The following is a 115,343-nucleotide window of genomic DNA, read 5'->3' as shown; positions in this document are numbered from 1 at the left end:
CAGCCCAGCTTGACCCGCTGGGGTTGTGGCAGCGTCCTGCACCTGCAGACCTGTCGATCAATCATTACGGCTTGACCAATGCCGATCTTGATACGACCTTCCGTGCCGGCGACCTGTTCATCGGCAAAGAGGAAGCGAGCCTACGCGAAATTCACGAAGCGTTGCAGCAGACATATTGCCGCACCATCGGCGCTGAATTCACGCATATCACCGATTCCGAGCAGCGCCAGTGGTTCCAGCAGCGTCTGGAAAGCGTGCGTGGTCGTCCGACGTACTCCGCCGACATCAAGAGCCACCTGCTCGAGCGCGTCACTGCCGGCGAAGGCCTGGAAAAATACCTGGGCACCAAATACCCGGGCACCAAGCGTTTCGGTCTGGAAGGCGGCGAAAGCCTGATTCCGATGCTCGACGAGTTGATCCAGCGTTCCGGTTCCTACGGCACCAAGGAAATCGTTATCGGCATGGCCCACCGTGGCCGTCTGAACGTGCTGGTCAACACCTTCGGCAAGAACCCGCGCGAGCTGTTCGACGAGTTCGAAGGCAAGAACAAGGTCGAGTTGGGTTCCGGTGACGTTAAATATCACCAGGGCTTCTCGTCCAACGTGATGACCACCGGCGGTGAAGTTCACCTGGCCATGGCGTTCAACCCGTCCCACCTGGAAATCGTATCTCCAGTGGTCGAGGGTTCGGTTCGCGCCCGTCAGGATCGTCGTAACGACCCTACCGGCGAGAAGGTTCTGCCGATCTCCATCCACGGTGACGCGGCATTCGCCGGTCAAGGCGTGGTGATGGAAACCTTCCAGATGTCGCAGACCCGCGGTTTCAAGACCGGCGGTACCGTGCACATCGTGATCAACAACCAGGTCGGTTTCACCATCAGCAACCCGCTGGACTCGCGTTCCACCGAGTACGCGACCGACGTTGCGAAAATGATCCAGGCGCCGATCCTCCATGTGAATGGTGATGATCCGGAAGCCGTATTGTTCGTGACCCAGCTGGCTATCGACTACCGCATGCAGTTCAAGCGTGACGTGGTGATCGACCTGGTCTGCTACCGTCGTCGCGGCCACAACGAGGCCGACGAGCCAAGCGGCACCCAGCCGATCATGTATCAGCAGATCACCAAACAGCGCACCACCCGTGAGCTGTACGCTGATCGTCTGACCCAGGCCGGTGTGCTGGACGTAGAGCGTATTCAGGCGAAAGTTGACGAATACCGCAACGCGCTGGACAACGGTCTGCATGTTGTAAAAAGCCTGGTCAAAGAGCCGAACAAAGAGTTGTTCGTGGACTGGCGTCCGTATCTGGGCCACGCCTGGACCGCGCGTCACGACACGCGTTTCGATCTGAAAACCTTGCAGGAGCTGTCTGCCAAGCTGCTGGAAATTCCGGAAGGCTTCGTGGTTCAGCGCCAGGTCTCGAAAATCTACGAAGACCGTCAGAAAATGCAAGTCGGCGGCCTGCCGATCAACTGGGGTTACGCCGAAACCATGGCGTACGCGACCCTGGCGTTCGAAGGTCACCCGATTCGCATGACGGGTCAGGACATCGGTCGCGGTACGTTCTCGCACCGTCACGCTGTCTTGCACAACCAGAAAGACGCGAGCAGCTACATTCCGCTGCAGAACCTGTACAAGGGTCAGCCACGCTTCGACCTGTACGATTCGTTCCTGTCGGAAGAAGCGGTGCTGGCGTTCGAATACGGTTATTCGACCACCCAGCCAAACGCGCTGGTTATCTGGGAAGCCCAGTTCGGCGACTTCGCCAACGGTGCCCAGGTGGTTATCGACCAGTTCATCACCAGTGGTGAGCACAAGTGGGGCCGTCTTTGCGGTCTGACCATGCTGCTGCCGCACGGTTATGAAGGTCAGGGTCCGGAGCACTCTTCGGCTCGTCTGGAGCGTTACCTGCAGTTGTGCGCCGAGCACAACATTCAGGTGGCCGTACCGACTACGCCGGCTCAGATCTACCACTTGCTGCGCCGTCAGGTGATTCGCCCGCTGCGCAAACCTCTGGTAGTCCTGACTCCGAAGTCTCTGCTGCGTCACAAGCTGGCCATCTCGACTCTGGAAGATCTGGCGGAAGGTTCGTTCCAGACCGTTATCCCGGAAATCGATGCTCAAGACCCGAAAAAGGTCGAGCGCATTGTTCTGTGCAGCGGCAAGGTCTACTACGACCTGCTGGAAAAACGCCGTGCCGAAGGTCGTGATGACATCGCCGTCGTGCGTATCGAGCAGCTGTACCCATTCCCTGAGGACGACTTGAACGAAGTCCTGGCTCCTTATACCAACCTCAAACATATCGTTTGGTGTCAGGAAGAGCCGATGAACCAGGGTGCCTGGTACTGCAGTCAGCACCACATGCGCCGCATCATCGGCAATCACGACAGGTCGCTCTTTCTCGAGTACGCCGGCCGTGAAGCTTCTGCTGCACCGGCTTGTGGTTATGCATCGATGCACGCCGAGCAGCAGGAAAAACTGCTGCAAGACGCCTTCACTGTTTAACGCCTTCGCGCACCTGAAACCGAATTTAAGGACTCACAGATAATGGCTATCGAAATCAAAGCCCCCACTTTCCCGGAATCGGTTGCCGATGGCACCGTTGCCACCTGGCACAAACAACCGGGCGACGCTGTAAAGCGTGACGACCTGATCGTCGACATCGAAACCGACAAGGTTGTGCTGGAAGTGTTGGCTACTGCTGACGGCGTGCTGGGCGCTATCGTCAAAAACGAAGGCGACACCGTTCTGTCCGACGAAGTCCTGGGCTCCATCGAAGCGGGCGGCGCTGCTGCCGCTCCAGCTGCTGCCGCTGCTCCGGCCGCTGCACAGGCTGCTGCTCCTGCCGCCGAAGGCGAAGACGATCCTGTTGCTGCACCGGCTGCTCGCAAGCTGGCTGAAGAAAACGGCATCAACATCGCTTCCGTTGCCGGCACCGGCAAAGGCGGTCGTGTGACCAAGGAAGACGTGGTTGCAGCCGTTGCTGCCAAGAAAGCCGCTCCGGCTGCCGCGCCTGCCAAGGCTGCTGCTCCGGCTGCCGCTGCTCCTGTGTTCGCCGCTGGCGACCGCATCGAGAAGCGCGTACCGATGACCCGCGTTCGCGCTACCGTGGCCAAGCGTCTGGTAGAAGCCCAGTCGAACATGGCGATGCTGACCACGTTCAACGAAGTCGACATGACCGAAGTCATGGCCCTGCGTTCGAAGTACAAGGACCTGTTCGAGAAGTCCCACAACGGCGTACGCCTGGGCTTCATGTCGTTCTTCGTCAAGGCTGCTACCGAAGCGCTGAAACGCTTCCCTGCGGTCAACGCGTCGATCGACGGCGGCGACATCGTTTACCACGGCTACGCTGACGTCGGTGTGGCTGTTTCCAGCGACCGCGGCCTGGTTGTACCGGTTCTGCGTAACGCCGAACTGATGAGCCTGGCTGAAATCGAAGGCGGCATCGCCACCTTCGGCAAGAAAGCGCGTGACGGCAAACTGTCGATGGACGAGATGACCGGCGGCACGTTCACCATCACCAACGGTGGTACTTTCGGTTCGATGATGTCGACCCCGATCGTCAACCCGCCGCAAGCGGCTATCCTGGGCATGCACAACATTCTGCAGCGTCCTATGGCGATCAACGGTCAGGTCGTTATCCGTCCGATGATGTACCTGGCACTGTCCTACGATCACCGTCTGATCGATGGCAAAGAAGCTGTGACCTTCCTGGTTACCATCAAGAACCTGCTGGAAGACCCGGCTCGTTTGCTGCTGGATATCTGATTTCGTTGCACGGGCCGCTGCGGGATGGGCGGCCCACTTGTAATGACCAGCTTCGTCCCACGACAGTCCCCAAAAGGGACTGTCCGGTTTGATTCGAGAAGGAATGACACATGACTCAGAAATTCGACGTGGTAGTGATTGGCGCGGGCCCTGGCGGCTACGTGGCTGCCATTAAAGCAGCGCAGCTTGGTCTGACGACTGCCTGCATCGAGAAATACACCGACAAGGAAGGCAAACTGGCCCTCGGCGGTACTTGCCTGAACGTCGGCTGCATTCCATCCAAGGCGCTGCTGGACAGCTCCTGGAAATACAAGGAAGCCAAAGAAGGCTTCGCTATCCACGGTATCAATCACGCTGGCGTGACCATGGACGTGGCCGCAATGGTTGGCCGTAAAGCCAACATCGTCAAAGGCCTGACCTCTGGCGTTGCTACCCTGTTCAAGGCGAACGGCGTCACTTCCCTGCAAGGCCACGGCAAACTGCTGGCCGGCAAGAAAGTCGAACTGACCAAGCCAGACGGCACCGTTGAAATCATCGAAGCCGAGAACGTGATTCTGGCTTCGGGTTCGCGTCCGATCGACATTCCACCGGCTCCGGTTGACCAGAAAGTAATCGTCGATTCGACCGGCGCGCTGGAATTCCAATCGGTTCCAAAACGTCTGGGCGTGATCGGTGCTGGCGTGATCGGTCTGGAACTGGGTTCGGTATGGTCGCGTCTGGGCGCTGAAGTCGTTGTTCTGGAAGCGCTGGAGAAGTTCCTGCCTGCCGCTGACGACGCAGTTTCCAAAGAAGCCTACAAAACCCTGACCAAACAAGGTCTGGACATCAAGCTGGGCGCTCGCGTCACCGGTTCCAAAGTGAACGGCGACGAAGTCGTTGTGAACTACACCGATGCCAACGGCGAACAGAACATCACTTTCGACAAACTGATCGTTGCCGTTGGTCGCCGTCCAGTGACCACCGAACTGTTGGCTGCCGACAGCGGTGTGACCATCGACGAGCGCGGTTTCGTATTCGTTGACGACCAGTGCGCCACCAGCGTACCGGGCGTTTACGCGATCGGTGACGTGGTTCGCGGCATGATGCTGGCGCACAAGGCGTCCGAAGAAGGCATCATGGTGGTTGAGCGCATCAAGGGTCACAAAGCGCAAATCAACTATGACCTGATCCCGTCTGTTATTTATACTCACCCGGAAATCGCGTGGGTTGGCAAAACCGAGCAGACCTTGAAGGCTGAAGGCGTTGAAGTTAACGTTGGCACCTTCCCGTTCGCAGCCAGTGGCCGTGCCATGGCAGCCAACGATACCGGCGGTTTCGTGAAAGTCATTGCCGATGCCAAGACTGACCGCGTATTGGGCGTCCACGTGATTGGCCCGAGCGCTGCAGAACTGGTTCAACAGGGCGCGATCGGTATGGAATTCGGCACCAGCGCTGAAGACCTGGGCATGATGGTTTTCTCCCATCCGACCCTGTCTGAAGCCTTGCACGAAGCAGCTCTGGCAGTGAATGGCGGCGCCATTCATATCGCCAACCGCAAGAAGCGTTAAGACAATAAGAAACCACGGCGGTATGGCCCGTCGTGAGCCTTGCATGCAAGACTCACCGCGGAATATCCGCTGGACGCAGTCTTGCGTAGTTGCACCGGTTGTCCGGAAAGGCTACGCAAGCAGCAGTCACAGGTGGTGCGGCACTTGAACAAGTGCAGCACCGAATGCGCAGTACCTAACGAAGACGGTAATAAGCATGAATCTTCACGAGTATCAGGGTAAGCAGCTGTTCGCTGAGTACGGCCTGCCAGTTTCCACCGGTTATGCGGTAGACACCCCGGAAGCAGCAGCAGAAGCTTGCGACAAAATCGGCGGCACCGAGTGGGTTGTCAAAGCCCAGGTCCACGCTGGTGGTCGCGGTAAAGCGGGCGGCGTAAAGCTGGTTCGCAGCAAAGAAGACGCCAAAGCATTCGCACAGCAGTGGCTGGGCAAGCGTCTGGTGACTTACCAGACTGATGCCAATGGTCAGCCAGTCACCAAGATCCTGGTTGAGTCGTGCACTGATATCGCTAAAGAGCTGTACCTGGGCGCTGTCGTTGACCGTTCGAGCCGTCGCATCGTGTTCATGGCTTCCACCGAAGGTGGCGTGGACATCGAGAAAATCGCTCACGACACCCCTGAGAAAATCCTCAAGGCCACTATCGATCCACTGGTTGGCGCTCAGCCATTCCAGGGTCGCGAGCTGGCATTCCAGCTGGGTCTGGAAGGCAAGCAGGTTGCTCAGTTCGCCAAGATCTTCGTAGGTCTGGCCAAGCTGTTCAAGGATCACGACCTGGCTCTGCTGGAAGTGAACCCGCTGGTGATCAAGGCTGACGGCGATCTGCATTGCCTCGACGCCAAGATCAACATCGACGCCAACGCCATGTACCGTCAGCCTAAGCTGAAGACTTTCCACGATCCGTCGCAAGACGATCCGCGCGAAGCGCACGCTGCCAAGTTCGAACTGAACTACGTAGCGCTGGAAGGCAACATCGGTTGCATGGTCAACGGTGCTGGCCTGGCCATGGGTACCATGGACATCGTCAACCTGCATGGCGGCAAACCAGCCAACTTCCTCGACGTGGGCGGCGGTGCTACCAAAGAACGCGTTACCGAAGCGTTCAAGATCATCCTGTCCGACACTAACGTCGCTGCAGTACTGGTCAATATCTTCGGCGGCATCGTTCGCTGCGACATGATTGCCGAAGGCATCATCGGCGCTGTGAAAGAAGTCGGCGTGAAAATCCCGGTTGTTGTTCGCCTTGAAGGCAACAACGCTGAGCTGGGCGCTAAAGTACTGGCAGAAAGCGGTTTGAACATCATCGCTGCTACCAGCCTGACCGACGCTGCTCAACAAGTCGTTAAAGCTGCGGAGGGCAAATAATGAGCGTCCTGATCAATAAAGACACCAAAGTTATCTGCCAGGGTATTACCGGTTCGCAAGGTAGTTTCCACACCCAGCAAGCCATCGAATACGGCACCAAGATGGTTGGCGGCGTAACTCCTGGTAAAGGCGGCACCGAGCACCTGGGTCTGCCAGTGTTCAACACCGTGAAAGACGCTGTAGCTGCCACTGGCGCCACCGCCAGCGTGATCTACGTTCCAGCTCCTTTCTGCAAGGACTCCATCCTGGAAGCAGCATTCGGCGGCATCAAGCTGATCGTCTGCATCACTGAAGGCATTCCTACCCTGGACATGCTGGATGCCAAGGTCAAGTGCGACGAGCTGGGTATCACCCTGATCGGCCCTAACTGCCCAGGCGTGATCACTCCAGGCGAATGCAAGATCGGCATCATGCCAGGTCACATTCACTTGCCAGGCAAGGTCGGTATCGTTTCCCGTTCCGGCACCCTGACCTACGAAGCTGTGAAGCAGACCACTGACGCCGGTTTCGGTCAGTCGACTTGCGTCGGCATCGGCGGTGACCCGATCCCGGGTTCGAACTTCATCGACATCCTGAAGCTGTTCCAGGAAGACCCGAAGACCGAAGCGATCGTCATGATCGGCGAGATCGGCGGTTCGGCTGAAGAAGAAGCGGCTGCCTACATCAAGGCAAACGTGACCAAGCCGGTTGTTTCCTACATCGCTGGTGTGACTGCTCCTCCGGGCAAGCGCATGGGCCATGCTGGCGCAATCATCTCTGGCGGCAAAGGCACTGCAGACGAGAAGTTTGCTGCCCTGGAAGACGCAGGCGTTAAAACCGTGCGTTCGCTGGCAGACATCGGCAAGGCTTTGTCCGAGCTGACCGGTTGGGCCGTCAAGTAAGCCTCGCGCTTAACTGACGCTTTACCAAACAAAGGCCACCTTCGGGTGGCCTTTGTTGTTTTTGAAGATCAAAAGATCGCAGCCTTCGGCAGCTCCTACAGGACATCGCATTTCCCTGTAGGAGCTGCCGAAGGCTGCGATCTTTTGATTTTTTAATACGTAAATGCGACACGACAATGTCGCAGATCGGAATGTTCGCCCCCAAACAGTGCGTTTGTCGCTCAAATTCGTTAGGCTAGCCGCCATTTTTGCGTCCGCATCCCACAAGGAAGCTTCGCGCTAAAGGGTCGGTCCTATGCGGACCGACAGCATTTCCCTCACCCATAAGGGAAATCCCTCTCTAAATTCCGATTCAGTAGTGTGGTATTTCCTTAATGAAAGTGTTGAAAGGCCAGGACATCCTGGCACTTGGTTTTATGACGTTTGCCCTGTTTGTCGGGGCTGGCAACATCATCTTCCCGCCTATCGTCGGTTTGCAGTCCGGGCCTCATGTCTGGATGGCGGCGCTGGGCTTTCTGATCACTGCGGTCGGTCTGCCGGTGATCACCGTTGTTGCCCTGGCCAAGGTCGGCGGCGCCATGGATGCCTTGAGCAGCCCGATCGGCAAAGTCGCCGGTGGCCTGCTGGCCGCTGCCTGCTACCTCGCCGTTGGCCCGCTGTTCGCAACGCCGCGCACCGCGACCGTATCGTTCGAAGTGGGCCTGGCGCCGCTGACCGGCGAAAGCCCGCTGGCGCTGTTCCTCTATAGCTCGGTGTACTTCCTGCTGGTGTTCTTCATCTCGCTCTACCCGGGCCGTTTGCTGGACACCGTAGGACGTTTCCTCGCACCGCTGAAGATCATCGCCTTGGCCGCTCTTGGCATCGCCGCGTTCGCGTTGCCGGCCGGTGACATCGGCGTGGCGACGCCTGAGTATGTGGCGGCACCGTTCTCCCAGGGGTTCATCAATGGTTACCTGACCATGGACACCCTCGGTGCGCTGGTGTTCGGCATTGTCATCGTCAACGCCATCCGCTCCCGCGGCGTCGAGTCGCCGGTGTTGATCACCCGTTACGCGATCATTGCCGGGTTGATTGCCGGCGTCGGGCTGGCGCTGGTGTATGTCAGCCTGTTCCGTCTCGGTTCGGGCAGCCATGAAGTGGCTGCTGGTGCTACCAACGGCGCGGCGGTGTTGCACGCTTACGTTCAACACACCTTTGGCTCATTGGGCAGCGGTTTCCTCGCGGTGCTGATCTCCTTGGCCTGCCTGGTAACAGCCGTCGGTCTGACCTGCGCCTGCGCCGAATACTTCAGCCGTGTGCTGCCACTTTCCTACAAGACTTTGGTCATCATCCTGGCCGCGTTCTCCCTGCTGGTGTCCAACCTGGGCCTCACCAAGCTGATCGCGTTCTCGATCCCGGTGCTCACCGCGATCTACCCGCCGTGCATCGCGCTGGTCGCTCTGAGCTTCTGCAAGGACTTCTGGCATGAGCAGGGCCGAATCGTCGGTCCGGTGATGCTGGTGTCGTTCATCTTTGGCCTGATCGACGCGCTCAAGGGCGCGGGTCTGGCGGAATGGATGCCGACGCAACTGGCTCATTTGCCGCTGAGCGAGCAAGGTCTGGCATGGCTGGTGCCGTCGGTCATGACGCTGGTGGTTGCGGTGGCTTGCGACCGCCTGCTGGGCAAGCGCGAAGAAGCGCTGGCTTAAGTCGCTTCACGGCCCGTCACAAGCGGGTCTTGAGCACACATGGAAATGCCCCGTATCAATCGATACGGGGCATTTTTTATGTGCGTGATGCAGTGTCTTTTTCCTTACGCTAACGTCGAAGCATTGCAAATCCCATGTGGGAGAGAGCCTGTTTGGCGAGGGAGCTTGCTCCCGCTCGGCTGCGAAGCAGTCGCAAAGCTTTTGGGGCCGCTTCGCGACCCAGCGGGAGCAAGCTCCCTCGCCACACAGGCTCGCTCCCACAGGGTTTCGGTTCCTCCGCAAACACATCACAAGGACCTGCATGTCGTTCATCCACACCAACCTGATCCACATTCTTGCCGCTGTCTGGTTTGTCATCTGCTGGGGCGGCTACACCCGTTATGCGACGTGGAAGGGTCGCGACACCGCGTGCCTGGCCAGTGTGCTGCACCTGTACCGCGAAGACTGGATGCGCCGCATGCTGCTGCGGGACAACCGCATCGCCGACGCCAGTGTGGTCGGCAACCTGGAACGCAACGCTTCGTTCTTCGCCTCCAGCACACTCATCATCCTCGCCGGTATTCTCACCGTGCTGGGCGCGTCGGAGAGGGCGGTGTCGTTGCTGGCGGATATCCCGATGGTGCAGCAGGCCTCCCAAGGGATGTCCGAGATCAAGTTGCTGTGCCTGGCGCTGGTGTTTGTGTATGCGTTCTTTACGTTCAGCTGGTGCATGCGCCAGTACAACTTCGCGGCCATTCTGATCGGCTCTGCACCCATGGTCGGCGAGCGGCATGTCTCGGAGCAGGAGCGCAAAGCCTTTGCTGCACGGGCGGCGCGTGTCATCTCAATGGCCGCCAACCAGTTCAACTTCGGCCTGCGCTCCTATTACTTCGGCATGACCATGCTGGCCTGGTTCGTCAGCCCCTGGTTGTTCATGTTGATGAGTGCCGGCGTGGTGCTGGTGCTCTATCGCCGGGAGTTTCATTCCGACGTTCTCGACGTGATGGTCTATACCCCTACAGAGGCGCCATTGCCTGAAGCGATCAAAGAGGCTGCTTGATGAGTATTCCGTTCTGGTGCGTGTTTGTCAGCGCCTTGCTGATTTACGTGGCCCGCATGCCGGTGGCCAAGGCCATGAAAGAGCAGGGCGGTTACAACAATCACCTGCCACGCCAGCAGCAGGCACAACTCACCGGCTTCGGTGCCCGAGCGGTGGCGGCCCATCAGAACTGCTTCGAAGCCTTCATATTGTTCGCGGTGGGGGTGTTGATGGCGCACACCACACAGACGGCGGGATGGCTGATTGATTCGCTGGCAATCATCTTCGTGATTACGCGCATCATTTACTTATTGTGCTATTGGGGCGATCTGGCCTGGCAACGAAGTCTGGTGTGGTTTGTCGGACTAGTGTGTTCGTTTCTGCTGATGATTAGTCCGACTTTTAGAACTATTTTGCTCTAACGGGGCAAATGACAGGCGAAAGAAAACCCGCACTTGGCGGGTTTTCTTTATCACGCTAAAAACGTTTTAGTTTTTAGGTGCTTCTTTTGCAGCTGCTTCGTTCGATTCAGCCTGAGCTTTGGCAGCTTCGGCGTTTTCTTTCGCTGCGTCGTTCACTTTATCCTGAGCTTTGTTCATGTCTTGCTGAGCTTGCTCAGCATGTTGGGTGGCATCTTGAGCTTTGTCCTCGGATTTTTTATCGCAGGCAGCGAGACCGAGGGAAGCGGTCAACATCAAGGCAATAGCTAAAGTCTTACGCATGGGGTGTTTCTCCTTATGGAAATTATCTACTGGCCTTTCGAGCACAGCCATCAGGGTTAAGTTCCTCAATTCATTCAGATATATAAGATTATTCCCACGGGAACTTTTACCGAATACGCCTAGTGCGATGTCGGAATACTAAGAAGAGTTTTTATCAAATGGCCGAAAACCCCGTTTTTGAGCGCGCGACGCGATTTTTATCGGCATTGCGACACTGTCAGGTACTCGGGCTGCGAGTTCACAGCGCCAGCAGCGACGGGCTCACCGTCATTTTGCCTTACAGCCCGCAAATCATCGGTAACCCGCAAACCGGCGTGATCCACGGCGGTGCGCTGACTTCCTTGATGGACACCGCGTGTGGCATGTCCACCCTTTGCGTGCTGCCCGAGTTCGAAGTCTGCCCGACCCTCGATTTGCGCATCGACTACATGCACGCGGCCGAGCCGCATAAAGATGTGTATGGCTTTGCCCAGTGTTACCGGGTCACCACGGACGTGATCTTCGCCCGTGGTTTTGCCTATCAGGACGATCCCGAACAGCCCATCGCCCACGTCGTGGGCACGTTCATGCGCATGGGCAAGGGCATCAAAGGCACCAAAGGGTTTGGTGGCGCCATCGCCGGAGGAGCGAAATGACCGACAACTTCAAGGAACAACTGCAACTGGCCCATGAACAGGGCGACTATGCCGCGCTGCTGCACCTGATTCCCTACGCCAAATTGATCGGTGTCGAATGCTCACGGGTCGGGGATGACCTGCTGTTTCGCCTGCCGGCGAACAAAGACAACATTGGTAACCCTTTATTGCCGGCGATTCATGGCGGAGTGATTGCCGGGTTCATGGAGCTGTCCGCCGCGCTGCACCTGCTGATTCTCACCGGTTCGCCGGGCGTTCCGAAGATCATCGACTTTTCCCTCGACTACCTGCGCGCCGGGCAGTTTCGCGACACTTGGGCCAGATGTCAGGTGTGCCGTCAGGGGCGGCGTGTCGCAAACGTGGCAGTGACCGCCTGGCAAAGCACCGAAGTCGAACCCATCGCCACCGCCCGTGCCCACTTCAAAATCGATGAGCCCTTGAAATCCTGATCCGAGCCCCCAACTCTGATGACAACCCGCCGCCGACCCTTAAGGTCGCGGCCACTGCCATCTGATTGGAGTTTGATGACCATGAGTGTGGAAACTCAAAAGGAAACCCTGGGCTTCCAGACCGAGGTGAAGCAACTGCTGCACCTCATGATCCATTCGCTGTATTCCAACAAGGAAATTTTCCTTCGCGAATTGATCTCGAACGCCTCTGACGCTGTCGACAAATTACGTTTCGAAGCCCTGTCCAGGCCTGAGTTGCTGGAAGGTGGCGCCGAACTGAAAATCCGTGTGAGCTTCGACAAGGACGCCAAAACCGTCACCCTCGAAGACAACGGTATCGGCATGAGCCGTGAAGATGCGATCACCCACTTGGGCACCATCGCCAAATCCGGCACCGCTGATTTCATGAAGCACCTGTCTGGCGATCAGAAAAAAGATTCGCACCTGATCGGTCAGTTCGGTGTCGGTTTCTACTCGGCCTTCATCGTCGCCGACAAAGTCGACGTGTTCAGCCGTCGCGCCGGTGCTGCCGCCAGCGAAGGCGTGCACTGGTCGTCCAAGGGCGAAGGCGATTTCGAAGTTGCCACCGTCGAGAAAGCCGAGCGCGGCACCCGTATCGTCCTGCACCTGAAGTCCGGTGAAGACGAGTTCGCCGATGGCTGGCGCCTGCGCAACATCATCAAGAAGTACTCCGACCACATCGCTTTGCCGATCGAGTTGCCGAAAGAAGTGGCAGCTACTGAAGGTGAAGAGAAGCCGACCGCTGAATGGGAAACCGTCAACCGCGCCAGCGCCCTGTGGACCCGTCCTCGCACCGAGATCAAGGACGAGGAATATCAGGAGTTCTTCAAGCACATCGCTCACGACTACGAAAACCCGCTGAGCTGGAGCCACAACAAGGTCGAAGGCAAGCTCGAATACAGCTCGCTGCTTTATGTTCCGACCCGCGCTCCGTTCGACCTGTACCAGCGTGAAGCGCCGAAAGGCCTGAAGCTGTACGTACAGCGCGTGTTCGTCATGGACCAGGCCGAGTCGTTCCTGCCGCTGTACCTGCGCTTCATCAAAGGCGTGGTCGATTCCAACGACCTGTCGCTGAACGTGTCGCGGGAAATCCTGCAGAAAGACCCGATCATCGATTCCATGAAGTCGGCGCTGACCAAGCGCGTGCTGGACATGCTGGAAAAACTGGCGAAGAACGAGCCTGAGCAATACAAGGGTTTCTGGAAGAACTTCGGTCAGGTCATGAAAGAAGGCCCGGCAGAAGATTTCGCCAACAAAGAGAAAATCGCCGGCCTGCTGCGTTTTGCGTCCACTCAGGGTGAAGAAGGCGAGCAGGTTGTAGGTCTGGCCGAGTACCTGGCGCGCGCCAAGGAAGGTCAGGACAAGATTTACTACCTGACCGGCGAAACCTACGCGCAAGTCAAAAACAGCCCGCACCTGGAAGTCTTCCGCAAGAAAGGCATCGAAGTGCTGCTGCTGACCGACCGCATCGACGAGTGGCTGATGAGCTACCTCAGCGACTTCGATGGCAAGAGCTTTGTCGACGTGGCGCGTGGTGACCTGGACCTGGGCAACCTGGACTCGGAAGAGGACAAGAAAGCCGCGGAAGAAGTCGCCAAGTCCAAAGAAGGTCTGGTCGAGCGTCTGAAAACTGCACTGGGCGATTCGGTTGCTGAAGTACGGGTTTCCCACCGTCTGACCGATTCCCCGGCGATTCTGGCCATCGGCGAACAGGACCTGGGTATGCAAATGCGTCAGATCCTCGAAGCCAGCGGTCAGAAGGTGCCGGATTCGAAGCCGATCTTCGAGTTCAACCCGGCTCACCCGCTGATCGAGAAGCTCGACAACGAGCAAAGCGACGAGCGCTTCGGCGACTTGTCGAAAATTCTCTTCGATCAGGCGGACCTGGCGGCCGGCGGCAGCTTGAAAGACCCGGCGGCGTATGTGCGCCGCCTCAACAAGCTGTTGGTTGAACTGTCGGTTTAACAACGCCGTATAAAAAAACCCGCTTCGGCGGGTTTTTTTATACCTGGGCTTTTAGTGGGCGGTGGCAGGCAGGGCCCCTTCGCGGGCAAGCCCGCTCCCACAAGGTTCGGTGGTGTTCACTCATGTTGGGCAACACAGCTGACCCTGTGGGAGCGGGTTGCCCGCGAAGGCGGTATAACTTACAGCGAATAGCCTAAGGCAGTTCGATCCGCTCAACTTCCCCTGGCACCGTCGGCCAATCCCCGGCCGCCCAACGTCGGCGTGCTTCATCAATAGCCGCCGGATCGCTCGCCACAAAATTCCAGTTGATCCTTCGCGGCCCATCCAGTGGCGCGCCACCCAACAGCACCGCATGACAGTCGCTCTCGGCGAACAGCGTCATTTCCTCCCCCGCAGGCAGCACCACCAGCGAATGCGGTTCTATCAGCTCGCCATCGAGTTGCACCCCGCCGCTCAACACATACAGAGCCCGTTCTTCATGCTCGGTGGGGATCAGCAGCGTGGTCGCTGTCTGCAGGTTCAGTTCCGCGTACAGCGTAGGAGAAAGCACCGGCACCGGGGATTCCAGGCAAAAGCCTGACCCGGCGATCATCCGGATCTTCACCCCAAGGTTGTCGCTGACCGGCAATGTGGCCGCCGGATGATGGCTGTAGTATCCCGGGCCTTGCTCATGATCCTTGGGCGATGCCAGCCAGATCTGCAAACCGTGCATCGTGAATCCGCTTTCCTTCAATGCCTCGGGCGTGCGCTCGACGTGGGCAATGGCGCTGCCTGCGGTCATCCAGCTGACATCGCCGGCCTCCACCACCTGATCGGAACCGAGGCTGTCCTTGTGCTGGATTTTTCCTTCGAACAAGTAGGTGAGGGTCGACAGACCAATGTGCGGGTGCTGACGGATATTCATGCCTTTGCCCGCCGGATATCGGGTTTCCAGCATGTGGTCGAAAAACACAAAAGGCCCGACGCTGCGGCATCTGGCTGACGGCAGCGGACGAAAAATCGGCTGGCCTTCGACATCTTCGGCGCGGGGGCGGATCACGAGCGGAGTGTTCATGGTGCATTCCAGGCTGAGCGGGTGACGCATGGAGCATAACCCGCTTGGCCGGGCCTCGCCGCTATTGGCTGAAGGCACCTTCGGACAGATGGGTTTCGATGCTGACGTCGGTGGTGGTCATCAGCTTGTGCACCGGGCAACGGTCGGCCACGCGGTGCAGTTCGTCGCGCTGGGCATCGGTGAGCACACCCTTGAGGGTCAGTTTGACGTGCAGGGCGTACTTGCCTTTCTGTTCTTCACTGTTGTCGCGTTTGACCTCGACCGTGACACCGGTCAGCGGGATGTCTTTTTTCTTGGCATACAGCTTCAGGGTCAGGGCCTTGCAGGCACCGAGCGCGGCGTCGAAGTAATCGTGAGGCTCTGGCGCAGTGCCTTCGCCACCGACATCTTTGGGTACATCGGCAAACAGTTCGTGCTCATCGATCTGGACGCTGTGACGAAAACCTTCGGCGGAAACGGTATTGACGGTAACAGTCATGGGAAACCTCACAGGCAGCAGGAAAAGTCATTCGATCAAAAAAGACGTTGAAGTTATAGAGCAGTCCTTCTGTTTCGCGTTCCACTTTTTTGTCGATGACCCCGCAATTCCCTGTGGCGAGGGAGCTTGTCGGATCGCCGCACCGTCCCGCTGGGTTGCGAAGCGACCCCAAAAAGGGGACTGCTACGCAGTCCAGCGGGAGCAAGCTCCCTCGCCACAGCATTAGACGAAAAAAAGCCCCGCAATTGCGGGGCTTCTTGTTTCGATCCGGATCAGCTGCCTTTGACAGCCTTGCCGTTGACCTTGCCGTCGAGGAGCATGATGTTGTACTCCTTGCCGTCGGTTTCGACCTGTTGCAGGCGGACCAGCAGGTAATCCCAGTCCTTGGCGAACCACAGCACGGTGATGCGCTTGCTTTGTGTCGGGTCGCGCACGCGCTCGACCTTGATCGCGTCGATCTGGCCAGCCTTGGTGTCGACCTTTTCCGAACCCAGCACGCGGAAGTCATAGGTGTCGACTTCGCCATTATCGACTACCTGATAGCTCATGCTTTTCTTGCCGGCGGCCACGTCGTGTTGCAAGGCCAGCTGATAAGTGGATTTGTCGACCATGCCGCGGTTGAGCGGGATCTTGACCGCGTCGCCGCGATCGGTGCCGGTGACCATTTTGGTGGTCCAGTCAAAGTCCAGGTCAGCCTTTTTGGCTTTTCCCAGGCCACCGCGTTCGAAGTGGTAGGACTGTGGCAGCAGGGTGTCCTTGTCCAGGGTCAGGGTGCTTTCTTCGGTCAGGCTGGCGATCATCATCGAGGCCTTGAAGCTGAGCTTCCAGACGCCGTTGGCTTCCTTGGTCAGGCTGCGCTCGGCAGTGCCGCTCATTGGAAGCTGCTTCCAGTCGGCGGTGTAGCTGGCGGAGAAGGGTTGAAGTTCTGTTGCCTGCGCGAAAGGCAGGGCAAGCAGAGCGCAAGCGAAGAGCAGGGCGCGACGCATAAAATCTCCTAGGTTCGAATCAAGTGGCCGCTGGCCGCGAGTAACTTGCCATCCAGTAAAGCACCTTGTTCGCCGAGTGATAAACGGCCTTCGGCAAACCAGCGTACGGCCATCGGGTAGATCAGGTGTTCCTGGGTGTGAACTCGCTGCGCCAGACTCTGCGGCGAATCGTGCAACTCTACCGGTAATACTGCCTGTACGACCAGTGGTCCGCCATCGAGTTCCTCGGTGACAAAGTGCACGGAACAGCCGTGTTCAGTGTCGCCAGCCTCCAGCGCGCGCTGATGGGTGTGTAACCCTTTGTATTTGGGCAGCAGCGAGGGGTGGATGTTGAGCAGGCGACCCGCGTAGTGGCGCACGAAGTCAGCGCTGAGGATGCGCATGAAACCGGCCAGTACCACGAGTTTGGGATTGAAGGCGTCGATCAGTTCGATCAGCGCGGCGTCGAAGGCTTCGCGGCCTTCGAAAGCCTTGTGATCGAGGGTGCGGGTGTCGATACCCGCCTCCCTGGCGCGTTGCAGGCCGTAGGCGTCGGCGCGGTTGGAAATCACCGCGGCGATGCGGACCGGGCTGTCGCCGGTCCGCGTGCTGTCGATCAGGGCCTGCAAGTTACTGCCGGTGCCGGACAACAGCACCACCACATCACAGGTGACGGACATTAATGAGCCTTGAGGTTTTTCAGTTCAACCTGAGCCGCGCCTTCGGCAGCGGTGGCGATCTGGCCGATGACCCAAGGCTGCTCGCCGGCTTCACGCAGCACGTTCAGCGCGGTTTCAACGTGCTCTTGAGCCACGCAGATCACCATGCCAACGCCGCAGTTCAGCACGCGGTGCATTTCGTTTTCGTCGACGTTGCCTTTCTCTTGCAGCCAGTCGAACACGGCAGGGCGAGTCCAGCTTGCAACGTCAACCACCGCTTGAGCGCCTTTTGGCAGTACGCGCGGGATATTGTCCAGCAGGCCGCCACCGGTGATGTGGGCCATGGCTTTGACCGCGCCGGTTTCCTTGATCAGCTTCAACAACGGCTTCACGTAGATACGGGTCGGAGCCATCAGCAGGTCGGTCAGCGGCTTGCCGTCGAGCTGGATGTTTTCGATGTCGGCACCGGACACTTCGATGATCTTGCGGATCAGCGAGTAGCCGTTGGAGTGCGGGCCGGAAGACGGCAGGGCGAGCAGGGCATCGCCGGCAGCGACTTTCGAACCGTCGATGATTTCGGATTTTTCCACGACGCCGACGCAGAAGCCCGCCAGGTCGTAGTCTTCGCCTTCGTACATGCCAGGCATTTCAGCGGTTTCGCCGCCGACCAGGGAGCAGCCGGACAGTTCGCAGCCCGCGCCGATGCCGGTCACGACCTGGGTCGCGGTCTCGACGTTGAGTTTGCCGGTAGCATAGTAGTCGAGGAAGAACAGCGGCTCGGCGCCGCAGACCACCAGGTCGTTCACGCACATGGCCACCAGGTCGATGCCGATGCTGTCGTGCTTGTTCAGGTTCAGCGCCAGACGTAGCTTGGTGCCGACGCCGTCGGTGCCGGAAACCAGCACAGGCTGTTTGTAGCCGGCCGGGATTTCGCAGAGGGCGCCGAAACCGCCCAGGCCGCCCATGACTTCCGGGCGCGCAGTGCGCTTGGCGACGCTCTTGATGCGTTCGACCAATGCTTCACCGGCGTCGATGTCTACACCGGCGTCCTTGTAGCTCAGGGAGGGTTGCTTGCTCATGATCCAGGCCTTTAGGGGGGATTCAGGGGTAACGACCGAGTCCAGTGGGACCGCCGAAACAAACGAAGGGCATGTGCCTTGCGCGAATTTCAGGGTGCCCGGCTGTTGCCGGTCTGCGAAGGCGCGCGATTTTATCAGGCTTGAGGGGCAGCGGCCATCCTCAGGCCGACAGCAGGGGCATATCGATACAAAAAAACCGGTATTGCCCGTGTTGGTCGCCTCCCGCTTGGCTGTATAAGGTATCGCGATTATCCGTCTATCGTTATGGCAGTGCGAAAAACTTAACCGGGACGTGTGAATGTTTTGCGTCGGGCGATGGTCACAGCCTTGCTCGATTGTCTTCATGCGGTCAGTTCCAGCCGCTCTTGTCGTCAGGAATCTTCCATGCGTTTTTTCAGATCATTGTTTGTGGGTTGTTTGTCTCTGGTCAGCCTGGCGAGTCATGCCGAAACCGTCAAAGGCCTTTATCAAGTGCGCGAGCCCGTCACCAGTCAGGCGGCAGAAGAACGCGATCAAGCCACCCAGCGCGCGCTCGACACGCTGGTGTTGCGCCTGACCGGCGATCCCAAGGCTGCGCAAAGTCCGGGGCTGGCGGCCATTCGCAAGGAGCCGCAGCAGATCATCAGTCAGTACGGTTTCGATGCCGGCCCGCCGGAAGTGCTGAAAGTTGATTTCGACCCGGCCAGCACCGAGCAGGCGTTGCGCCGCGCCGGTTTGTCGCTTTGGGGTGCGAACCGGCCGTCGATCCTGGTCTGGTGGTTGAATGACTCCACCGAGGGTTCGAGCCTGGTCGGTGATGGCCAGGCCAGCGCCGCGCCACTGCGTCGCGCGGCGCAACACCGTGGTCTGCCGCTGCGTTTGCCGCTGGCGGACCTGAGCGAGCAACTGGTCGCCACGGCGCCGAATCTTGAAGGCACGGATGCGGCGCCCTTGCGCGGCGCATCGGATCGTTACAACGCTGACGCCTTGCTGGCCGTGCATGCCCGTGAAGAGGGCGGTCAGTGGCAGGCCAAATGGCATTTGTGGCTCGGCGATCAGAAGGAAGCGGGCAGCGTGCAGGGCGCGGATCAGGCCGCCGTCGCCGATGCGGTGCTGCTGGCGGTCAGTCAGCGTCTGGCGCCACGCTTTGTGGTCAAACCGGGTGTCTCGGGTGAGCAGTTGCTGGAAGTGCAGGGCATGAATCTGGAGCGTTACGCGACGCTTGGGCGTTTGCTTGAGCCGTTTAACGCGCGCCTGCAGAGTGTCGACGCTGACCGGGTTCTCTACCGGGTCAATGGCAGCGCCGAGCAGTTGCGCTCGCAGTTGTCGCTGGCGAAGTTGCAGGAGGTTCCGGCGGGTGAGGCGCGGGCACCGACGGCGCCTGTTCAGCCGGTGGTCCAAGGGGCGGCGCCTGCTGCAGCGCCAACGCCTGCACCGGTGCCGCAGTTGCGTTTCCGTTGGTAAGGTTTTCTTTCTTTATATAGATGCATATGGAGTGGTACATGGCCGATACGCGGCGTTGGTTCTGGTTGGGCGGGGTGGTTCTGCTCTGCGCGTTTATCTGGCTGTTGCATCCGATTCTGACGCCGTTTCTGGTAGCGCTGTTGTTGGCGTATCTGTTCGACCCGCTGGTGGATCGGCTGGAGAAGGCCGGCCTGTCCCGGACTTGGGGGGTGGTGGCGGTGTTCGCGCTGTTCACCTTGATTTTCACCACCTTGTTGCTGGTGCTGGTGCCGATGCTCGCCAAGCAGTTGTTTCGCTTGTATGAACTGGCACCGCAGATGCTCGACTGGTTGCAGCACACTGCATTGCCGTGGGCACAGTCGAAGTTCGGGCTGTCGGACGGTTTCTGGAAGTTCGACAAGCTCAAAGCGGCCATCAGCGAGCACATGGGCCAGACCACCGACATCGTCGGCGTGGTGCTGAGTCAGGCGACCGCTTCCGGTCTCGCGTTGATCGGTTGGCTGGCTAATCTGGTGCTGATCCCGGTGGTGAGCTTTTATCTGCTGCGGGACTGGGATGTGATGGTGGCCAAGATTCGCAGCCTGCTGCCCCGTGACCGGGAAGAACGTGTGGTGACCCTGGCGGGTGAATGCCATGAAGTGCTTGGTGCGTTCGTGCGCGGGCAGTTGTTGGTGATGGTGGCGCTGGGTGTGATCTATTCGGCGGGCCTGATGCTGGCAGGGCTGGAGCTGGGGCTGCTGATCGGGATGATCGCCGGCCTGGCGGCGATTGTGCCGTATATGGGGTTTGTCATCGGGATTGGCGCGGCGCTGATTGCTGGCCTGTTCCAGTTTGGTGGCGACTTGTACCCCATGGTTGGCATTGTCGCGGTGTTCATGGTCGGCCAGGCGCTGGAGGGTATGGTGCTGACGCCGTTGCTGGTGGGCGACCGGATCGGCCTGCACCCGGTGGCGGTGATCTTTGCGATTCTGGCCGGTGGTGAGCTGTTCGGTTTCACCGGCGTGCTGCTGGCGCTCCCGGTGGCGGCGGTGATCATGGTGCTGGTGCGCCATGTGCATGATTTGTATAAAGATTCGGATATCTACGGCGGCGTCGACGAACCCAAGCTCTAGGGTTCGCCGATGACGCGTCGCGGGCGGTCTGGTTCAGTGCCAGGCTGGCCCGTGTCCCATGGGCGGCTGTCACTTGCGCTGCCAAAGAAACGCTCATGAAACCGGTGTGATAACGCAAACCTTTGATTTTGCTTATGGTCTGTCGCATTGTGCGGTCAGCTTCACGGGTATAAACTTCGCAAACTTTACACAGAGGCCACTAACGGTTCCTTTGGAACTGTTCAGTCAGCATGAAACCGATTCAGCTGCCCCTAGGTGTGCGTCTGCGTGATGACGCTACCTTTATCAATTACTATCCAGGCGCCAATGCCGCTGCACTCGGCTATGTCGAGCGGCTGTGCGAAGCCGACGCTGGCTGGACCGAAAGCCTGATTTACCTCTGGGGCAAGCACGGGGTAGGGCGCACACATTTGTTGCAGGCAGCCTGCCTGCGCTTCGAACAGATGGGTGAGCCGGCGGTATATCTGCCACTGGCCGAGTTGATGGATCGCGGCATCGAAATTCTCGACAACCTCGAACAGTACGAACTGGTCTGCCTGGATGATCTGCAGGCGGTTGCCGGCAAGGCGGACTGGGAAGAGGCGTTGTTCCATCTGTTCAACCGACTGCGTGACAGCGGTCGACGGCTGCTCATTGCAGCCTCGACATCACCGCGTGAATTGCCGGTGAAGCTGGCGGACCTGAAATCCCGTCTCACGCTGGCGCTGATCTTCCAGATGCGACCGCTGTCCGACGAAGACAAATTGCGTGCCTTGCAACTGCGTGCATCCCGTCGTGGATTGCACCTGACCGATGAAGTCGGGCATTTTATTTTGACCCGTGGCACTCGCAGCATGAGCGCGCTGTTCGAGTTGCTTGAGCGTCTCGATCAGGCCTCTCTTCAAGCTCAGCGCAAGCTGACCATTCCGTTTCTAAAAGAGACGCTGGGCTGGTAAACACTGGGTTTTTGGCATATTTCAGGCGCCAAAAAGTTCGCTTTCCTACAGGGTGTAGGCCGCGCGAGCGTCTAAATGGGGCTTAAGCGCTTAGATGGAAGCGCGAAACCGGAAAGTCACATAAAGTTCGATTGAATTTGCAAATGAGGATGATAGCGGGCATAGTCTCGGCTTCTTTACAACTATCAGCCACGGTCGTGCCCATGCTAAATCGCTTTGCACCCCTCGTGCCTCTCGCACTCGTCACCCTGTTGTTCGGTTGCGCTGCCCACTCTCCAGTGTCGGAGCAAGCGCCTCAACAGCAGGTAAAAAATTCAGTAACTGCGCAATCCTCTTCCGTCCTTTTCCAGGAAGAGCTGGCCGCCGATAAAGAACTGGCAGACTTCGCCGATGGCAAGTCCTACCAGCTTCCGGTTCTGGCCGACAGCATTCTCGAACGTGGCATGTCCCTGATCGGTACCCGTTACCGTTTCGGCGGCACCTCCGAGGCTGGCTTCGATTGCAGCGGCTTCATCGGTTATCTGTTCCGTGAAGAGGCCGGCATGAACCTGCCGCGTTCCACTCGCGAAATGATTAACGTGGACGCACCGCTGGTTTCTCGCAGCGCCCTCAAGCCAGGCGATCTGCTGTTCTTCGCCACCAATGGCCGTCGCGGTCGTGTCAGTCACGCGGGGATCTACCTCGGTGACAACCAGTTCATCCACTCCAGCAGCCGCAAAAGCGGTGGTGTCCGGGTCGATAGCCTGGGCGACAGCTACTGGAACAAGACCTTCATCGAAGCCAAGCGCGCACTCGCGATGGCCCCGACCGTGGTCACGGCACGCAAGTAATGCTTCAGCCTGTCGCCACCTCAGTGGTGACAAAAAGCCTCTCTGCAACAAAGTAGGCGGACAGTTTGTAAGGCGAACTTAAAGTCTTACTTGAAGTTTGCCGCATAGCCGCTAGAATCCTGATCTATTATTGATGGCAAACCGCCTGCGTCCTGCGCAGGCGGTTTTCTTTTCTGCCCTGTCGGCAGAAAAAAGCCGCAGCCAGATCAGGATGTTCTGCAGATGACGATGTCGGCCCGCCTCGCACTCATGTTCTTCGCAGCGCTGCTCAGCGCCTGTGCCAGCCGCACACCGCCGCCTGCACCGGTGGTTCGCGCGCCGATTGTTTTCGGTTCTCCCCAAGCTTTTTCGCCTGAGGCAGAGGATGTGCTGTTTCGTGCGTTGGGTCTGGTCGGCACGCCTTATCGCTGGGGCGGCAACACGCCGGATTCCGGGTTCGATTGCAGCGGCCTGATCGGTTATGTCTACCGTGACGTCGCCGGCATTTCCCTGCCGCGCACCACCCGCGAGATGATCAGCATGCAAGCGGCCAATGTTGGCAAGGAAGGCCTGCAAACCGGTGACCTGATTTTCTTCGCCACCAAAGGCGGCTCTCAAGTCAGTCACGCCGGGATCTACGTCGGCGAAGGTCGCTTCGTCCATGCGCCGGCCACGGGCGGCACGGTGAAGCTAGACAGCTTGTCCAAAGCGTATTGGCAGAAAGCCTACCTGAGCGCCAAGCGTGTTCTGCAACCCGAGCATCTGGCGCGCAATCCTTAGTTCCAAGAGGTTGTTGTCATGACCGCCCGCACACTCAATCTCGACGATTCCCTGTATCAATACCTGCTCGACGTTTCCCTTAGGGAAACGCCGCTGCTCAAGCGTTTGCGCGCTGAAACCCAGGCGCTGCCGATGGCGCGCTGGCAGGTGGCGCCGGAACAGGGGCAATTCCTCGCCTTGCTGGTGAAGCTCACCGGCGCCAGGCGATTGCTGGAAGTCGGCACGTTCACCGGTTACAGCGCGTTGTGCATGGCGGCGGCATTGCCGGATGACGGTTCGTTGATCTGCTGTGATATTCCCGGCGACTACAACGCTACGGCGCGCCGTTACTGGCAGGAAGCGGGGCTCGCTGAACGAATTGACCTGCGCCTGGCGCCTGCGCTGGAAACCCTGGCTCAGTTGGATCAACCCGAACAATTCGATTTGATTTTCATTGATGCCGACAAGGCTAACTATCCAGCCTACCTGGAGCACGCGCTGCGTCTGCTGCGCGTTGGTGGTCTGGCGGTGTTCGATAACACGCTGTGGAGCGGGCGGGTGCTTGAGCAGAATCCCGAGAGTGAAGATACCCGAGCTATCCAGGCGCTTAATCTCGCGTTGAGAGATGACTCGCGTGTGGATTTGTCGCTGTTGCCGTTAGGCGATGGATTGACGCTCTGCCGCAAGAAGTAGGTGTGCGCTGAAAAGATCGCAGCCTTCGGCAGCTCCTACATTGGATGGCATACACCCTGTAGGAGCTGCCGAAGGCTGCGATCTTTTAACGTTTACTTAATTGCAGAAACCCGCCACACCTTATTCCCCACATCATCCGCCACCAGCAAATCACCCTGCTGATCAATCACCACACCCACCGGCCGGCCCATTGCTTTCTTCTCTTCATTGAGGAAACCCGTGAGCACATCAACCGGTTGCCCAGTCGGTTTGCCGGCACTGAATGGCACGAAAATCACTTTGTAACCACTGTGCGGCTTGCGGTTCCACGAACCATGCTGGCCGATGAAGGCGCCTTCCTTGAATTGCGCCGACAGCGTGTTGCCTTCAGCAAACGTCAGGCCCAGTGACGCGGTATGCGGGCCGACGGCGTAGTCTGGCGCGATAGCCTTGGCGACCAGGTCCGGGTTTTGCGGCTCGACGCGAATGTCGACGTGCTGGCCGTAATAACTGAACGGCCAGCCGTAGAACCCGCCGTCCTTCACGGAAGTGATGTAGTCCGGCACCAGGTCGCTGCCGATTTCATCCCGCTCGTTGACGGCCGTCCACAAAGCGCCGCTCTGCGGTTCCCACGCCATGCCATTGGGGTTGCGCAGGCCGGAGGCGAAGATCCGGTGATTGCCGGTGGCGCGATCCACTTCCCAGATCGCCGCGCGACCTTCTTCCTGATCCATGCCGTTTTCGGCGACGTTGCTGTTGGAGCCCACCGTGACGTACAGCTTGCTGCCGTCCTTGCTGGCGATGACATTTTTGGTCCAGTGGTGATTCAGTGTGCCGCCCGGCAGATCAACCACTTTGATCGGCTGTGACTTGATTACCGTGTCGCCATTCTCATAGTGAAAACGCAGCAAGCGGTCGGTGTCGGCGACATACAGGTCATTGCCGACCAGGGTCATGCCGAAGGGCGAATTGAGGTTTTCCAGAAACACCGTGCGGGTTTCGGCGATGCCGTCGTGGTCCTTGTCCCTCAACAGCGTAATGCGGTTCGGGCTGGGTACGCCGGCACCCGCGCGGCCCATGGCTTTCTTCATCACCCAGCCTCTAACGCCTTTGCCATCGTCGGGTTTGGGCGGTGCGTTGGTTTCGGCGACGAGCACGTCACCGTTCGGCAGCACATACAGCCAGCGCGGGTGATCGAGGCCTTCGGCGAACGCGGCCACCTGAGTGCCCGCTGCGGCGGTGGGTTTCGCACCGTCCGGCCAGCCGATCGCCGGGGCGATGTTCACCGTCGGGATCAGGGTTTTGTTCGGTTCTGGCAATTTGGGCGACGGGCCGGTGCCGTCGGAGACTTGCAGGGTAGAGGTTTCACCGCAGGCGGCGAGCCCTCCGGCGAGGGCGATGACGAGAACGAGCTGGCGCTTGTGCATGCTGATCTTCCCTATAAATGCAGTGACCTGATCAATAGAGACGCGCAAACCCGCGATGGTTCAACCGGTCAGCCGCGAGCTTCCTTGAACAGCACGGCAATGCCGGGGTGATAGTGGCCGACTTCGTTGCGCAACTTGCGGTAGGCGTAGGGGAAATACCAGGCGGCGGCGCAGGTGTGTTCCTTTTGCAGGTCGTCGACCATGTCCTGGAGTTCTTCCGGGGTAGCGCCGTGCTGGGCTTTTTGCGGTGCAACGAACAGGCAGCCGAGTTTCAGGTCGCTGACGTAACTGATGCGCCTGGCGTCGCTGGTGATGTCGGCCAGCGCTTGTGTCAGGTTCAGGCTGTTGACCCGTGGCCAGCGCTGCGTGGCTTGAAGGTAGGCGCGCTCTTCGCGGGTGGCGATGAACAGGTCGGCGCGGGCGTTGCGTTCGCCTTCTTCGTTCTGTTTACGGGTCGGTGTGTGTTGCAGCGTGACCATTTCCGCCATCCACGCGGCGGCCGAGAGCAAGCCGAGGTTGGCTTTTTCGTCGTACCAGTAAGGCATGTCGTTATCGCCGCGCACCGCGTTGTAGCGGTCGATACAGTCAAACCAGCGTTCGAGTACCGGACGCAGGAATTCCAGCTTCGGATTGCTGATAATCATGCCTTGCATGTGGCTTACCCTTGTTATTGTGATGTGGGTTTGTGGCTCTTTGATATCACTGCTGAAAGCGTGGCACAAGATTGACGTCGTTTAATTGATAGACGGCAATTATTCGCCCGTCGGCGTCCCGGCTTTAATTGACGCTCCACCCCCAACCCTCTAACCTTCGCGGCTTGTTTCAGGTGCTCTGTGGCCTTGGTCGACAGAGTGAAACAGGGAAGCCGGTGAGTGCGTTCGTGCAATTCATGAACAATCACGATCCCGGCGCTGCCCCCGCAACGGTAAATGTGTGAAGACTGCGCCTTGAGCCACTGTGTCGATATCGACATGGGAAGGCGCGCAGTCAGGCGTGACGCCGCTCATGAGCCCGGAGACCGGCCTGATCCATCCAGCGGCATCACGGTGGGCGATGCCAGGCTTCTTGCCGTCTATTCTTGTGCCTGCCCGCCGTTATCCAGCCTCAACGGAGAGCTCCCCATGACTGATACTCCCGATCGTGACGAACGCCATCTGGCGCGCATGCTGCGAAAAAAAGCCGTGATCGACGAACGCATCGCCAACTCGCCAAATGAATGCGGTCTGCTGCTGGTGCTGACCGGCAATGGCAAAGGCAAAAGCAGCTCGGCGTTCGGCATGCTTGCCCGCTCCATGGGTCACGGCATGCAGTGCGGCGTGGTGCAGTTCATCAAGGGCCGCAACAGCACGGGTGAAGAACTGTTCTTCCGCCGCTTCCCCGAGCAGGTGCGTTTTCATGTGATGGGCGAGGGCTTTACCTGGGAAACCCAGGACCGCCAACGAGACATCGCCGCCGCCGAAGCTGCGTGGGCCGTTTCCCGTGAACTGCTGCGTGATCCGTCGATCGGTCTGGTGGTGCTCGATGAGTTGAACATCGCCCTCAAGCACGGTTACCTCGACCTCGATCAGGTGCTCGGCGACTTGCAGGCGCGTCCGCCGATGCAGCACGTGGTGGTCACCGGTCGCGGCGCGAAGCCGGAGATGATCGAGCTGGCTGACACCGTCACTGAAATGGGCGTCATCAAGCACGCCTTCCAGGCCGGGATCAAAGCGCAAAAAGGCGTCGAGCTGTGAATACTATTTTATGAAAAGCATCCGTCACTGCCCGGCGGTCTTGATTGCCGCGCCGGCCTCCGGTCAGGGCAAGACCACCGTCACCGCCGCGCTGGCCCGTTTGCATCGCAATCAGGGGCGCAAGGTTCGCGTGTTCAAATGCGGACCGGACTTTCTCGACCCGATGATTCTCGAGCGCGCCAGCGGTGCGCCGGTGTATCAGCTGGACATGTGGATGGTCGGCGAGCAGGAAAGTCGCCGGCTGTTGTGGGAAGCCGCCGGCGAAGCTGATCTGATCCTGATCGAAGGCGTCATGGGGCTGTTCGACGGCACGCCGTCCAGCGCCGATCTGGCGCGACACTTTGGTGTGCCGGTGCTCGCCGTGATCGACGGCACGGCGATGGCGCAGACGTTCGGTGCGCTGGCATTGGGGTTGGCGAAGTATCAGCCGGACTTGCCGTTTGCCGGGGTGCTGGCCAACCGCGTCGGCACCTTGCGTCATGCGCAATTGCTTGAAGGCAGCCTCACTGAAGGCCTGCGCTGGTATGGCGCGTTGTCCCGGGAAACCGGGATTGAATTGCCAAGTCGGCACCTCGGTCTGGTTCAGGCCAGCGAGCTGAACGATCTTGATCTGCGCCTCGATGCGGCGGCGGATGCCTTGGCCAGCAGTTGCGAAGTCGCATTGCCACCCGCCGTGGAATTCGCTGCACCTGATGTCATCGCTGCCGAGCCGTTGCTGGCCGGTGTGCGGATTGCCGTGGCCCGTGATGAAGCATTCGCATTCACCTACGGCGCGAGCCTGGATTTGCTGCGGGCCATGGGCGCCGAACTGCTGTTTTTCTCGCCGATCCGCGACGCGCAGTTGCCGGAGGCCGACAGCCTCTATCTGCCGGGCGGCTACCCGGAATTGCACCATGTGGCGCTGGCACAGAACACCCCGATGCTCAACGCCATCCGCGCTCACCACGCGGCGGGCAAACCGTTGTTGGCCGAGTGTGGCGGCATGCTGTATTTGCTCGACTCGCTGACCGATGTCGAAGGCACTCGCGCAGAGCTGGTCGGCTTGCTGGCCGGGGATGCGGTGATGCAGAAACGGCTGGCGGCGCTGGCGTTGCAGGCGGTCGAATTGCCGGAGGGTTCGCTCCGTGGGCACACCTATCACCATTCGTTGACCAGTACCGAACTTGAGCCGATTGCCCGTGGCCTCAGCCCTAACGGCGGGCGTGGGGCGGAGGCGGTTTATCGTGAGGGGCGGATGACGGCTTCTTATGTGCATTTCTATTTTCCGTCCAATCCGGCTGCTGTAGCCGCATTGTTTGTGCCGGACCTTGAGGCCGCCTTCGCGAGCAAGTCGAATCGTCGCACCGCCGCTCCCACATTAGTCAGTGCGTTGCCTGAAGAAACGCAGTCCACTGTGGGAGCGGGCTTGCTCGCGAAGAGGCCATGACTGACAACGCATTCAGCCAGGCCGAACGCGAAGCGGTCTACCGAGCCATCGCCGAACGCCGCGACATGCGCCACTTCAGCGGCGGCACCGTCGACCCCGAGTTGCTCCGGCGCCTGCTTGAAGCCGCGCACCAGGCGCCGAGCGTCGGCCTGATGCAGCCCTGGCGATTCATCCGCATCAGCGATCGCGCCCTGCGCGGCAAGATCCAGTTGTTGGTGGAAGAAGAGCGCATCCGCACCGCCGAAGCCCTCGGCGAACGCACCGACGAATTCATGAAACTGAAAGTCGAAGGCATCAACGACTGTGCCGAGGTGTTGGTCGCCGCGTTGATGGACGATCGCGAACGCCACATCTTCGGCCGCCGCACCTTGCCGGAAATGGACATGGCCTCGTTGTCCTGCGCGATCCAGAACCTGTGGCTGGCTTCCCGTGCCGAAGGACTGGGCATGGGGTGGGTCTCTTTATTCGAGCCGCAAGTCCTGGCCGACTTGCTGGGTTTGCCCGCCGGGGCCAAGCCTTTGGCGATTCTTTGTCTCGGGCCGGTCAAGGAATTCTATCCGGCGCCGATGCTGGTACTCGAAGGCTGGGCGCAGGCGCGACCGCTAAGCGAATTGCTGTATGAAAACTATTGGGGAGTGAGTCAATGAGTGTGGCGTTGTTGAGTGTCGCCGCGGTTGCGCTGGATGCGCTGCTGGGTGAACCCAAACGCTGGCATCCGCTGGTGGCGTTCGGCCGTTTTGCCGACCGCATCGAACAACGTTTCAACGGCGGTGGACGCGGCTGGCGCAGTCACGGCGTTACCGCTTGGGTGATCGCGGTCGTACCGCTGACCTTGCTCGCCACGGCTTTTTCCTGGGCACCCTATGTTGGCTGGATCGTCGAGATTCTCGCGCTCTATTGCGCCCTCGGTATGCGTAGCCTCGGTGAACACGTCGAGCCGGTTGCCAAGGCGCTGCGCAGTGATGATCTGGAGGAAGCGCGCAAGCGTGTCGGTTACCTGGTCAGCCGCCAGACCAGTGAACTGGATCAAACCGAAGTCGCCCGCGCCGCCACCGAATCCGTCCTGGAGAACGGCAGCGACGCGGTGTTTGCCGCACTGTTCTGGTTTGCGATCGCGGGTGCGCCCGGCGTGGTGCTCTACCGATTGAGCAATACGCTGGATGCGATGTGGGGTTATCGCAACGAGCGCTTCGAACGTTTCGGCTGGGCCGCGGCGAAGATCGACGACGTGCTCAACTACATTCCTGCACGACTGGTGGCATTGACCTACGCGCTGCTGGGGAAAACCCGTCTCGCGCTGAAATGCTGGCGTTCACAAGGCCCGACCTGGGACAGCCCGAACGCCGGTCCGGTGATGGCCGCAGGTGCCGGTGCGCTGGGCGTCGAGTTGGGCGGGGCGGCGATTTACCACGGTGAATTGCATCAGCGTCCGCCCTTGGGCGAAGGCGCGCCGGCGGACGCCGACTCCATCGACCGCGGCTGGCAATTGGTCCGGCGCGGGGTATGGTTATGGCTGCTGATTCTCTGCGTGGGGGCTGAATTCTATGCTTGAGCACGGTGGACGGTTGCGCAAGGCGGCGCTCGAATACGGTATCGCCGAAGCCGATTGGCTCGACCTGTCCAGCGGCCTCGCGCCCTGGCCGTTTCCGGTCCCGGACATTCCGTTGCGCGCCTGGGCGCGCTTGCCGGAAACCGATGACGGACTGGAGCAGGCGGCCTGCGAATACTACGGCGCCGCGCAGGTGTTGCCGGTGGCCGGTTCGCAAATGGCGATCCAATTGCTGCCGCGCTTGCGCCGGGTCGGCAAGGTCGGCGTGCTGTCGCCGTGTTACGCCGAGCACGCCGAAGCCTGGCGCCGCAGCGGTTACATCGTGCGTGAAGTGCTGGAGCAGGAGGTCGACTTCTTCCTCGACAGCCTCGACGTGCTGGTGGTGGTCAACCCGAACAATCCCACCGGCCTGAGCCTGACCCCGAGCCGTCTGCTCGACTGGTATTCCAGACTGGCCCAGCGCGGTGGCTGGCTGGTGGTGGACGAAGCGTTCATGGACAACACACCACAGCTGAGCCTGGCGCCGTATGCCCATCAGGTCGGCTTGATCGTGCTGCGCTCTTTCGGCAAGTTTTTTGGTCTGGCCGGTGTGCGGTTGGGGTTTGTGCTGGCGGAGCGCAAGTTACTCAAACTGCTCGCCGAACAAGTCGGACCCTGGGCCGTCAGCGGACCGACTCGCGTGCTGGGCCAAGTCTGTTTGCAGGATACCGAAGGCCACGCCAGGCAACGTGTACGTACCGAACAAGCCAGCGAACGTCTGGTGATGCTGCTGGAAAAACATGGTTTTAAACCTCAGGGCAGTTGTGCCCTGTTTCAGTGGCTGACCACCGAACGCGCCGAAGAACTGCATGAGTTCATGGCCCGGAACGGCATTCTGCTGCGGTTGTTCACCCACAACAGCAGCCTGCGTTTCGGCCTGCCTGGCGAAGAGGCCGACTGGACCCGACTCGATCTTGCGTTCGACGCCTACGCCAAGGAAATTCGATGACTACGTTGATGGTGCAAGGCACCACCTCCGACGCCGGCAAAAGCACACTGGTAACGGCGCTGTGTCGCTGGGGCACGCGTCAGGGCGTACGCGTCGTGCCGTTCAAGCCTCAGAACATGGCGCTCAATAGTGCCGTGACCGCGGACGGTGGCGAGATCGGCCGTGCGCAAGCGGTGCAGGCTCAGGCCGCCCATCTCGAACCGCACACCGACATGAATCCGGTGCTGCTCAAGCCCAACAGCGACACTGGCGCTCAGGTGATCATTCATGGCCGCGCCGTCACGACGATGAACGCGGTCGCGTATCACGACTATAAAACCATCGCCATGCAAGCGGTGCTGGCCTCCCATGCGCGGCTGAGCGCCGCGTATCCGCTGGTCATGGTCGAGGGTGCAGGCTCGCCGGCGGAGATCAATCTGCGCGCCGGCGACATCGCCAACATGGGTTTCGCCGAAGCTGTGGATTGCCCGGTGGTGCTGATCGCCGACATCAATCGCGGCGGCGTGTTCGCGCATCTGGTGGGCACCCTGGAACTGTTGTCGCCGAGCGAGCAAGCGCGGGTCAAAGGTTTCATCATCAACCGTTTTCGCGGCGACATTGCCTTGCTGCAACCGGGTCTCGACTGGCTGGAAGCGCGCACCGGCAAACCGGTGATCGGCGTTCTGCCGTACGTGATGGACCTGCACCTGGAAGCCGAGGACGGCATCGATCAGCGCCAGACCGACAAGGCCGATCAAGTGCTCAAAGTGGTGGTGCCGGTCTTGCCGCGCATCAGCAACCACACCGATTTCGATCCGCTGCGCCTGCACCCGCAAGTGGACCTGCAATTCATCGGCCCCGGCCAGGCGATTCCGCCCGCCGACCTGATCATTCTTCCCGGCTCGAAAAGCGTGCGCAGCGACCTCGCGTTTTTGCGCGCCAATGGCTGGGACACCGCCATCGCCCGGCATCTGCGCTACGGTGGAAAAGTGTTGGGGATTTGCGGTGGTCTGCAGATGCTCGGCGAGCAGGTCCACGACCCGTTGGGCCTCGAAGGCGCACCGGGTTCCAGCGCCGGTCTGGGTTTGTTGGCGTTTGAAACGCAGCTTGAAGAAGAGAAGCAACTGCGCAATGTGCGCGGGCGCTTGGCTCTGGAGAATGCTGAAGTCAGCGGTTATGAAATTCACGCCGGCGTGACCACCGGACCCGCGTTGGAAAACGCCGCCGTGCAGTTGGAAGATGGCCGCTGCGATGGTGCGCAAAGTGTCGATGGGCAGATTTTCGGCACCTATCTGCATGGCCTGTTCGAATCGCCGGCGGCATGCAGTGCGCTGTTGCGCTGGGCGGGTTTGCAGGATGTGCAGGAAGTGGATTACCACGGGTTGCGTGAGCGCGATATCGAGCGGCTGGCGGATTTGGTGGAGAAGCATCTGGATACCCGGCTGTTGCGTGAGCTCTGCGGGATTTAAGGTGGTTGTGTCGGCCCCTTCGCGGGCAAGCCCGCTCCCACAAGGAATGAAGTTGTTCACCTATTTTTGATCCACCCACGGAACCTGTGGGAGCGGGCTTGCCCGCGAAGGGGCCGGTACAGTCATCGAAGATTTTAAGGAATGAACCATGCTGCAACTGATCCTCGGCGGCGCCCGCTCCGGCAAAAGTCGCCTGGCCGAGAAACTCGCGTCTGACAGTCAGCTCCAAGTGACCTACATCGCCACCAGCCAACCGCTGGACGGTGAAATGAACGAACGGGTCGCCCATCACCGCGCCCGTCGTCCGGCCGAATGGGCGCTGATCGAAGAACCCGTTGAACTCGCCCGTGTCCTGCGCGAAACCGCCCGCGCCGATCGTTGCCTGCTGGTGGATTGCCTGACCCTGTGGATGACCAATCTGCTGATGCTCGACGACACCGAGCGACTGACTGCCGAGCGCGAAGCCTTGCTGGACTGCCTGGCTGAATTGCCGGGTGAAATCATTTTTGTCAGCAACGAGACCGGAATGGGTGTCGTGCCGCTGGGCGAATTGACTCGCCGCTACGTCGATGAAGCCGGTTGGCTGCATCAAGCTCTGGCCGAGCGCTGTCAGCGAGTCGTCCTGACCGTCGCCGGCCTGCCCCTGACTTTGAAAGGAACTGCGTTATGACTCAATCCTGGTGGCTGAACCCGTGCAAGCCGACTGACGCTCAAGCCGTCGAACAGGCTGAAGCGCGGCAACAGCAGCTGACCAAACCCGCCGGTTCCCTTGGTCGGCTCGAGTCGGTGGCGGTGCAATTGGCTGGGTTGCAGGGGCAGGTGAAGCCGAGCCTGGATCAGCTGTGGATCGCTATTTTTGCCGGTGACCATGGCGTCGTCGCTGAAGGCGTGTCGGCGTTTCCCCAGGAAGTCACCGGGCAGATGCTGCACAACTTCGTCAGCGGTGGCGCGGCGATCAGTGTGTTGGCGCGCCAGCTCGGCGCTTCCCTTGAAGTGGTCGACCTCGGCACGGTGACGCCATCGTTGAATCTGCCGGGTGTGCGGCACTTGAACATCGGCGCGGGCACCGCGAATTTTGTTGAAGGCGCGGCCATGAATCAAGCGCAGGGCGAACTCGCCTTGCAGGCCGGTCGTGACAGCGTGCAGCGTGCTCTCGCGGCGGGCGCGCAGTTGTTCATCGGCGGCGAGATGGGCATCGGCAACACGACGGCGGCCAGTGCGTTGGCCTGTGCATTGCTGGATTGCCCGGTGGTGCACTTGACCGGGCCGGGCTCCGGCCTGAACGCGGCGGGTGTCAGCCATAAAGCTCAGGTCATCGAGCGCGCTTTGGCCTTGCACAGCGCTCAGCGTGGCGACGCGCTGCAAACCCTATTCAACCTCGGCGGTTTCGAAATTGCTGCGTTGGTCGGCGCGTATCTGGCGTGTGCCCAGGAAGGTATCGCGGTGCTGGTGGACGGATTCATTTGCAGCGTCGCCGCGTTGGTGGCGGTGCGCTTGAATCCTGATTGCCGCCAGTGGCTGTTGTTCGGTCATCGCGGCGCCGAGCCGGGTCATCGTCACGTGCTGGAAACCCTGAACGCCGAACCCTTGCTGGACCTCGGTCTGCGTCTGGGCGAGGGCAGCGGCGCCGCGTTGGCCGTGCCACTGCTGCGCCTGGCGTGCGACCTTCACGGACAAATGGCGACGTTCGCCGAAGCGGCCGTGGCGGATCGTCCGGCATGACCTTGCGCCTTGACCTGTTGCGCCACGGCGAAACCGAACTCGGCGGCGGCCTGCGCGGCAGTCTCGACGATGCGTTGACCGACACAGGTTGGGCGCAGATGCGCGCGGCGGTGGTCGATCAGGGGCCTTGGGATCGCCTGGTCAGTTCACCGTTGCAACGCTGTGCGCGATTCGCTGAAGAGCTCGGGGCGCAACTGGGTTTGCCGGTGCAGCTGGATAAAGATCTGCAGGAACTGCATTTCGGCGCGTGGGAAGGGCAGAGCGCGGCGGCGTTGATGGAAACCGATGCCGAGGCGTTGGGTTTGTTCTGGGCCAACCCTTATTCGTTTACGCCACCTCAAGGGGAGCGGGTCGAGGATTTTTCGACGCGGGTATTGGCGGCCGTTGCTCGGTTGCACACGGCCTATGCGGGCGAACGTGTTTTGTTGGTCAGCCATGGCGGCGTCATGCGTTTGTTGCTGGCGCAGGCGCGGGGATTGCCTCGTGAGCAATTGCTCAACGTTGAAGTCGCGCATGGTGCGCTGTTTTCGTTGAGCGTAGAGCCCGGCGTCAAACTTAAGGAAGCGATCTGAACATGTTGCCGTTCTGGATCGCCCTGCAATTTTTGAGCAGTCTGCCGATTCGTCTACCGGGCATGCCGGCGCCGCAGGAATTGGGGCGCTCGCTACTGTTCTATCCACTGGTCGGGCTGCTGTTTGGCGGTATTTTGTGGGCGCTGAATTGGCTGTTGCTCGGCACACCGTTGCTGCTGCATGCCGCACTGTTGCTGACAGTTTGGGTGTTGCTCAGCGGAGCGTTGCACCTCGACGGTCTGGCTGATAGCGCTGACGCCTGGCTCGGTGGATTCGGCGACCGTGAACGCACGCTGACGATCATGAAAGACCCGCGCAGCGGTCCAATCGCGGTGGTGACGCTGGTGCTGGTGTTGCTGCTCAAGTTCGCCGCGGTGCTGGCGTTGATCGAGCAACAGCGCAGCGTTTTTCTGATCATCGTTCCGTTGATTGGCCGTGCTGCGTTGTTGGGATTGTTCCTGACCACGCCGTATGTGCGGGCCGGTGGTTTGGGGCAGGCGCTGGCGGATCATTTGCCGCGTTTGGCTGGCAAACAGGTGCTGGCGGTCAGTGCGCTGGCGTGTGTCCTTATTGCAGGCCTTAGCGGTGCTTTGGCGCTGGTGCTCGCTGCACTGGTTTTCGTCTGGTTGCGGCAGGTGATGCTGCGACGATTGGGCGGGACGACGGGCGATACGGCGGGGGCGCTGCTGGAGTTGCTGGAGATGGCGGTGCTGGTTGGTTTGGCATTGAGCTGATGTTTTTGCGGTGGATGTGCTGGCCCCTTCGCGAGCAAGTCGAATCGTCGCTCCGCCGCTCCGCCGCTCCGCCGCTCCCACATTTGATTGGCGTCGAACACAAATTCTATGCCTGTTGGAGATCTAATGTGGAAGCGGGCTTGCTCGCGAAGGCGGTCTGCCAGACACTTGTACCTTGATTTAACTCAACCACGGGTATATACACGCACCATGCTCGACTCCCAATGTTTATGCATCAACCTGCGTCGCGCCGCCCGTGGCGTCAGCAGGCACTACGACGGCGCTCTCGACGGCTTCGGAATCAACGTTGCCCAGTATTCTTTGCTGTGCAATCTGCAGCGTCTGAATCAACCGAGTATTTCCACCCTGGCGGAAGCCATGGGCCTGGACCGCAGTACCCTCGGACGCAACTTGCGGGTGCTTGAGGGCGAAGGCCTGGTGATGCTGGTCGAGGGCGAAGACATGCGTAATCGCATCGTCAAGCTGACCGAGGCCGGCGCTGAACGGCTGACGGCGGCCCTGCCAGCCTGGGAGGCGGCGCAGCAGCGACTGATTGATCGACTGGGTGCCGAAAAACGCGAAATCTTGCTGAAGCTGCTGGACGAACTGGCCTGACGCCGGTTTTTCCGATCTTAAGCGGGTATATACCCGCTACCGGAGAATAAGAATGACATCGATGTGGCGTACTTGCGGTTGGGTTCTGTTGGGGAGTGCGCTGATCCTTGCGTTGTCTCTGGGTGTGCGGCACGGCTTCGGGCTGTTCCTGGCGCCGATGAGTGCCGAATTCGGCTGGGGGCGTGAGACGTTCGCCTTTGCCATCGCCTTGCAGAACTTGATCTGGGGGCTGGCGCAGCCCTTTACCGGCGCGCTGGCCGACCGCTTCGGCGCGGCGAAGGTGGTGCTGATCGGTGGCGTTCTCTACGCATTGGGCCTGGTGTTCATGGGGCTTTCGGACTCGGCCGTGACCCTGTCGTTGAGCGCCGGCTTGTTGATCGGCCTCGGTCTGTCGGGCACCTCGTTCTCGGTGATCCTCGGCGTGGTCGGCCGCGCGGTGCCGCCGGAGAAACGCAGCATGGGCATGGGCATTGCCAGTGCCGCCGGTTCCTTCGGCCAGTTCGCGATGTTGCCCGGTACGCTGGGGTTGATCGGCTGGCTCGGCTGGTCGGCGGCATTGCTGGTGCTGGGCCTGCTGGTCGCGCTGATCGTGCCGCTGGTGAGCATGCTCAAGGACAATCCGTTGCCGGTCCTCGGCCATGAGCAGACCCTCTCCGAAGCACTGCACGAAGCCTGTTCCCATTCGGGATTCTGGTTGCTGTCGTTCGGCTTTTTTGTCTGCGGTTTCCAGGTGGTGTTCATCGGCGTGCACTTGCCGGCGTATCTGGTGGATCAGCACTTGCCCGCCACAGTCGGCACTACGGTGCTGGCGCTGATCGGCTTGTTTAACATCTTCGGTACTTACACGGCAGGCTGGCTCGGCGGACGGATGTCCAAGCCGCGTTTGCTCACCGGTCTGTATGTGCTGCGGGCCGTGGTGATTGCGCTGTTTCTGTGGGCACCGGTGACGACGACCACTGCTTACCTGTTTGGCATGGCCATGGGTTTCCTGTGGTTGTCGACGGTGCCATTGACCAACGGCACCGTAGCGACCTTGTTCGGCGTGCGAAACCTGTCCATGCTCGGTGGGATTGTTTTCCTGTTCCACCAGCTCGGATCATTCCTTGGTGGCTGGTTGGGCGGGGTGGTGTATGACCGAACCGGGAGCTATGACTTGATCTGGCAGGTAGCGATTCTCTTGAGTCTGTTGGCGGCTGCCCTGAACTGGCCGGTGCGTGAGCGGCCGGTGGCGCGCCTGCAAACCCGGATGAGTGCGACATGAACAGCCTCTGGCCGCGGATCGCCGTGGCGACGGGTGGCGTCTTGCTGCTGGTCCTAGCGTGGTGGGGCTGGCATCAGGGCGGGCTGGCGTTGATGCAATTGGGCATGGGCGCTTGCTAGCACGATGTGAGGGCGAGTAAGTTCGTTGCAGACGACTTCTCAAGGATGTATGGACATGCTGATGCGCTGGCTTGCCGCTCCCGCGTTACTGGTGGCGTTTACCGGATTGTCACACGCCACCGAGTGCCCGGAGCTTTTGCAAGGCTCGTTGCCCAAGCTGCGCGCCAAGGAAACGATCGACCTGTGCCAGCGCTTCGCCGGTAAACCGCTGGTGGTGGTCAATACCGCGAGCTTTTGCGGTTTCGCCCCGCAGTTCAAAAGCCTTGAGGCGCTGAATCAGCGTTACAAGGGGCAGGGTCTGGAGGTGATCGGTGTGCCTTCCAATGACTTCAAGCAGGAATCCAAGGACGGCGAGGAAACCGCCAAGGTGTGCTACGCGAATTACGGCGTGACCTTCACCATGACCGAGCCGCAGAAAGTGCGCGGTGATGATGCGACTCATCTGTTCCAGGTCCTCGCTGCGCAGAGCGATGCGCCGAAGTGGAATTTCTACAAGTACGTGGTCGATCGCAAGGGCAAGGTGATCGCCAATTTTTCCAGCCTGACCAAGCCTGATGACCCCGAGTTTATCGAGGCGGTGGAAAAAGCACTGGCCTCGCAACCCTGATCGATATGTCTAGTCCTGAAATAGGTTTACACCGCATTTCATTTTGTAGGAGCGAGCTTGCTCGCGAAAAACCCAAGGTCGCCACGGGGCATCTGGTTTTACGCATTATCGTTCACGACCATCGCGAGCAAGCTCGCTCCTACAGTATTTTCGAGACCCACTAAAAAGCCCCGCCTCTGTACAAGAGAGCGGGGCTTTTTTGATTCAAGCAGCGAGTGGTTCAGGCTCGCCGCGAATCATCAGAAGCGGTAAGTCGCACCGACCCCGAAACCGTTCGCCGAGTTTTCGTACTTGGCGCTGTAGGTTTGGCGGCCGTTGTTGTCGTTGACCTTGACCGACTCTTCGACCAGGTACGAATACGCGACATCGATGGTCAGATCATCGGTCGGGCTCCAGCCAGCGCCCAGGCTGAAAACCTTGCGATCGCCAGTCGGGATGCGTGGGGAGCGGTTTACGTTGTTGGTCGGCGCCTGGTCAACAGAGAAGCCGGTACGCAGGACCCACTGTTTGTTCACCTGGTAGGATGCACCGATGGCGTGTGCCCAGGTGTCATGCCAGTTCTGTTCTTCGGTGATGGTGCCAAAACGGCTGTTCAGCGCAGCAGGAACGCCACTGTTCTCGACGCTGATTTCTTTCAGGCGGCTCCAGCGAGTCCAGGTGCTGCCTGCGTAGAGAGTCCATTGGTCGTCCAGCTGGTGAGTCACAGAGAAGTCGACCGACTCAGGCGTGGTGATGTCCAGCGACGCGTCGTACTTCTGACTTGGATTCTGACCCAGCCCGGCGAGCAGGTTGTAATTGACCTTGGTGTCACCCTCGAGCGTGTACTTCACTTTCGAGTGGTAGGTCAGGCCGACGCGAGTGCTGTCGGTGGCTTGAACCAGGATACCGAAGTTGTAACCCAGCGCGGTGTCGTCACCCTTGATCTTGACGGTACCGTCGGCAGGGACCGGGTTCAGCGACAGGTTCGATTCCAGGGTTCCGTCAATACGGTTGATGGTCGGACCGAAGCCGATGGACACCTTGTCATTGAAGGCGTAGCTGACGGTTGGCTGCAGGGTGATGATTGTGACTTCGCTCTTGCTTCCGAAATAACGGCCGGCAAAGTTGTTCTCGTAATCGGTCACCAGGCCGAACGGCGCGTATACGCCGACACCGAATGCCCACTGGTCGTCGATTGGCTTGACGTAGTAGCCCATGGGTACGGCGATGAACGGGACCATGTCACCGTCGTTGCTGCCGCTCTTTGGAGTGGAGCGAGCGTCGCTGATGTCAGTGTGTGCGTCCAGGAATGCAGCACCGCCGGTGACTTGTTCGCGCTTGAGGCGCGCCATGCCGGCAGGGTTGCCAAAAACTGTGCTTGCATCATCGGCAGATGAAGATCGCCCGGCAAAACCTGTACCCATCCCGCTGATGCTTTGTTCGTTGATGGCATAGCCACTTGCAAAGATCTGGGTGGATGCCAAGGCAGCGGCGAGAGTAAGGGTGGTTTTGAGCATTACTTTTTTCATTATTAGAACTCTTGGTGAACAGCGGGGCGAAAACTACCAACATTTTCGTCCCGGCGCCATAGGCTGTATGGCTTGAGTTAGAGCGGTTTTGTAGGACAATCAGACCAAATTCGCGGCGTGTTGCGCGATCTTCTGAAAGAGACGGATCAGCAGGCGACCTGATTCAGCGGTGAAACACAGGTTTGCCAGGCATAGGTGAAGTCTCTCAGGCGTCCTTGGGGCTGGAAGGTCTGGCGCCAGATTCGGGCCATTCCCAGCAGGTCGCCTGCTTCGGGGAGCGGAGTGTTCTGTTCTTCGACCAGTAGCCAGGCGATGGCTGTGGCATAACGCAGGTTGACGGTCAGTTCGAGGTGCGGACCACTCAGAAAAGCATGTTGGCTGGCCAGGCCGCGGACCAGGCTGGCGCGTTCCGGATCAAGTGCCAGGTAATTGTCCCAGAGAGCCTGGTGGCGGGGTTCGGCGATTCGGTACAAGCCGTGTCCACGGCGGTCGTGCAGGGCGGAACCAAGGGCTGACTGACTGGCGGCGATGCCCAGCAGCAGGGATTCGGCGGTTGCGCTATGGCGCCCTAGGTAAATCAGTGTCGGACGGATCACATAACGGCACAGTTCGCTGGCAGCGATACCCATAAAACCCTCGAACATGAAGTGGTCGGCGAGTCCTGAAGGTAGCGTTGGCAGCGGGGTGGATCGAATCAGGCTCGCCGGAAGCGGATCAAGCCGCTTGAGTTGAAGTGTAGTGTCATATTCGCGCTGTAAAGGACTGTTTTTAAAATATTTCCGGCAGCCAGTTATAACCGTTATATCGGTTAGTGCTTACGCGGCGACAGCGAAAAGAGAAATATCAGGCAATAAAAAGCCCCGCTTTTCAGCGAGGCTTTTGAGGTTTTCAGCCTTCTGGCGTATCAGGCAACCAGTGCCTGACGGGTACGCTCGATCACGGCCTGCAGCGGCTCGGCGCTGGAGTATTGATCGGGGTACAGGCGTTCGCTGTGACGAGCGATGCCGTGTTCGTTGACCAGGGTGAAGCTGAAGCAGCCTTTGCGAGCGGCCATGATCAGGCAGTTCATTGGTGCAAAAGCGTTGGTTAGGGTGCGGATGGCATCCTGAGTGTGGATTTGAGTAGTCATTAATGGGTGTTCCTACAAGCGACACGGATAAGAACCGTGCAAAGTTAAAACGTTCCAGTGACGACGACCACCATTGGTCGAACGAAGAACCTGACTGGAACAAAGCAGCCAGTTTGAAGCGCTGAATAAATTGGCGCGCTTGGGCTGGCAGGTAGGTACTTAGGAGGGCAGGCAACACATCAAGGGCAAAGGTTCTGGGCCCGGGGTGAAGATCCTGATCAATTTGCAGGCTGGTTCGGTCAGAGTAAGTGAGCTTCGCAACACCCTTTGCTTTCGATCAAAGGCAGTGTTGACGCAAGGTTTACCTGGAAACCATCGAGGTGGTCGATCCCGCTTGTTCGGTTGAAGCTTCCTGTTGGAAGGCGGACCGGGGGGATTTGTTCGACCAGAATTGACTTTCAGCTTGGTACTAACGCCGCGGATACTATCGGATTGAACTGCAGAAGGGAAGTGTGTTAGCCAAAAACATTTTCTGAGCGCCGTCACTCAGCTGTTCATTGGCGGTCTTCATCCGCCGTTTTGCCCTGCAATAGCACAAAATCCGACGGTCGGTCGGCCACGTTCATCGGGCCAGAGTCTGCCTGGACCAAGGGTTTGCCAGGGTTTATCCCCAGGCCGGGTAGCAAAATGCGCCGAAAAAGCGCATCGATATAACTGCCTCGAAGGGACTTGTGCACATAAGTTGCGCAGGCTGTCACCCCACTGTCATCTGACCTTCAAGAGCAGTGGGTGCCTGTAACCAAAATTTAAGTCAATGAAAAACATCGCTTTTTTTTACTGGTGAAAAAATCGTCAGTTTGACTGCAAGCCCCATTCCACAGGGCTTTGCGAGAGTTCAGGGGCGGTTGTCCACTGAGTTATCCACAGCTTCTGTGGATTGTCCCGAGCGCTTGCTCTAGGACGGGCGTGCCGGTTTTTTTAGACTTTACCTGTAAGAAAAAAAGAGTAGAGTGGCGCGCCTTCCGATCTGCCCCACAGTGTTTTATGAAGTTTCGCTCAGTACCCGTTTCCGTAACCTCTACACCTCCCCATGTGACCCCGCCCAAGCGCTTTTCGATGCGTGTGGCCGAGTGGCTGCTGGACAGCCCGCGCCTGGGTGAAAGCAGCAGCGTCAAACACTTCGCCGGACGTTTGCTCAAGCAACCGGCCCGCGAAGGTGTAGTGGCCGCGCAAAGCCGTCTCGGCCTGTTGATGTGCCGTGAATGCGGGAATGCCCGGGATCGTCGTATCGGCCAGGAACTTTTGCGTCAGGCCGCGCGGGCAGGGGATCGACGCGCCCAACGGGAACTGGGTCTGATCGAAGACTGAGCTGTCCAAGACCTGACACCTTGGTTAACCTTCAAGTTTTATCAAATGGGCAGGAATGGCGATGGCGATGGACTTGACCAGCATATTGCTCGGTCTGGCGGGGGCTGCACTGCCGTTGTTGGCATTGGCCTGGCAACTTCAGCGCCGGGCGAGCGCTACGCAGTCGGATGTTGCGCTGCTGGAAGAGCGTCTGGCCATGGCCCATCTGGCTCAGGATGGATTGAACGCCCAACTCGAAGCCTGTCGCGACGAAATCGCTGATCTGGGGCAGGCCAATGGCGCCAAACAGGCAGATCTCGCTGCAGTTCGCCGTGAAGTTGAACTGCTGCAGATCGAACGGGATGACGCCCGCGACGCCGCCCACGCCTGGAACATCGAACGCGCCGGCAAAGAAGCTGAGTTGCGTCGTCTGGACGCCCAGGCCGCTTCCCTCAACGCCGAGCTGCGCGAGCAACAGGAAAGCCATCAGCAGCGCCTCAACGACCTGCAAGGCTCGCGAGACGAATTGCGTGCCCAGTTCGCTGAACTGGCGGGCAAGATCTTCGACGAGCGCGAGCAGCGTTTCGCCGAAACCAGTCAGCAGCGTCTGGGACAGTTGCTCGATCCTTTGAAGGAACGCATCCAGTCGTTTGAAAAGCGCGTCGAAGAAAGCTATCAGGCCGAGGCGCGCGAGCGCTTCTCGCTGGCCAAGGAGCTGGAGCGTCTGCAACAGCTGAACCTGCGCCTGAGTGACGAAGCCACCAACCTGACCCGCGCCTTGAAAGGGCAGAAAACCCAGGGCAACTGGGGCGAGCTGATTCTTGAACGGGTGCTTGAGCACGCCGGCCTCGAGAAGGGCCGCGAGTATCAGACCCAGGTCAACCTCAAAGGCCCGGACGGTGAACGGTTCCAGCCAGACGTGATCATCTATTTGCCGGGCGACAAGCAGGTGGTGGTCGACTCCAAGGTCAGCCTGACGGCTTATCAGCAATACGTGGCGGCGGAAGACGATGCCATCGGCCAGATCGCCATCAAGCAGCACGTGCTGTCGCTACGCACTCACGTCAAAGGCCTGGCCGGCAAGGATTACAAACGTCTCGACGGCTTGCACAGCCTGGATTTCGTCTTGCTGTTCGTGCCCATCGAAGCGGCATTTTCCGCGGCGTTGCAGGCGGAGCCGACCCTGTTCCAGGAGGCATTCGACCGCAACATCGTGATCGTCAGTCCGACCACGTTGCTGGCCACCCTGCGTGTCATCGACAGCCTGTGGAAGCAGGAGCGTCAGAGTCAGAACGCCCGGGAAATCGCCGAGCGGGCAGGGTGGCTGTACGACAAATTCGTGCTGTTCATTCAGGACCTGGATGAAGTCGGCAATCGCTTGCAGCAATTGGACAAGGCCTACAGCTCGGCGCGTAACAAGCTGACAGAAGGCCGCGGCAATCTGGTCAGTCGCAGTGAGCAGCTCAAGTTGCTCGGCGCGCGGGCGAGCAAGAGTTTGCCGGCGGACCTGCTGGAGCGGGCGATGACGGATGTGGATGGTCTGGCCGAGTTGCCCGAGTAAGGTCAAAAGATCGCAGCGCTCCTACAGATGTGCATATACCTCTGTAGGAGCTGCCGAAGGCTGCGATCTTTAAAGAGCTACAACGGCAAATGCCGACTCAACAACGCCCGCAACGCCGCCGGTTTCACCGGTTTGGCCAGGTAATCCAGCCCCGCCGCATGCACCTGGGCCACCGTTTCCGGGTGCCCATCGGCGCTGATCACCACGCCTGGCACCGGTTCGCCCAGGCGGGTTCGTAACCAGGCCATCAAGTCCGTCCCGGTCTCGCCATCGTCGAGGTGGTAATCCACCAACGCCAATTGCGGACGCATGCCATTGCTCAGCAGCGCCGCGCATTCGTCGCGGTTGCGCGCCGTCCAGACCTGACAACCCCAGCGGGTCAGCAGGCTGTTCATGCCGATCAGGATGCTTTCTTCGTTGTCGATGCACAGCACCTGCGCGCCGCTCAGGAGTTTGCCGTTGAGCTCGGTGACGTTGGCCGGCGCCGCAATTTGCGCCTTGGCCAACGGCACGCTGACGCTGAACACACTGCCGCGACCCGGCCAGGAGCGCACTTGCAGGGTGTGGCCCAGAACGCGACACAGCCCGTCTGCAATCGCCAGGCCCAGGCCCAGGCCTTTCTCTGCACGGGTCTGGTGGCTGTCCAGGCGCTTGAATTCTTCGAAAATCACTTTCAGTTTATCTTTCGGGATCCCCGGCCCACGGTCCCAGACTTCCAGGCACAGTTCACCCTTGTGCCGACGAACCCCCAACAGCACCGGCCCCTTGGCGTAGCGGAAGGCGTTGGTCAGGAAGTTTTGCAGGATCCGTCGCAACAGTTTGATGTCGCTGTCGATCCGCAACGTACTGCCTCGAACCCTGAATTTGAGCGCTTGGTCCCGGGCCAGTGCCTTGAATTCTGCGCCAAGAATGTCGAACAGCTCATTGAGCACGAACGGCTTCGGATCCGGGTTGATCTTGCCGTTTTCCAGGCGGGAAATGTCCAGCAGATCGCTGATCAGGTCTTCGGCCGAGCGCAGTGACGAATCCAGGTGATGAACCAGTTTCTGCGCTTCGCTGGACAAGCCATCGTCCTGATGAGACAGGGCCGCCGAAAACAGTCGCGCGGCGTTCAGCGGTTGCATCAGGTCGTGGCTGACCGCCGCGAGAAAACGGGTTTTCGACTGGTTGGCCGACTCGGCGGTGCCCTTGGCTTCGGTCAGGGCCACGTTGAGTTGTGACAGCTCGTGGGTGCGCTCGGTGACCCGCCGCTCCAGGCCTTCGTTGGCTTCGGTCAGCGCCTGCTCGGCTTCGCGGAACGCGGTGATGTCGGTAAAACTCATGACGAAACCGCCGCCCGGCATCGGGTTGCCGATCAGCTCGATCACACAGCCATTGGGGAAAAGTCGTTCAGAGGTATGGGCGCGGCCCTGACGCATCCAGTGCAAACGGCGGGCGACATGCACTTCGGCTTCGCCAGGACCACACAGACCGCGCTCGGCGTTATAGCGAATGATGTCGGCAATCGGCCGGCCTACGCTGATCAAGCCGTCCGGGTAGTTGAACAGCTCCAGATAACGCCGGTTCCACGCCACCAGTCGCAACGATTGGTCGACCACGCTGATGCCTTGCGTAATGTTCTCGATTGCGCCTTGCAGCAGCGCGCGATTGAACTGCAGCACTTCAGAGGCTTCGTCGGCGATTCGGACGACATCCTCAAGTTGCATTTCCCGACCTTCGATGGCGGCTTTTACCACGGCACGTGTCGAAGAGGCGCCGAGAACACCGGCCAGTAAGCGTTCGGTGTGGGCGATCCATTCACCGTCGGCGTTCTGATTCGGGTTGAAGCCTTTGCCCTGGCGGTAGGCGAAACGGATAAAACTCTGACGGGCGCGTTCTTCCCCGACAAACCGTGCGGCCAGTTGCAGCAGATCGTCGATCTGCACCGACAGCATCGAGCGGGCGCTGGGGCTGGCACTGATTTCCTGGCCGATGAAACGGCCGGCCTGCCAGTGTTCCGAAACCCGTGTGCGTGACAGCACCGACACCCAGGCGAACAGCGTGAAGTTGGCCGCCAGTGACAACACCACGCCTTGGGTCAGCGGGGTGAGCGGCAGGTTCAGCGGGTTGCTGTGCAGCCACGCCAGGCCGGGGAAACTGCTTAACGACAAACCGAGGCTGTGGGCGGCAATCGGCAGAATCAGTGTGTAAAACCACAGGAATGTCCCGGCGGCGAGGCCGGCGAACACGCCGCGACGGTTGGCCTGTTTCCAGTACAGCGCGCCGAGCATGGCCGGTGCCAGTTGGGTCACGGCGGCGAAGGCGATCTGGCCGATGGTCGCCAGGCTCGCGGTGGAGCCCAGCAATCGATAGCTGACGTAGGCCAGCAGCAGAATCACCACGATGCTGACGCGGCGCACCGAAAGCATCCACTGGCGGAACACTTCGAACGGCCGCTCGGCGTTGTTGCGGCGCAGCAACCACGGCAACAGCATGTCGTTGGAGATCATGGTCGACAGCGCCACGCTGGCGACTATCACCATGCCGGTCGCCGCCGAAGCGCCACCGATAAAGGCCAGCATCGCCAGCGCGGGGTGGGCTTGCGCCAGTGGCAGGCTGATGACAAACGAGTCCGGCAACACCGAGCTGGGCAGCAGCATCTGACCGGCCAAAGCAATCGGGACTACGAATAATGCCGCCAACGCCAGGTACGCCGGGAAGACCCACTTGGCCAGGCGCAAATCCTGTGGGTCGATGTTTTCCACTACCGTCACGTGAAACTGCCGGGGCAGGCAGATGATCGCCATCATCGCCACACCGGTTTGCACCACCATCGACGGCCAGTTGATGGTTTCCTTCCAGTACTCTTCGAGGCGCGGAGCGAGCATGGCCTGATCGAACAGGTCGTCGAAACCGTCGTACAGGCCGTAGGTCACGAACGCACCGACCGCGAGAAACGCGAACAGCTTGACCAGCGACTCGAACGCAATCGCCAGCACCATGCCGCGGTGGTGTTCGGTGGCGTCGAGGTTGCGGGTACCGAACACAATGGTAAACAACGCGAGCACCAGCGACACGATCAACGCGGTATCCTGGGCGCGAGTGCCCATGGCGTCGGCACCGGCACCGATCAGCAGGTTCACGCCGAGCACAATGCCTTTGAGCTGCAATGCGATGTAGGGCAGCATGCCGACCAGACAGATCAACGCCACGACAATCGCCAGTGACTGGGATTTGCCATAACGGGCGGCTATGAAGTCGGCAATCGAGGTGATGTTCTCCTGCTTGCTGATCATCACCATCTTTTGCAGGACCCACGGTGCGCAGACCAGCAGCAGGATGGGCCCGAGGTAGATCGGCAGGAACGACCAGAGTTGTTCGGCGGCCTGGCCGACGGCGCCGAAGAACGTCCAGCTGGTGCAATAGACCGCCAGCGACAGGCTGTACACCCAGGCGCGCACCCGTGGCGGCAACGGCGCACTGCGCCGGTCACCGTAGAAGGCGATGGCGAACATGATGGCCATATAGGCCAGGGCGACGGCGGCGATCAGCCCGCTGGACAGCGACATGGGAACTCCAGACAAAAGACACCCGGGACTTCCGCCCGGACAGACAGTCTCGCATGACCGTCTGCGTTAGTCAGTGTCGACCAAGGTCGTGGCGCGGCGGGGTGTCGCACGGTGCGTGTCAGCCAGATTTTTGCTGTATGTGCTGGCCTCTTCGCGGGCAAGCCACGCTCCCACAGGTTCTGTGTCGTATCAAAATCATGCGGTCAACACAAAACCTGTGGGAGCGTGGCTTGCCCGCGAAGGCGTCATTACTGACTAAATGCAATCTCGATCAACCGATGCAGTTCCTCAACCTCCAGCGGTGCTGGCGAAAACAGAATGCGAAACACCGTAGGCGCCGCCACCAGATTGATCAGTCGATCAACGCTCGGTTTCGACTGATCAGGATAACGATCCAGAATCGTCTGCAACTGCCCACCAATGAGTGCCGCGCAAAAGCCTGGCGTCGGGCTCGATTGCACATCGCGCAGCATGTTGCGCCCGGGTTCGGAACTCATTTCGTCCAGATACTGCTCCGCCCACGCTTGCACATCCCCACGCAGGCTGCCGGTGTTGGCCGGCTCACTATCAGGCTGCATGCGTGCGAGGGCGACATCTGCCAGTAACGCCGACAGATCCCCCCAGCGCCGGTAAATGGTCGACGGCGTAACCCCTGCGCGTGTGGCAATTTGCGGGACGGTCACGGTGGCGCGGTCCTGTTCTTCCAGGAGCGCGCGGACCGCCGAATGAATCGACTCTTGCACCCGGGCACTGCGGCCGCCGGGGCGTAAACCTTCTTTAATAGCCATGCATCGGACCTTAACACAAAGAATTTGCTTTAAGCGCTTGCGAGTCGCACACTCCGCAAAAGCAAAAAATTAGCTTTTGCGGAGTGTGCGCATGTCGAATTCAGCTTCCAACCGTTCAAGCCTGTGGTTTCTGGCGATCACTTTACTGAGTTTTCTCGCCGCTTCCACGGCGCCGACGCCGTTGTATCACTTGTATCAGGAGCAGCTGCAATTCTCGGCAGCGACCCTGACCGTGATTTTCGGTGTGTACGCCATCAGTTTGCTGGTGGCGCTGCTGACGGTCGGTTCGCTTTCGGATCATCTGGGGCGCAAGCCGATTATTTTCACTGCCGTCATATTGAATCTGCTGGCGATGCTGCTGTTTATCAACGCTGACAGTGTGGCGTGGTTGATCTGTGCGCGGGTGCTTCAGGGATTTGCGACCGGGATGGCCACCGCCGTATTGAGTGCCGCGCTGTTGGACACCGATCGCCAGCAGGGGCCGCTGGTCAACAGCGTTGCACCGTTGCTCGGCATGGCGATTGGCGGCATGGGCTGCGGGTTGCTGGCCGAGTTTGCGCCGCTGCCGTTGCAGCTGACCTACTGGGTGCTGCTCACGCTGTTTGTGATGCAGGCGCTGTACGTCTGGCGCCTGCCGGAAAGCGTCAGCCCGCAACCGGGGGCATGGGCCTCGTTGCGTCCGACCCTGCATGTACCGACCCAGGCACGCTCCACCTTGTGGCGGGTGTTGCCGTTGAACATCTCGACCTGGGCGCTCGGCGGTTTTTATGCCTCGCTCGCTCCCTCGCTGTTACGCACAGCCACCGGCTCAACCTCGAATCTGATGGGTGGAGCGGCAGTGGCGGCATTGACGCTGACCGGCGCGCTGATGATCTTCACCCTGCGAAACCAGCCCGCTGCGAAGGCGCTGATGTTCGGCGGTACATTCCTGTCAACGGGCGTCGTGTTGCTTTTACTGGGCGTGCACAGCGCCAGCCTGCCATTGTTTTTCCTTGGCACACTGGTGGCCGGTGGTGGATTTGGCGCCGGTTTCCTGGGGGCGGTACGCAGTCTGGTCCCACTGGCGCTGCCCCATGAGCGGGCAGGGTTGATGTCGGCATTTTATGTGCTCAGTTACCTGGCGTTCTGTTTGCCGTCGTTGCTGGCGGGGAGTCTGACGCGCACCTTCGGTCTGGTGGCAACCACCGACGGCTATGGCGCGGTGCTGATCATCCTGTCTGTCGGTGCGTTACTGGGGTTGATGCGCCGTCTTGATGCCGCAGCAGTCCATCAAAGTCTGTAGCGCTGATGTTTAATGATCGCTAGCCTTGGCACCGCCATTCATCCCGACGGACCGCCCATGAAAATCATCCGCAGCCAATCCTTCACTGCTGACCGTGCCTGGGGCGCGCTCGACATCGCGAACATGAATGGCATCACCACCCGTTTGCACTGGACCGATCAGCCCTATAAATGGCACATCAATGACGGTCAGGAAGTGTTCGTCGTGCTCGATGGCCAGGTGCAGATGCACTACCGCGAAGAGGGTCGAGAGAAAGAGGTGGTGTTGGGTGTAGGCGATATCTTTTACGCCTCCGTGGGCACCGAGCATGTGGCGCATCCGCTGGGTGTGGCGAGGATACTGGTGATCGAATCGGAAGGCAGCGTCTGACGCTATATCTGCGAAACAGATAATAGTTAGAGATATTACCCGTTATATAGATATTCGATTCGGATCTACCATGGACTCCACCTCAACAGAGGACAGGAGTTCGATCATGACATGCCCTAATACCGCCAGACCCGGCATCAAACCGTTCAGTCATTTGCAGCATCCACGCGAGGTGATCCGTCAGTTCACCCCGAACTGGTTTGCCGCGACCATGGGCACCGGCGTATTGGCGTTGGCGCTGGCGCAGTTGCCGGTCGCGAGCCCCGGTTTACATGTGATTGCTGAAGTCCTTTGGCTGTTCAATATCGTTCTGTTCGCTTTATTCACGGCGCTATACGCGGCACGTTGGGTGCTGTTCTTCGACGAAGCGCGGCGGATTTTCGGCCATTCCACGGTATCGATGTTTTTCGGCACGATCCCCATGGGTTTGGCGACGATCATCAACGGATTTCTGTTGTTCGGTCTGCCGCGCTGGGGCGAAGGCGTGATTCATGTTGCGCAAGTGCTGTGGTGGCTGGATGTGGCGATGTCGCTGGCGTGTGGTGTGCTGATTCCTTACATGATGTTCACCCGCCAGGAACACAGCATCGATCAAATGACCGCCGTCTGGCTGTTGCCGGTGGTGGCCGCGGAAGTGGCGGCAGCCAGCGGTGGCCTGCTGGCGCCGCATCTGGCTGACGCCCATTCGCAACTGGTGGTTCTGGTCACCAGCTACGTGCTCTGGGCATTTTCCCTACCGGTGGCGTTCAGCATTCTGACAATCCTGTTGCTGCGCATGGCGCTGCACAAACTGCCCCACGAAAACATGGCCGCTTCGAGCTGGCTGGCACTCGGCCCGATTGGCACCGGGGCGCTGGGCATGTTGCTGCTGGGTGCCGATGCGCCGGCGATCTTTTCCGCCAATGGTTTGCCGGGCATCGGTGAGATCGCCGCCGGGCTGGGGTTGGTGGCCGGGATTACGTTGTGGGGCTTTGGTCTATGGTGGATGTTGATCGCGTTGCTGATCACCGGTCGTTACCTGCGCGCTGGCATACCCTTCAACCTCGGCTGGTGGGGTTTCACCTTTCCGCTGGGCGTCTATTCTCTGGCAACGTTGAAACTGGCCAGCACCTTGAACCTGACGTTTTTCAGTGCCTTTGGCTGTGTGCTCGTGGCGTTGCTGGCGGTGATGTGGCTGATCGTCGCCAAACGCACGGTGCAGGGCGCATGGCGGGGCGAGTTGTTTGTCTCGCCGTGCATTGCAGGATTAAAGAAATAACCTGCAAAGATTAGGTAAGGTGTGGCCTGGATCGACGTGCGACATTCCAACAGCAGTATCCACGCCATCATCAGGCTTTCCAACTTCAGGAACATGGAAGATGAGTCACCCCTCACAGTTCAGTTTGCTTCGCACTCGGCGTTTCCTGCCGTTTTTCGTGACCCAGTCCCTCGGGGCGTTCAACGACAATGTCTTCAAGCAGTCGCTGATCCTCGCCATTCTGTACAAGTTGACCATCGCGGGTGATCGTTCGATCTGGGTCAATCTGTGTGCGCTGCTGTTTATCCTGCCGTTCTTTCTGTTTTCGGCGCTGGCCGGGCAGTTTGGCGAAAAGTTCGCCAAGGACGCGCTGATTCGTCTGATCAAGCTTGGGGAAATCGCCATCATGGCGGTCGGCGCGGTCGGGTTTGTCTTTGATCACCTGTCGCTGATGCTGCTGGCGCTGTTCGCCATGGGCACGCACTCGGCGCTGTTCGGGCCGGTGAAATACTCAATCCTGCCCCAGACCTTGCACGAAGACGAACTGGTGGGTGGCAACGGTCTGGTGGAAATGGGCACCTTCCTGGCGATCCTCGCCGGGACCATCGGCGCCGGGATCATGATGTCGTCCGCGCATTACGCGCCCATCGTGTCCACGGCGATCATCGGCATTGCAGTGCTCGGTTATCTGGCCAGTCGCAGCATTCCACGGGCGGCGGCCTCATCGCCGGAAATGCGCCTGAACTGGAACATCTTCAGTCAATCCTGGGCCACCTTGAAACTGGGCCTGGGGCAAACCCCGGCGGTGTCGCGCTCGATTGTCGGCAACTCATGGTTCTGGTTTGTCGGGGCGATTTACCTGACGCAAATCCCGGCCTATGCCAAGGAGTGGATGCACGGCGACGAAACCGTGGTGACGCTGATTCTTACCGTGTTCTCGGTGGGCATCGCCCTGGGTTCACTGCTCTGCGAAAAACTGTCCGGACGCAAAGTCGAGATCGGTCTGGTGCCGTTCGGCTCGTTTGGGCTGACCGTGTTCGGCTTGCTGCTTTGGTGGCATTCCGGCGCAATTCCCGACAGCGTCAACGGCCATGGCTGGATCGAGATTCTCGGCTTTGGTCACACCTGGCTGGTGTTGATCGACATTCTCGGTCTCGGGGTTTTCGGCGGTTTCTACATCGTGCCGCTGTACGCGCTGATCCAGTCACGCACCCCGGAGAACGAGCGGGCGCGGGTGATTGCCGCCAACAACATTCTCAACGCGCTGTTCATGGTGGTCTCGGCGATTGTTTCGATCGTGTTGCTGAGCCTGGCCAAGTTGTCGATCCCGCATTTGTTCCTGGTGGTGTCGCTGCTGAACATCGGCGTCAACGCCTACATCTTCAAAATCGTCCCCGAGTTCAGCATGCGCTTCATGATCTGGCTGCTCAGCCATTCCATGTACCGCGTGGAGCATCGCAATCTGGAGGCTATTCCGGATGAAGGCGCGGCGTTGCTGGTGTGCAATCACGTGTCCTTCGTCGACGCGTTGCTGATCGGCGGCGCGGTGCGTCGGCCGATTCGCTTTGTGATGTATTACAAGATCTACAACCTGCCGGTGCTGAACTTCATCTTCCGCACGGCCGGGACGATTCCGATCGCGGGACGTCAGGAAGATATTCAGATTTACGAAAAGGCCTTCACGCGCATCGCCCAATACCTGAAGGACGGTGAGCTGGTGTGCATCTTCCCTGAAGGCAAATTGACCGCCGATGGCGAGATCAACGAGTTCAAGGGCGGGCTGACGCGGATTCTCGAAGAGACGCCGGTGCCAGTGATTCCGTTGGCCTTGCAGGGGCTGTGGGGGAGTTTCTTCAGTCGCGATCCCGACAAAGGCGTATTCCGTCGGTTGTGGTCGCGGGTGACCCTGGTGGCGGGTTCGGCGGTGGCGGTCGAGGTGGCAGAGCCAGCCAGGTTGCAAGGGTTGGTTGGAGAGTTGCGTGGCGCTGTGCGCTAATCCTGTCGATGCGGGCTGCTACGGCTGCGAGCCCGCCAGCGAGCCTTCAGCCCGCCATTGCCAATCGGTTGCGTCCTTCGCGCTTGGCCACATACAGCGCGCTGTCGGCCCGTCGCAACAGGCTTTCGACTGACTCTCCGGGCAGCAGGGTCGAACAGCCGAGGCTGACGGTCAGCTCGATCCGTTTGCCGTCGGCCAGATAATCCTTGGCCTGCGCAGCAAACCGCAGCCGCTCGCCGACCATGGCCGCCGCCTCGCGGCCGGTGTTGGACAGCAGAATCAGGAACTCTTCGCCACCATAGCGGAACACCATGTCGACGTTGCGCAACTGGCTTTTGATCGAAGCTGCAACAGCCTTGAGTACGTCATCACCTGCGCTGTGGCCATGGTTGTCGTTGATCTGTTTGAAATGGTCGATGTCCAGCATCAGCAGCGACAAGGGGTGCAGATGCCGACGCGACATGTCGATTTCCCGTTGCAGCGTCTGGTCCATGGCAATGCGATTGCCGGTGTCCGTGAGTGGGTCGCGCAAGGCACTTTGGGTGGCGGCGCGGTAGAGCAGGGCATTGCGCATCGGGTACAGCAATGTGGACAGCAGCGACTCAAGGTTGCCCTGTTCCTGCTCGCTGAAACGCTGATTGCGGCGGAATACCAGTTCGCCCAGGTGCTCGCCTTCATGGCTGAGGGTGTAGCTGATCGAGTGGTGACCGCGCAGACCGAAGTCCAGGCGCAAGTCGCTGGCTTTGTGCTCGTAGCTCAAGGCATCAAGCGGCACGAGTCGCTGAGATTCACGGAAGAAGAGCTCGAGAATGCGTTGTGGCTCAAGACTGGTTTGCAGTTGCAGGCTCAGTTGCTGGCGCAGTTGCGCAAGACTGATCGGCCTCTCCAGAAGCGGGGGCTGCTGACCAAAGCCCAGGCGTTGCAATTTGGCGCTATCAAAGTCAATTGCGTTGGTCTGGGAAGGTGATTTCATATGGCATGCGCCCCTAAGCAGTAAGGCTGTCTTACAGGCTGGGTGAGAGCGGCTTTGGGCTGCGCGTCATACTGGTCCATCAGTCCCGTAGGACATTTGGCGCAAGTCTAATCTGCTTTGTAGAAGATTAGTAACCTATCGACTCGAGCGTCGCCCAATCTGCTTCCACACGGCGAGTGTGAGGAAATTTAGAGCGAAAGTCGTGCCATTCGGTTCAGTCGGATTAAAAGACTTGTAAATCAATATTTTGGGTAATGTTCAGACGGTTTTTGTCTCGTCCAGTGACATTTATTTGACTGGGGCAAACGGAAGTTAGACGCTTTTTGAGTGCCGTGACGGAAATTCGCCACGGCACAAAAGCGACGCACGGTGTTATTGAGCGTTGAACGCCTGGCCGTTGATGCCGGTGCTGTCAGGGCCCATCAAGTAGAGGTAGACCGGCATGATCTCCTCGGGAGTCGGGTTGTTCTGTGGGTTTTCACCGGGGTAAGCCTGGGCGCGCATGCTGGTGCGGGTGGCGCCTGGGTTGATGCTGTTGGAGCGCACCGGGGCCACGGTGTCGACTTCGTCGGCCAGGGTTTGCATCAGGCCTTCGGTGGCGAATTTGGAGACGCCGTAAGCGCCCCAGTACGCACGGCCCTTGCGGCCGACGCTGCTGGAAGTGAACACCACCGAAGCGTCCTGCGACAGCTTCAGCAGCGGCAACAGCGTGCTGGTGAGCATGAACATGGCGTTGACGTTGACTTGCATGACACGCATGAAGTTCTCGCCGGACAGTTGCTCGATCGGCGTGCGCGGACCAATGATCGATGCGTTGTGCAGCAAACCGTCGAGGTGGCCGAATTCGGTTTCAATCATCGCCGCCAGCTCATCGTACTGATGGGGCAGGGCGGTTTCCAGATTGAACGGGATCACGGCCGGTTGTGGATGACCGGCGGCCTCGATTTCGTCATAGATGCGAGTCAGGTTGGCTTCGGTCTTGCCCAGCAACAATACGGTGGCGCCGTGGGCAGCATAGGTTTTCGCAGCGGCAGCGCCGATACCGCGACCAGCGCCGGTGACCAGAATGACCCGGTCCTTGAGCAATTCAGGGCGTGCGGAATAATCAAACATAGAAACCTCACAACAATTCAGTAGGCAGTCATCGCACTTGTGGCGAGGGAGCTTGCTCCCGCTCGGCTGCGAAGCAGTCGTAAAGCCTGTAAATGCGGTGTGCCTGAAAGAAAGCGTTTATAGATAGTGGGGCTGCTAAGCAGCCCAGCGGGAGCAAGCTCCCTCGCCACAAAAAGCGGTTCGGCTCAGCAGCTAGAGAGCGCGCTGTCCAAAACCTTGCGCAACTCCAGCGGATGATCGACCACCACATCCGCCCCCCAATGCCGCGGGTTATCGTCCGGATGAATATAGCCATAGGTCACGGCGGCCGTCCGGGTGCCAGCATCGCGGCCAGACTCGATATCACGCAGGTCATCTCCCACGAACAGCACGCTGGCCGGATCGAGGTCGAGCATCTTGCACGCCAGGATCAACGGTTCCGGGTCCGGCTTGCTGTTTTTCACGTGATCCGGGCAGATCAACAGCGCCGAGCGCTCGGACAGCCCCAGTTGCTGCATGATCGGCTCGGCAAACCGCAATGGCTTGTTAGTGACCACGCCCCAGATCAGGTTGGCTTTCTCGATGTCGGCCAGTACTTCGGCCATGCCGTCGAACAACTTGCTGTGAACGGCGCAACCCGCGAGATAACGCTCAAGGAACTCCAAACGAAGTTCTTCGAAGCCCGGAGATTCCGGGTCCATCGAAAACGTCACGGCAACCATCGCCTTGGCGCCGCCGGAGATCTCGTCGCGAATGTGTTTGTCATTCATCGGCGGCAAACCACGGTCGGCACGCATCGCCTGGCAGATCGCGATGAAGTCCGGCGCGGTGTCGAGCAGGGTGCCGTCCATGTCGAAAAGAACTGCTCTGATACGCATCGGCTTACTCCTCGCGCAGGGTCTGGATCATGTAGTTGACGTCCACGTCGGAGGCCAGTTTGTAGTGCTTGGTCAGCGGGTTATAGGTCAGGCCGATGATGTCCTTGACGGTCAGGCCAGCCATGCGGCTCCAGGCACCCAGCTCGGAAGGGCGGATGAATTTCTTGAAGTCGTGAGTGCCGCGCGGCAGCAGCTTCATGATGTATTCGGCGCCGACGATGGCGAACAGGTACGCCTTCGGGTTGCGGTTGATGGTGGAGAAGAACACCTGGCCGCCCGGTTTGACCATTTTGAAGCAGGCACGGATGACCGAAGACGGGTCCGGCACGTGCTCGAGCATTTCCAGGCAAGTGACCACGTCGAACTGCTCGGGCATTTCTTCGGCCAAGGCCTCGGCAGTGATCTGGCGGTATTCAACGTTTACGCCGGATTCCAGCTGATGCAGCTGAGCGACGGCCAGCGGCGCTTCGCCCATGTCGATGCCCATCACGGTCGCGCCGCGCTGGGCCATGGCTTCGCTGAGGATGCCGCCGCCGCAACCAATGTCGAGGACCTTCTTGCCGGCCAGAAGGACCCGTTCGTCAATCCAGTTGACCCGCAGCGGGTTGATGTCGTGCAGCGGTTTGAACTCGCTTTCGCGGTCCCACCAGCGATGGGCCAGGGCTTCGAATTTGGCGATTTCGGCGTAGTCGACGTTACTCATGGTTCATCCTCTAAAACTTGAAAAATCCTGTTGCCCCGGCGGTTGGCCCCAGGGTGCTTACAATTCGGTGTGGCCGCTGATGCGCTGGCCCCAGACTTTGGCGGTGGCGCAAAGCTGTTCTTCATCCAGGCGGGTCAGGCGACGGTCGTCGAGCAGTTGCTTGCCACCCACCCAAAGGTGTTTCACGCAGTCGCGACCGGTGGCGTATATAAGCTGCGAAACCGGGTCGTAGACCGGTTGCTGCGCCAGGCCGGAAAGGTCGAACGCGACCATGTCCGCGGCTTTGCCGATTTCCAGCGAGCCGACCTCCGCCTCGATCCCCAGCGCCCGGGCGCCGTTGAGCGTGGCCATGCGCAATGCGCGATGGGCGTCCAGTGCGGTGGCCGACCCGGCGACGGCTTTGGCCAGCAGTGCGGCGGTGCGGGTTTCGCCGAGCAGGTCGAGGTCATTGTTGCTGGCAGCGCCATCGGTGCCGACGGCCACGTTGACACCTGCCTGCCACAAACGCTCCACCGGGCAGAAACCGCTGGCCAGCTTCAGGTTCGACTCCGGGCAATGAATCACATTAGTGTTGCTTTCTACCAGCATCGCCAGATCTTCATCGCTGATCTGCGTCATGTGAACCGCCTGGAAGCGCGGTCCCAACAGGCCCAGGCGCGCCAGTCGGGCCAGCGGACGTTCGCCACGCTGTTCGATCGCCTGCTGCACTTCGAAGGCGGTTTCGTGGACGTGCATGTGGATCGACGCGTCCAGCTCCTCGGCGATCACCCGGATTTTTTCCAGGTTTTCGTCGCCCACCGTGTAAGGCGCGTGGGGACCGAAGGTGACTTTGATGCGCTCGTGGTGCTTGAGATCGTTGAACAGTTCGACGCCCTGACGAATGGCCTCGTCCGCCGTGCTGGCGCCCGGGATCGGGAAATCGAGGATCGGAATCGCGATCTGCGCGCGAATGCCGCTGTTATGCACGCTTTCGCTGGCAACCTTCGGGAAGAAATACATGTCAGAGAAGCAGGTGATGCCACCTTTGATCTGTTCGGCGATGGCAAGGTCGGTGCCATCGCGTACAAAGGCCTCATCGACCCACTTGGCTTCGGCCGGCCAAATGTGGTTTTCCAGCCAGGTCATCAGCGGCAGATCGTCGGCCAGGCCGCGGAACAGTGTCATCGCCGCATGCCCGTGAGCATTGATCAGGCCGGGGCTGAGCAGCATGCCCGGCAGTTCGCGGACTTCGGTTGCGTCAAGCTTCAGCGCAGCCGCGCGTGGGCCGATAAAGACAATGCGTCCGTCGCGGATGCCCAGGCCATGCTCTTTGAGGACAACACCAGCGGGTTCGACGGGTACCAGCCAGGTCGGCAGCAATAACAGGTCGAGCGCAGCGGCAGTGTTCGGCATCGAGAGTCGGTTCCAGTGCTTTTGTAAAGGATGGCGAAGTATACCCGAGCGTCTTCGCGGGGGGATCGCTATAATCGGCGGCTTTGTTACTGAGTACGGGGTGTGGGATGCGCGATCGACTGTTGGCTGCGGAGAAGGTGAAGGCCATCGATTGGCGTGATGGTGTCCTGTACTTGCTGGATCAGCGTATTTTGCCGTTCGAGGAAACCTGGATTGCCTACACCAGCGCTGCTGGCGTGGCCGAGGCCATTCGTTCGATGGTGGTGCGTGGCGCGCCGGCGATTGGTATCAGTGCTGCGTATGCCATGGTGTTGGCAGCTCGCGCACGAATTGCCGAGGGCGGTGACTGGCAGGCCGCGTGGGAAGAGGATTACGCATTGCTGGCCGATTCCCGTCCAACGGCGGTGAATCTGTTCTGGGCCTTGAGTCGCATGCGTGACCGCCTTGATCGTCTCAAGGACGATGCCGACCCTCTGGCGGCGCTGGAGGCGGAGGCCATCGCCATTCATGAAAGTGATCGCGAAGCCAACCTGACTATGGCGCAACTGGGGGTGGACCTGATCCGCAAGCATCAGGGCAACGCGCAGGCGATCCTGACCCACTGCAACACCGGCGCGCTGGCAACCGGCGGTTTCGGTACGGCGCTGGGCGTCATTCGCGGGGCGTTCATCGAGGGCATGGTCGAGCGCGTCTACGCCGACGAAACCCGTCCGTGGTTGCAAGGTTCGCGACTGACCGCGTGGGAGCTGGCCAACGAAGGCATTCCCGTGACGCTCAATGCCGACTCCGCCGCGGCCCACATTATGAAGACCAAAGGCATTACCTGGGTCATCGTCGGCGCCGACCGGATCACCGCCAATGGCGATGTGGCCAACAAAATCGGTACCTATCAACTGGCGGTGAACGCCATGCACCACGGTGTGCGCTTCATGGTGGTGGCGCCGAGTTCGACCATCGACATGAATCTGGCCAGTGGCGACGACATTCCGATTGAAGAGCGTGACGGCCGCGAGTTGCTGGAAGTGGGTGGCAAGCGGGTCGGGGCGGATGTCGATGCGTTCAACCCGGTGTTCGATGTGACGCCGGCGGATTTGATCGACGCGATCGTCACGGAAAAAGGCATTGTCGAACGGCCGGATACGGCGAAGATGGCGCAGTTGATGTGCCGTAAGCGCCTGCATTAAAGACATCGGGCGCCTGATAGAAAGCCTTCGCGGGCAAGCCCGCTCCCACCTTCGACCGTATCTGACTGGAGAGCTCGGTCAACTGTGGGAGCGGGCTTGCTCGCGAAGAGGCCCTGAAAGACAATCCAAAAGGCCGATTCAGACTCGAATTCTCCATTCGACGCGGCTCTAAGCCTCTCTGGTCCCCTATCAGCCTGCCACCAGTCAACTAACTACACTCCATGCGCATCTGGGGGATAGGTGCGTGGCGGCTCTTGTGATAACATCCGGCGGTTTCCAAGGTAGCCCGATGTGGCTGCCTTTACTGCGCAGATCCATGGCATAACTCGTTGATTTGTCGTAAGTCGGTGCATTGGCACTCAGCCTGCACCGGCGAGCTTCGTTCGTCCCATATGGATGTGACGAAGTTTCACCAGAAAAAGGAATCAGGCTTCTCATGGGCGAACTGGCCAAAGAAATCCTCCCGGTCAATATCGAAGACGAGCTGAAGCAGTCCTACCTCGACTACGCGATGAGCGTAATTGTCGGGCGGGCACTGCCGGATGCGCGCGATGGCTTGAAGCCCGTGCACCGGCGTGTGCTGTTCGCGATGAGCGAGCTGGGCAACGACTTCAACAAGCCGTACAAGAAATCTGCCCGTGTTGTCGGTGACGTGATCGGTAAGTATCACCCGCACGGTGATACCGCGGTGTACGACACCATCGTTCGGATGGCGCAGCCATTCTCGCTGCGCTACCTGCTGGTAGACGGTCAGGGCAACTTCGGTTCGGTGGACGGCGACAACGCCGCGGCCATGCGATACACCGAAGTGCGCATGACCAAGCTGGCGCACGAGCTGCTGGCTGACCTGCATAAAGAAACCGTGGACTGGGTGCCGAACTACGACGGCACCGAAATGATCCCGGCGGTCATGCCGACCCGTATTCCCAACCTGCTGGTCAACGGCTCCAGCGGTATCGCCGTGGGCATGGCGACCAACATTCCGCCGCACAACCTCGGTGAAGTCATCGACGGTTGCCTGGCGCTCATCGACAACCCCGAGTTGACCATCGATGAGCTGATGCAATACATCCCCGGTCCGGACTTCCCGACCGCCGCGATCATCAACGGTCGCGCCGGCATCATCGAAGCCTACCGCACCGGTCGCGGCCGCATTTACATGCGCGCCCGCTCGATGATCGAAGACATCGACAAGGTCGGTGGCCGTCAGCAGATCGTCATCACCGAACTTCCATACCAGCTGAACAAGGCCCGTCTGATCGAGAAGATCGCCGAGCTGGTTAAAGAGAAGAAACTCGAAGGCATCACCGAACTGCGCGACGAGTCCGACAAGGACGGTATGCGCGTCGTGATCGAACTGCGTCGTGGCGAAGTGCCTGAGGTGATCCTCAACAACCTCTACGCCCAGACCCAGCTGCAAGCTGTATTCGGTATCAACATCGTTGCGCTGATCGACGGCCGTCCGCGGATCCTGAACCTCAAGGACCTGCTGGAAGCCTTCGTTCGTCACCGTCGCGAAGTCGTTACCCGTCGTACCGTGTTCGAACTGCGTAAAGCCCGCGAACGTGGTCACATTCTGGAAGGCCAGGCGGTTGCCCTGTCGAATATCGACCCGGTGATCGCGCTGATCAAGGCCTCGCCAACCCCGTCGGAAGCCAAGGAAGCGCTGATCAGCACGCCGTGGGAATCTTCCGCCGTGGTCGCGATGGTCGAGCGTGCCGGTGCCGATTCGTGCCGTCCGGAAAACCTCGATCCGCAATACGGTCTGCGCGAAGGCAAGTACTTCCTGTCGCCGGAACAGGCGCAAGCCATTCTGGAACTGCGTCTGCACCGCCTGACCGGTCTGGAACACGAAAAACTGCTGGCCGAGTATCAAGAGATCCTCAACCAGATCGGCGAGCTGATCCGCATCCTCAACAGCGCCACGCGCCTGATGGAAGTGATCCGCGAAGAGCTGGAAGTGATCCGCGCCGAATACGGCGATGTGCGTCGCACCGAAATTCTCGATGCCCGTCTCGACCTGACCCTGGGTGACATGATCCCGGAAGAAGAGCGCGTCGTGACCATTTCCCACGGTGGCTACGCCAAGACCCAGCCATTGGCTGCGTACCAGGCCCAGCGTCGTGGCGGTAAAGGCAAATCGGCTACCGGCGTGAAGGATGAGGACTACATCGCTCACCTTCTGGTCGCCAACAGCCACACCACGCTGTTGCTGTTCTCCAGCAAAGGCAAGGTGTACTGGCTGAAAACCTACGAAATCCCGGAAGCGTCCCGCGCTGCCCGTGGTCGTCCGCTGGTCAACCTGCTGCCGCTGGACAGTGATGAGTACATCACCACCATGCTGCCGGTCGAGGAATACACCGAAGGTCACTTCATCTTCATGGCCACTGCCAAAGGCACCGTGAAGAAGACCCCGCTGGAGTCCTTCAGCCGTCAACGCAGTGTCGGTCTGATCGCGCTGGAACTGGATGAAGGTGACGTGCTGATTTCCGCCGCCATTACCGATGGCGACCGTGAAGTCATGCTGTTCTCCGACGGCGGCAAGGTGACTCGCTTCAAGGAAACCGACGTTCGTGCCATGGGCCGTACCGCTCGCGGTGTCCGCGGCATGCGTCTGCCGGAAGGCCAGAAGCTGATTTCCATGCTGATCCCGGAAGACGGCAGCCAGATCCTCACCGCTTCGGCCCGTGGTTTCGGCAAGCGTACGGCGATCACCGAGTTCCCTGAGTACAAGCGTGGCGGTCAGGGCGTTATCGCCATGGTCAGCAACGACCGTAACGGCCGTCTGGTCGGCGCGGTTCAGGTGCTCGACGGCGAGGAAATCATGCTGATTTCCGACCAGGGTACTTTGGTTCGTACCCGTGTCGACGAAGTCTCCAGTCTGGGTCGTAACACCCAGGGCGTGACCCTGATCAAGCTGGCCAGCGATGAAACGCTGGTAGGCCTGGAACGGGTTCAGGAACCGTCGGAAGTCGAAGGTGAAGAGCTGGAAGGTGAAGAGGGCGCAGTGTTCGACGGTGAAGTCGTGATCGACGACGTTGTTGAAGACCAGCAGCTCGACGCCGCCGCTGACGAAGAACCGCAAGAGTAAGCGGGCAAACAGGGGGCGGATGAAAATTCGCCCCCTTGTTGTTTGTCCGAACGGAAATATCGACACCCACGACGATCAAATGTGGGAGCGGGCTTGCTCGCGAAAGCGGAGTATCAGGCGACATATTTGCTGAATGTCAGCCCGTCTTCGCGAGCAAGCCCGCTCCCACATTGGCCGATGTGTTGAATCAAGATTTATGTGGTCACCAAATCAGAGCGAGATTGGATGTGAGCAAGAGAGCCTATAACTTCTGTGCCGGTCCTGCGGCACTTCCCGAAGCTGTCCTGCAGCGCGCCCAAGGTGAACTCCTTGATTGGCACGGCAAGGGCCTCTCGGTCATGGAAATGAGCCATCGCAGTGATGAGTTCGTGTCCATCGCGACCAAGGCCGAGCAGGATCTGCGTGATCTGCTGAATATCCCCTCGAACTATAAAGTGCTGTTTCTGCAAGGTGGCGCGAGCCAGCAATTTGCTCAGATTCCTCTGAACCTGTTGCCGGAAAGCGGCACTGCCGACTATATCGACACCGGTATCTGGTCGCAGAAAGCCATCGAAGAAGCGTCGCGCTACGGCCACGTCAACGTCGCCGCCACCGCCAAGCCTTACGACTATTTCGCGATTCCCGGTCAGAACGAATGGAAGCTGTCGAAAGACGCGGCCTACGTTCACTACGCGCCGAACGAAACCATCGGCGGCCTGGAATTCCAGTGGACTCCGGAAACCGGTGACGTTCCGCTGGTCGCCGACATGTCTTCGGACATTCTCTCGCGCCCGATTGATGTTTCGCGCTTCGGCATGATCTACGCAGGCGCCCAGAAAAACATCGGCCCGAGCGGCATCGTCGTGAACATCGTTCGCGAAGACCTGCTGGGCAAGGCCCGTTCGCTGTGCCCGACTATGCTCAACTACAAGGTCGCGGCCGATAACGATTCGATGTACAACACGCCGCCAACCCTGGCCTGGTACCTGTCCGGCCTGGTGTTCGAGTGGCTGAAGGAACAGGGCGGTGTCGAAGCCATCGGCAAGCTCAACGAAGTGAAACAGCGCACGCTGTACGACTTCATCGATGCCAGCGGCCTCTACAGCAACCCGATCAACAAGTCGGATCGCTCGTGGATGAACGTGCCGTTCCGTCTGGCTGACGATCGTCTGGACAAGCCATTCCTGGCCGGTGCCGACGAGCGTGGCCTGCTGAACCTCAAGGGTCACCGTTCCGTGGGCGGCATGCGCGCCTCCATCTATAACGCCGTCGACATCGTTGCGGTCAATGCACTGATTTCGTACATGGCAGAGTTCGAGAAGGAACACGGCTAATGTCTGAGCAAGAACTCAAGGCACTGCGCCTGCGCATTGATGCCCTGGACGAAAAAGTCCTGGAGCTGATCAGTGAGCGCGCACGCTGCGCCCAGGAAGTTGCGCGAGTAAAGATGGCCTCGCTGGCCGAAGGCGAAGTGCCGGTGTTCTATCGTCCTGAGCGCGAAGCTCAGGTGCTCAAGCGTGTGATGGAGCGCAATCAGGGCCCACTGGGCAACGAAGAGATGGCGCGGCTGTTCCGCGAAATCATGTCTTCGTGCCTGGCCCTCGAGCAGCCGCTGAAAGTGGCTTACCTCGGTCCTGAAGGCACCTTCACCCAGGCGGCGGCCATGAAACACTTCGGCCACGCCGTGATCAGCAAGCCGATGGCGGCGATCGACGAAGTGTTCCGCGAAGTGGCGGCCGGTGCGGTGAATTTTGGCGTGGTCCCGGTGGAAAACTCCACCGAGGGCGCGGTCAACCACACCCTCGACAGCTTCCTCGAACACGACATGGTCATCTGTGGCGAAGTCGAGTTGCGGATTCACCATCACCTGCTGGTCGGTGAAAACACCAAGACCGACAGCATCAGTCGCATTTATTCCCACGCCCAGTCGCTGGCCCAGTGCCGCAAGTGGCTGGATGCACACTACCCGAATGTCGAGCGCGTGGCGGTTTCGAGCAACGCTGAAGCGGCGAAGCGGGTCAAGGGTGAGTGGAACTCGGCGGCAATTGCCGGTGACATGGCCGCAGGCTTGTACGGGCTGACCCGTCTGGCCGAGAAAATCGAGGATCGCCCGGACAACTCCACGCGATTCCTGATGATCGGTAGCCAGGAAGTGCCGCCGACCGGCGACGACAAGACCTCGATCATCGTGTCGATGAGCAACAAGCCCGGCGCGCTTCACGAGTTGCTGGTGCCGTTCCACGACAATGGCATCGACCTGACGCGAATCGAGACGCGTCCTTCGCGCAGCGGTAAATGGACCTACGTGTTCTTTATCGACTTCGTCGGCCACCACCGCGATCCACTGGTAAAAGGTGTGCTGGAAAAAATCAGTCAGGAAGCAGTGGCACTTAAAGTGTTGGGTTCCTACCCGAAAGCCGTTCTCTAAGGGGTAGCAAATGAGTGGCAACTTCCTCGCTCTGGCACAGCCAGGCGTGCAACAACTCTCGCCCTACGTTCCGGGCAAACCTGTGGACGAACTGGCGCGCGAACTGAATATCGATCCGGCCAGCATCGTCAAACTGGCGAGCAACGAAAACCCGTTGGGCGCCAGTCCGAAGGCGCTGGCGGCGATTCGTGAAGAGCTGGCCGAACTGACCCGTTATCCGGATGGCAACGGTTTTGCGCTCAAGACCCTGCTGGCCGACCAGTGCCGCGTCGAGCTGAATCAGGTGACGCTGGGCAATGGCTCCAACGACATTCTGGAACTGGTCGCTCGCGCTTATCTGGCGCCGGGCCTGAACGCGGTGTTCAGCGAGCATGCGTTTGCGGTTTATCCAATCGTTACGCAAGCCGTCGGCGCTACGGCCAAAGTGATTCCGGCCAAAGACTGGGGTCATGATCTGTCAGCCATGCTGGCTGCAATCGACGCCGATACCCGCGTGATCTTTATCGCCAACCCGAACAACCCGACCGGAACCTGGTTTGGCGCCGAAGCGCTGGACGAGTTCCTGCAGGACGTGCCGGAGCACGTGCTGGTGGTGCTGGACGAGGCCTACATTGAGTACGCCGAAGGCAGCGATTTGCCGGATGGCCTCGACTATCTGGCCGCGTACCCGAACCTGCTGGTTTCGCGGACTTTCTCCAAGGCCTACGGTCTGGCGGCGTTGCGGGTCGGTTATGGCTTGTCCACCGCTGTAGTTGCCGATGTTCTGAATCGCGTGCGTCAGCCGTTCAACGTCAACAGCCTGGCTCTGGCCGCTGCCTGCGCCGCGGTGCAGGACACCGAGTACCTGGCTGAAAGCCGTCGCCTGAACGAAGCTGGCATGCAGCAACTGGAAGCGGGTTTCCGCGAGCTGGGGCTGAGCTGGATTCCGTCCAAGGGCAACTTCATCTGTGTCGATCTCGGTCGTGTTGCTTTGCCGGTCTTCCAGGGCTTGCTGCGCGAAGGCGTGATCGTGCGTCCGGTGGCCAACTACGGCATGCCAAACCACCTGCGCATCACCATCGGCCTGCCGGCGGAAAACAGCCGCTTCCTCGAGGCGCTGACCAAGGTTCTGGCTCGTGGTTGATGTCACTGCTCTGCAATCTGCTGAACCTATGATCGGTCGCCTGGTGGTGGTCGGTCTGGGGCTGATTGGCGGTTCGTTTGCCAAGGGTTTGCGTGAAAGCGGCCTGTGCCGCGAAGTTGTCGGTGTCGATCTCGACCCGCAGTCGCGCAAACTGGCGGTTGAGTTGGGTGTGGTCGATCGCTGCGAAGAAGACCTGGCGGTCGCTTGTCAGGGCGCAGACGTGATTCAGCTGGCTGTGCCGATCCTTGCCATGGAAAAGATGCTCGGCCGCTTGGCTAGCATGGACCTGGGGCAAGCGATTCTGACCGACGTCGGCAGTGCCAAAGGCAATGTCGTGCGCGCCGCGACCGAAGCGTTTGGCGGAATGCCGGCGCGTTTCGTGCCGGGCCACCCGATTGCGGGCTCCGAGCAGAGCGGGGTGGAAGCCTCCAATGCCGAGCTGTTCCGTCGTCATAAAGTGATTCTGACGCCGCTGGATCAAACCGATCCGGCCGCACTGGCAGTGGTCGACCGTTTGTGGCGCGAACTGGGCGCCGATGTCGAGCACATGCAGGTCGAGCGTCACGACGAAGTGTTGGCGGCGACCAGCCATTTGCCGCACTTACTGGCGTTCGGTTTGGTCGATTCACTGGCCAAACGCAATGAAAACCTTGAGATCTTCCGTTACGCTGCCGGCGGTTTCCGCGATTTCACAAGAATCGCGGGGAGCGACCCGGTCATGTGGCACGACATCTTCCTCGCCAACCGCGAAGCTGTCCTGCGCACACTCGATACATTTCGCAGCGACCTCGACGCCTTGCGCGACGCGGTCGATGCAGGGGATGGGCATCAATTGTTGGGCGTGTTCACGCGCGCCCGGGTTGCCCGCGAACATTTCAGTAAAATCCTGGCACGCCGGGCTTATGTGGACGCTATGAACTCCAACGACCTGATTTTCCTGGCACAACCTGGTGGCCGCCTGACTGGGCGGATTCGTGTACCGGGCGACAAATCGATTTCCCACCGTTCGATCATGCTCGGCTCCCTGGCCGAAGGCGTCACCGAAGTCGAAGGCTTCCTCGAGGGCGAAGACGCCCTGGCGACCTTGCAGGCCTTCCGCGACATGGGCGTCGTGATTGAAGGTCCGCACCACGGGCGCGTGACCATCCACGGCGTCGGCCTGCATGGCCTTAAGCCTGCACCGGGCCCGATCTACCTGGGCAACTCCGGCACCTCGATGCGTCTGTTGTCCGGCCTGCTGGCTGCGCAGAACTTCGACAGCACCCTGACGGGTGACGCCTCGCTGTCCAAGCGTCCGATGAATCGCGTGGCCAATCCGTTGCGTGAAATGGGCGCCGTGATCGAGACCGCTGCAGAAGGCCGTCCGCCAATGACCATTCGTGGCGGCAACAAGCTCAAGGGCCTGACCTACACCATGCCGATGGCCAGCGCCCAGGTTAAATCCTGCCTGCTGCTGGCGGGTCTGTACGCCGAAGGCAGGACCACCGTCACCGAGCCAGCGCCAACCCGCGACCACACCGAGCGCATGCTGCGTGGCTTCGGCTACCCGGTCACCGTCAACGGCGCAACGGCGTCGGTCGAGTCCGGGCACAAGCTGACCGCGACCCATATTGAGGTGCCGGGCGACATTTCGTCTTCCGCGTTCTTCCTGGTGGCGGCGTCAATCGCAGAAGGTTCGGAGCTGGTGCTTGAGCACGTCGGCATCAATCCGACCCGTACCGGCGTGATCGACATCCTGCGCCTGATGGGCGCTGACATCACCCTGGAAAACCAGCGTGAAGTCGGCGGCGAGCCGGTAGCGGACCTGCGCGTACGTGCAGCTAAACTCAAAGGCATCGAGATACCCGAAGCGCTGGTGCCGCTGGCCATCGACGAATTCCCGGTGCTGTTTGTGGCGGCGGCGTGTGCCGAAGGGCGCACTATCCTGCGCGGTGCAGAAGAGTTGCGAGTCAAAGAGTCGGACCGAATCCAGGTCATGGCCGATGGCTTGCTGGCACTGGGCGTCAAATGCGAACCGACCCCGGACGGCATCATCATCGACGGCGGCCAGATCGGCGGCGGCGAAGTGCACGGTCACGGCGATCACCGGATTGCCATGGCCTTCAGCGTTGCTTCACTGCGCGCCACTGCACCGATCCGCATCCATGATTGCGCCAACGTCGCGACCTCGTTCCCGAACTTCCTGGCGCTGTGCGCTCAGGTCGGTATCCGTGTTGCACAAGAGGCTCAGTCGTGATTATCAAGCCACCGGTCATTACCATCGACGGCCCGAGCGGATCGGGTAAAGGCACTATCGCCGGGATTCTGGCCAAGCGCCTGGGCTGGTGTCTGCTGGATTCCGGTGCGCTGTATCGTCTGCTGGCATTTGCCGCGCGCAACCACGGCGTGGATCTGACCAATGAAGAGTCGCTGAAGCTGCTCGCGGCTCATTTGGACGTGCAGTTCGTCGGGGCGACCGAAGGTCATCCGCAGCGCATCATCCTCGAAGGTGACGATGTCACCGATGATTTGCGCAATGAACAAGTGGGTGCGTGGGCCTCGCAAGTGGCCGCCTTACCGGCCGTGCGCGACGCTCTGCTGCAGCGTCAGCGGGCATTTCAGGAAGCGCCGGGCCTGGTAGCCGACGGCCGCGACATGGGTACCGTGGTTTTCCCCGATGCGCCGCTGAAGATATTTCTCACTGCCAGTGCCGAGGAGCGTGCGCGCCGTCGATACTTGCAGTTGAAGGGCAAAGTCGATGGTGTTAGTCTGTCGAGTCTGCTAGATGAGATACGTGTCCGCGACGAGCGTGACACCCAGCGAGCGGTAGCCCCGCTCAAGCCGGCGGCTGACGCCATACAGCTGGATTCCACGGAATTATCCATCGACCAGGTGCTGGAACGCATCATGAGCGAGATCGCCATTCGCGATATCGCCGGGTGACCAAGAAGCTTCGCAGGGGACCAGTCATAGTCCTGTGGCGCTTCTTTTAATTGAAACTAACCCACATCGTCTGGGATGTGGAGATGGGCGTATTCTTCGCCCTCATCAACAGGAATTAAAATGAGCGAAAGCTTTGCGGAACTCTTTGAAGAAAGCCTAAAAACCCTGAACCTTCAGGCAGGCTCCATCATCACCGGTGTTATCGTTGATATCGATTACCAGGCTCGCTGGGTAACCGTTCACGCTGGCCTGAAGTCTGAAGCACTCATCCCGCTTGAGCAGTTCTACAACGACGCTGGCGAGCTGAACATCAACGTTGGTGACGAAGTTCACGTAGCGCTGGATTCGGTTGAAGACGGCTTTGGTGAAACCAAGCTGTCCCGTGAAAAAGCCAAGCGCGCTGAATGCTGGATTGTTCTGGAAGCTGCCTTCGCAGCCGAGGAAGTGGTCAAGGGCGTTATCAACGGTAAGGTTAAAGGCGGCTTCACTGTCGACGTTAACGGCATCCGTGCGTTCCTGCCAGGTTCCCTGGTTGACGTCCGTCCTGTGCGCGACACCACGCACCTGGAAGGCAAAGAGCTGGAATTCAAGGTCATCAAACTCGACCAGAAACGCAACAACGTTGTCGTTTCCCGTCGTAGCGTCCTCGAAGCCGAGAACTCCGCCGAGCGTGAAGCTCTGCTGGAATCCCTGCAGGAAGGTCAACAAGTCAAAGGTATCGTCAAAAACCTCACCGATTACGGCGCATTCGTCGATCTGGGTGGCGTCGATGGCCTGCTGCACATTACCGACATGGCTTGGAAGCGTATCAAGCATCCTTCCGAAATCGTCAACGTTGGCGACGAGATCGATGTCAAGGTTCTGAAGTACGATCGCGAACGCAATCGTGTTTCCCTGGGCCTGAAGCAACTGGGCGAAGATCCATGGGTTGCTATCAAAGCCCGTTACCCAGAAAGCACTCGCGTTACCGCTCGTGTAACCAACCTGACCGACTACGGCTGCTTCGCTGAGCTGGAAGAAGGCGTTGAAGGTCTGGTACACGTTTCCGAAATGGACTGGACCAACAAAAACATCCACCCTTCGAAAGTCGTACAAGTCGGCGACGAAGTGGAAGTTATGGTTCTGGACATCGACGAAGAGCGTCGTCGTATCTCCCTCGGCATCAAGCAGTGCAAATCTAACCCATGGGAAGATTTCTCTGGCCAGTTCAACAAGGGCGATAAAATCTCCGGCACCATCAAGTCGATCACCGATTTCGGTATCTTCATTGGTCTGGACGGCGGCATCGACGGTCTGGTTCACCTGTCCGACATCTCCTGGAACGAAGTGGGCGAAGAAGCCGTTCGCCGCTTCAAGAAGGGCGACGAGCTGGACACCGTTATCCTGTCGGTTGACCCAGAGCGCGAGCGCATCTCCCTGGGTATCAAGCAACTGGAAAGCGATCCGTTCTCCGAGTACGTTCAAGAGAACGACAAAGGCGCAATCGTTAAAGGCATCGTGAAAGAAGTTGACGCTAAAGGCGCCATCATCACTCTGGCCGACGATATCGAAGCGACTCTGAAAGCCTCCGAAATCAGCCGTGACCGCGTTGAAGACGCGCGTAACGTTCTGAAAGAAGGCGAAGAAGTAGAAGCCAAGATCATCAGCGTTGACCGTAAGAGCCGTGTAATCCAGCTCTCCATCAAGTCGAAAGACGTTGAAGAAGAGAAAGAAGCAATCCAGAGCCTGCGCGACAAGCCAGCTTCGGATGCTCCTGCTGCTGGTCCTACCACTCTGGGCGACCTGTTGCGTGCACAAATGGAAAAACAGAACTAAGTTCTGTCAGACCATAGAAAAAGGGCGACTTCGGTCGCCCTTTTTTGTGCCTGCGATTTGATGAGTCCAGTGATCGCGTCGCGTGACAATTTTGCCCATGAAACCAATCGCCCCGAAAAGCGGTCTCTTTCCTTAATCGGATCAATCGTTTATTTGCAGCTAGTCTTTAGTCAGAAGCGAACACAGTCGGGCAAGGCACCCGATGTAAGGAAGTGAATGAACAAGCTTATTGTCGCAATAGCAGTACTGACATTGGCGGGTTGTACCACTAATGCCAAGACCCATGCAGCGCGTGGAGTCAGCGGTACTGAGGTTGATTGTTCGGGTTGGAGTCGGGGTGGAAAAAGTGTCACAGGCGCGCTGCCAAGGAGTGCAAGGGGGCTGGTTACAAGGTGGTCACGCGATCCGATGATGCCAAAAAGGAAGAAGAATATCCTTTCGGCTTCAATCCCGCGGGTTACCTAGCGCGCACCATGCTGGTTATCTGCAGATGAGCAGGACCAGGGTACGATCAATGTTCACTCTGAAATACCGCTAAAGATATGTCGGACCTCGGGCTGTTCAAATTCCTCCGGGCATGCTAAAACCTTTGAAGCGCTTTTCCTAGATGCTTGAAAAAGAAGGGAAAAATATGACGAAGTCGGAGTTGATCGAACGAATTGTCACCCATCAAGGCCTGCTCTCATCGAAGGATGTGGAGCTGGCAATCAAGACTATGCTTGAACAGATGTCCCAGTGTTTGGCTACCGGGGATCGGATTGAGATACGGGGGTTTGGGAGCTTCTCTTTACATTATCGTGCGCCGCGGGTAGGGCGTAATCCTAAGACTGGCCAGTCTGTCAGCCTGGATGGAAAATTCGTTCCCCACTTCAAGCCGGGTAAAGAACTTCGAGATAGGGTAAATGAAGAGGAAGAGCATGAAATTTGAATCGGCGGAAGGAAGGAGCCAGTGAGAAGGCTTAAGCATTTGGCGCTGCTTTTCATTGCGTTGTTGGTTATCCTGACCATCGTCGTTTTCATGCTTGAAAATCAGCAATCTGTCATCGTCACCTTATTCGGGTGGTCCAGTGCGCAGGTTTCTGTGTCAATCTGTTTGGTTGTCTCACTCCTGCTGGGAATGATCGTGGGGCCTATTTTGGGTATGGTCTTCCGCTACGCGCGCATCGTTAGTACAAAGCGGAATATTTGAGATGTAATCCCTACAGTTAAACGGGCTAACTTAAGTATATGCGAGAGAATAATTTAGACGATCGAAGTTTAGCTGAATTGAATCTATATGATTTGTTAAAAGGGATCTGGGTGCAGCGTTGGCTCGTTCTCATAGTGGCTGGCATGGTCACATTGATTTCCATCCTATACGCATTTTCTAGTAATCCTGTTTACGAAGCTCGGGCTTATGTCTTGCCTCCAACCAAAAACGATATTGAAGATTTTAACTATGGGCGAACAGTTCGTTCAGGTATGAAACCGTACTCGGTTTCGGATATCTACGCTGTATTTACCCGTAATCTTCAATCGGAATCGCTGCGGTACAAGTTTTTCAATGAGGTTTATGTCCCCTCCCTGGGTAAGGCTTCTCATCAAAGATCGAGGGATTCCATGTATCGGCAATTCTCTGCTGAATTGACAGTTGGTCAACCCAGCAAGGAATTCGCGGAGCGATACTCAGTTGTAGCCTTGACTGGGCAACCTGATCAGGCGGCAGAATGGCTGCGTCTCTATATTGAATGGGCGAGTGAGACGACAAAAAAAGAGCTGATAAAGAATCTGTCTAAAGAAGCCGAAGTGCGCGCCAGGAATATCGAGAAGCAGATCGCAATGTTGCGCGAAAATGCGGCTATGGAAAGAGAAGATACTGTTATCCAGTTGCGTGAAGCTGAGAAAGTTGCCGGTGCAATTGGGCTTCAAAATCATCTGGTAGTGTCCGGTGCTGTGACAGGGGAAATGTCTGGTGCGGCTGATCCACGGTTGATTTATCTGCGTGGCACCAAAGCGCTGGAGGCTGAAATCAAAAATCTTATTGCCCGCGAGTCGGACGATGCATACATCGAGGATTTGCGTAAACTTCAAACACAATACGATTTTTATAAATCTATTGCCGTAAAGGTGGAAGACGTAGCGGTTTGTCGCCTTGACGGTGTGATCCAGTCACCGGATGCTCCTATTAAACCCAGAAAAGCATTGATAATCGTGCTTGGATTGCTCTTGGGGCTTATGTTGGGCATAGTTCTTGGGGTAGGTCGTAAATTTTGGAATGAAAGTAAAACTCAGTCTGCTTCGAGCTGAAACAAGCGGAAGAGTAAGTGTCAGGAAGTTTAGGGTGAGTGGCGCTTAGCTGTCTCAGTATTTTTTGGAAATGCTTCGGAAAAAACTGCCAAATATGAGAATGTCAGGACTCTTCAGCTTGATGATTCCTTTCGAACGCCACTCACTCCTATGCAGATAATGTCTTGTCCCATCAAAATGTGGCCAACGCCAATCGTGGCTTTTTTATCGTTTTTTATCAGTCTGCTGCATCTTAAACCAAGTTGACCCGCTATGAGCGGCAGCGGCTGAGTGCCGTGAGTCTGGTCGTATATTGCAGTGCTTCATTTCTCGTTCGGGCTCGGGAAGGGTGTGCTTGCTAGCCGACATACCTCCGCCTAGCCGAGCTGAGATCTACTAGAATACTTCAGTGGGGTAGTGCCTTCTGCGCTTCTCTGTGCGGGTGACGCCCGCGTCGTTCGTCTCAGTATCACGCTCTTCCATCTGCATCGTATTTCGGCGGGGAGGGGCGGGCGTCGCCGCCCGTCGTCGAGAAAAAGCGTATTTTTTTTAAAAATGCGCATGTATTCGATTCGTCAAGACTAGTAATGTTTCGTACTGCTGGCACAATGCTTCCCCTTAGCGCTCTGTCTTGTTTTACGTATGCCTGGTGTTGTTGTGCAGGTGAGGTTTAGTGAAATAGATGTGCGAAGTCTATTAGGTGACTTACCCGCTTCAGATCAAGGAAGGCAATAGTAATGAATGACTTAATCCGTACTCGATCCTCTTTTTCTCACGAAGGGATTGACACTTACGCTCTTCTTAAAATTATTGCACAACAAAAAATAATCATAGCCGTTGTTACGGCTTTAACAGTGCTGATTGCCTATATCTATTGTCTTCTGGCGCCAGTGCAATATCAAGTTAGTAGTGTGCTGCGTCCTGCAGCATTAAACGAGCTTGATGCGTTGAATCGCTCGGAAGTTTATAAGCTCCCACCGAATGACGCTTTATCTAAGGTGGGCGGAGCGCTTGAGTCTTATGAGACGCGTTTGGGTTTTTTTCTTGCCAATCAATCACTCTTTCAGAAGTTTGATAGGCCAGGCCGCTCCCTTGAGCACAGTTTTGAAGAGTTCAATCGGGATTCGGTAAAACTGTCTCTTTCTGACCCCAAAAGAACTGAGTCTGGTAACGGCTATATCACAGTAGAGCTGAGTTATCCTGAAGATGTTGATGGCGTCGCTATTCTCAATGGACTTGTTAGTTACGCTATCTCAGCAGAGCGTGAGCAGATAGAAGCTGACCTGAAAGTGATTGTGACTAACCGGCTCAATGAACTGAAGGGTAAAATTGACGCGGCGCGTTCTAATTATGAAACTGAGAAGGACGCAAAAATAGCTTTTTTGCTTGAGGCTGATGGTGTGAAGCGCGCGCAGTTGCAAGACGAACTCAAAGCTCTGCGGCAGCAGTTAAAAACTAGACGTAACGACCGCATAACTCAATTAAATGAGGCGATCACTATTGCTGAGTCACTGGGCATCAGGAAGCCAACTTCTCCCTCTGCATTGGCTGATGTGGATGGTTCTATTTCATCTAGTGTCTTGCGAGTGGGAGTTACTAATCAGCAAGTCCCCTTGTATTTTTTGGGCGTCGAGGCGCTAGATGCAGAGCGTAGAGTTTTGCAGCATCGCATGTCAGATGATTTTACCGAGGCACGTATCGCGCAAATAACAAAGGAGCTTTCGCTGCTACAATCAAATCATCAAGTTGAAATTCTGGCGCAAAGAAAAAATGAAGACATGTTTCTGAGCGATATTCAGTCATTGCGGGCAGAGGCCGTGCGCTTGCGTAACTTGGATATTGATATCAGTCGCATAAATCTGGTCACGATTGATCGTCAAGCTTTGACACCATTGGCACCCGTTAAACCGAAAAAAAGCATCATTATCGTACTTGCTGTGATCCTTGGAGTAGTGCTGGGTTCAGTGTTGGTTTTGATCCGTCATTCGCTTGTTGTTCGTCAGTCCCCGCAACTTAGTGCAGCTAATGTAGTTCATGATTCAATATCGGATGACCGTTCGTTGATTAGTGGCACATAAATTTCGAACGTTATTGTGCTTTTTCTGACTTGCGTGCTGGAGAACGTTGCGGGGGAGGCGATCAATCGAAGAGATAGATTGCTTTCCCGGAGTTGTTCTCCCAATGCATTAAGATTGTTAGTTGTATGATTGATGCCCACAATGAACATTTTTTTCCGAGCGAGCGAAAAAATTCCTCAGTGCTAGTAAGCACAAATTTGAGGCAAGTCTCGGTATCTGGTGTCGAGACCGCGACGTCTGAAGGGAATATCTGCGAGCGCAAGATTGAGCCATTGAGCAGTTTCAAACGCCGTCAATCCAGCGGCCTAATGAAGCATGTGCAGGTCCGAGCCGGCTGTGGTCGCGTCACGCTCTGGAGTGGGCCAAGGATGTTACTCGGAAGCGTTGTTTTTTACGCCACGGGGCGCGCGCGCGGCTGGATCATTTGCGTACTCCCGGCGACAGGTATGTCGGTCGTGGGAAAAATCCGGTAGTCGTATAAATCAACAACTTGAAAAAGCCATCTAAGCTGATACGAGGCATAATAGCTTGGATAGCGGCATCCGATGCTCGCTCCAGTCAGCGAGCGCGCCGAGTGCCTAGGGTCAGACTATCCGCGGGTGATAGCATGCTCCGTGGTCGCTCCACCTGGAATCAGAAGGGCGGGTTGAGACCTTCCAAGTTGGAGACGATAAAGCATGGCATTTTGGCGAGGTATAAGCCTGGCAAGCGTTAACCAGGGCGTGGCGCGTCGTTACAAGACTGCGTATCAGACGCTGTCTGTGTTGGTGTTATGCAGTAAATGTACCCACTTGCTTCTACATCGTTTGTGTGGATGGCTGATTGGCGTAAAATGCATGGTGGTTGTCAGTCGTTGGCAAGATGATAGAGCCCTGGCTGAATCAGGGACGCGACTATTATTGACAAGTGCATGCAAATGAATATTTACACACCAAAGACCCATACCCGCACACCTCAGAAAAGTGCCTGGTACCTCGTGCAGTGCAAGCCTCGGCAGGATGAGCGTGCTGAAGAGCACTTGACCCGTCAAGGGTACGGGTGTATGCGTCCCGTTTGTAGTCGGGATCGCATCGTGCGTGGACAACGAACTCATTTGCAAGAGTCGTTGTTCCCCGGTTATCTCTTCATCAATCTTCCTGACGATACCAATTGGGCACCTTTACGCTCGACGCGAGGTGTCAATCGGGTGGTCAGTTTTGGTGGCAAACCTCTGCCCGTAAGCTGGGAACTGATCACCCAATTGCGGAATCGGGTTGAGGTTTCACAGCCCGCGTTCGCCGTAGGGGACCGTGTTCGAATTCTTGAGGGCGGTTTGGCTGCTCTGGATGCTATTTTTATGTCAGCGGACGGCGAGGAACGGGTAATATTGTTGATTAATCTGCTCCATCGTCAGCAAACGGTAAGCATGCCCCTAGTGAACGTGTCGGCGTTTTAATCGCTCTAAGGGGATGCGGACATTGCAAGCTCTATGTTCTCAGGAAGTCGACGTTAAATCCTGGGGCGGTAGCGTGCCTTTTGATAGCAACGTCATCGGACCCTAGTGAGTTCTGTTAGCGTTTTCGTCGATGAGTCTTTACTTGAAAATTCAAAGGTAAAAGTTAGTGAAAAAAGTATTAGTGACGGGGGCTGATGGGTTTATTGGTTCTCACCTGACAGAATTGTTGGTTCGAGAAGGTTACGAGGTCAAGGCCTTGTCCCAATACAACTCTTTTAACTATTGGGGCTGGTTGGAAGACGTTGATTGTTTAAAAAGCATTGAGGTTTTGAATGGGGATGTGCGAGATCCCCATTACTGCAAGCATATTACAAAGGATGTTGACCTGGTATTTCACCTTGCAGCATTGATCGCCATTCCTTACTCGTATGTCGCCCCCGATAGTTATGTCGATACCAACGTCAAGGGTACTTTGAATATATGCCAGGCGGCCCTGGAGAATGGGGTGCAACGAATTATCCATACCTCAACCAGTGAGGTTTATGGTACGGCTCAATATGTTCCTATAGACGAAAAACACCCATTGCAGGCTCAGTCACCTTATAGCGCGTCCAAAATCGGCGCGGATGCGATGGCGATGAGTTTTTTCAATTCTTTCGATCTGCCTCTTACAATTGCACGTCCTTTCAATACTTATGGTCCCCGGCAATCGGCGAGAGCGGTCATTCCGACGATTATTACTCAGATCGCGAGTGGCAAGAAGCAAATTAAACTGGGCGATGTAAGTCCGACCAGGGACTTTAACTTCGTTGCTGATACATGCCGCGGATTCCTCGAGCTGGCTCGGTGTGACAAGGCTGTTGGGGAAGTAGTCAATATTGGTTCAAATTTCGAGATCTCCGTTGGGGATACTCTCCATCTAATTCGAGAGTTGATGGGCAGTGACGTAGAGTTTCTGACCGACGATCAACGCATTCGCCCAGAAAAGTCGGAAGTATTCCGCCTCTGGTGCGACAACACAAAGATCAACGGTCTGACCGGTTTTCAACCGCAGTACTCAATTCGCCAAGGATTGCAGGAAACCATCGACTGGTTGTCGCGTCCTGAGAACCTGGCCAAATATAAAGCTGATATTTATAACGTCTGAGGCTCCAGAATGTTCGACTCTCTTATAAGCTTTGTGCGGGAGCAGTACCGTACAAACGAGTTTATTCCACTACATGCTCCCAGTTTTAAGGGGAACGAACGGACCTATGTGGTGGAAACCATAGAGTCGACTTTCGTTTCGAGTGTAGGCGCATTCGTTGATCGCTTTGAGCGTGACATGTGTGCTTACACGGGCAGTCCGAAAGCTGTTGCGACGGTGAACGGAACAGCGGCTTTGCACGCAGCGCTTTTGTTGGCTGGCGTTAAACCGGGTGAGTTGGTCATTACGCAGCCACTGACATTCGTCGCTACATGTAATGCCATAGCATATTGCGGGGCCGAGCCTGTTTTCATAGATGTTGATCGGCATACGTTAGGTCTTTCTCCCACCGCGCTTGACAAGTGGCTCCATGAGCACGCACGCATGGATGAAGATGGATTGTGTCGGCTTAAAGATGGGGGGAAGGTGGTGCGGGCCTGTGTTCCCATGCATACCTTTGGACATCCCGTCGAGCTTGATCAGTTGGTGGAAGTTTGTAGGCGCTGGGGATTGATCATTGTTGAGGATGCCGCCGAGTCACTGGGAAGTCTCTATAAAGGCCGGCATACCGGTACTTTTGGCCAATTGGGCACGCTGAGTTTTAACGGCAACAAAATCATTACTACCGGAGGTGGCGGCATGATTTTGACTAATGAAACATTAGGCGTCAGAGCCAAGCATCTCACGACGACTGCTAAGCTCCCTCATCCTTACGAATATGTGCACGATGAGGTAGGTTATAACTATCGCCTTCCTAATCTCAATGCCGCGTTGGGATGTGCGCAATTAGAGCAGTTGGAAAGCTTCATTACCTTGAAGCGGTCGCTTGCCGCACGGTATGAAGAAGAGCTGAAAGATAGCGAATTGCGTTTTTTTCATGAGCCTGAAGATTGCCGCTCGAACTATTGGTTGAACGCAGTTATCTGTGAAAACCGCGACAGACGCGATGCTTTGCTCAAGGCAACGAACGATCGAGGTGTCATGACTCGACCGATTTGGCAGTTGATGAATCATTTACCGAGCTTTGCTACGTGCTTGCGTGGAGATCTCAGTAACGCTACATGGCTGGAAGATCGCATCGTCAATCTTCCCAGTAGCGTCATGCCGGAGCCTTCTGTGTGAAACGTACAGTTGCCGTGTTCACTGGTACTCGGGCTGAGTATGGTTTGCTCTATTGGTTGATGAAGGATATTGAGGCGAGTAATCGCCTTGAACTCCAGCTTATCGTCAGTGGGACCCATCTTTCGCCTGAGTTCGGCGAAACCTGGACGCAAGTGGAGAAGGATGGTTTCTCAATTGATGCAAAGGTCGAGATGTTGTTGTCTTCAGATACCTCGGTCGGTGTGGTCAAATCCATAGGACTGGGGACGATTGGTTTCGCGGACGCTTTGGACAGGCTGAAACCTGATGTGCTGGTCGTACTGGGTGATCGCTTTGAGGCGCTGGCAATTGTTCAGGCAGCCTTGATTATGCGGATACCGGTCGCGCACCTACATGGCGGCGAGATCACAGAGGGGGCTTACGATGATGCGATTCGACACGCTATCAGCAAGATGGCTTATCTGCATTTTGTAGCCGCTGAACCCTACCAGAAGCGGGTCATACAGATGGGCGAGTCGCCAACACGAGTGTTCAATGTGGGGGCTATCGGTCTCGATCATCTGCTCCGCAGTCCCCGGATGAATCTTGAAGAGCTTTCTCAAAACCTCGGATTCACGCTTGACTCCCGTTTCATATTGGCAACCTACCATCCCGTCACTCTATTGGAGGAGGATCCGACGCGTAGTTTTTCTGCTCTATTGGAAGCGCTCGATCATTTTCCAGAACATCAAGTAATTCTGACGTATCCGAATGCCGATAATGGAGGGAGAGCAATAATCCCGCTCCTGGAAGCCTACGCGAAAGCTCAGCCTGAGCGCGTATTCGCTATTCCCTCGCTAGGATTCAGACGATATTTGAGTGCGGTGTCCTTGGCTGATGCGGTTGTTGGTAATTCATCTAGCGGAATTATTGAGGTTCCTGCCTTCGGTATCCCCACTGTTAACATTGGCGCGCGCCAACTGGGGCGTCTCGCGGCGGATTCTGTATTGAATTGTGAGGCTGAAACTGGCGCCATCACATCAGCTCTTAGCAAAGCGCTTTCGAAAGATTTCGCTCAGCTGTGTAAACACACGATTAATCCTTATGGGACGGGTAATGCCGCTCAGAGCATCGTAAATGTCCTTGAACAATTCGACGGGATATTCCACAAGTCATTCCACGATTTGAGCTGACACATGAAACAGTCCACTAAAGACACTGTATATGTAATCGCCGAAGCTGGCGTAAATCATAACGGCGAGCGGGAACTGGCTTTTGCATTGATAGACGCTGCCGCCGAGTCTGGCGCTGATGCTGTAAAATTCCAGACGTTCGATGCTGTGAAATTAGCTTCAAAACATGCTCCCAAGGCGACTTATCAGAAAAAAAGTACGGATCAGACTGAAAGTCAGTTGTCCATGCTTAAAAAACTGGAATTGCCTAGAGAGTGGCATGCTGAGTTGCAGAGTTATGCGAGGGGTAAAGGGATCGAGTTCTTATCCACTGCCTTTGATCACGATAGCCTCGACTTTCTTACAGACCTTGGAATGCCTTTTTTCAAGGTGCCTTCGGGCGAGCTGACCAATGGCCCACTGCTATGGCAATTCGCACGAACCGGAAAAAAATTGATCCTTTCCACCGGTATGGCTACGTTGAGTGAGGTAGAGCAGGGGTTAGCAGTCATCGCGCACGCGCTGGAATACTCCACGGAGCCCGCCGATATAGACGAAGTCTGGCGTTGCTGGGGTCAACATGAATCCCGGCAGCGGCTACGAGGACACGTTACTTTGCTTCACTGCACCTCTCAATATCCCACGCCGTTCAATGAAGTAAATCTCAGGGCTATGGACACCTTGGCAGATGCTTTCGGGCTGGATGTCGGTTACTCGGATCATACGGAAGGCTGTTTAATACCCGTTGCCGCTGTAGCGCGCGGGGCCAAAGTCATCGAGAAACATTTCACTCTTGATCGTTCTTTACCCGGACCTGATCACAAAGCATCGCTTGAACCTGATGAACTCAAAAGAATGGTTTCAGATATCCGCGCTCTTGAGACCGCTTTGGGCGATCCATGCAAGGCTCCGCAAGCGAGCGAATGGGATACGCGAAAAGCGGCTCGCCAGCAAGTGGTTGCAGCTCGGGAAATAGGGGCTGGCGCAACGTTTTCAAGAGAAGATCTCACAACCGCACGTTGTGGACGAGGCTTGCCCCCCACTGCGTTGTGGGGTTTGGTTGGGCGGGTTGCTGGGCGGGCATATCAGGTAGGTGAGATCATAGAATAATGATTGTCGAGATAAAAAGTGGACCGCCACTGGTAATACTGGGAGCGGGCGGCCATGCGAAGGTGCTACTTTCGCTTTTGCAAGCGGCCGGGCTGCTTGTTATGGGAGTGTGCGACCCTGTTTTATTCAAACAAAAGCTTGAAACGTGGCGTGGCGTCAAGGTTCTGGGAGGGGATGAGTTCCTGGAGACGTTGGATCCCACCAGTGTCGGTTTGGTTAACGGGATTGGTCAAACAGTCGGTAGCTCCCGTCGACGTGAAGTCTATGAGCAATTAATCGCACGGGGCTTTCACTTTCCAGCGCTTGTACACCCCCATGCCTGGGTTGACCCCACCGTCGATCTGCGAGACGGTGTGCAAGTGATGGCTGGTGCAGTGGTCCAGGCAGATACTGTAGTGGGGCAGAATACGATAATTAATACGCGCGCCAGTCTTGATCATGATTGTTGTGTAGACGCACATGTACACATAGCTCCGGGCGCGACGTTATGTGGAAGCGTCAAGGTTGGGGCCGGTGCTTTTATTGCCTGTGGCTCGACTGTGATACAAGGACTTACGATTGGAGAGGATGCCGTTGTTGGAGCCGGAGCGGTTTTGGTCCGCGACCTGCTGGCTCGGCTAGTATTGTTGGGCCCGGTGGCACGCAATAAGCCCGTGTCGGGCGAGTGAATCAAGAGAAGGTACTCAATGAAGCAATGGCAGTTAACGCTCATCAGCCCTGATAGCTCCATGGAGGAAGCCATTGCAACGCTAGATCGCGTAGCGGTGCGGATCGTCATGATAGTTGACGAGGAACGTCGCCTTCTGGGGACGTTGACAGATGGTGATGTACGTCGCGCGTTGCTGATGCAGCGACCACTCAACACTCCTGTGCGAGATGTCATGTGCACAACTCCGCGGACAGCGACCAAGGACTGGAGCAAGGAGCGCGTACTGTCGGTCATGGAGAGATATCAGCTGCTTCAGTTACCTTTGCTAGATCACGACCAACGTGTCATCGGTCTGGAGACTTTGCATGATCTTTTGAAAAAGCAGCTAAAGGACAATCCGGTATTTTTAATGGCCGGAGGATTTGGTACACGTCTACGACCGTTGACTCATAATTGTCCAAAGCCGCTGCTCAAAGTTGGCGATAAGCCGATCCTCGAACTGATTCTTGAAAATTTCATTAGTTCCGGATTTCATCGCTTTTTTATATCCACGCACTATATGCCGGAAATGATCCGTGAACACTTCGGTGATGGCAGTCGCTGGGGAGTCAGCATTCGTTATATCCATGAGGAAGAGCCCTTGGGTACAGGTGGGGCGTTAGGCCTGTTACCCCACGATGAAATTGATCTACCGCTATTTATGATGAATGGCGATTTGCTGACCACTCTGGATTTTCAGAATTTATTGGAGTTTCATCAGGATCATACGGGTGTCGCTACCATGTGTGTGCGTGAGTATGAGTACTGCGTTCCCTATGGTGTTGTTCAAAGTGAGGGGCATCGAATTAGCTCCATGGTGGAAAAACCAGTACAACGATTTTTCATCAATGCAGGGATATACCTGTTGTCACCTGAACTGGTAAAAAGTGTTGCGCCGGGCACCAGAGTTGATATGCCGACCTTGCTTGAGCGAGAGATTAATGCTGGTCAGGACGTAAATATGTTTCCTGTCCACGAGTACTGGCTTGATATTGGGCGGATGGAGGATTTTCAAAGAGCGCAGCAAGAGTTCGGTAATATATGAACCCGATCCGAACATTTCTGGTTGTAGGCAGCGGTAGTATTGCGCGCAGGCATATAAGTAATTTGAAAAAATTATTTAACCCCGCGCGAGTATTGTGTGTATCCGCAACTGGGAGGGTACCAAGCCAAGAGGAGATAGGCGCCGATACCGTCGTTTATCGGAGTATCGAGCAAGCGCTCAGTGAAAAACTTGAGTTTGCAATCGTTGCCTCACCCGCCCCGTTTCATATCAGTCAGGCGGCATTGCTACTTGAGTCTAATGTGCCAGTATTGATTGAGAAGCCACTGTCCGACTCGATGAATACATTCAAGAGTCTGGGCGCTGTACTGCATGATAAACGCGGCAAAGTTGAAGTCGCCTATAATCTCCGTCTTATGCCATCGGCCATCAAATTCAAGTCGTTGATCACTGAAGGTATGCTGGGTGATATTTATAACGTCATCATTGATGTGGGGCAGTATCTACCTGATTGGCGCCCAACCAGCGATTATAAAAAAAATGTGTCTGCCCAAAAAGCGCTGGGTGGTGGCGTTCTTCTCGAGCTTAGTCATGAGCTAGACTATTTAGGTTGGATTTTTGGAATATTCGATACTGCGTTTTGTGCTGCGTCCAACTCTGGGGCTCTAGAGATAGATGTAGAAGACAGCGTCGATGCTATCCTTATAAATAAGAAAGGACTTGTTGCGAACCTGCACATGGATTTTCTACAGCGTTCACCCGCTCGAACCTGCAAAGTTATTGGTCAGTACGGCACGTTGATTTGGGATATCCTGCAGAACAGTGTCACTCTGAAAGATAACAATAGCCAGACAGTCATCTTTATCGACGCTGAGTATGACCGCAATAGTATGTATCTTGATGAGTTGGTTAATTTCTCTAAGGTGGCTGCGGGGCGAGCGAGACCTTCAGTGGATATCGATCAGGCGCTTAGCACATTGAGCTTGATTGAAGCTTTAAAACATTCTGCAGCTAACCGGCAGGTAGTAAATATTGGAGATTTTCTATTATGAGTGTGTACGCCTTCATATTTGCTCGAGGGAACTCGAAAGGCTTGCCCGGGAAAAATATAAAGTCATTGGGAGGTGTTCCTCTCCTTGGCCACTCCATACAGATTGCCCAGCAAGTTAGTACCATTACAAAGATTTTTGTCTCCACCGACTCTGACGAAATAGCGGCTGTTGCCGAAAGCTATTCGGTCGAAGTAATCAGGAGGCCAGAGCAGCTTGCGAGCGATACCGCCCCCGAGTGGCTAGCTTGGCGCCATGCAATTGAATATTTGCATGACCGAGGCGAGCATTTCGATTTGTTTGTAAGTTTGCCTGCTACCAGCCCTTTGAGAAGCGTTGAGGATGTGAGTAAGTGCATAGCTTCTGCTGATGAAAATACGGATGTTGTAGTTACAGTAACTCCTGCTTCAAGAAGTCCGTACTTCAATATGCTTGTCCGTGATGAGAAAGGATTCAGCCATCTGGTATGTTCAAGTAGCGATGTTCACCGGCGTCAAGACGCTCCTGAAGTTTATGATATGACAACTGTCGCCTATGTTGCTCGCCCTAGCTTTATTCTCGATAAGCAAAATATATTTTCGGGTAGGGTAAAGTCAGTGATAATTCCGAAAGAGCGGGCAGTTGATATCGACGACATATACGACTTCAAAATGGCTGAAATGCTATTGGCAAATCTCGGGAGCGAACATGTTACAGGGTAAGAAAATTCTGGTAGCTGGAGCAGGCGGACTGTTGGGAAGTAGACTTGTAGTTGCTTTGGTTGAGCACGGGGCCACTGTCATTGCTGCGGATATAAATAAGACGTTCATGGAGCAGCGTGTAAAAGAGATTGGTCTGCAGGAGACTTCAAATATCTCTTTCATTGAACTTGACTTGAACTCCACGACGAACGTTGATTATGTGTTCGCCCAGTACAAAGACCTGGATGGTGCGGTAAACTGCACTTATCCTCGAAATAGCAGTTACGGCGCGAAATTTTTTGATGTGAAACTCAGTGACTTTAATGAAAATGTATCGCTGCATTTAGGCTCGTCTTTTTTGTTCATGCAACAATGTGCTGCTTATTTTAGACGTGAAAACAGACCGTTCTCACTTGTCAATATTTCTTCGGTATATGGCGTTATTGCTCCGAAATTTGATGTGTACGACAATGCCCCGATGACAATGCCTGTGGAATACGCCGCGATAAAATCTGCAATAATTCATTTAAGCAAGTATCTGACTGCCTATGTATCGAATAGTTTCTTCAGGTCAAACTGTATAAGTCCGGGTGGGATTCTAGATGGTCAGTCGGAAGTTTTTTTGAAGCAGTATAAAAAACAATGTTTAGGCAAAGGGATGCTAGATATTGACGATGTTCTTGGCCCAATCGTTTTTTTGCTTTCAGATCAGTCAAAATATATGAATGGTCAGAATCTTATAGTCGATGATGGCTTCTCCCTGTGAGCGCGTCGTCCAGCGGAGCATCTAATGTATAACTTTTTATTAGTGGGCGCGGGTCAGTTAGGTAGCCGTCATTTGCAGGCGCTGGCTCAATGTGATTTCGGCGAAGTGACTGTTTACGTTGTAGACCCTTCCCAAGAGTCACTTGATATCGCGAAAGTTCGTTTTGATCAGATACAGATTTCCTCACAAATCAAAAATATTCACTTTCTCACGAATATCTCACATGTAAATGAAGTGATTGATTTTTGTGTTATTTCCACGGGGGCGAATTGTCGACTGCAGGTAATTGAGCAGCTTTTTTCACACGTTAAAGTCAATAATCTGCTACTGGAAAAAGTGCTCTTCCAGTCAGTAGAGCAGCTCAATGCCGCGGAATCTTTGCTAGAAACTTATGAAACCCAAGTGTGGGTTAATTGTCCACGTAGAATGTTTCCGATCTATAGTATTTTGAAAGAAAAACTGTTAAATGAAAGTGCGGTTAATTTAACGGTGGTCGGAAATGATTGGGGCCTTGCCTGCAACTCGATACATTTTATTGATATCTGGGCATATTTAAGTAACTGCACGCATTACCAGTTGAATCTCGATAGTCTGGCATCGGAAATTATTGAAAGCAAACGACCAGGATATAAAGAAGTTACTGGTACAATATCTGGGGCAAGCAATAAAGGCGGCTTTGCATTAACGTCCATAGCTAAAGATACGCCATCAGCAATTGACATTAAGATTGAAACAGATAATTTCCTTATAAACGTTGATGAGTCTAAGGGGCTGTGTGTGATTGAATACAGAGGTAGTGGAGTCAAGGAGGAAATACCTTTTACTAACCTGTATCAAAGTCAACTGACGCAAGTGGTTGCCAAGTCTGTGATTTTGGATAAGCGTTCAAGTTTAACTGCTTTCGCTGAATCTGCTGCTCTTCATCGACCATTGTTATCTGGTTTGCTGGATTTTTTCAATGATAAAAGTGATACTGAATACACCTTTTGTCCAATTACCTGAGCGTCGTTAGAATGATTTTATTAGTTGGTGCTGGCCCAATGGCAGTTCAGTATGCTCAGGTAATCAAGGGATTAGATAAGCAATTTGTGGTGGTCGGTCGTAGTGAAAAGTCGGCTGCCGAATTTGAAAAAATTGTTGGCGTATGTCCCTCTACAGGCGGACTGGAAGCGTTCCTTAGCCAAAATCAACTGACAACGATCGAGTCGGCAATTGTTTCTGTCAGTGTGGATCAACTGGAGAGTACTACTGCCCTTTTGATAAAACATGGAATCAAACGTATTTTGGTAGAGAAGCCCGGGGGAATGACGCTAGAAGCCATCGAATCCTTAAGCGGATTAGCCGACAGCCGGAATGCTTCTGTGTACGTTGCTTACAATAGACGATTTCTAGCTTCTGTTTTAAAAGCAAAAGAACTCATAGAGCAAGATGGCGGTGTGAAGAGTTTCAATTTCGAATTAACCGAGTGGTCTGACTCTATTGCGGTGATACCTAAAGCTGATGGTGTCAAGGAAAACTGGTTTTTTGCGAATACGAGTCATGTTACAGATCTCGCTTTTTTTCTCGGAGGCAGACCAAAGGCAATAAGTACTTACACTTCCGGTACGTTGCCATGGCATAGCCGATCTGCAAGGTTTGCCGGTGCCGGTGAAACCGAGGGTGGTGCACTGTTTTCTTATAGCGGTGACTGGCAGGCACCTGGACGTTGGGCAGTGGAAATCCTTACGGTCAAGAGGCGTTTCATTTTTAAACCATTAGAAAAGTTACAAGTTCAACAAGTCAATAGCGTGGCCATTGAATTTGTAGAATTTGATGATGAACTGGATAAGAAATATAAACCCGGGCTTTTTCTACAAGTACAAAATTTTCTAGAAGGCAACGAGACTGCTCTTTGTGCTTTGGATGAGCATTTAACCAATAGTAAATTATACGCGCGTATCGCTGCTTATGTTTGATCACTCTGGAGCCGCGCTATCAGGTGATGAATTGTGAGTAGCAGTAGCTTGATCGGTGCGTTTAGGTATGTGGTCGCTGCGTATAGCGAATTTTCACTGGTTGCCTTACTGACACTTTATTTTACAAATACAGCTGCTCAACATGTTTTGGCGGACTCTAGCGTCACGTTCATCGTAATTTCCTATAGTACGTTTTTGGCCTTGGGTTTTCACAATGGCGCCGTCAGAGATGGCGCCATCAGTGAAAGTGAGCGCGAAAAGAATGACATTTTGAGACTGGAGATTTATTTTTCAGCGGTAGTGGCAGCGTTATTAATATTTTCGGCCGTAGTTTTTCGAAATAATTTTTATCTCATGGCGGGCTTGTTGATTGGAGGAGTCAATCATCTCAAAACGTCCTGCCAAACCGTTTTCCGATTGTTGGAACAAGACAATCTTTTGAATTCGATGAACATCTCTTGGGCAGTAATGTTCTTTGTTACTTTTTCAACGGCAGCGCTTACAAAAATCGATGCAGAGCTTCATTTGATGTTTTTTGGTTGTTGGATATTATCAGCATTTGTAGTTGTTTTAAGTTTTTACATATACTGCATGATAAAGTTGAAAGTTTTCAAAATAAACCTTGGTGATGGAAGAAAGTTATTTGTCAAGATATTGAGTTCTTCAAAATATATGTTTTTGATGTCTAGCGGTTTGGTCGTATTGCTGACGTCAGACAGGCTTGTCTTGAGTTTCCTGGGTGCCAGCGATAAGGTTCGGGCGGATTTCCAGTATGTGGATGTACTAACGAACATCTACTTTCTTGGCGTGACAGCCGTATTATATTATTTTACTCCTGGCATGCTAAAAATGTTCAGTGAAACCTCTGGCGCCTCTCACCAGGATTTTTTATCCATTGCTCGAAAATGTTGTACTTATCTTGCAGGGGCATTTGTCGCTTTTCTTTCTATGGTGCTATTGTATTTAGTCGTGCTCGGAAAGTTTAGCGTCGGTCTGGTTGAAGTGCTCGTTTCTATGCTCTTGTTAAAGACGGCGTTGGTTGTTCTCGGTTTTGTTTGTAATTTCTATCTTGCGAGAAAATTGGAAAAGTTACTTGCATTTTGCTATTTGCTTTTAATGGGTGGCGGATTTTTAGTTTCCCTGCTTTTCTCCAGTATCTTTCTGGCAAGTCCAGTACTGGTATTCCTCCCATTTTTGAATTTTCTGATTGTCAGTATTTTAGTATTGTTTTTAGTGAAAAACCTTTATGTCAGGTGATATGAAAAAAATTCTAATATTAACTGACTCGCTCGGATTGCCGAGAGTGAAGCCAGAATTGGTAAGTGATAATGACTGCTGGGTATATAAAGTGGTTGATCATTTCTGCGGGCGTTTTTATTTAAGGGCGGCAAGCGTCCCAGGTTTGGATAGCAACCAGCTTGTATCTATAGCCAACGATTACTATCGTGCAGTAAAGCCGGACATTGTCGTTGTTCAGGTCGGTATAGTCGATTGTTACCCGAGGGCTATAAAGAAGGGTGAATTGTCTATTCTGCTTAGATTACCTTCCTTTATATCAGCGCCTGTCCACTGGGCTGTAAAAAAATTTTATACTCAGTTGATATCTTATAGAAAAATCCAGTACGTTCCGCTCAGCCAGTTCCAGGAAAATATGAAAAGGCTCAAGGATGCATTTGCTGACTCCGTCTTTCTGATAGTCCCCATCGCACCCCCGTCTATGGTCTATGTTAAAAAGAACCCATTTGTTGCGGAGTCGATAGGTCAGTACAATGAAGCTTTGAGTACCATATTTGATAATGATTACATGGATGATTGTTATCAGGAGGGGGATTCTGAACGGATATTTTTAAGTGATAATCATCACTTAAATGCAGTGGGCAATCAAATAGTGTTCGATGCAGTTGAAAACGCATTAAATTCTATTTTGTTGGCTAACAGTAATATGCCTGTGCAGGTTCTATGATCTTCGCAATTGTAGTGTTCATGATTGTGGTTTTTTTGGTTTTTAGAAACAAGGAGGTTCTATGTCCTTCCAATGTCGTTTTTATCAGTTATTTTTTGTATTTCGTATTTCCTTGTCTACTTTTTTATACATTGGATATTATTGGTTGGGAGTATGTGTTGCCGTGGGGCAAGGTCAACGACTGGTCAAAACTGTCTGATGAGTCGATATTGTCTTTTGCTTATGTGTTTACGCTTTTCTTTTTTATTACTCGATTCCTTGAAACGCTGCTGGACCGATCTTCTGCGCCTGACTTTTTCCAGGTATATCAGGTCAGGCCCATCGGTTTCTTTCTGTTAGCCCTATCTATTCTCGGTGGGAGTACTTATTTTCTCCAGGTTACAGGGGGAGTAGATGCGTGGTTTTCAAATTATAGCGATACATACCTTGAGAACAAAAAGGGGTACGGGCTACTCAATTTTCTTTTGATAATGAGCGCTAACTTTCTGGCGTTAGTACTAGGGCTTTACTGGCGTACTTGTAAGAAAATAAATGTGCTGCTTATACTCTTTGTTCTTGTCGTGCTTGTAGGCTGCGCTTATATTCAGGGGGTTAAAAGCAGGATATTCTATTTTGCTATTTTCTTTAGTGTTCCGTGGTTAAGTGTCGCACGACTGACCGTTATTAAGGGGGGCGCTATTTTTGTAGGATTTGTCCTGCTCTTTAGTTTTGCCATGTATTTTAGGTCGAACGGGTTTTATAGTACGCCTGAAATGTTGCTGGAGTATTTTCTCAGTTATTTCAATACGATTTTCCTCCATGAGATGATACTCCGAGATATGCCCTCGGATTTTTTGCTGACGATGGCATATCCGCTTAACAAGTGGCTTACGTTTGTGGGCATACCTTCTGAAGGTTATTTGCACGATATTAGCCGCTGGTTGACATCCATCTACTTTCCTTCTCAGTGGTTTGAAGGGGCTGCCACACAGCAGTGGCCCATTGAAACTGAGCTTTATCTGAACTACGGCTATTATGTGTTTTGGATTATTCCTATCCTGCTTTACTCGTTATTTATCTGTGGGCTTTACTCCGTTCGTTATAGGTTTGGGCCGGTTTTCTTGTTTATATACATGTCGGAGCTACTGTTGTTTTTGAGTATGTTTAGGGGGAGCATGCTGCAGTGGATTGCATTATTCAATGTGCTTTTCTATCTGTTCCTATTAGTCGCAGCGCGGCTTATATTTGTTAAAGTGGTGCCGCATCATGCAGAATAAATCAGTGAAGATACTATCTGACCTCATTTTTGAATCTTATATAAATGAGGTGTGTTTGGACCGTGCGATGAAAGACAAGTTTCTCGCGGATAAACCCCGTATTGAAAACTTTCCCGCCTACAAAGCATTGTCTATATACCCGCTTTTCAAAAAATATGGTTTGTTGATTTTAGCCATATTATGGGTCGTAAGGCTTTTAATGGTGCCGGCGGTCTTTCTGTTTTCCATTATAAGTCTACTCATGTCCTTCGTTGTTCTTGTATGGCCTCATAAGCGAAAGCTGGCGGATCTGCCTGAAAACATATGCTTGCCTAACACTCAAAATCTAAAGCTTTTTAAATACCTCTATGGTGATTTGAAGGGGCGTGTTTTTTTTGTATGTAAACGTCCTTTTGACTTTGTCGGTTATCTCTCACCGGCAGATTTTGTTAAGGGCTTTCTCATTGTTGTGCGGGTCTTGGCCAAAACGCTGGCCTTCAAAGGTAGTGAAAGAGTTCTTCGTCGCGACCTGATACTGCATATGTTTGATTTGGTATCGATGGCTTGGTTTTCATTGTTTATACATAAATTGGCAAGCAAAGGGAAAGCGTTTGTAACGGATAGTAATCATCAAAGATGGGATTATGTCATAACCCATCTTTCGAAGCGCTGCGATCTTATTCAGCATGCCTATATTCATGCTGATTTGAAATTTGACTATTCTTTTGGTCAGATTAAGTGCTTGTACGTGTTTGATTCGATGTTTGAGCAGGTGTTTCTAAATTACTACACCGTGTCCGCAGTAGACGTGATTATACCAAACCTCAAGTTGGATTTAGTAACCAGCGAAAAACCCGTATTGTTTTTGGCGTCTTCTGCTCCTTTTGTGAACATTGAAATCGATTTTCTCAAGCAGATTAGACAGAAGTCAGATTTCTGTATTGTTGTAAAATTGCATCCAAGTCACGTATATGACTCCTCCGTTAAACAACTTACCGTCCTCGCTGACAGGGTGGTTGGAAGGGCGGTATTTCCTGACTGTGATGTCATGGCGTCGTACGACTCATTTCTCGGCTACGAATACAAAGCGTTGGGGAAACGTGTGGTTTTTCTGAAAGATGAGATTTCGGAAGATTTATTCGCTGGTTGAATTTAAGTGCTATTATTGTTCTAGACTCGATAAAGGGCTTTTATGAGCTATCAAATTTGCAATACATGTATCATGGATACGTCTGATCCAAACATTCATTTCGATAAAGATGGTCGGTGTGATTACTGCACTAACTTTATTACCAATATCAAGCCGAACTGGCATGTCGATGCCCGCGGAGAATCTGAGCTTCAGAAGATTGCTGCTCGAATCAAAAAAGACGGTGAGGGTCGCGATTTTGACTGCATCATCGGCCTAAGTGGCGGTCTCGACAGTTCTTATCTTTGTTATATTGCAAAAGAGAAAATGGGACTTCGCCCTTTACTCTTTCACGTCGATGCAGGTTGGAATACGGACCAAGCCGTAGGTAACATCGAGAAACTTGTGGATGGCTTGGGTTTAGACCTTTATACAGAGGTAATAAACTGGGAGGAGATGAAAAGCCTTCAAGTCTCATTTTTGAAAGCCCAGGTGCCGGATCAGGATATACCGCAAGATACCGCTTTTTTCTCGGCGCTGTATAAATTTGCAAAGTTACACAAGATTAAATATGTTTTAACGGGGGGTAATTACTCTACAGAATGCTGTCGCGAGCCCGAGGAGTGGGGTGCTTACCCAGGTATAGATAAAACGTTAATCAAAGGAATACACTCAAAGTTTGGAAGTAAAGAGTTAAAGAGCTTTCCTGTTGTTGATGTGTTGATGTACAAGATTTACTATCGTTATGTGCTTGGCATGCAGGTCATTAGACCGCTTAATCTTTTGCCTTACGTCAAGCATGAGGCGGAAGAAACACTAGGTAGATTGTTCGGTTGGAGGAAGTTTCAACATAAACATCATGAGTCGCGGTTTACTCGTTTTTATGAAGATTATTGGATGCCGCGAAAATTTGGTTACGAGAAGCGTCGTGCACACTTTTCCAGTTTGATCATGACCGGGCAGATGACGCGTTCCGCAGCGCTTGAACGTATTGCCAAGCCTGAACTTGATGAGCAGTTTCTCAAGTCAGAATTCGAATATGTGGCCAATAAGCTAGATTTGACTGTAGGTGAGCTGCAGCAAATATTCGAAGGCAAGAACAAAACATTCCATGATTATAAAAACAAACGTTTTATGATTGGTATAGGTTCGCGCGTATTGAATGTTTTGGGGCTGGAAAGAAGACTGTTTAGATGATAACTATTATTGATTACGGGCTGGGCAATATCCAGGCTTTTGTAAATGTCTATAAGCGTTTACATATCCCGGTGTCTGTGGCACAAAATGCAGATGAACTTGCAAGTGCGACCAAGTTGATATTGCCAGGCGTCGGTGCTTTTGATCATGCGATGGAGCGTTTAGATAGCTCCGGTATGCGCCCTCTCCTTGACGAGCTCGTACAACTGAAGAAAGTCCCGGTGCTTGGTATTTGCGTGGGTATGCAGATATTGGCTGACTCTAGTGACGAGGGTAGTCTACCTGGCTTAGGCTGGGTTTCTGGAGCTGTCCGATCCTTCAGTTCCATTCCTCAGTTATCAGATTTGGCCTTGCCTCATATGGGGTGGAATGATGTGGTTCCGTCGCTTGGAAATCCATTGTTTCGAGGCTTTGAAAAAGACGCGCGCTTCTATTTTCTTCATTCATTCTTTTTTGAGTGTCAACAATTGGCTAATGTAGCCGCGACTTCTTCATATGGTCTGGATTTCAGCTGTGCCGTTGCAGCGGATAATGTCTATGGTGTGCAATTTCATCCAGAGAAAAGTCACCATTTTGGTGTCGGCCTTCTGAAGAATTTCGCGGAACTTTGAAATGTTAAGACCAAGAATTATTCCATGTTTATTGATTCAAGATGGTGGTCTCGTTAAAACGACCAGGTTCAAAGAGCCGAAGTACGTAGGAGATCCTATCAACGCGGTCAAAATTTTTAATGAAAAAGAAGCCGATGAACTGATCGTTATTGATATCGATGCTACTGTCCATGGCAATGAACCAAACTACAAGCAAATTGCTCACCTGGCAGCAGAGTGCAGGATGCCCTTGTGTTATGGCGGTGGTATCCGGACTGCGGAGCAAGCGAAAAAGATCATCGCGCTTGGTGTTGAAAAGGTTGCCATCAGCTCCGCGGCGCTGGAAAATAGCGCCCTCATTGGACAGATAGCGGCTGAAGTGGGACGTCAAAGCGTGGTTGTAGTGCTTGATTTTAAGCAGCGTCTGTTAAGCAAAACCTATGATGTTTGGACTCACAATGGCACTCGTAATACAAAACGTGATGTTTTGGACGTGGCGCGGGAAGTCGAAAGGCTCGGCGCTGGCGAAATCGTAATCAATTCTATCGATAACGATGGTCGCATGAAGGGGTACAACGTAGTTCTTGCCAGCAAGCTTCGGCAAGCGGTACGTATTCCCATTACGATTCTGGGAGGTGCAGGATCTCTGGAGGATATGCATGCGGTCGTCGCTGCTTGTGGAGTGGTAGGTGTGGCTGCTGGAAGCTTCTTTGTTTTCAAGGGGCCTTACCGCGCTGTACTAATCAGTTATCCGACAGCTCAGCAGAAAGACGATCTAATTTATTCAGCCCTGCGATCTGAGTGATACAGCCTACATCGCACGCATTGCTTCAGGACTATTTATGTTTAGCGGAAAAAAACTGCTCATCTCGGGTGGCACTGGTTCTTTTGGAAACGCTGTCCTAAAACGTTTTCTTGAGACTGATATAGCTGAAATTCGGATATTCAGTCGGGACGAAAAGAAGCAGGATGACATGCGAAAACGGTACGCCAGTGCTAAATTAAAATTTTATATTGGCGATGTCCGTGACTATCAAAGTGTCCTCAATGCAACGCGAGGCGTTGATTATATATTTCACGCTGCTGCACTCAAGCAGGTTCCCTCTTGCGAGTTTCATCCTATGGAGGCAGTCAAGACTAACGTCATCGGTACGGACAATGTACTTGAGGCTGCGATCCAGAATGAAATCAAGCGCGTGGTCTGTTTGAGTACAGATAAGGCCGTTTACCCGATCAATGCGATGGGTATCTCCAAAGCGATGATGGAAAAGGTAATGGTTGCCAAGTCGCGAAATGTCGACGAAACCAAAACGGTCATTTGTGGCACGCGCTATGGCAACGTGATGGCATCGCGTGGCTCGGTCATCCCTCTGTTCATTGAACAAATCAGGGCAGGCCAACCTCTATCGATTACAGATCCAAACATGACTCGTTTCATGATGACTTTGGCCGATGCCGTGGATCTGGTTCTGTATGCTTTCGAACATGGCAATAATGGCGATTTGTTCGTACAAAAAGCTCCAGCGGCGACCGTGGAAACGCTTGCCCGTGCGTTGACCTCAATGGTCGGAAAACCCGAACATCCAATTCAGATAATTGGCACTCGACATGGCGAGAAGCTTTACGAGGCTTTGCTGAGTCGGGAGGAAATGGCATGTGCCGAAGATATGGGTCAGTATTTCCGGGTTCCGCCAGATCTGCGTGATCTTAACTACAGTAAGTTTGTGGAGCAGGGCGAGGAAAAAATCTCCACCATGGAAGATTATAATTCACATAATACCGAGCGCTTGGACGTTGAGGGAATGCAAAAGCTGCTTCTTAAGTTGGATTTCATGCTCGCTATTCAGCGTGGTGAACACGCTATTCCAGAGGAATAAAGCATGAAAGTACTGATCACCGGCGCGAATGGGTTTATAGGCAAAAACCTTGTTGCTCATCTCCTAGAGCGGACTGATGTTGATATTGTTCCGTTTGGTCGGGAGGACAATATTACGCAACTCGATACGCTTGTTTCGGAAGTGGATTTCATTTTCCATTTGGCCGGGATCAATCGACCGCAACATCCGGAAGAGTTCAAAACGGGCAACACTGATCTGACACGCACGCTCGTCAGCGCGATTGTTGCAAGTGGCCGTGATATTCCGCTGCTCTACACTTCATCAATTCAAGCTGGATTAGACAATGCGTATGGAAACAGCAAGCGAGCTGCCGAAGAAGCATTGTTAGAGTTGTCAAGTGGGCATGGGTCAGCTGTTTATTTGTTTCGTCTTCCGAATGTTTTTGGCAAGTGGGCCAAGCCGAACTATAACTCGGTTGTGGCGACTTTTTGCCACAATATCGCTCGTAACCTTCCTATACAAATTGCCGATCCTAAATCCTTAGTGACTCTCGTTTACATTGATGATGTCATCAAGCAATTTATCGCAGTAATGGATGGGCAGTGCGTCGGCGAAACCACCGTTGCAATTGAGCCACAATACACTCTAACTGTTGGCGAACTATCAACGCAACTTCACGCTTTTCGTGAAAGTCGAAATACGATCATCACCGAACCGGTAGGAACGGGAGTAGTGCGAGCGCTCTATTCCACCTATTTGAGCTATTTGCCTACAGATAGCTTTACTTACGAAGTTCCCAAATACAGCGATCCTCGCGGCGTTTTCGTAGAAATGCTGAAAACACGCGATTCTGGCCAATTTTCTTACTTCACCGCTCATCCCGGGATTACACGTGGCGGTCATTATCATCATTCAAAAACCGAAAAATTTCTTGTGATCAAAGGCGATGCATGCTTCCGCTTCCGGCATATTGTGTCTGGTGAATTTTACGAATTGTTTACTACAGGTGATAAGCCTGAGATCGTCGAAACGGTGCCCGGGTGGACGCACGATGTAACCAACGTGGGTACCGAGGAGATGATCGTCATGCTTTGGGCAAACGAGATATTTGACCGTGGGCAACCGGATACTTTCGCGCTTCCCCTTGGTACTCAGCCTTAAACATATTCATGCAGAGAGCGGTAATGAAAAAACTCAAGATTGTCACCGTCGTAGGCACCCGTCCTGAAATTATTCGTTTGTCGCGAGTCATGGCTTCGCTCGACAAGCATTGTGATCATGTATTGGTGCATACAGGACAAAATTATGACTATGAACTGAACGAGATTTTTTTCCAGGACCTGGGCATACGTAAGCCGGATCACTTTTTGAACGCCGCTGGTGCCAGTGGTGCTGAGACTATCGGCAACGTGATTATCTCGGTGGATCGAGTGCTGGCGGAAGTCCAACCTGAGGCACTCCTGGTTCTCGGAGACACTAATAGTTGCATGGCGGTAATCCCGGCCAAACGCCGCAAAATCCCAACGTTTCACATGGAAGCTGGAAATCGCTGTTTCGACATGCGTGTGCCTGAGGAAATTAATCGTCGTATTGTTGACCATACGGCGGACATCAATCTCACCTATAGCTCCATCGCTCGTGATTATTTGTTGCGTGAAGGCCTCAGTCCCGACATGGTCATCAAAACCGGCAGTCCGATGTTTGAGGTTCTTAACTATTACCGCGCAGGCATCGAATCGTCTGATGTACTGGAACGTTTATCGCTCGAGGCGGGCAAGTTTTTTGTAGTCAGCGGCCATCGTGAGGAAAATATCGACAGTGATAAGAACTTCCTTAAGCTGGTGGATGTCCTTAACACTGTCGCTGCTCAATATGGACTTCCCGTTATTGTTTCCACCCATCCTCGAACGCAAAAGCGCGTAGATGCGATGGGAATAATCTTTCATGAGAACGTAAAACTGCTGAAGCCGCTTGGTTTCAAAGACTACAATAAGCTGCAACTGGAGGCGAAGACCGTCCTGTCTGATAGCGGGACAATTAATGAAGAATCTTCCATCTTGAATTTTCCGGCACTCAACATCCGTGAGGCTCATGAGCGCCCTGAAGGTATGGAAGAGGCTGCTGTGATGATGGTCGGACTGGAAGTCGAACGCGTCCTGCAAGGATTGCAAATTTTGGAAAGTCAAAGTCGCGGTCAGGACCGAGACCTTCGGTTGGTTAGCGATTACAGCATGCCTAACGTGTCAGATAAAGTGACCAGGATTGTTCACAGCTATACCGATTATGTAAATCGCGTGGTTTGGAAAAAGTATTGATTCGAGATGTGGACATGTCTGATAAAAACTTAAGGATTTTAGTTGTTACTCAATATTTTTGGCCGGAAAATATGCGAATCAATGATCTGGTTCGTGACTTTGTCAGTAAAGGACATGAAGTAACGGTTTTAACAGGTTTGCCAAATTACCCAGAGGGTAAGGTTTTTGACGAGTATAAAAATGCCCCGGAAAAATTTAAAGATTTTTTCGGTGCGGAAGTAATAAGAGTACCTATGGTTCCGCGTGGGAAGCGCAGTATTAGTTTGGTTTTTAACTATTTGTCGTTTTTTATATGTGCCTCGATTTTAGGTCCGCTGAAATTGTGGAACAAGAAATTTGATACTGTTTTTGTTTATGCCGTTTCGCCCATTATGGCTGCCATTCCAGCGCTCATTCTCGGAAAGTTAAAAAAGGCTCCCGTTTTCGTCTGGGTACTTGACCTGTGGCCGGAAACCCTGAGGGCTGTCGGTGTCATAAAACATCCAAAGCTGCTGGCGTTGGTTGGCCGGATGGTGTCGTGGATCTATAACCGGACTGACTACTTGCTCCTGCAGTCCCATGGTTTCTTCGAAAAAGTTAAACATTACTGTACTAATCCAATTGATTCTGGCCGTATGCTCTACTTTCCCAGCTGGGCTGAGGATGACTTCTCGAATTCCACACCCATTGCTTCGGATCTATTGGCCCGCGACGATTCAGTTTTCACCATTTTGTTCGCTGGCAATCTCGGGGAAGCGCAGGATCTTCCTGCCGTTCTGAACGCTGCTGAAATGCTGACTGACAAGGTCGCAGTGCGCTGGGTATTGGTCGGCGACGGTCGGATGAGTGCATGGCTCAGTGAACAGGTCCAGTCTCGAGGGCTCGGGAATGTGATCATGCTGGGCCGACATCCGTTGGACGCCATGCCCGCGTTGTTCGCTTGCGCTGATGCCTTGCTGGTCTCACTCAAAACAAACGATGTATTCGAGAAGACCATTCCCGGCAAGGTACAAGCTTACCTGGCCTCGGGGCGGCCGTTGCTTGGCATGATCAATGGCGAGGCTGCACGGGTTATCAATGAGTCGGGTGCAGGGCTGTCCTGCCAGTCAGGTGATGCGGAGGGGTTGGCAGCAATTGCCTTGGCGCTCGCGAAGGCGGAACCTCAGCAGCTGAAACTTATGGGGATGGCAGGTAGAGAATATTACGAGACGAATTACTCAAAATCGGTACTAATGGAGCGTCTGGATAGTATGTTCCGCGTTGCTACGTTACGTAAGGCAAACAAGTGATGAAGCAGTCAGTTTTATTGACCGGAGCTACGGGGTTCGTCGGTGGAGCTATTCTTCGTCGAATTGTCAATGAAAAAAAGTATCCGGTAATTGCGGCACTCCGCGAGAGTTCCCCTGCTCTTGCTGAAGAGGTCGAAACCGTGCGCTTTTCGACGCTAGATGGACAAACCTCCTGGAAGGATTGCTTCACTGATACAGATGTAGTCATCCACTCTGCCGCTCGTGTGCACGTCATGAATGACACAGAGGAAGATCCCTTGTCGGCCTTTCGCAAGGTAAATGTGGAGGGCACTCTGAACCTGGCGCGCCAGGCATTCGCGGCGGGTGTCAGGCGCTTCGTCTTTATCAGCTCAATCAAGGTGAATGGCGAAGGCACTATTCCGCCGCTCGCCTACGAGGCTGATGGCCAATCAGCACCTATGGATCCTTACGGCTTATCCAAGATGGAAGCGGAAATCGCGCTGCGTAAACTTGCCGCTGAGACGGGACGGGAGGTGGTGATTATCCGACCTGTTCTGGTTTATGGTCCCGGTGTCAAAGCGAATTTCTTGAATATGATGCGTTGGCTGGATAAGGGTGTCCCTTTGCCGTTTGGTGCCATTCATAACAACCGAAGTCTGGTAGCTATTGATAATTTGGTAGACCTGGTACTGACTTGCGTTGGTCATCCCGCCGCAGCAAACCAGACGTTCCTTGTAAGCGATGGTGAGGATCTGTCCACGACAGTGCTCCTTCGAAAAATGTCGCAGGCGCTCAACGCACACGCACGACTTATACCTGTTCCGAGCTGGATACTAAAAACGGGCGCTAGTCTGCTCGGTAAAAAGGCACTCTCTCAACGCCTTTGTGGATCATTGCAAGTGGACATCACGAAGACACGTTCCCTTTTAGGTTGGACACCCCCGGTTAGCGTAAATGATGCTCTCAAAGCCACAGCATTGCACTTTCAGGAACATCAAAAATAATGAACTATAGTTGGATGATTCCGGGTATTGCTTTACTTTCATTTGTGTTGACGGCGATCCTGCGACGTTATGCGTTGGCTAAAAGCATTATAGATATTCCAAATGTTCGCAGTTCACATTCGATACCGACGCCTCGCGGTGGAGGCGTTGCCATCGTTCTTGCTTTCCTCGCGGCGCTGCCATTTTTAGGATGGAGCGGGCAAGTGTCGTGGACAACGCTCGTCGCGGCGGGAGGCTCGGGGACTTTGGTAGCTGTCGTCGGCTTTATGGATGATCACAATCATATCGCGGCACGATGGCGTCTGCTTGGGCACTTTGGTGCGGCAATATGGGCGTTGTTCTGGATCGGAGGGCTACCCCCGCTGGATGTTTTCGGAACTAGTATCGATCTCGGTCTGACCGGTCATATTTTGGCGGCCGTTTATCTCGTCTGGATGCTCAATCTGTATAACTTTATGGACGGGATAGATGGAATCGCCAGCGTGGAGGCCATCTGTGCTTGCTTAAGCGCTTGCCTGCTCTATGGGCTTCTCAACGTCGAGGGCATGGTCTGGCTGCCTTTGATCCTGGCCTCGTCTGTAGCAGGTTTTCTGCTGTGGAATTTCCCACCTGCGCGGATTTTCATGGGTGATGCGGGCAGTGGGTTTCTCGGCGTTATCATAGGTATCATTTCTCTACAGGCGGCATGGGCTTCTCCGGCGCTATTTTGGGCATGGTTGATTTTGATGGGAGTATTTATCGTTGATGCGACCTTCACACTAACCCACCGTCTATTACGCGGTGATAAAGTCTACGAAGCCCATCGGAGTCATGCTTATCAATTTGCTTCCCGTAAATTTGGTAAACATTTGCCGGTGACGCTTGCTGTCGGTGCGATCAACCTGTTTTGGCTTCTGCCAGTGGCGCTCTGTGTCACTCTGCTGAGGCTTGATGGAGTGCTTGGAATAGTTATTGCGTATTCACCTTTGGTTTTCCTGGCTTTCAAATTCAATGCCGGAGCTCGAGAGCTTGAATGTTAATGCTCAGTTGATTTTGTGACTGCAAGTGGTCACTTTTACATAAGTATCGGCGATTGAAGGTGTAAGGAGTAACACTGGTGTCTGGAGGAACTATGGATAAGTTGCGGGCTTTCTTGATAGGTCTGTCTCGTTGGCATAAGCGTTTGATTCAGGTGGCCACCGATGTGGTTTTGGTCTGCACAGCCCTGTGGATGGCGTTTGTCGTGCGTTTGGGCATAGACGACATGATTAATCCGTTTTCGCAGCATCAGTGGCTATTTTTCAGCGCACCTGTAATCGCTATTCCCCTCTTTGTTCGTTTTGGTATGTATCGCGCAGTGATGCGCTACTTCGGCAATGACGCTCTCATAGCAATTATCAAAGCCGTTAGTCTGTCAGCGTTAATATTGGCTCTGGTGGTATATTGGTATGGTAACCACCAAGGCGTAGTTCCTCGCTCGATCATCTTCAACTACTGGTGGTTGAGTCTGATTATGATCGGCGGTTTGCGCTTGGCAATGCGCCAGTATTTTTTGGGTGATTGGTTTACTGCTGCTCAGCATGTTCCCTTCACTAATCGGGACGATGGCCTACCCAAAGTCGCTATTTATGGTGCCGGTGCGGCGGGAAACCAGCTTGTTGCAGCGTTGCGCATGGGGCGCGTCATGCGTCCAGTAGCGTTTATCGATGATGACAGCAGTATTGCCGACCGGGTTATCTCTGGGTTACAGGTCTATAAGCCGAAGCATATCCAACAGATGATCGACAACACGGGTGCTCAGGAAATTCTCCTGGCGATCCCATCCTCGAATCGTGGCCGGCGACGTGAAGTCCTGGGTTTTCTTGAAGGCTTTCCTCTTCATGTAAGAAGTATCCCGGGCTTCATGGATCTGGCAAGTGGCAGGGTGAAGGTCGATGATATCCAGGAAGTCGATATCGCTGACCTGCTCGGACGTGACGCGGTTCCTGCGCAAAGCGAGTTGATGGAACACTGCATCAAAGAACTTTCGGTGCTGGTAACGGGTGCTGGCGGTTCAATCGGTTCAGAGCTTTGCCGGCAGATACTTGCTCTTCGACCGACCACGCTTTTGCTTTTCGATCATAGTGAGTTCAACCTCTACAGCATCTTGTCCGAGCTTGAGCAACGGATAGCACGGGAATCGTTATCGGTAAAACTTTTACCAATCCTGGGTTCCGTCCGTAATCCGCACAAACTACTGGATGTGATGAAAACCTGGCACGTCGATACGGTGTATCACGCAGCAGCTTATAAGCACGTACCGATGGTCGAGCACAATATTGCAGAGGGTGTGCTGAACAACGTGTTCGGCACGCTCAATACCGCGCAGGCTGCCCTGCAGGCAGGAGTGGAAAATTTTGTGCTGATCTCCACAGACAAAGCGGTCCGCCCTACCAATGTCATGGGTAGTACCAAACGTTTAGCCGAATTGACTTTGCAAGCGCTCAGTGGGGAACTGGCTCCGGTTTTGTTCGGTGACACTTCAAATGTGTCCCGTGTGAATAAAACCCGTTTCACCATGGTGAGATTTGGCAATGTGTTGGGATCCTCAGGATCTGTGATTCCGCTATTCCATAAGCAAATCAAGTCCGGTGGGCCGTTGACAGTCACGCACCCGAAGATCACTCGCTATTTCATGACGATCCCCGAAGCTGCCCAACTGGTGATTCAAGCTGGGTCCATCGGCTTGGGCGGCGATGTATTTGTATTGGACATGGGCGAGCCAGTGAAAATAATCGAACTGGCTGAGAAGATGATTCACCTTTCAGGATTAAGTATTCGTTCGGACAAAAACCTGCATGGCGACATCGCCATTGAATTCACAGGATTGCGTCCTGGTGAAAAACTCTATGAAGAGTTGCTGATTGGCGACAACGTCGCTGCGACTCGGCACCCAATGATCATGAGTGCCAACGAGGATTTTTTACCGTGGGATGTGCTTAAGGCCAAACTGGTCGAGTTACTCGTAGCGGTTGAAAAGGATGACTATTCACGGGTCAGGCAATTGTTGCGCGATACCGTCAGCGGTTACACTCCAGAGGGAGAAATTGTCGACTGGATATATCAGCAGCGACGCTTGGAGCCTTGACTTCAGTTAGTCACAACTCCGCATTAGCAAGATTACATGGAGTTTGGAAGCAGCCTTAAGGGGCTGCTCTTTTATTTGCGCAAAACAGCGTCCGATCAAACCTTTTGTTTAGTGGCTTCTATGCGCGATATCGATATTCCACGCAGTGTTCACTCATATGCCGCTAATAAAGCGGGTCTTGATTTTGTTGTGGGCGATATTCACGGCCATTTTGATACGTTGCTCGCTCTTCTAATCCAAGTGCAGTTTGATACGGATAAGGATCGACTGTTCGCAGTCGGAGATGTCATTGATCGTGGCACTCAATCCGCGCAGGTAGTAGATTGGTTGAAAAAGCCGTGGTTTCATAGCGTGCGTGGGAACCACGAACAAATGATCATTGATTGGATGAACGGCGATGTTGATAGTTCAAGGCACTCTCGCAATGGGGGTGCATGGTTTTACGAATTACTTTCCACTACGCAGATGAGTATTGCTGACAATTTGCGAGAGCTTCCAATGGCTATTGAGTTGGGATTATCAGATGGCAGATTGATTGGAATTGTACATGCCCAAGTACCGTTTGTGAGTGACGATGATTGCTGGCAAGATGGAATAGCCGCTCTCAAGGGGGAGCGTGGTCAAAGCGCGTTTGAGCAGGCAAGAAAAATAGCGTTGTACTCTCGGGAAAGGTTTGACCGTCACGACGACACTATTATCGCTGGAATAGACACGCTGTATGTCGGCCATACTACAGTGCCCAGTGTCTGTAGTATCGGAAATACTTTCTATGTAGACACGGGATGCTCGTTTTCGGATGGGGCGCTCAGTATCGTTGAGCTGATTACCGGTACGGTCACAACCATCGCTTGATACCTGTTTTCTCCGTGAAGACATCGGCATGCGCGATGTCCTCACACACCGGGATTCACTGGTCTGTCAGGTCAGTTTCTTGGATTTTATATCTCTCAATTGTAATATCTTATCTGACACTGCTTTGTGGTGTTTCTCTGTGTGTCGAGCAATGATAAGTGCTATTAAATTTGATGCGAGCCAGGAAATCAGTAAGCCGTAAAGCCCGGAGAATCCAGATTTCTGCAACCAGTACAAAACAGTGTAATGCGTTAGGAACAATGTAAAGCTGTATCCCGCCAAGAATTCCAGAGACCTCGATACTTTTACATTGGCTTTTGTATTCGATTTGTTCGTACTGGCTGCGAAAAATATAAGCGCGAGAGAAAGTAATGTACCGGCGATCAGGTTGTACGCATCAAGTGTGATCAAATATACAAAAATGGCTGCAGAGATTGACAATAATGCGATGTGTTTGCTGTGTTTGACCTGCGTTGCGTTATCGAAGAATACCGCCCCGAGAGCGCCAAGAAGCCATATATACTCTAAGTGTCCAGCCTCTCCCTTGGCGTTTATGTAAAACGTGTAATAAGCGCCAATGCAGATGCAAAATGCTCCTGCGACCCTGTTTTTTCTGAAAAAAACAATTCCACCGAAGACGATGTAGATCCACCATTCAAACATCAAACTCCAGATCGGCCTCATGGTGCCAAATGGCATTGAGGGGATTAGGGACAAGTTGTGCAGGAGTATAGACGGGCTAAGATTATTTCCCAAGTCGAAATCCGGATGAATAGAGTAGAAAAGGTAATCCACACATCCAACAAATAGCAGGCAGGGAATAAGTGTGCAGTAAATTCTAGAAATTCTGTCTGCATAATATCGAGCATAATTTGAGTTCTTGTATCTTATGTTGGCCATTACGCTTCTGCAAATCAGAAATCCAGATACGAAGAAAAAACCTGTAACTGCAACTGATTGAATATATGGAGCCTTTAATGGGAAAAAGCCATTCCAGTAGCCAAAAAAGAATCCGAAGCCGTGCCCGACAACGACTATCTGTGCGAGAAGGGCTCTTAGACCATCAAAATAAGTGACACACCTTGAACTCAATGCCCTCACAAATACTCCCCTTTCAGCTGATATTAATAATGATGTAAGTGTTGTTCTTGTGATTGTTGTTTTTTAAGACTCTACCGATAGGCAAACAGATTTTTCCGTTGCGACTTTTGAGAGTAATACTTTTCTTATTCAGATCGCTCCCGTTCAGGCCGTGGCGGTGAACATGATCTGAGTGAGTCGCTGGCGTCCTATTATGCCGGTGTTTCAGTGGATTTGCATTGATCGGGCCAGCGCGGAACAAGAGGTTGTGTCCATCCTTGATTGTTTCACATCCTGCAACAGACACATTTTTGACAGGCTCCAGGTATCGCCTAAGTTTGGAAGGCAGCTTCGGAAAAGCTGCTTTCCCAATCGATGTCATGGAGCTCCATTTATGCGTACTGGCTACTTCTACTCTCTGGTTTTTGCCCTGCTCACCAGCACCTCTGTTGCAGCTTTTGCTGCACCGACGGCCAAGCCCGGGGCTGACAACGCACCTCTGGTCATGGAGATTTCACCTAAAGTCCAGTCTGACAAGGTCGATCTGAACCAGGCCGATGCCCCGACGCTACAAAGGGAACTGGCTGGCGTAGGGGAGGCCAAGGCCAAGGCGATTGTTGCTTATCGAGAGATTAATGGGCCATTTGCCTCGGTAGACGAACTGCTCGAAGTGAAAGGCATCGGCAAAGCGATTCTGGATAAGAACCGCGAAAAGCTCGAGGTGAACTAAGCTTGTAATTCAGCGCCAGGGGCCGGTCATTGACCGGCCTTTTTGCTTTCGGCGTCTGCCGCGATTGAGTGCCTCCCGTCGGCATAGAAAAAATTACGACTATCATATTGGCGTTAAATTATGCCTATAATAAATTCGTTGTCGGCCGAAGCGCTCTGAAGCGCAGGCACTTGTCTTCTCCTCACACATTTCCAGGAGCACTGTCATGAATTCTGTCCAGACCCAAGGTACGGCTCTCGTCACCGGTGCTTCTTCCGGTATCGGTGCCATCTACGCTGAGCGGTTGGCAGCGCGCGGTTATGATTTGTTGCTGGTAGCTCGTGATCAGGAGCGGTTGGAGGCGGCGGCCAGCAAGCTGCGCGCCGAACATGGCGTTCAGGTCGAAGTGCTCAAGGCAGACCTGACCCAAAAAGATGACGTGCTGAAACTCGAGCAGCGCCTCCGCAGCGATTCGAGTATCAGCCTGCTATTGAACAATGCCGGTGTCGCGGCGGATGGCTTGCTGGCCAACTCCGATCTGGAGCAACTGGAGCGATTGATTCAACTGAACGTCACGACGGTCACGCGTCTGGCATCGGCGGCGGCGGCCAGTTTTGCCAAGGCGGGCAGGGGCACGATTATTAATATCGGTTCGGTCGTGGCGTTGTTCCCCGAGCGTTTCAATGCGACTTATACCGCGAGCAAGGCGTATGTCCTAAGTCTCACGCAGTCGCTGAATGCCGAACTCGATGGCACGGGTGTCAAGGTTCAAGCCGTATTGCCTGGCGTGACACGTACCGAAATCTGGGAGCGTGCAGGCATCGATTTCAACCAGCTTCCGGCTGACATGGCCATGGATGCAGATGAAATGGTCGACGCGGCTCTGTCGGGCCTGGATCAAGGCGAGCTCATTACCATTCCCTCGCTGCCGGATGCCGCCGACTGGGACGCCTTTGTCGCGGCGCGACACGTTTTGGGGCCAAACCTTTCCAAAAGCAAAGCTGCTGCGCGTTACAAATAACACACCAGAAATCGGCATGAGGACATTGCGGTATGAGTGATCGTCGAGTGGTTGTAACAGGCATGGGTCTGGTGTCGCCGCTGGGTAGTGGTGTCGAAGCGGTCTGGGCGCGTCTGTTGTCCGGACGTTCCGGTTTGCGCAATTTGCCGGACGAAGTAGTGGCCGATCTGCCGGCCAAGGTCGGTGGTGCAGTGCCGACGCTGGCCGATGACGCCGAGGCGGGTTTTGACCCGGACCGGGCAACGCCGCCCAAAGAGCAGAAGAAAATGGACCGCTTCATTTTGTTCGCCATGGAAGCGGCGCGTCAGGCGCTTGAGCAAGCCGGTTGGCAGGCGCAAACCGCTGATGCTCAGGAGCGCACGGCCACCATCATCGGTTCGGGCGTCGGCGGCTTCGGCGCGATTGCCGATGCGGTGCGCACCACGGACAGCCGTGGCCCACGGCGTTTGTCGCCATTTACCATTCCTTCTTTTCTGGTCAACCTGGCCGCAGGCCATGTGTCGATCCAGCATGGTTTCAAGGGTCCCCTGGGTGCTCCGGTAACGGCGTGTGCGGCCGGGGTTCAGGCGATTGGCGATGCGGCGCGGCTGATTCGTAGCGGCGAGGCGGATATTGCGGTGTGTGGCGGAGCGGAAGCGGCGATCGATCGCGTCAGCCTCGCCGGGTTCGCCGCTGCTCGCGCCTTGTCCAGCGGTTTCAACGACACCCCGGAACGTGCTTCGCGCCCGTTCGACAGTGATCGCGATGGCTTCGTCATGGGCGAGGGCGCAGGTCTTCTGGTGATCGAATCCCTGGAACATGCTCTGGCTCGTGGCGCGCAACCGCTGGCAGAACTGGTCGGTTACGGCACCAGTGCCGACGCCTATCACCTGACTGCGGGCCCCGAAGATGGCAGTGGTGCACGACGGGCGATGTCACTGGCGTTGGCTCAGGCGGGTATTTCTGCGGACCAGGTGCAGCATCTCAACGCTCACGCCACCTCGACACCGGTCGGCGATCTGGGGGAGCTGGCGGCGATCAAGTCGTTGTTCGGCTCAGACAACAAGATAGCGGTCACGTCAACCAAGTCGGCTACCGGGCATTTGCTCGGCGCGGCGGGCGGGATCGAGGCGATCTTCACCCTGTTGGCAATTCGAGATCAGATCGTGCCGGCCACTCTCAATTTTGATAACCCGGACCCGGCCACTCAAGGTGTGGATATCGTTCACGGCAAGGCGCGACCGATGGCTATCGAATACGCGCTGTCCAACGGCTTCGGCTTTGGCGGGGTCAACGCCAGCGTATTGTTCAAACGCTGGCAGGGTTAATCCCGGGGTTGTTTGAGAAATTCGCGTGTGACGTCGAGAATCCGCTGAGCCAGCTCGGGGCTCTCGACACTGCGCGACAGCATCAACGCCCCGGCCAGCGCGGACATAATGAAGATGCTCTGGTCGGCGGCGTCCTCGCCTTCAAGGGTTCCTTGTATTTGTTCAAGCCTCGCGTTGAGCACCACATCCGAAGTCGGACTTGGCTGGCCACGCAAGCCGAGCTCCGATGACATGGTCGGCAGCGGACACCCTTCATCGGGCGAAGTCTGGTGCCATTCGGACAAATAGGTGTCGATGAACGCTTCCAGCGGGTGTTCCTGGGCGAACAGCTCGGCGCAGACGAGGTCGCATTGATCGCCGGCAGCCTGCAGGGCTTTTTCTACCAGTTCATCCTTGGATTTGAAATGCGAGTAAAAGCCACCGTGAGTCAGGCCCAGTGCTTTCATCAGAGGTTGCAGGCCGGTCGCGCCAATACCGTCACGGCGAAATCGCGCTGAGGCTTCCTTGATGATGCGTTGATGGGTCTGGGCTTTATGGTCCTGCGTGTAACGCATCTTGAATCTCCGCAACAATGCGCCATCTTAACCAATGAAAATGGGATGGTGACTGTACTTCTACTTCTAAAAAGCATGCAGATGCGTCCAACTCCGTCATCGCGCATTGAATGAGCTGGCACGGATAGTGATTACTCATTCGCTGACGATTGTTGAACAATCAAAGGCGATGAGCATGAACAGCGGACTGTCCCTGGCCGATCACATCACATTGGAGTTGCGTGCCGACATCATTGGCGGCCGTTTGCTCCCCGGCATGGCGTTGGTGGAAAACGACCTGGTCTCGGCCTACAACGCTTCCCGCAACACTATCCGCGAAGCCTTGCATCGTCTGGGGCAGGAAGGTCTGACCCGTTATGTGCGCAATAAAGGCGTGATGGTGCGCAGGCTGGGAGCGGAGGATGTGCGTGACCTGTTCAATGTACGTCGCACCCTCGAATTGCAAGCCATCAGCGCGAGTCGGCCGCTGCGCGACTATCAGTCCGATCGGATGCTGGAAGCGCTGGAAGCCACCGAGCTGGCCCGTGAACGCGAGGACTGGCGCGCCGTCGGCACTCACAGTCTGGCGTTTCATCAACACATCGTCGGGTTGCTTCGCAGTCCGATGTTCGATGAGTTCTTCACCAATGTCGTCGCGCAACTGCGCCTGGTGTTTTGCACCGCTCCCGATGAATCGAGGTTTCAAGCGCCCTGGCTCGCGCGCGACCGGCAGATCCATGAATTGCTCGCCGAAGGCGACAAGCGCGCCGCCGAGGACGCCATGAGCCTTTATCTCGACGACTCCGAACAGTTCCTGTTGCAAATGCTTGCCCCAAACTCCCATCACTGATCGAGGATTCGTGCCATGTACAAAGACTATCCGGCGGCTTATCAAGTCAGCAAAGGCTCGGCCTTGCAGGTGGACAAGGCCTTTTACGAACGGATCCGCGACAAAAAGGACGGCCGCACGCTGATCGAACAATTCGAAGTGCCGATCCGCACCGGCCGCGCCTGGAAAGTCCCGGCCGGGCAAGTGTTTCGCGTGACCACGCCGGTCGGTCCGCAAGTAGGAGATTTCAACGTCTGGAATGCCAACGATCCGCGTGAACGTCTGTGGGCGGCGCGAACCCGGCAATTGCAGGGCGCGCACGTCAGCACACATGATCGGCTCTGGTCGAACCTGCCTTTTTTACGCCCGCTGGTGACGATCACCGATGACAGCCTGGCTGGTTACGGCATCGACGAACATGGCGGTCGCCTGCACGATTTGCTCGGCACTCGCTGCGATCCCTATGTGAACAAAATGCTCACCGGCGAAGACTTCCATCATCACTGCCACTCCAACCTGACGCGCGCCGTGCTGCCCCATGGCCTGACCGAATTCGACGTGCATGACGTGCTGAACATTTTCCAGTGCACGGGCCTCAACCACGACGACATGTACTTTATGAAAGCCTGTCCGGCGCAGAAGGGCGATTACCTGAAGTTCTTTGCCGAGATTGATGTGTTGTGTGCGCTGTCGACCTGTCCGGGCGGCGATCTGTCGCTGGCCATGTGGGGGCCGGATGCGCAGGACCCGCTCAGCGTGTGTCGCCCGTTGGGGGTGGAAATTTACAGGTTGGAGGATTCGTTGCTTGAAGGCTGGAACCAGCCGGAGCGTGCGGCCTACAAAGGGATGCATGGCTTGCACATTGCCAAGGCCGAATGGGAAAAATAACAGCGAAAAGATCGCAGCCTTCGGCAGCTCCTACAGGGTAAACAGCGTAGGAGCTGCCGAAGGCTGCGATCTTTTGATCTAGCGGTCCTGCGCATCCTTGGCGTCCGCTTCCGCATTGCGTTCAGCAACGCGTTTGCGTTGCTCTTCGGTCAGTTCAACTTTGTTGGCGGTGTCGCGCAACATCATCAAACCACCCACGATCGAGCCGATTGCAACGATCAGAATCAACCAGGCATACCAGGGCATAGGGGCTCTCCTTGAGGGCAGGCCGGTTGACGGATTTCGTCAACCGATCGTGCATACCACTTTGAGCGAATCAGTTTCGCAGTGGTTCCATTCTATGCCTGATATGACAGCAGCACGGCGACTGTTTAGAGCCCGGTCAGCATCGCATCCGCCGGCGCATCGGCACGCAGTTGCGCAGTCAGCATGAAGTACACGAAACCCGCCGCCATGAAGCCGAGGAAAATCAGCCCGATCAGCGCGTTGAACCAGGCCATTGCCACCAGGCATACCACCGCCAGCGCCAATGCAATGAACGGTACCAACGGGTAGCACGGCGCGCGGAACGTACGCTCCAGGTTTGGTTCGGTTTTACGCAGTTTGAACAGGCTGAGCATGCTCATGATGTACATCACGATTGCGCCGAACACCGCCATGGTGATCATTGCCGCCGTCAGCGTCATGCCGCCCAGGTTGATCAAGCCGTCGCTGTAGATCGCCGCGATGCCGATGACACCGCCGGCGATGATGGCCCGGTGTGGCGTCTGGAAGCGCGAGAGTTTGGCCAGCGACGCCGGCAGATAACCGGCACGGGCGAGGGCGAAGAACTGCCGCGAGTAGCCGAGAATGATTCCGTGGAAACTCGCCACCAGGCCGAACAGACCGATCCACACCAGCATGTGCAACCAGCTGGAGCTTTCGCCGACCACGGTTTTCATCGCTTGTGGCAGCGGGTCGTTGATGTTCGACAGGGTGCGCCAGTCGCCGACGCCGCCAGCAAGGAACATCACACCCATCGCCAACAACACCAGGGTCAGAATGCCGCTGATGTACGCCTTGGGGATCGTGCGTTTCGGATCCTTGGCTTCTTCGGCCGCCATGGCGGCGCCTTCGATAGCGAGGAAGAACCAGATCGCGAACGGAATCGCCGCGAACATTCCGGCAATCGCCGGTGCCCCGAATACATCAGAACCGGCCCAGCCGTTCAGCGCGAAACTGCTGAAGCTGAACGCCGGCGCCACTACGCCCATGAACACCAGCAACTCGGCGACTGCCAGGATGCAGACCACCAGCTCGAAAGTCGCCGCCAGTTTCACGCCGAGGATGTTCAGGCCCATGAACACAATGTAGGCGCCGACCGCAGCGTGTTTCGGGTCGAGAGCCGGAAACTGCACGTTCAGATACGCGCCGATCGCCAGTGCGATGGCCGGTGGGGCGAAAACGAACTCGATCAGCGTCGCCAACCCGGCGATCAATCCTCCTTTCTCGCCAAAGGCGCGGCGGCTGTAGGCAAAGGGACCGCCCGCGTGGGGAATGGCGGTGGTCAGCTCGGTGAAACTGAAGATGAAGCAGGTGTACATGGTGGCGACCATGAAGGAGGTCACCAGAAAACCGAGTGTCCCGGCCACGCCCCAGCCGTAACTCCAGCCGAAATACTCACCGGAAATGACTAGCCCGACCGCGATACCCCACAGGTGCAGTGTGCCCAGCGTGGGTTTGAGTTGTGTGTTCATCGTTTGCTCCCTGAACGGTTTGGAAAGCTCGGGGGAGGGCGTGTGCAGTGGGCGTGCCAGTGTTGTGATGGCCGTCGTAAAGCGTAAAAAGGTGTCGTATCGGGGATGTTCGCTGCTGGATACACGCCTTTTGGTGCGCCAGTTGGGGGCAGTGTTGTCTGTTATGCCGCCTTCGCGAGCAAGCCCGCTCCCACAGTTGATCGGCATTGAATACGAATTCTATGTCCGCTGTAGATCAAAGGTGGGGGCGGGCTTGCTCGCGAAGAGGCCCGAACAAACGCCGCATAACTTGGCTGTAAAAAAGCCATAAACCCACTCTTTACGCTTTCTTTATGTCCCGCCACACCCCTCGCTCTCGTTCCTTTACAGCTTTCCTTCCGACAATGACGCCACACGCGGCAATACGCCGTAACACGGAGAACTTCCATGAGCGTTCTGGATGGGGTGTCACTGCTGCTGGCAGTGGGGCTGTTCATTTATCTGTTGGTTGCGCTGTTGCGCGCGGACCGGAACTAGGAGCAGTTATGCACAGTTATGACTATTGGCTGATCCTGGCCTTCTTCGCCCTGGTGCTGATCCCGGCACCGTTTCTCGGGCGGTTCTACTACAAGGTCATGGAAGGCCGGCGCACCTGGCTGACACCGATCCTGGGACCTGTGGAGCGTGGCTGTTATCGGGTGGCCGGCGTTGATCCGCAGGCCGAACAGAGCTGGCAGAAATACACCCTGGCTTTGCTGGCATTCAACCTGGCGGGCTTCCTGCTGTTGTTCGTGATTCTGTTGTTCCAGGACCATCTGCCGCTGAATCCGCAAAACCTGCCGGGTCAGGAGTGGACGCTGGCCTTTAACACGGCCATCAGTTTCGTGACCAACACCAACTGGCAAGCCTACAGCGGTGAAGCATCGCTGAGCTACCTGAGTCAGATGGCCGGCCTCACCGTGCAGAACTTCGTCAGCGCCGCCACTGGCCTCGCTGTGCTGGTTGCGCTGTGCCGCGGTATCGGTCGCAAATCGACCAAAACCCTGGGCAACTTCTGGGTCGACATGACCCGCGCCACCCTCTACGGCCTGCTGCCGCTGTGCCTGCTGCTGGCGCTGTATCTGGTCTGGCAGGGCGTGCCACAAACCTTCGCGCAATACGTGAATGCCGTGACCATGCAAGGCGTCGATCAGGTGATCCCGCTCGGCCCGGCCGCCAGCCAGATTGCGATCAAGCAATTGGGCACCAACGGTGGTGGCTTCTTCGGCGTCAACTCGGCGCACCCGTTCGAGAACCCGACGGCGTGGACCAACCTGTTCGAGTTGGCTTCGATCATCCTGATCCCGGTCGCGCTGGTGTTCACCTTCGGCCACTACGTGAAGGACCTGCGTCAGAGCCGCGCGATCATTGCCTGCATGTTCGCACTGTTCCTGATCGGCGGCGCCACCTCGCTATGGGCTGAATACCAGCCGAACCCTGCCCTGAACAACGTCGCCGTCGAACAGACCGCACCGCTGGAAGGCAAGGAAGCGCGTTTCGGCACCACGGCCACGGTGTTGTGGTCGGTGGCTACTACCGCAGCCTCCAACGGTTCGGTCAACGCCATGCACGACAGCCTCAACCCGCTGACCGGCATGGTCGGGATGGTCAATATGATGGTCGGCGAAGTGATCTTCGGCGGCGTCGGCGCCGGGCTCTACGGCATGTTGCTCAACGTGTTGATCGCGGTGTTCCTCGCCGGCCTGATGATCGGTCGCACGCCGGAATACCTCGGCAAGAAACTGCAAGCCAAGGAAGTGCAACTGCTGGTAGTGACCTTGCTGGTGATGCCGGTCGGCGTGCTGGTGCTCGGTGCAATCGCCGCGAGCCTGCCAGGCCCGGTGGCCTCGGTGAGTAACCCTGGCGCCCATGGTTTCAGCCAATTGCTCTACAACTACACCTCCGCCAGCGCCAACAACGGTTCTGCATTCGGTGGCTTCAGCTCCAACACCGCGTTCCACAACCTGATGCTCGGTCTTGGCATGTTGATCGGTCGCTTCGGTTACATCCTCCCGGTACTGGCTCTGGCCGGCAGCCTGGCGATGAAGAAAACCGCACCGATTGGCCAGAACAGCTTCCCGACCCACGGTCCGTTGTTCGTGACGTTGCTGACCGTGACCATTTTGCTGGTGGGTGGTTTGACCTTCCTGCCGACATTGGCGCTGGGTCCGATTGCTGAACACTTGAGCATGGGCTTCTGAGGACTATTTGATGAATATGCCCGTAACTAAAGTCGCCACCGTCAAGGCGCCGGAACAACCGAAAACCGCGATCTCGGCCCTGTGGCGCCCGGCGCTGGTGCAAGCCTTCGTCAAGCTCGACCCACGGCAATTGCAGCGTGCGCCGGTGATGCTGGTGGTCGAACTGACCGCGGTCCTGACCACCGTGCTGTGCTTCATTCCCGACAGCGCCGTGCCAACCTTCGTCGCCGCGCAAATCGCGCTGTGGCTGTGGTTCACCGTGCTCTTCGCCAACTTCGCCGAAGCCTTGGCCGAAGGTCGCGGCAAGGCCCGCGCCGACAGCCTCAAGGCCGGTAGCGAAGGCTTGAGCGCCCGGCGCAAAACCAGTAGCGGCACCTTTCAAGTGGTGCCGGCCACCAGCCTGCGCAAGGGCGATGTGGTGCGCGTCGAAGCCGGGGAAATGATCCCCGGTGACGGCGAAGTGATCGAAGGCATCGCGGCGGTCAACGAAGCAGCGATTACCGGTGAATCCGCGCCGGTGATCCGCGAATCCGGCGGCGACCGTTCGGCCGTCACCGGCAACACCCGACTGGTCTCCGACTGGCTGCTGGTACGCATCACCGCCAACCCCGGTGAGTCGACCCTGGACCGCATGATCGCGTTGGTCGAAGGCGCCAAACGCCAGAAAACCCCGAACGAAGTGGCGCTCGACATCCTGCTGATCGGTCTGACGCTGATCTTCCTGCTGGTGGTCGTCACCCTGCAACCGTTCGCCCACTTCGCCAACGGCAGCCTGCCGCTGGTGTTCCTGGTGGCGCTATTGGTCACGCTGATTCCGACCACCATCGGCGGTTTGCTCTCGGCCATCGGTATCGCCGGTATGGACCGTCTGGTGCGCCTGAACGTGATCGCCAAATCCGGCCGTGCCGTGGAAGCGGCGGGGGACGTACATGTCCTGTTGCTGGACAAGACCGGTACCATCACTTTTGGTAACCGTCGCTGCACCGCGGTGTATACCGCGCCAGGCGTGACCGTCAAGGAACTGGCCGAAGGCGCGCTGCTCGCCTCGCTGGCCGACGACACGGCGGAAGGCAAGTCCATCGTCGAGTACTTGCGCGGAATTCACCCTCAGCCTGAGCCATCCGCCGAGCTGCTGACTGCCGTACCGTTCAGTGCCGAGACTCGTCTGTCCGGTGTCGACTATCAGGGCCGTATTTATCGCAAGGGCGCAGTGGATTCGTTGTTGGCGTTCGTCGGCCTGAAGCGCGCTGATCTCGCACTCACCCTGTCCCGTGAAATCGACAAGATTGCCCAAAGCGGCGGCACGCCGTTGCTGGTCTGCGCCGACGGCAAATTGCTCGGTGCGATTCACCTCAAGGATGTGGTCAAGCCCGGCATCCGCGAGCGTTTCGCCGAGCTGCGCAAGTTGGGCATCCGCACCGTCATGGTGACCGGCGACAACCCGCTGACCGCAGCAGCCATTGCGGCCGAAGCGGGCGTCGACGACGTGCTGGCCGAAGCCACGCCGGAGAAAAAACTGGCGCGTATTCGTCACGAGCAGAACGACGGTCGTCTGGTCGCGATGTGCGGCGACGGTGCCAACGACGCCC

At 55.9% G+C, this 115,343-nt stretch carries 106 protein-coding genes, 1 pseudogene and 1 riboswitch (2 of these 108 cut by a window edge); of the genes and pseudogenes, 85 read left to right on the top strand and 22 right to left on the bottom strand.

Going from position 1 to position 115,343, the window contains the following annotated elements; translation table 11 throughout:
• The 8 genes from ACYZTL_RS07610 to ACYZTL_RS07575 form a co-directional block, all read left to right on the top strand.
• Positions 1-2,504: the 3' portion of a 2-oxoglutarate dehydrogenase E1 component gene (locus ACYZTL_RS07610; RefSeq protein ID WP_461951261.1), read on the top strand. 328 nt of this gene lie to the left of the window's left edge; the window shows 2,504 of its 2,832 coding nt (coding positions 329-2,832); its start codon lies beyond the left edge, outside the window; the stop codon is at positions 2,502-2,504.
• Positions 2,505-2,546: 42 nt separating this feature from the next.
• Entirely contained in the window at positions 2,547-3,767 is a 1,221-nt protein-coding gene (odhB, locus tag ACYZTL_RS07605; RefSeq protein ID WP_157711728.1) for a 2-oxoglutarate dehydrogenase complex dihydrolipoyllysine-residue succinyltransferase, read from the top strand.
• Between the two features lie 110 nt (positions 3,768-3,877).
• Positions 3,878-5,314, top strand: a complete 1,437-nt coding sequence (lpdA, locus tag ACYZTL_RS07600; protein ID WP_461951260.1) for a dihydrolipoyl dehydrogenase — start codon at positions 3,878-3,880, stop codon at positions 5,312-5,314.
• 196 nt (positions 5,315-5,510) lie between these two features.
• Complete coding sequence (gene sucC, locus ACYZTL_RS07595; protein ID WP_007898980.1) at positions 5,511-6,677, top strand: ADP-forming succinate--CoA ligase subunit beta; 1,167 nt, start codon at positions 5,511-5,513, stop codon at positions 6,675-6,677.
• On the top strand, positions 6,677-7,558 hold the full coding sequence (sucD, locus tag ACYZTL_RS07590; protein ID WP_461951259.1) for a succinate--CoA ligase subunit alpha: 882 nt from the start codon (positions 6,677-6,679) through the stop codon (positions 7,556-7,558). The genes sucC and sucD overlap by 1 nt, the downstream gene beginning before the upstream one ends.
• Before the next feature lie 374 nt (positions 7,559-7,932).
• Entirely contained in the window at positions 7,933-9,246 is a 1,314-nt protein-coding gene (gene brnQ, locus ACYZTL_RS07585) for a branched-chain amino acid transport system II carrier protein (RefSeq protein WP_461951258.1), read from the top strand.
• Positions 9,247-9,547: 301 nt separating this feature from the next.
• The gene (locus tag ACYZTL_RS07580; RefSeq protein ID WP_461951257.1) at positions 9,548-10,285 is read left to right on the top strand and encodes a DUF599 domain-containing protein; all 738 of its coding nucleotides are present in this window, start codon (positions 9,548-9,550) and stop codon (positions 10,283-10,285) included.
• Positions 10,285-10,686, top strand: a complete 402-nt coding sequence (locus tag ACYZTL_RS07575; protein WP_461951256.1) for an MAPEG family protein — start codon at positions 10,285-10,287, stop codon at positions 10,684-10,686. Before ACYZTL_RS07580 ends, ACYZTL_RS07575 begins: the two co-directional genes overlap by 1 nt.
• Before the next feature lie 66 nt (positions 10,687-10,752).
• Here ACYZTL_RS07575 and ACYZTL_RS07570 read toward each other — a convergent pair whose 3' ends face one another.
• The gene (locus tag ACYZTL_RS07570) at positions 10,753-10,986 is read right to left on the bottom strand and encodes a hypothetical protein (RefSeq protein ID WP_461951255.1); all 234 of its coding nucleotides are present in this window, start codon (positions 10,984-10,986) and stop codon (positions 10,753-10,755) included.
• Positions 10,987-11,144: 158 nt separating this feature from the next.
• Between ACYZTL_RS07570 and ACYZTL_RS07565 the strand changes: the two genes are divergently transcribed.
• From ACYZTL_RS07565 to htpG, 3 genes are all read left to right on the top strand, one after another.
• Positions 11,145-11,621, top strand: coding sequence for a PaaI family thioesterase (locus tag ACYZTL_RS07565; RefSeq protein WP_461951254.1), 477 nt, complete (start codon positions 11,145-11,147; stop codon positions 11,619-11,621).
• A complete protein-coding gene (locus ACYZTL_RS07560; RefSeq protein ID WP_461951253.1) occupies positions 11,618-12,070 on the top strand; it encodes a PaaI family thioesterase in 453 nt (150 codons plus the stop codon). The genes ACYZTL_RS07565 and ACYZTL_RS07560 overlap by 4 nt, the downstream gene beginning before the upstream one ends.
• Before the next feature lie 81 nt (positions 12,071-12,151).
• Complete coding sequence (gene htpG, locus ACYZTL_RS07555; RefSeq protein ID WP_461951252.1) at positions 12,152-14,056, top strand: molecular chaperone HtpG; 1,905 nt, start codon at positions 12,152-12,154, stop codon at positions 14,054-14,056.
• Between the two features lie 193 nt (positions 14,057-14,249).
• Here htpG and ACYZTL_RS07550 read toward each other — a convergent pair whose 3' ends face one another.
• The 5 genes from ACYZTL_RS07550 to purM form a co-directional block, all read right to left on the bottom strand.
• Positions 14,250-15,110, bottom strand: coding sequence for a pirin family protein (locus tag ACYZTL_RS07550; RefSeq protein ID WP_461951251.1), 861 nt, complete (start codon positions 15,108-15,110; stop codon positions 14,250-14,252).
• Positions 15,111-15,171: 61 nt separating this feature from the next.
• Positions 15,172-15,588 carry an OsmC family protein gene (locus ACYZTL_RS07545; protein ID WP_461951250.1) on the bottom strand — a complete coding sequence of 139 codons (417 nt, stop codon included), beginning with the start codon at positions 15,586-15,588 and terminating at the stop codon, positions 15,172-15,174.
• Positions 15,589-15,860: 272 nt separating this feature from the next.
• Positions 15,861-16,574 (bottom strand): DUF3108 domain-containing protein, encoded by a 714-nt coding sequence (locus ACYZTL_RS07540; RefSeq protein ID WP_461951249.1) that lies wholly within the window; start codon positions 16,572-16,574, stop codon positions 15,861-15,863.
• A gap of 8 nt (positions 16,575-16,582) precedes the next feature.
• Positions 16,583-17,233: a phosphoribosylglycinamide formyltransferase gene (purN, locus tag ACYZTL_RS07535; protein ID WP_461951248.1), complete on the bottom strand. Its 651-nt coding sequence runs from the start codon at positions 17,231-17,233 to the stop codon at positions 16,583-16,585.
• The gene (gene purM, locus ACYZTL_RS07530) at positions 17,233-18,291 is read right to left on the bottom strand and encodes a phosphoribosylformylglycinamidine cyclo-ligase (RefSeq protein WP_008013877.1); all 1,059 of its coding nucleotides are present in this window, start codon (positions 18,289-18,291) and stop codon (positions 17,233-17,235) included. Before purM ends, purN begins: the two co-directional genes overlap by 1 nt.
• Positions 18,292-18,675: 384 nt before the next feature.
• Here purM and ACYZTL_RS07525 point away from each other — a divergent pair, with 384 nt between their 5' ends.
• The 6 genes from ACYZTL_RS07525 to ACYZTL_RS07500 all read left to right on the top strand — a co-directional run bounded on the left by ACYZTL_RS07525 (position 18,676) and on the right by ACYZTL_RS07500 (position 24,042).
• A complete protein-coding gene (locus ACYZTL_RS07525; protein WP_461951247.1) occupies positions 18,676-19,734 on the top strand; it encodes a DUF2066 domain-containing protein in 1,059 nt (352 codons plus the stop codon).
• 38 nt (positions 19,735-19,772) lie between these two features.
• On the top strand, positions 19,773-20,846 hold the full coding sequence (locus tag ACYZTL_RS07520; protein ID WP_461951246.1) for an AI-2E family transporter: 1,074 nt from the start codon (positions 19,773-19,775) through the stop codon (positions 20,844-20,846).
• 230 nt (positions 20,847-21,076) lie between these two features.
• On the top strand, positions 21,077-21,781 hold the full coding sequence (gene hda / locus ACYZTL_RS07515; RefSeq protein ID WP_007936072.1) for a DnaA regulatory inactivator Hda: 705 nt from the start codon (positions 21,077-21,079) through the stop codon (positions 21,779-21,781).
• Positions 21,782-21,984: 203 nt separating this feature from the next.
• Positions 21,985-22,611: a C40 family peptidase gene (locus ACYZTL_RS07510; protein ID WP_461951245.1), complete on the top strand. Its 627-nt coding sequence runs from the start codon at positions 21,985-21,987 to the stop codon at positions 22,609-22,611.
• 222 nt (positions 22,612-22,833) lie between these two features.
• Positions 22,834-23,370, top strand: coding sequence for a C40 family peptidase (locus ACYZTL_RS07505; RefSeq protein WP_461951244.1), 537 nt, complete (start codon positions 22,834-22,836; stop codon positions 23,368-23,370).
• 18 nt (positions 23,371-23,388) lie between these two features.
• Positions 23,389-24,042 carry an O-methyltransferase gene (locus ACYZTL_RS07500; RefSeq protein WP_461951243.1) on the top strand — a complete coding sequence of 218 codons (654 nt, stop codon included), beginning with the start codon at positions 23,389-23,391 and terminating at the stop codon, positions 24,040-24,042.
• 92 nt (positions 24,043-24,134) lie between these two features.
• Here the strand turns inward: ACYZTL_RS07500 and ACYZTL_RS07495 are convergent, their stop codons facing one another.
• Both ACYZTL_RS07495 and ACYZTL_RS07490 read right to left on the bottom strand, forming a co-directional pair.
• Entirely contained in the window at positions 24,135-25,448 is a 1,314-nt protein-coding gene (locus ACYZTL_RS07495; RefSeq protein ID WP_461951242.1) for a PQQ-dependent sugar dehydrogenase, read from the bottom strand.
• 68 nt (positions 25,449-25,516) lie between these two features.
• Positions 25,517-26,101, bottom strand: a complete 585-nt coding sequence (locus ACYZTL_RS07490; protein WP_461951241.1) for a hypothetical protein — start codon at positions 26,099-26,101, stop codon at positions 25,517-25,519.
• Between the two features lie 154 nt (positions 26,102-26,255).
• Positions 26,256-26,489, top strand: a riboswitch (cobalamin riboswitch).
• A gap of 80 nt (positions 26,490-26,569) precedes the next feature.
• Between ACYZTL_RS07490 and cobO the strand changes: the two genes are divergently transcribed.
• The 14 genes from cobO (at position 26,570) to ACYZTL_RS07420 (ending at position 38,222) form a co-directional block, all read left to right on the top strand.
• Positions 26,570-27,181: a cob(I)yrinic acid a,c-diamide adenosyltransferase gene (gene cobO, locus ACYZTL_RS07485; protein ID WP_461951240.1), complete on the top strand. Its 612-nt coding sequence runs from the start codon at positions 26,570-26,572 to the stop codon at positions 27,179-27,181.
• A gap of 10 nt (positions 27,182-27,191) precedes the next feature.
• The gene (locus ACYZTL_RS07480) at positions 27,192-28,607 is read left to right on the top strand and encodes a cobyrinate a,c-diamide synthase (protein ID WP_461951239.1); all 1,416 of its coding nucleotides are present in this window, start codon (positions 27,192-27,194) and stop codon (positions 28,605-28,607) included.
• Positions 28,604-29,254 (top strand): 5,6-dimethylbenzimidazole synthase, encoded by a 651-nt coding sequence (bluB, locus tag ACYZTL_RS07475; RefSeq protein ID WP_461951238.1) that lies wholly within the window; start codon positions 28,604-28,606, stop codon positions 29,252-29,254. Before ACYZTL_RS07480 ends, bluB begins: the two co-directional genes overlap by 4 nt.
• A complete protein-coding gene (gene cbiB / locus ACYZTL_RS07470; RefSeq protein WP_461951237.1) occupies positions 29,251-30,159 on the top strand; it encodes an adenosylcobinamide-phosphate synthase CbiB in 909 nt (302 codons plus the stop codon). Before bluB ends, cbiB begins: the two co-directional genes overlap by 4 nt.
• Entirely contained in the window at positions 30,152-31,144 is a 993-nt protein-coding gene (gene cobD / locus ACYZTL_RS07465) for a threonine-phosphate decarboxylase CobD (RefSeq protein ID WP_461951236.1), read from the top strand. The genes cbiB and cobD overlap by 8 nt, the downstream gene beginning before the upstream one ends.
• Positions 31,141-32,592, top strand: a complete 1,452-nt coding sequence (locus ACYZTL_RS07460) for a cobyric acid synthase (protein WP_461951235.1) — start codon at positions 31,141-31,143, stop codon at positions 32,590-32,592. The genes cobD and ACYZTL_RS07460 overlap by 4 nt, the downstream gene beginning before the upstream one ends.
• 148 nt (positions 32,593-32,740) lie before the next feature.
• A complete protein-coding gene (gene cobU / locus ACYZTL_RS07455; RefSeq protein WP_461951234.1) occupies positions 32,741-33,262 on the top strand; it encodes a bifunctional adenosylcobinamide kinase/adenosylcobinamide-phosphate guanylyltransferase in 522 nt (173 codons plus the stop codon).
• On the top strand, positions 33,259-34,314 hold the full coding sequence (gene cobT, locus ACYZTL_RS07450; protein WP_461951233.1) for a nicotinate-nucleotide--dimethylbenzimidazole phosphoribosyltransferase: 1,056 nt from the start codon (positions 33,259-33,261) through the stop codon (positions 34,312-34,314). Before cobU ends, cobT begins: the two co-directional genes overlap by 4 nt.
• Positions 34,311-34,886, top strand: a complete 576-nt coding sequence (gene cobC / locus ACYZTL_RS07445; protein WP_461951232.1) for an alpha-ribazole phosphatase family protein — start codon at positions 34,311-34,313, stop codon at positions 34,884-34,886. Before cobT ends, cobC begins: the two co-directional genes overlap by 4 nt.
• A gap of 2 nt (positions 34,887-34,888) precedes the next feature.
• A complete protein-coding gene (locus ACYZTL_RS07440) occupies positions 34,889-35,620 on the top strand; it encodes an adenosylcobinamide-GDP ribazoletransferase (protein ID WP_461951231.1) in 732 nt (243 codons plus the stop codon).
• 210 nt (positions 35,621-35,830) lie between these two features.
• Positions 35,831-36,235 (top strand): MarR family winged helix-turn-helix transcriptional regulator, encoded by a 405-nt coding sequence (locus ACYZTL_RS07435; RefSeq protein WP_461951230.1) that lies wholly within the window; start codon positions 35,831-35,833, stop codon positions 36,233-36,235.
• Between the two features lie 52 nt (positions 36,236-36,287).
• Positions 36,288-37,496 (top strand): MFS transporter, encoded by a 1,209-nt coding sequence (locus ACYZTL_RS07430; protein WP_461951229.1) that lies wholly within the window; start codon positions 36,288-36,290, stop codon positions 37,494-37,496.
• Positions 37,493-37,615 (top strand): hypothetical protein, encoded by a 123-nt coding sequence (locus ACYZTL_RS07425; RefSeq protein WP_461951228.1) that lies wholly within the window; start codon positions 37,493-37,495, stop codon positions 37,613-37,615. Before ACYZTL_RS07430 ends, ACYZTL_RS07425 begins: the two co-directional genes overlap by 4 nt.
• 55 nt (positions 37,616-37,670) lie before the next feature.
• Entirely contained in the window at positions 37,671-38,222 is a 552-nt protein-coding gene (locus tag ACYZTL_RS07420; RefSeq protein ID WP_461951227.1) for a glutathione peroxidase, read from the top strand.
• A gap of 239 nt (positions 38,223-38,461) precedes the next feature.
• On the opposite strand, the gene ACYZTL_RS07415 is transcribed toward ACYZTL_RS07420, so the two are convergent.
• From ACYZTL_RS07415 to ACYZTL_RS07405, 3 genes are all read right to left on the bottom strand, one after another.
• Positions 38,462-39,730 carry an OmpP1/FadL family transporter gene (locus tag ACYZTL_RS07415; RefSeq protein ID WP_461951226.1) on the bottom strand — a complete coding sequence of 423 codons (1,269 nt, stop codon included), beginning with the start codon at positions 39,728-39,730 and terminating at the stop codon, positions 38,462-38,464.
• A 146-nt stretch (positions 39,731-39,876) separates the two neighbouring features.
• Positions 39,877-40,359 carry a hypothetical protein gene (locus ACYZTL_RS07410; RefSeq protein WP_461954284.1) on the bottom strand — a complete coding sequence of 161 codons (483 nt, stop codon included), beginning with the start codon at positions 40,357-40,359 and terminating at the stop codon, positions 39,877-39,879.
• A 275-nt stretch (positions 40,360-40,634) separates the two neighbouring features.
• Positions 40,635-40,859: a hypothetical protein gene (locus tag ACYZTL_RS07405; RefSeq protein WP_008031832.1), complete on the bottom strand. Its 225-nt coding sequence runs from the start codon at positions 40,857-40,859 to the stop codon at positions 40,635-40,637.
• 984 nt (positions 40,860-41,843) lie between these two features.
• Between ACYZTL_RS07405 and ACYZTL_RS07400 the strand changes: the two genes are divergently transcribed.
• Positions 41,844-42,167, top strand: a complete 324-nt coding sequence (locus ACYZTL_RS07400) for a sel1 repeat family protein (protein ID WP_461951225.1) — start codon at positions 41,844-41,846, stop codon at positions 42,165-42,167.
• 175 nt (positions 42,168-42,342) lie between these two features.
• Positions 42,343-43,707 carry a DNA recombination protein RmuC gene (locus ACYZTL_RS07395; RefSeq protein ID WP_461954283.1) on the top strand — a complete coding sequence of 455 codons (1,365 nt, stop codon included), beginning with the start codon at positions 42,343-42,345 and terminating at the stop codon, positions 43,705-43,707.
• Positions 43,708-43,784: 77 nt separating this feature from the next.
• Here ACYZTL_RS07395 and ACYZTL_RS07390 read toward each other — a convergent pair whose 3' ends face one another.
• Positions 43,785-47,255, bottom strand: a complete 3,471-nt coding sequence (locus ACYZTL_RS07390) for a hybrid sensor histidine kinase/response regulator (RefSeq protein ID WP_461951224.1) — start codon at positions 47,253-47,255, stop codon at positions 43,785-43,787.
• A 248-nt stretch (positions 47,256-47,503) separates the two neighbouring features.
• Positions 47,504-48,043, bottom strand: a complete 540-nt coding sequence (locus ACYZTL_RS07385; protein WP_461951223.1) for a TetR/AcrR family transcriptional regulator — start codon at positions 48,041-48,043, stop codon at positions 47,504-47,506.
• Positions 48,044-48,134: 91 nt separating this feature from the next.
• Here ACYZTL_RS07385 and ACYZTL_RS07380 point away from each other — a divergent pair, with 91 nt between their 5' ends.
• The 4 genes from ACYZTL_RS07380 (at position 48,135) to ACYZTL_RS07365 (ending at position 52,927) form a co-directional block, all read left to right on the top strand.
• Entirely contained in the window at positions 48,135-49,325 is a 1,191-nt protein-coding gene (locus ACYZTL_RS07380; RefSeq protein WP_461951222.1) for an MFS transporter, read from the top strand.
• 57 nt (positions 49,326-49,382) lie between these two features.
• Positions 49,383-49,694 carry a cupin domain-containing protein gene (locus tag ACYZTL_RS07375; RefSeq protein ID WP_461951221.1) on the top strand — a complete coding sequence of 104 codons (312 nt, stop codon included), beginning with the start codon at positions 49,383-49,385 and terminating at the stop codon, positions 49,692-49,694.
• A 106-nt stretch (positions 49,695-49,800) separates the two neighbouring features.
• Complete coding sequence (locus tag ACYZTL_RS07370; protein WP_461951220.1) at positions 49,801-50,952, top strand: TDT family transporter; 1,152 nt, start codon at positions 49,801-49,803, stop codon at positions 50,950-50,952.
• A 100-nt stretch (positions 50,953-51,052) separates the two neighbouring features.
• Positions 51,053-52,927, top strand: coding sequence for an MFS transporter (locus tag ACYZTL_RS07365; protein WP_461951219.1), 1,875 nt, complete (start codon positions 51,053-51,055; stop codon positions 52,925-52,927).
• Between the two features lie 46 nt (positions 52,928-52,973).
• Here the strand turns inward: ACYZTL_RS07365 and ACYZTL_RS07360 are convergent, their stop codons facing one another.
• From ACYZTL_RS07360 to ACYZTL_RS07340, 5 genes are all read right to left on the bottom strand, one after another.
• Positions 52,974-53,900: a GGDEF domain-containing protein gene (locus tag ACYZTL_RS07360; protein ID WP_461951218.1), complete on the bottom strand. Its 927-nt coding sequence runs from the start codon at positions 53,898-53,900 to the stop codon at positions 52,974-52,976.
• Positions 53,901-54,272: 372 nt separating this feature from the next.
• Positions 54,273-55,013 carry a YciK family oxidoreductase gene (locus ACYZTL_RS07355; RefSeq protein ID WP_461951217.1) on the bottom strand — a complete coding sequence of 247 codons (741 nt, stop codon included), beginning with the start codon at positions 55,011-55,013 and terminating at the stop codon, positions 54,273-54,275.
• Between the two features lie 185 nt (positions 55,014-55,198).
• Positions 55,199-55,870: an N-acetylmuramic acid 6-phosphate phosphatase MupP gene (gene mupP, locus ACYZTL_RS07350; protein WP_461951216.1), complete on the bottom strand. Its 672-nt coding sequence runs from the start codon at positions 55,868-55,870 to the stop codon at positions 55,199-55,201.
• A gap of 4 nt (positions 55,871-55,874) precedes the next feature.
• Positions 55,875-56,573, bottom strand: coding sequence for a bifunctional 2-polyprenyl-6-hydroxyphenol methylase/3-demethylubiquinol 3-O-methyltransferase UbiG (gene ubiG, locus ACYZTL_RS07345; protein WP_461951215.1), 699 nt, complete (start codon positions 56,571-56,573; stop codon positions 55,875-55,877).
• A gap of 57 nt (positions 56,574-56,630) precedes the next feature.
• A complete protein-coding gene (locus ACYZTL_RS07340; RefSeq protein ID WP_461951214.1) occupies positions 56,631-57,965 on the bottom strand; it encodes a TRZ/ATZ family hydrolase in 1,335 nt (444 codons plus the stop codon).
• 107 nt (positions 57,966-58,072) lie between these two features.
• On the opposite strand from ACYZTL_RS07340, the gene mtnA reads away from it, so the two are divergent.
• From mtnA to ACYZTL_RS07140, 40 genes and pseudogenes are all read left to right on the top strand, one after another.
• Positions 58,073-59,149, top strand: a complete 1,077-nt coding sequence (gene mtnA, locus ACYZTL_RS07335; RefSeq protein WP_461951213.1) for an S-methyl-5-thioribose-1-phosphate isomerase — start codon at positions 58,073-58,075, stop codon at positions 59,147-59,149.
• 436 nt (positions 59,150-59,585) lie between these two features.
• Entirely contained in the window at positions 59,586-62,240 is a 2,655-nt protein-coding gene (gene gyrA, locus ACYZTL_RS07330) for a DNA gyrase subunit A (RefSeq protein WP_461951212.1), read from the top strand.
• Positions 62,241-62,467: 227 nt separating this feature from the next.
• Positions 62,468-63,553 (top strand): 3-phosphoserine/phosphohydroxythreonine transaminase, encoded by a 1,086-nt coding sequence (serC, locus tag ACYZTL_RS07325; protein WP_461951211.1) that lies wholly within the window; start codon positions 62,468-62,470, stop codon positions 63,551-63,553.
• Positions 63,553-64,647: a prephenate dehydratase gene (gene pheA, locus ACYZTL_RS07320; protein WP_007899727.1), complete on the top strand. Its 1,095-nt coding sequence runs from the start codon at positions 63,553-63,555 to the stop codon at positions 64,645-64,647. Before serC ends, pheA begins: the two co-directional genes overlap by 1 nt.
• A 10-nt stretch (positions 64,648-64,657) precedes the next feature.
• Positions 64,658-65,770: a histidinol-phosphate transaminase gene (hisC, locus tag ACYZTL_RS07315; RefSeq protein WP_461951210.1), complete on the top strand. Its 1,113-nt coding sequence runs from the start codon at positions 64,658-64,660 to the stop codon at positions 65,768-65,770.
• Between the two features lie 28 nt (positions 65,771-65,798).
• Positions 65,799-68,006, top strand: a complete 2,208-nt coding sequence (locus ACYZTL_RS07310) for a bifunctional prephenate dehydrogenase/3-phosphoshikimate 1-carboxyvinyltransferase (RefSeq protein WP_461954282.1) — start codon at positions 65,799-65,801, stop codon at positions 68,004-68,006.
• Positions 68,003-68,692: a (d)CMP kinase gene (cmk, locus tag ACYZTL_RS07305; protein ID WP_008148720.1), complete on the top strand. Its 690-nt coding sequence runs from the start codon at positions 68,003-68,005 to the stop codon at positions 68,690-68,692. Before ACYZTL_RS07310 ends, cmk begins: the two co-directional genes overlap by 4 nt.
• Before the next feature lie 120 nt (positions 68,693-68,812).
• The gene (gene rpsA, locus ACYZTL_RS07300; RefSeq protein ID WP_461951209.1) at positions 68,813-70,507 is read left to right on the top strand and encodes a 30S ribosomal protein S1; all 1,695 of its coding nucleotides are present in this window, start codon (positions 68,813-68,815) and stop codon (positions 70,505-70,507) included.
• Positions 70,508-70,723: 216 nt separating this feature from the next.
• A pseudogene (locus ACYZTL_RS07295) lies at positions 70,724-71,001 on the top strand (hypothetical protein).
• Between the two features lie 137 nt (positions 71,002-71,138).
• Positions 71,139-71,435 (top strand): integration host factor subunit beta, encoded by a 297-nt coding sequence (gene ihfB / locus ACYZTL_RS07290; RefSeq protein WP_461954281.1) that lies wholly within the window; start codon positions 71,139-71,141, stop codon positions 71,433-71,435.
• 21 nt (positions 71,436-71,456) lie between these two features.
• Positions 71,457-71,696, top strand: coding sequence for a lipopolysaccharide assembly protein LapA domain-containing protein (locus tag ACYZTL_RS07285; protein WP_461951208.1), 240 nt, complete (start codon positions 71,457-71,459; stop codon positions 71,694-71,696).
• A 38-nt stretch (positions 71,697-71,734) separates the two neighbouring features.
• Positions 71,735-72,793, top strand: a complete 1,059-nt coding sequence (locus ACYZTL_RS07280; protein WP_461951207.1) for a Wzz/FepE/Etk N-terminal domain-containing protein — start codon at positions 71,735-71,737, stop codon at positions 72,791-72,793.
• A 716-nt stretch (positions 72,794-73,509) separates the two neighbouring features.
• Positions 73,510-74,850, top strand: coding sequence for a GNVR domain-containing protein (locus tag ACYZTL_RS07275; protein WP_461951206.1), 1,341 nt, complete (start codon positions 73,510-73,512; stop codon positions 74,848-74,850).
• A 916-nt stretch (positions 74,851-75,766) separates the two neighbouring features.
• Positions 75,767-76,285: a transcription/translation regulatory transformer protein RfaH gene (gene rfaH / locus ACYZTL_RS07270; RefSeq protein WP_461951205.1), complete on the top strand. Its 519-nt coding sequence runs from the start codon at positions 75,767-75,769 to the stop codon at positions 76,283-76,285.
• Positions 76,286-76,451: 166 nt separating this feature from the next.
• Entirely contained in the window at positions 76,452-77,432 is a 981-nt protein-coding gene (locus tag ACYZTL_RS07265; RefSeq protein WP_461951204.1) for an NAD-dependent 4,6-dehydratase LegB, read from the top strand.
• A gap of 9 nt (positions 77,433-77,441) precedes the next feature.
• Positions 77,442-78,593: a LegC family aminotransferase gene (locus ACYZTL_RS07260; RefSeq protein ID WP_461951203.1), complete on the top strand. Its 1,152-nt coding sequence runs from the start codon at positions 77,442-77,444 to the stop codon at positions 78,591-78,593.
• Positions 78,590-79,744 carry a UDP-N-acetylglucosamine 2-epimerase gene (gene neuC, locus ACYZTL_RS07255; RefSeq protein WP_461951202.1) on the top strand — a complete coding sequence of 385 codons (1,155 nt, stop codon included), beginning with the start codon at positions 78,590-78,592 and terminating at the stop codon, positions 79,742-79,744. Before ACYZTL_RS07260 ends, neuC begins: the two co-directional genes overlap by 4 nt.
• A 3-nt stretch (positions 79,745-79,747) precedes the next feature.
• On the top strand, positions 79,748-80,833 hold the full coding sequence (gene neuB / locus ACYZTL_RS07250; RefSeq protein WP_461951201.1) for an N-acetylneuraminate synthase: 1,086 nt from the start codon (positions 79,748-79,750) through the stop codon (positions 80,831-80,833).
• Positions 80,833-81,501 carry an acetyltransferase gene (locus ACYZTL_RS07245; RefSeq protein ID WP_461951200.1) on the top strand — a complete coding sequence of 223 codons (669 nt, stop codon included), beginning with the start codon at positions 80,833-80,835 and terminating at the stop codon, positions 81,499-81,501. Before neuB ends, ACYZTL_RS07245 begins: the two co-directional genes overlap by 1 nt.
• An 18-nt stretch (positions 81,502-81,519) precedes the next feature.
• Complete coding sequence (locus tag ACYZTL_RS07240) at positions 81,520-82,566, top strand: nucleotidyltransferase family protein (RefSeq protein ID WP_461951199.1); 1,047 nt, start codon at positions 81,520-81,522, stop codon at positions 82,564-82,566.
• Complete coding sequence (locus tag ACYZTL_RS07235; protein WP_461951198.1) at positions 82,563-83,576, top strand: Gfo/Idh/MocA family protein; 1,014 nt, start codon at positions 82,563-82,565, stop codon at positions 83,574-83,576. The genes ACYZTL_RS07240 and ACYZTL_RS07235 overlap by 4 nt, the downstream gene beginning before the upstream one ends.
• Positions 83,573-84,274 carry an acylneuraminate cytidylyltransferase family protein gene (locus ACYZTL_RS07230; RefSeq protein ID WP_461951197.1) on the top strand — a complete coding sequence of 234 codons (702 nt, stop codon included), beginning with the start codon at positions 83,573-83,575 and terminating at the stop codon, positions 84,272-84,274. Before ACYZTL_RS07235 ends, ACYZTL_RS07230 begins: the two co-directional genes overlap by 4 nt.
• Positions 84,261-85,019: an oxidoreductase gene (locus ACYZTL_RS07225; protein ID WP_461951196.1), complete on the top strand. Its 759-nt coding sequence runs from the start codon at positions 84,261-84,263 to the stop codon at positions 85,017-85,019. Before ACYZTL_RS07230 ends, ACYZTL_RS07225 begins: the two co-directional genes overlap by 14 nt.
• 24 nt (positions 85,020-85,043) lie before the next feature.
• Positions 85,044-86,021 (top strand): Gfo/Idh/MocA family oxidoreductase, encoded by a 978-nt coding sequence (locus tag ACYZTL_RS07220; protein ID WP_461951195.1) that lies wholly within the window; start codon positions 85,044-85,046, stop codon positions 86,019-86,021.
• Positions 86,022-86,032: 11 nt separating this feature from the next.
• Positions 86,033-86,974, top strand: coding sequence for a Gfo/Idh/MocA family protein (locus tag ACYZTL_RS07215; RefSeq protein WP_461951194.1), 942 nt, complete (start codon positions 86,033-86,035; stop codon positions 86,972-86,974).
• A gap of 33 nt (positions 86,975-87,007) precedes the next feature.
• Positions 87,008-88,231: a hypothetical protein gene (locus ACYZTL_RS07210; protein ID WP_461951193.1), complete on the top strand. Its 1,224-nt coding sequence runs from the start codon at positions 87,008-87,010 to the stop codon at positions 88,229-88,231.
• A 46-nt stretch (positions 88,232-88,277) separates the two neighbouring features.
• A complete protein-coding gene (locus ACYZTL_RS07205; protein WP_461951192.1) occupies positions 88,278-88,937 on the top strand; it encodes a hypothetical protein in 660 nt (219 codons plus the stop codon).
• Positions 88,934-90,193: a hypothetical protein gene (locus ACYZTL_RS07200; RefSeq protein ID WP_461951191.1), complete on the top strand. Its 1,260-nt coding sequence runs from the start codon at positions 88,934-88,936 to the stop codon at positions 90,191-90,193. Before ACYZTL_RS07205 ends, ACYZTL_RS07200 begins: the two co-directional genes overlap by 4 nt.
• Positions 90,183-91,322 carry a hypothetical protein gene (locus tag ACYZTL_RS07195; RefSeq protein WP_461951190.1) on the top strand — a complete coding sequence of 380 codons (1,140 nt, stop codon included), beginning with the start codon at positions 90,183-90,185 and terminating at the stop codon, positions 91,320-91,322. The genes ACYZTL_RS07200 and ACYZTL_RS07195 overlap by 11 nt, the downstream gene beginning before the upstream one ends.
• A gap of 42 nt (positions 91,323-91,364) precedes the next feature.
• On the top strand, positions 91,365-92,498 hold the full coding sequence (locus ACYZTL_RS07190) for an N-acetyl sugar amidotransferase (protein WP_461951189.1): 1,134 nt from the start codon (positions 91,365-91,367) through the stop codon (positions 92,496-92,498).
• A complete protein-coding gene (hisH, locus tag ACYZTL_RS07185; RefSeq protein ID WP_461951188.1) occupies positions 92,495-93,109 on the top strand; it encodes an imidazole glycerol phosphate synthase subunit HisH in 615 nt (204 codons plus the stop codon). Before ACYZTL_RS07190 ends, hisH begins: the two co-directional genes overlap by 4 nt.
• A 1-nt stretch (position 93,110) precedes the next feature.
• Positions 93,111-93,893: an AglZ/HisF2 family acetamidino modification protein gene (locus ACYZTL_RS07180; RefSeq protein WP_461951187.1), complete on the top strand. Its 783-nt coding sequence runs from the start codon at positions 93,111-93,113 to the stop codon at positions 93,891-93,893.
• A gap of 37 nt (positions 93,894-93,930) precedes the next feature.
• Complete coding sequence (locus tag ACYZTL_RS07175) at positions 93,931-94,965, top strand: polysaccharide biosynthesis protein (protein WP_461951186.1); 1,035 nt, start codon at positions 93,931-93,933, stop codon at positions 94,963-94,965.
• A 3-nt stretch (positions 94,966-94,968) separates the two neighbouring features.
• Positions 94,969-96,087 (top strand): UDP-2-acetamido-2,6-beta-L-arabino-hexul-4-ose reductase, encoded by a 1,119-nt coding sequence (gene wbjC, locus ACYZTL_RS07170; protein WP_461951185.1) that lies wholly within the window; start codon positions 94,969-94,971, stop codon positions 96,085-96,087.
• A gap of 23 nt (positions 96,088-96,110) precedes the next feature.
• Positions 96,111-97,241, top strand: coding sequence for a non-hydrolyzing UDP-N-acetylglucosamine 2-epimerase (gene wecB / locus ACYZTL_RS07165; RefSeq protein ID WP_461951184.1), 1,131 nt, complete (start codon positions 96,111-96,113; stop codon positions 97,239-97,241).
• Between the two features lie 14 nt (positions 97,242-97,255).
• Positions 97,256-98,509 (top strand): glycosyltransferase family 4 protein, encoded by a 1,254-nt coding sequence (locus ACYZTL_RS07160; RefSeq protein WP_461951183.1) that lies wholly within the window; start codon positions 97,256-97,258, stop codon positions 98,507-98,509.
• Positions 98,509-99,474, top strand: a complete 966-nt coding sequence (locus ACYZTL_RS07155) for a UDP-glucose 4-epimerase family protein (protein ID WP_461951182.1) — start codon at positions 98,509-98,511, stop codon at positions 99,472-99,474. The genes ACYZTL_RS07160 and ACYZTL_RS07155 overlap by 1 nt, the downstream gene beginning before the upstream one ends.
• The gene (locus tag ACYZTL_RS07150; RefSeq protein ID WP_461951181.1) at positions 99,474-100,493 is read left to right on the top strand and encodes an MraY family glycosyltransferase; all 1,020 of its coding nucleotides are present in this window, start codon (positions 99,474-99,476) and stop codon (positions 100,491-100,493) included. Before ACYZTL_RS07155 ends, ACYZTL_RS07150 begins: the two co-directional genes overlap by 1 nt.
• 92 nt (positions 100,494-100,585) lie before the next feature.
• Positions 100,586-102,580, top strand: a complete 1,995-nt coding sequence (locus tag ACYZTL_RS07145) for a polysaccharide biosynthesis protein (RefSeq protein WP_461951180.1) — start codon at positions 100,586-100,588, stop codon at positions 102,578-102,580.
• 36 nt (positions 102,581-102,616) lie between these two features.
• Positions 102,617-103,432 (top strand): metallophosphoesterase, encoded by an 816-nt coding sequence (locus tag ACYZTL_RS07140; RefSeq protein ID WP_461951179.1) that lies wholly within the window; start codon positions 102,617-102,619, stop codon positions 103,430-103,432.
• Positions 103,433-103,498: 66 nt separating this feature from the next.
• On the opposite strand, the gene ACYZTL_RS07135 is transcribed toward ACYZTL_RS07140, so the two are convergent.
• The gene (locus tag ACYZTL_RS07135) at positions 103,499-104,533 is read right to left on the bottom strand and encodes an acyltransferase family protein (protein ID WP_461951178.1); all 1,035 of its coding nucleotides are present in this window, start codon (positions 104,531-104,533) and stop codon (positions 103,499-103,501) included.
• A gap of 373 nt (positions 104,534-104,906) precedes the next feature.
• On the opposite strand from ACYZTL_RS07135, the gene ACYZTL_RS07130 reads away from it, so the two are divergent.
• The 3 genes from ACYZTL_RS07130 to fabF all read left to right on the top strand — a co-directional run bounded on the left by ACYZTL_RS07130 (position 104,907) and on the right by fabF (position 107,549).
• A complete protein-coding gene (locus ACYZTL_RS07130) occupies positions 104,907-105,242 on the top strand; it encodes a ComEA family DNA-binding protein (protein ID WP_461951177.1) in 336 nt (111 codons plus the stop codon).
• Positions 105,243-105,447: 205 nt separating this feature from the next.
• A complete protein-coding gene (locus ACYZTL_RS07125; protein WP_461951176.1) occupies positions 105,448-106,242 on the top strand; it encodes an SDR family NAD(P)-dependent oxidoreductase in 795 nt (264 codons plus the stop codon).
• Between the two features lie 32 nt (positions 106,243-106,274).
• A complete protein-coding gene (gene fabF / locus ACYZTL_RS07120) occupies positions 106,275-107,549 on the top strand; it encodes a beta-ketoacyl-ACP synthase II (RefSeq protein ID WP_461951175.1) in 1,275 nt (424 codons plus the stop codon).
• Here fabF and ACYZTL_RS07115 read toward each other — a convergent pair.
• Complete coding sequence (locus ACYZTL_RS07115) at positions 107,546-108,103, bottom strand: TetR/AcrR family transcriptional regulator (protein ID WP_461951174.1); 558 nt, start codon at positions 108,101-108,103, stop codon at positions 107,546-107,548. The two genes, fabF and ACYZTL_RS07115, sit on opposite strands and share 4 nt — an antisense overlap.
• Positions 108,104-108,278: 175 nt before the next feature.
• Here ACYZTL_RS07115 and ACYZTL_RS07110 point away from each other — a divergent pair, with 175 nt between their 5' ends.
• Positions 108,279-108,932, top strand: a complete 654-nt coding sequence (locus ACYZTL_RS07110; RefSeq protein WP_461951173.1) for a GntR family transcriptional regulator — start codon at positions 108,279-108,281, stop codon at positions 108,930-108,932.
• Positions 108,933-108,947: 15 nt separating this feature from the next.
• Positions 108,948-109,799, top strand: a complete 852-nt coding sequence (locus ACYZTL_RS07105) for an urea carboxylase-associated family protein (protein WP_461951172.1) — start codon at positions 108,948-108,950, stop codon at positions 109,797-109,799.
• 78 nt (positions 109,800-109,877) lie between these two features.
• On the opposite strand, the gene ACYZTL_RS07100 is transcribed toward ACYZTL_RS07105, so the two are convergent.
• Both ACYZTL_RS07100 and eat read right to left on the bottom strand, forming a co-directional pair.
• Positions 109,878-110,045 carry a DUF2897 family protein gene (locus tag ACYZTL_RS07100; RefSeq protein ID WP_008006000.1) on the bottom strand — a complete coding sequence of 56 codons (168 nt, stop codon included), beginning with the start codon at positions 110,043-110,045 and terminating at the stop codon, positions 109,878-109,880.
• A gap of 125 nt (positions 110,046-110,170) precedes the next feature.
• Positions 110,171-111,535: an ethanolamine permease gene (eat, locus tag ACYZTL_RS07095; protein ID WP_461951171.1), complete on the bottom strand. Its 1,365-nt coding sequence runs from the start codon at positions 111,533-111,535 to the stop codon at positions 110,171-110,173.
• 426 nt (positions 111,536-111,961) lie between these two features.
• Between eat and kdpF the strand changes: the two genes are divergently transcribed.
• The 3 genes in view from kdpF to kdpB are tightly spaced (at most 10 nt apart) and all read left to right on the top strand, a layout consistent with a single transcriptional unit that may run on beyond the window.
• Entirely contained in the window at positions 111,962-112,051 is a 90-nt protein-coding gene (gene kdpF / locus ACYZTL_RS07090; RefSeq protein ID WP_007899818.1) for a K(+)-transporting ATPase subunit F, read from the top strand.
• A gap of 8 nt (positions 112,052-112,059) precedes the next feature.
• The gene (gene kdpA / locus ACYZTL_RS07085; protein WP_461951170.1) at positions 112,060-113,754 is read left to right on the top strand and encodes a potassium-transporting ATPase subunit KdpA; all 1,695 of its coding nucleotides are present in this window, start codon (positions 112,060-112,062) and stop codon (positions 113,752-113,754) included.
• Positions 113,755-113,764: 10 nt separating this feature from the next.
• Positions 113,765-115,343, top strand: partial view of a potassium-transporting ATPase subunit KdpB gene (gene kdpB / locus ACYZTL_RS07080; RefSeq protein WP_461951169.1) — the 5' portion only. 479 nt of this gene lie beyond the right edge of the window; the window shows 1,579 of its 2,058 coding nt (coding positions 1-1,579); it begins with the start codon at positions 113,765-113,767; the stop codon falls past the right edge of the window.

The sequence above is a fragment of the Pseudomonas sp. LB3P81 genome, assembly GCF_054897965.1.
The sequence above is the reverse complement of the archived record's forward strand: the minus strand, read 5'-3'. Positions and strand labels throughout refer to the sequence as shown.

Coding starts and splice junctions, on each gene's coding strand:
- odhB (WP_157711728.1), top strand. CDS start 2,547: ATGGCTATCGAAATCAAAGCCCCCACTTTCCCGGAATCGGTTGCCGAT.
- lpdA (WP_461951260.1), top strand. CDS start 3,878: ATGACTCAGAAATTCGACGTGGTAGTGATTGGCGCGGGCCCTGGCGGC.
- sucC (WP_007898980.1), top strand. CDS start 5,511: ATGAATCTTCACGAGTATCAGGGTAAGCAGCTGTTCGCTGAGTACGGC.
- sucD (WP_461951259.1), top strand. CDS start 6,677: ATGAGCGTCCTGATCAATAAAGACACCAAAGTTATCTGCCAGGGTATT.
- brnQ (WP_461951258.1), top strand. CDS start 7,933: ATGAAAGTGTTGAAAGGCCAGGACATCCTGGCACTTGGTTTTATGACG.
- ACYZTL_RS07580 (WP_461951257.1), top strand. CDS start 9,548: ATGTCGTTCATCCACACCAACCTGATCCACATTCTTGCCGCTGTCTGG.
- ACYZTL_RS07575 (WP_461951256.1), top strand. CDS start 10,285: ATGAGTATTCCGTTCTGGTGCGTGTTTGTCAGCGCCTTGCTGATTTAC.
- ACYZTL_RS07570 (WP_461951255.1), bottom strand. CDS start 10,986: ATGCGTAAGACTTTAGCTATTGCCTTGATGTTGACCGCTTCCCTCGGT.
- ACYZTL_RS07565 (WP_461951254.1), top strand. CDS start 11,145: ATGGCCGAAAACCCCGTTTTTGAGCGCGCGACGCGATTTTTATCGGCA.
- ACYZTL_RS07560 (WP_461951253.1), top strand. CDS start 11,618: ATGACCGACAACTTCAAGGAACAACTGCAACTGGCCCATGAACAGGGC.
- htpG (WP_461951252.1), top strand. CDS start 12,152: ATGAGTGTGGAAACTCAAAAGGAAACCCTGGGCTTCCAGACCGAGGTG.
- ACYZTL_RS07550 (WP_461951251.1), bottom strand. CDS start 15,110: ATGAACACTCCGCTCGTGATCCGCCCCCGCGCCGAAGATGTCGAAGGC.
- ACYZTL_RS07545 (WP_461951250.1), bottom strand. CDS start 15,588: ATGACTGTTACCGTCAATACCGTTTCCGCCGAAGGTTTTCGTCACAGC.
- ACYZTL_RS07540 (WP_461951249.1), bottom strand. CDS start 16,574: ATGCGTCGCGCCCTGCTCTTCGCTTGCGCTCTGCTTGCCCTGCCTTTC.
- purN (WP_461951248.1), bottom strand. CDS start 17,233: ATGTCCGTCACCTGTGATGTGGTGGTGCTGTTGTCCGGCACCGGCAGT.
- purM (WP_008013877.1), bottom strand. CDS start 18,291: ATGAGCAAGCAACCCTCCCTGAGCTACAAGGACGCCGGTGTAGACATC.
- ACYZTL_RS07525 (WP_461951247.1), top strand. CDS start 18,676: ATGCGTTTTTTCAGATCATTGTTTGTGGGTTGTTTGTCTCTGGTCAGC.
- ACYZTL_RS07520 (WP_461951246.1), top strand. CDS start 19,773: ATGGCCGATACGCGGCGTTGGTTCTGGTTGGGCGGGGTGGTTCTGCTC.
- hda (WP_007936072.1), top strand. CDS start 21,077: ATGAAACCGATTCAGCTGCCCCTAGGTGTGCGTCTGCGTGATGACGCT.
- ACYZTL_RS07510 (WP_461951245.1), top strand. CDS start 21,985: ATGCTAAATCGCTTTGCACCCCTCGTGCCTCTCGCACTCGTCACCCTG.
- ACYZTL_RS07505 (WP_461951244.1), top strand. CDS start 22,834: ATGACGATGTCGGCCCGCCTCGCACTCATGTTCTTCGCAGCGCTGCTC.
- ACYZTL_RS07500 (WP_461951243.1), top strand. CDS start 23,389: ATGACCGCCCGCACACTCAATCTCGACGATTCCCTGTATCAATACCTG.
- ACYZTL_RS07495 (WP_461951242.1), bottom strand. CDS start 25,448: ATGCACAAGCGCCAGCTCGTTCTCGTCATCGCCCTCGCCGGAGGGCTC.
- ACYZTL_RS07490 (WP_461951241.1), bottom strand. CDS start 26,101: ATGCAAGGCATGATTATCAGCAATCCGAAGCTGGAATTCCTGCGTCCG.
- cobO (WP_461951240.1), top strand. CDS start 26,570: ATGACTGATACTCCCGATCGTGACGAACGCCATCTGGCGCGCATGCTG.
- ACYZTL_RS07480 (WP_461951239.1), top strand. CDS start 27,192: ATGAAAAGCATCCGTCACTGCCCGGCGGTCTTGATTGCCGCGCCGGCC.
- bluB (WP_461951238.1), top strand. CDS start 28,604: ATGACTGACAACGCATTCAGCCAGGCCGAACGCGAAGCGGTCTACCGA.
- cbiB (WP_461951237.1), top strand. CDS start 29,251: ATGAGTGTGGCGTTGTTGAGTGTCGCCGCGGTTGCGCTGGATGCGCTG.
- cobD (WP_461951236.1), top strand. CDS start 30,152: ATGCTTGAGCACGGTGGACGGTTGCGCAAGGCGGCGCTCGAATACGGT.
- ACYZTL_RS07460 (WP_461951235.1), top strand. CDS start 31,141: ATGACTACGTTGATGGTGCAAGGCACCACCTCCGACGCCGGCAAAAGC.
- cobU (WP_461951234.1), top strand. CDS start 32,741: ATGCTGCAACTGATCCTCGGCGGCGCCCGCTCCGGCAAAAGTCGCCTG.
- cobT (WP_461951233.1), top strand. CDS start 33,259: ATGACTCAATCCTGGTGGCTGAACCCGTGCAAGCCGACTGACGCTCAA.
- cobC (WP_461951232.1), top strand. CDS start 34,311: ATGACCTTGCGCCTTGACCTGTTGCGCCACGGCGAAACCGAACTCGGC.
- ACYZTL_RS07440 (WP_461951231.1), top strand. CDS start 34,889: ATGTTGCCGTTCTGGATCGCCCTGCAATTTTTGAGCAGTCTGCCGATT.
- ACYZTL_RS07435 (WP_461951230.1), top strand. CDS start 35,831: ATGCTCGACTCCCAATGTTTATGCATCAACCTGCGTCGCGCCGCCCGT.
- ACYZTL_RS07430 (WP_461951229.1), top strand. CDS start 36,288: ATGACATCGATGTGGCGTACTTGCGGTTGGGTTCTGTTGGGGAGTGCG.
- ACYZTL_RS07425 (WP_461951228.1), top strand. CDS start 37,493: ATGAACAGCCTCTGGCCGCGGATCGCCGTGGCGACGGGTGGCGTCTTG.
- ACYZTL_RS07420 (WP_461951227.1), top strand. CDS start 37,671: ATGCTGATGCGCTGGCTTGCCGCTCCCGCGTTACTGGTGGCGTTTACC.
- ACYZTL_RS07415 (WP_461951226.1), bottom strand. CDS start 39,730: ATGAAAAAAGTAATGCTCAAAACCACCCTTACTCTCGCCGCTGCCTTG.
- ACYZTL_RS07410 (WP_461954284.1), bottom strand. CDS start 40,359: ATGGGTATCGCTGCCAGCGAACTGTGCCGTTATGTGATCCGTCCGACA.
- ACYZTL_RS07405 (WP_008031832.1), bottom strand. CDS start 40,859: ATGACTACTCAAATCCACACTCAGGATGCCATCCGCACCCTAACCAAC.
- ACYZTL_RS07400 (WP_461951225.1), top strand. CDS start 41,844: ATGAAGTTTCGCTCAGTACCCGTTTCCGTAACCTCTACACCTCCCCAT.
- ACYZTL_RS07390 (WP_461951224.1), bottom strand. CDS start 47,255: ATGTCGCTGTCCAGCGGGCTGATCGCCGCCGTCGCCCTGGCCTATATG.
- ACYZTL_RS07385 (WP_461951223.1), bottom strand. CDS start 48,043: ATGGCTATTAAAGAAGGTTTACGCCCCGGCGGCCGCAGTGCCCGGGTG.
- ACYZTL_RS07380 (WP_461951222.1), top strand. CDS start 48,135: ATGTCGAATTCAGCTTCCAACCGTTCAAGCCTGTGGTTTCTGGCGATC.
- ACYZTL_RS07375 (WP_461951221.1), top strand. CDS start 49,383: ATGAAAATCATCCGCAGCCAATCCTTCACTGCTGACCGTGCCTGGGGC.
- ACYZTL_RS07370 (WP_461951220.1), top strand. CDS start 49,801: ATGACATGCCCTAATACCGCCAGACCCGGCATCAAACCGTTCAGTCAT.
- ACYZTL_RS07365 (WP_461951219.1), top strand. CDS start 51,053: ATGAGTCACCCCTCACAGTTCAGTTTGCTTCGCACTCGGCGTTTCCTG.
- ACYZTL_RS07360 (WP_461951218.1), bottom strand. CDS start 53,900: ATGAAATCACCTTCCCAGACCAACGCAATTGACTTTGATAGCGCCAAA.
- ACYZTL_RS07355 (WP_461951217.1), bottom strand. CDS start 55,013: ATGTTTGATTATTCCGCACGCCCTGAATTGCTCAAGGACCGGGTCATT.
- mupP (WP_461951216.1), bottom strand. CDS start 55,870: ATGCGTATCAGAGCAGTTCTTTTCGACATGGACGGCACCCTGCTCGAC.
- ubiG (WP_461951215.1), bottom strand. CDS start 56,573: ATGAGTAACGTCGACTACGCCGAAATCGCCAAATTCGAAGCCCTGGCC.
- ACYZTL_RS07340 (WP_461951214.1), bottom strand. CDS start 57,965: ATGCCGAACACTGCCGCTGCGCTCGACCTGTTATTGCTGCCGACCTGG.
- mtnA (WP_461951213.1), top strand. CDS start 58,073: ATGCGCGATCGACTGTTGGCTGCGGAGAAGGTGAAGGCCATCGATTGG.
- gyrA (WP_461951212.1), top strand. CDS start 59,586: ATGGGCGAACTGGCCAAAGAAATCCTCCCGGTCAATATCGAAGACGAG.
- pheA (WP_007899727.1), top strand. CDS start 63,553: ATGTCTGAGCAAGAACTCAAGGCACTGCGCCTGCGCATTGATGCCCTG.
- hisC (WP_461951210.1), top strand. CDS start 64,658: ATGAGTGGCAACTTCCTCGCTCTGGCACAGCCAGGCGTGCAACAACTC.
- ACYZTL_RS07310 (WP_461954282.1), top strand. CDS start 65,799: ATGATCGGTCGCCTGGTGGTGGTCGGTCTGGGGCTGATTGGCGGTTCG.
- rpsA (WP_461951209.1), top strand. CDS start 68,813: ATGAGCGAAAGCTTTGCGGAACTCTTTGAAGAAAGCCTAAAAACCCTG.
- ihfB (WP_461954281.1), top strand. CDS start 71,139: ATGACGAAGTCGGAGTTGATCGAACGAATTGTCACCCATCAAGGCCTG.
- ACYZTL_RS07280 (WP_461951207.1), top strand. CDS start 71,735: ATGCGAGAGAATAATTTAGACGATCGAAGTTTAGCTGAATTGAATCTA.
- ACYZTL_RS07275 (WP_461951206.1), top strand. CDS start 73,510: ATGAATGACTTAATCCGTACTCGATCCTCTTTTTCTCACGAAGGGATT.
- rfaH (WP_461951205.1), top strand. CDS start 75,767: ATGAATATTTACACACCAAAGACCCATACCCGCACACCTCAGAAAAGT.
- ACYZTL_RS07260 (WP_461951203.1), top strand. CDS start 77,442: ATGTTCGACTCTCTTATAAGCTTTGTGCGGGAGCAGTACCGTACAAAC.
- neuB (WP_461951201.1), top strand. CDS start 79,748: ATGAAACAGTCCACTAAAGACACTGTATATGTAATCGCCGAAGCTGGC.
- ACYZTL_RS07245 (WP_461951200.1), top strand. CDS start 80,833: ATGATTGTCGAGATAAAAAGTGGACCGCCACTGGTAATACTGGGAGCG.
- ACYZTL_RS07240 (WP_461951199.1), top strand. CDS start 81,520: ATGAAGCAATGGCAGTTAACGCTCATCAGCCCTGATAGCTCCATGGAG.
- ACYZTL_RS07235 (WP_461951198.1), top strand. CDS start 82,563: ATGAACCCGATCCGAACATTTCTGGTTGTAGGCAGCGGTAGTATTGCG.
- ACYZTL_RS07230 (WP_461951197.1), top strand. CDS start 83,573: ATGAGTGTGTACGCCTTCATATTTGCTCGAGGGAACTCGAAAGGCTTG.
- ACYZTL_RS07225 (WP_461951196.1), top strand. CDS start 84,261: ATGTTACAGGGTAAGAAAATTCTGGTAGCTGGAGCAGGCGGACTGTTG.
- ACYZTL_RS07220 (WP_461951195.1), top strand. CDS start 85,044: ATGTATAACTTTTTATTAGTGGGCGCGGGTCAGTTAGGTAGCCGTCAT.
- ACYZTL_RS07215 (WP_461951194.1), top strand. CDS start 86,033: ATGATTTTATTAGTTGGTGCTGGCCCAATGGCAGTTCAGTATGCTCAG.
- ACYZTL_RS07200 (WP_461951191.1), top strand. CDS start 88,934: ATGATCTTCGCAATTGTAGTGTTCATGATTGTGGTTTTTTTGGTTTTT.
- ACYZTL_RS07195 (WP_461951190.1), top strand. CDS start 90,183: ATGCAGAATAAATCAGTGAAGATACTATCTGACCTCATTTTTGAATCT.
- ACYZTL_RS07190 (WP_461951189.1), top strand. CDS start 91,365: ATGAGCTATCAAATTTGCAATACATGTATCATGGATACGTCTGATCCA.
- hisH (WP_461951188.1), top strand. CDS start 92,495: ATGATAACTATTATTGATTACGGGCTGGGCAATATCCAGGCTTTTGTA.
- ACYZTL_RS07180 (WP_461951187.1), top strand. CDS start 93,111: ATGTTAAGACCAAGAATTATTCCATGTTTATTGATTCAAGATGGTGGT.
- ACYZTL_RS07175 (WP_461951186.1), top strand. CDS start 93,931: ATGTTTAGCGGAAAAAAACTGCTCATCTCGGGTGGCACTGGTTCTTTT.
- wbjC (WP_461951185.1), top strand. CDS start 94,969: ATGAAAGTACTGATCACCGGCGCGAATGGGTTTATAGGCAAAAACCTT.
- wecB (WP_461951184.1), top strand. CDS start 96,111: ATGAAAAAACTCAAGATTGTCACCGTCGTAGGCACCCGTCCTGAAATT.
- ACYZTL_RS07160 (WP_461951183.1), top strand. CDS start 97,256: ATGTCTGATAAAAACTTAAGGATTTTAGTTGTTACTCAATATTTTTGG.
- ACYZTL_RS07155 (WP_461951182.1), top strand. CDS start 98,509: ATGAAGCAGTCAGTTTTATTGACCGGAGCTACGGGGTTCGTCGGTGGA.
- ACYZTL_RS07150 (WP_461951181.1), top strand. CDS start 99,474: ATGAACTATAGTTGGATGATTCCGGGTATTGCTTTACTTTCATTTGTG.
- ACYZTL_RS07145 (WP_461951180.1), top strand. CDS start 100,586: ATGGATAAGTTGCGGGCTTTCTTGATAGGTCTGTCTCGTTGGCATAAG.
- ACYZTL_RS07140 (WP_461951179.1), top strand. CDS start 102,617: ATGGAGTTTGGAAGCAGCCTTAAGGGGCTGCTCTTTTATTTGCGCAAA.
- ACYZTL_RS07130 (WP_461951177.1), top strand. CDS start 104,907: ATGCGTACTGGCTACTTCTACTCTCTGGTTTTTGCCCTGCTCACCAGC.
- ACYZTL_RS07125 (WP_461951176.1), top strand. CDS start 105,448: ATGAATTCTGTCCAGACCCAAGGTACGGCTCTCGTCACCGGTGCTTCT.
- fabF (WP_461951175.1), top strand. CDS start 106,275: ATGAGTGATCGTCGAGTGGTTGTAACAGGCATGGGTCTGGTGTCGCCG.
- ACYZTL_RS07115 (WP_461951174.1), bottom strand. CDS start 108,103: ATGCGTTACACGCAGGACCATAAAGCCCAGACCCATCAACGCATCATC.
- ACYZTL_RS07110 (WP_461951173.1), top strand. CDS start 108,279: ATGAACAGCGGACTGTCCCTGGCCGATCACATCACATTGGAGTTGCGT.
- ACYZTL_RS07105 (WP_461951172.1), top strand. CDS start 108,948: ATGTACAAAGACTATCCGGCGGCTTATCAAGTCAGCAAAGGCTCGGCC.
- ACYZTL_RS07100 (WP_008006000.1), bottom strand. CDS start 110,045: ATGCCCTGGTATGCCTGGTTGATTCTGATCGTTGCAATCGGCTCGATC.
- eat (WP_461951171.1), bottom strand. CDS start 111,535: ATGAACACACAACTCAAACCCACGCTGGGCACACTGCACCTGTGGGGT.
- kdpF (WP_007899818.1), top strand. CDS start 111,962: ATGAGCGTTCTGGATGGGGTGTCACTGCTGCTGGCAGTGGGGCTGTTC.
- kdpA (WP_461951170.1), top strand. CDS start 112,060: ATGCACAGTTATGACTATTGGCTGATCCTGGCCTTCTTCGCCCTGGTG.